The organism is Dietzia sp. CH92, assembly GCF_032248695.1.
In the GTDB taxonomy this organism is placed as follows: Bacteria; Actinomycetota; Actinomycetes; order Mycobacteriales; family Mycobacteriaceae; genus Dietzia.
The window spans coordinates 1-115,343 of record NZ_JAVHXC010000005.1 but is presented as its reverse complement, the minus strand read 5'-3'; the positions used below and the strand labels follow the sequence as shown (position 1 = coordinate 115,343).

The 115,343-nt window shown below is 72.4% G+C and carries 100 protein-coding genes, 3 tRNA genes and 1 other RNA gene (1 of these 104 running past the window's edge); 32 read left to right on the top strand and 72 right to left on the bottom strand.

Going from position 1 to position 115,343, the window contains the following annotated elements; genetic code table 11:
- On the bottom strand, positions 1-1,390 hold the 5' portion of the coding sequence (locus RWK90_RS11780) for a siderophore-interacting protein (RefSeq protein ID WP_314037821.1). 323 nt of this gene lie to the left of the window's left edge; 1,390 of the gene's 1,713 nt are visible here — the first part of the coding sequence; its start codon is at positions 1,388-1,390; its stop codon lies off the left edge, out of view.
- 214 nt (positions 1,391-1,604) lie between these two features.
- On the opposite strand from RWK90_RS11780, the gene RWK90_RS11775 reads away from it, so the two are divergent.
- Positions 1,605-2,369: a helix-turn-helix domain-containing protein gene (locus RWK90_RS11775; protein WP_314037820.1), complete on the top strand. Its 765-nt coding sequence runs from the start codon at positions 1,605-1,607 to the stop codon at positions 2,367-2,369.
- Here the strand turns inward: RWK90_RS11775 and RWK90_RS11770 are convergent.
- The 3 genes from RWK90_RS11770 to ctaD all read right to left on the bottom strand — a co-directional run bounded on the left by RWK90_RS11770 (position 2,366) and on the right by ctaD (position 6,280).
- Entirely contained in the window at positions 2,366-3,022 is a 657-nt protein-coding gene (locus RWK90_RS11770) for an aminoacyl-tRNA hydrolase (RefSeq protein WP_314037819.1), read from the bottom strand. The genes RWK90_RS11775 and RWK90_RS11770 overlap by 4 nt on opposite strands.
- A 134-nt stretch (positions 3,023-3,156) precedes the next feature.
- The gene (serB, locus tag RWK90_RS11765; protein WP_131884944.1) at positions 3,157-4,386 is read right to left on the bottom strand and encodes a phosphoserine phosphatase SerB; all 1,230 of its coding nucleotides are present in this window, start codon (positions 4,384-4,386) and stop codon (positions 3,157-3,159) included.
- A 133-nt stretch (positions 4,387-4,519) separates the two neighbouring features.
- Positions 4,520-6,280, bottom strand: a complete 1,761-nt coding sequence (ctaD, locus tag RWK90_RS11760; RefSeq protein WP_314037818.1) for a cytochrome c oxidase subunit I — start codon at positions 6,278-6,280, stop codon at positions 4,520-4,522.
- Positions 6,281-6,532: 252 nt separating this feature from the next.
- Here ctaD and RWK90_RS11755 point away from each other — a divergent pair, with 252 nt between their 5' ends.
- On the top strand, positions 6,533-7,669 hold the full coding sequence (locus RWK90_RS11755; RefSeq protein ID WP_314037817.1) for an ABC transporter substrate-binding protein: 1,137 nt from the start codon (positions 6,533-6,535) through the stop codon (positions 7,667-7,669).
- 123 nt (positions 7,670-7,792) lie between these two features.
- On the opposite strand, the gene nrdF is transcribed toward RWK90_RS11755, so the two are convergent.
- The 5 genes from nrdF to ykgO all read right to left on the bottom strand — a co-directional run bounded on the left by nrdF (position 7,793) and on the right by ykgO (position 12,544).
- Positions 7,793-8,809, bottom strand: coding sequence for a class 1b ribonucleoside-diphosphate reductase subunit beta (nrdF, locus tag RWK90_RS11750; RefSeq protein WP_314037816.1), 1,017 nt, complete (start codon positions 8,807-8,809; stop codon positions 7,793-7,795).
- A 49-nt stretch (positions 8,810-8,858) separates the two neighbouring features.
- Positions 8,859-10,940, bottom strand: coding sequence for a class 1b ribonucleoside-diphosphate reductase subunit alpha (gene nrdE / locus RWK90_RS11745; protein ID WP_314037993.1), 2,082 nt, complete (start codon positions 10,938-10,940; stop codon positions 8,859-8,861).
- Positions 10,941-11,008: 68 nt separating this feature from the next.
- Complete coding sequence (gene nrdI / locus RWK90_RS11740; protein ID WP_314037815.1) at positions 11,009-11,455, bottom strand: class Ib ribonucleoside-diphosphate reductase assembly flavoprotein NrdI; 447 nt, start codon at positions 11,453-11,455, stop codon at positions 11,009-11,011.
- 49 nt (positions 11,456-11,504) lie between these two features.
- On the bottom strand, positions 11,505-11,735 hold the full coding sequence (gene nrdH / locus RWK90_RS11735) for a glutaredoxin-like protein NrdH (protein ID WP_314037814.1): 231 nt from the start codon (positions 11,733-11,735) through the stop codon (positions 11,505-11,507).
- 686 nt (positions 11,736-12,421) lie between these two features.
- Entirely contained in the window at positions 12,422-12,544 is a 123-nt protein-coding gene (ykgO, locus tag RWK90_RS11730) for a type B 50S ribosomal protein L36 (RefSeq protein WP_010541956.1), read from the bottom strand.
- A 268-nt stretch (positions 12,545-12,812) separates the two neighbouring features.
- Between ykgO and nadE the strand changes: the two genes are divergently transcribed.
- A complete protein-coding gene (gene nadE, locus RWK90_RS11725) occupies positions 12,813-13,679 on the top strand; it encodes an ammonia-dependent NAD(+) synthetase (RefSeq protein WP_314037813.1) in 867 nt (288 codons plus the stop codon).
- 4 nt (positions 13,680-13,683) lie between these two features.
- Here nadE and RWK90_RS11720 read toward each other — a convergent pair whose 3' ends face one another.
- The 11 genes from RWK90_RS11720 to prfB all read right to left on the bottom strand — a co-directional run bounded on the left by RWK90_RS11720 (position 13,684) and on the right by prfB (position 22,219).
- A complete protein-coding gene (locus RWK90_RS11720) occupies positions 13,684-14,778 on the bottom strand; it encodes a serine hydrolase domain-containing protein (protein WP_314037812.1) in 1,095 nt (364 codons plus the stop codon).
- Between the two features lie 94 nt (positions 14,779-14,872).
- Positions 14,873-14,945, bottom strand: a tRNA-Ala gene (locus RWK90_RS11715).
- A gap of 155 nt (positions 14,946-15,100) precedes the next feature.
- Complete coding sequence (locus RWK90_RS11710) at positions 15,101-15,838, bottom strand: thioredoxin domain-containing protein (protein WP_314037811.1); 738 nt, start codon at positions 15,836-15,838, stop codon at positions 15,101-15,103.
- A 200-nt stretch (positions 15,839-16,038) separates the two neighbouring features.
- Positions 16,039-16,412: a transfer-messenger RNA gene (gene ssrA / locus RWK90_RS11705) on the bottom strand.
- Positions 16,413-16,492: 80 nt separating this feature from the next.
- On the bottom strand, positions 16,493-17,341 hold the full coding sequence (locus RWK90_RS11700) for a DMT family transporter (protein ID WP_314037810.1): 849 nt from the start codon (positions 17,339-17,341) through the stop codon (positions 16,493-16,495).
- Complete coding sequence (gene smpB, locus RWK90_RS11695; protein ID WP_314037809.1) at positions 17,338-17,847, bottom strand: SsrA-binding protein SmpB; 510 nt, start codon at positions 17,845-17,847, stop codon at positions 17,338-17,340. The genes RWK90_RS11700 and smpB overlap by 4 nt, the downstream gene beginning before the upstream one ends.
- A 68-nt stretch (positions 17,848-17,915) precedes the next feature.
- Positions 17,916-18,818: a permease-like cell division protein FtsX gene (gene ftsX, locus RWK90_RS11690; RefSeq protein ID WP_314037808.1), complete on the bottom strand. Its 903-nt coding sequence runs from the start codon at positions 18,816-18,818 to the stop codon at positions 17,916-17,918.
- Entirely contained in the window at positions 18,818-19,507 is a 690-nt protein-coding gene (gene ftsE, locus RWK90_RS11685) for a cell division ATP-binding protein FtsE (protein ID WP_314037807.1), read from the bottom strand. Before ftsE ends, ftsX begins: the two co-directional genes overlap by 1 nt.
- A gap of 41 nt (positions 19,508-19,548) precedes the next feature.
- A complete protein-coding gene (locus RWK90_RS11680; RefSeq protein WP_314037806.1) occupies positions 19,549-20,217 on the bottom strand; it encodes a hypothetical protein in 669 nt (222 codons plus the stop codon).
- Complete coding sequence (locus RWK90_RS11675; protein WP_314037805.1) at positions 20,217-21,113, bottom strand: mechanosensitive ion channel family protein; 897 nt, start codon at positions 21,111-21,113, stop codon at positions 20,217-20,219. Before RWK90_RS11675 ends, RWK90_RS11680 begins: the two co-directional genes overlap by 1 nt.
- On the bottom strand, positions 21,113-22,219 hold the full coding sequence (gene prfB / locus RWK90_RS11670) for a peptide chain release factor 2 (RefSeq protein WP_314037804.1): 1,107 nt from the start codon (positions 22,217-22,219) through the stop codon (positions 21,113-21,115). Before prfB ends, RWK90_RS11675 begins: the two co-directional genes overlap by 1 nt.
- Positions 22,220-22,384: 165 nt before the next feature.
- On the opposite strand from prfB, the gene RWK90_RS11665 reads away from it, so the two are divergent.
- From RWK90_RS11665 to RWK90_RS11655, 3 genes are all read left to right on the top strand, one after another.
- A complete protein-coding gene (locus RWK90_RS11665) occupies positions 22,385-23,194 on the top strand; it encodes an inositol monophosphatase (protein WP_314037803.1) in 810 nt (269 codons plus the stop codon).
- Between the two features lie 121 nt (positions 23,195-23,315).
- Positions 23,316-24,722: an acyl-CoA dehydrogenase family protein gene (locus tag RWK90_RS11660; protein WP_314037802.1), complete on the top strand. Its 1,407-nt coding sequence runs from the start codon at positions 23,316-23,318 to the stop codon at positions 24,720-24,722.
- A 49-nt stretch (positions 24,723-24,771) separates the two neighbouring features.
- A complete protein-coding gene (locus RWK90_RS11655) occupies positions 24,772-25,977 on the top strand; it encodes an acyl-CoA dehydrogenase family protein (protein ID WP_314037801.1) in 1,206 nt (401 codons plus the stop codon).
- Between the two features lie 87 nt (positions 25,978-26,064).
- Here RWK90_RS11655 and RWK90_RS11650 read toward each other — a convergent pair whose 3' ends face one another.
- Positions 26,065-26,775, bottom strand: coding sequence for a peptidase S1 (locus tag RWK90_RS11650; protein ID WP_314037800.1), 711 nt, complete (start codon positions 26,773-26,775; stop codon positions 26,065-26,067).
- A 152-nt stretch (positions 26,776-26,927) separates the two neighbouring features.
- Positions 26,928-27,569, bottom strand: coding sequence for a TetR/AcrR family transcriptional regulator (locus RWK90_RS11645; RefSeq protein WP_314037799.1), 642 nt, complete (start codon positions 27,567-27,569; stop codon positions 26,928-26,930).
- A 165-nt stretch (positions 27,570-27,734) separates the two neighbouring features.
- Between RWK90_RS11645 and RWK90_RS11640 the strand changes: the two genes are divergently transcribed.
- Positions 27,735-28,862 carry an acyl-CoA dehydrogenase family protein gene (locus RWK90_RS11640; protein WP_314037798.1) on the top strand — a complete coding sequence of 376 codons (1,128 nt, stop codon included), beginning with the start codon at positions 27,735-27,737 and terminating at the stop codon, positions 28,860-28,862.
- 51 nt (positions 28,863-28,913) lie between these two features.
- Here the strand turns inward: RWK90_RS11640 and RWK90_RS11635 are convergent, their stop codons facing one another.
- Both RWK90_RS11635 and RWK90_RS11630 read right to left on the bottom strand, forming a co-directional pair.
- Positions 28,914-30,044, bottom strand: a complete 1,131-nt coding sequence (locus RWK90_RS11635; protein ID WP_314037797.1) for an NAD(P)-binding domain-containing protein — start codon at positions 30,042-30,044, stop codon at positions 28,914-28,916.
- Positions 30,016-30,756 (bottom strand): helix-turn-helix domain-containing protein, encoded by a 741-nt coding sequence (locus tag RWK90_RS11630; protein ID WP_314037796.1) that lies wholly within the window; start codon positions 30,754-30,756, stop codon positions 30,016-30,018. Before RWK90_RS11630 ends, RWK90_RS11635 begins: the two co-directional genes overlap by 29 nt.
- Positions 30,757-30,916: 160 nt before the next feature.
- On the opposite strand from RWK90_RS11630, the gene RWK90_RS11625 reads away from it, so the two are divergent.
- Positions 30,917-31,744, top strand: coding sequence for a class I SAM-dependent methyltransferase (locus tag RWK90_RS11625; protein WP_314037795.1), 828 nt, complete (start codon positions 30,917-30,919; stop codon positions 31,742-31,744).
- An 89-nt stretch (positions 31,745-31,833) separates the two neighbouring features.
- Here the strand turns inward: RWK90_RS11625 and RWK90_RS11620 are convergent, their stop codons facing one another.
- The 7 genes from RWK90_RS11620 to RWK90_RS11590 form a co-directional block, all read right to left on the bottom strand.
- Complete coding sequence (locus RWK90_RS11620) at positions 31,834-32,634, bottom strand: enoyl-CoA hydratase-related protein (RefSeq protein WP_314037794.1); 801 nt, start codon at positions 32,632-32,634, stop codon at positions 31,834-31,836.
- Between the two features lie 6 nt (positions 32,635-32,640).
- A complete protein-coding gene (locus RWK90_RS11615) occupies positions 32,641-34,110 on the bottom strand; it encodes an aldehyde dehydrogenase (protein ID WP_314037793.1) in 1,470 nt (489 codons plus the stop codon).
- A 94-nt stretch (positions 34,111-34,204) separates the two neighbouring features.
- Positions 34,205-35,302, bottom strand: a complete 1,098-nt coding sequence (locus RWK90_RS11610; protein WP_314037792.1) for an NAD(P)-dependent alcohol dehydrogenase — start codon at positions 35,300-35,302, stop codon at positions 34,205-34,207.
- A gap of 165 nt (positions 35,303-35,467) precedes the next feature.
- Positions 35,468-35,544, bottom strand: a tRNA-Met gene (locus RWK90_RS11605).
- 271 nt (positions 35,545-35,815) lie between these two features.
- A tRNA-Met gene (locus tag RWK90_RS11600) sits at positions 35,816-35,892 on the bottom strand.
- Positions 35,893-36,006: 114 nt separating this feature from the next.
- The gene (locus tag RWK90_RS11595; RefSeq protein WP_314037791.1) at positions 36,007-39,093 is read right to left on the bottom strand and encodes a UPF0182 family protein; all 3,087 of its coding nucleotides are present in this window, start codon (positions 39,091-39,093) and stop codon (positions 36,007-36,009) included.
- A 66-nt stretch (positions 39,094-39,159) separates the two neighbouring features.
- Entirely contained in the window at positions 39,160-40,221 is a 1,062-nt protein-coding gene (locus RWK90_RS11590) for a S16 family serine protease (RefSeq protein WP_314037790.1), read from the bottom strand.
- 79 nt (positions 40,222-40,300) lie between these two features.
- Here RWK90_RS11590 and RWK90_RS11585 point away from each other — a divergent pair, with 79 nt between their 5' ends.
- On the top strand, positions 40,301-41,713 hold the full coding sequence (locus RWK90_RS11585; protein WP_314037789.1) for a zinc-dependent metalloprotease: 1,413 nt from the start codon (positions 40,301-40,303) through the stop codon (positions 41,711-41,713).
- Positions 41,714-41,741: 28 nt separating this feature from the next.
- On the opposite strand, the gene RWK90_RS11580 is transcribed toward RWK90_RS11585, so the two are convergent.
- Entirely contained in the window at positions 41,742-42,449 is a 708-nt protein-coding gene (locus RWK90_RS11580; protein WP_314037788.1) for a M48 family metallopeptidase, read from the bottom strand.
- 133 nt (positions 42,450-42,582) lie between these two features.
- Between RWK90_RS11580 and RWK90_RS11575 the strand changes: the two genes are divergently transcribed.
- Both RWK90_RS11575 and RWK90_RS11570 read left to right on the top strand, forming a co-directional pair.
- Positions 42,583-43,632: a hypothetical protein gene (locus tag RWK90_RS11575; RefSeq protein WP_314037787.1), complete on the top strand. Its 1,050-nt coding sequence runs from the start codon at positions 42,583-42,585 to the stop codon at positions 43,630-43,632.
- 7 nt (positions 43,633-43,639) lie between these two features.
- Positions 43,640-44,956, top strand: coding sequence for an AarF/UbiB family protein (locus RWK90_RS11570; RefSeq protein WP_314037786.1), 1,317 nt, complete (start codon positions 43,640-43,642; stop codon positions 44,954-44,956).
- A 96-nt stretch (positions 44,957-45,052) separates the two neighbouring features.
- On the opposite strand, the gene RWK90_RS11565 is transcribed toward RWK90_RS11570, so the two are convergent.
- Positions 45,053-47,179: an ATP-dependent DNA helicase UvrD2 gene (locus RWK90_RS11565; RefSeq protein WP_314037785.1), complete on the bottom strand. Its 2,127-nt coding sequence runs from the start codon at positions 47,177-47,179 to the stop codon at positions 45,053-45,055.
- 120 nt (positions 47,180-47,299) lie between these two features.
- Here RWK90_RS11565 and RWK90_RS11560 point away from each other — a divergent pair, with 120 nt between their 5' ends.
- The gene (locus RWK90_RS11560; RefSeq protein WP_314037784.1) at positions 47,300-47,578 is read left to right on the top strand and encodes a mycoredoxin; all 279 of its coding nucleotides are present in this window, start codon (positions 47,300-47,302) and stop codon (positions 47,576-47,578) included.
- A 56-nt stretch (positions 47,579-47,634) separates the two neighbouring features.
- Here the strand turns inward: RWK90_RS11560 and nudC are convergent, their stop codons facing one another.
- From nudC to RWK90_RS11520, 8 genes are all read right to left on the bottom strand, one after another.
- Positions 47,635-48,561 (bottom strand): NAD(+) diphosphatase, encoded by a 927-nt coding sequence (nudC, locus tag RWK90_RS11555; protein WP_314037783.1) that lies wholly within the window; start codon positions 48,559-48,561, stop codon positions 47,635-47,637.
- Between the two features lie 81 nt (positions 48,562-48,642).
- Positions 48,643-49,722: a potassium channel family protein gene (locus RWK90_RS11550; RefSeq protein ID WP_314037782.1), complete on the bottom strand. Its 1,080-nt coding sequence runs from the start codon at positions 49,720-49,722 to the stop codon at positions 48,643-48,645.
- Between the two features lie 61 nt (positions 49,723-49,783).
- Positions 49,784-53,110 carry a UvrD-helicase domain-containing protein gene (locus RWK90_RS11545; RefSeq protein WP_314037781.1) on the bottom strand — a complete coding sequence of 1,109 codons (3,327 nt, stop codon included), beginning with the start codon at positions 53,108-53,110 and terminating at the stop codon, positions 49,784-49,786.
- Complete coding sequence (locus RWK90_RS11540) at positions 53,107-56,436, bottom strand: PD-(D/E)XK nuclease family protein (RefSeq protein WP_314037780.1); 3,330 nt, start codon at positions 56,434-56,436, stop codon at positions 53,107-53,109. The genes RWK90_RS11545 and RWK90_RS11540 overlap by 4 nt, the downstream gene beginning before the upstream one ends.
- A 76-nt stretch (positions 56,437-56,512) precedes the next feature.
- Positions 56,513-57,748, bottom strand: coding sequence for an MFS transporter (locus RWK90_RS11535; protein ID WP_314037779.1), 1,236 nt, complete (start codon positions 57,746-57,748; stop codon positions 56,513-56,515).
- Entirely contained in the window at positions 57,745-58,635 is an 891-nt protein-coding gene (locus RWK90_RS11530; protein WP_314037778.1) for a TIGR02569 family protein, read from the bottom strand. The genes RWK90_RS11535 and RWK90_RS11530 overlap by 4 nt, the downstream gene beginning before the upstream one ends.
- 26 nt (positions 58,636-58,661) lie before the next feature.
- Positions 58,662-59,879: a ThiF family adenylyltransferase gene (locus RWK90_RS11525; RefSeq protein WP_314037992.1), complete on the bottom strand. Its 1,218-nt coding sequence runs from the start codon at positions 59,877-59,879 to the stop codon at positions 58,662-58,664.
- A gap of 5 nt (positions 59,880-59,884) precedes the next feature.
- A complete protein-coding gene (locus RWK90_RS11520) occupies positions 59,885-60,895 on the bottom strand; it encodes a DUF3152 domain-containing protein (protein ID WP_314037777.1) in 1,011 nt (336 codons plus the stop codon).
- A gap of 165 nt (positions 60,896-61,060) precedes the next feature.
- On the opposite strand from RWK90_RS11520, the gene RWK90_RS11515 reads away from it, so the two are divergent.
- On the top strand, positions 61,061-61,720 hold the full coding sequence (locus RWK90_RS11515; protein ID WP_314037776.1) for a TetR/AcrR family transcriptional regulator: 660 nt from the start codon (positions 61,061-61,063) through the stop codon (positions 61,718-61,720).
- A gap of 21 nt (positions 61,721-61,741) precedes the next feature.
- Here the strand turns inward: RWK90_RS11515 and RWK90_RS11510 are convergent, their stop codons facing one another.
- Entirely contained in the window at positions 61,742-61,969 is a 228-nt protein-coding gene (locus tag RWK90_RS11510) for a DUF3107 domain-containing protein (protein WP_314037775.1), read from the bottom strand.
- A gap of 285 nt (positions 61,970-62,254) precedes the next feature.
- Between RWK90_RS11510 and RWK90_RS11505 the strand changes: the two genes are divergently transcribed.
- Together RWK90_RS11505 and RWK90_RS11500 are read left to right on the top strand one after the other, a co-directional pair.
- Entirely contained in the window at positions 62,255-63,796 is a 1,542-nt protein-coding gene (locus RWK90_RS11505; protein ID WP_314037774.1) for a DEAD/DEAH box helicase, read from the top strand.
- Between the two features lie 29 nt (positions 63,797-63,825).
- On the top strand, positions 63,826-65,139 hold the full coding sequence (locus RWK90_RS11500; RefSeq protein ID WP_314037773.1) for a hypothetical protein: 1,314 nt from the start codon (positions 63,826-63,828) through the stop codon (positions 65,137-65,139).
- Positions 65,140-65,143: 4 nt separating this feature from the next.
- On the opposite strand, the gene RWK90_RS11495 is transcribed toward RWK90_RS11500, so the two are convergent.
- Positions 65,144-65,572 carry a hypothetical protein gene (locus RWK90_RS11495; protein WP_396230328.1) on the bottom strand — a complete coding sequence of 143 codons (429 nt, stop codon included), beginning with the start codon at positions 65,570-65,572 and terminating at the stop codon, positions 65,144-65,146.
- 390 nt (positions 65,573-65,962) lie between these two features.
- Here RWK90_RS11495 and RWK90_RS11490 point away from each other — a divergent pair, with 390 nt between their 5' ends.
- Positions 65,963-66,211 carry a WhiB family transcriptional regulator gene (locus RWK90_RS11490; RefSeq protein WP_163376657.1) on the top strand — a complete coding sequence of 83 codons (249 nt, stop codon included), beginning with the start codon at positions 65,963-65,965 and terminating at the stop codon, positions 66,209-66,211.
- Positions 66,212-66,289: 78 nt separating this feature from the next.
- On the opposite strand, the gene RWK90_RS11485 is transcribed toward RWK90_RS11490, so the two are convergent.
- A complete protein-coding gene (locus RWK90_RS11485; protein WP_314037771.1) occupies positions 66,290-66,505 on the bottom strand; it encodes a biotin/lipoyl-binding carrier protein in 216 nt (71 codons plus the stop codon).
- A gap of 104 nt (positions 66,506-66,609) precedes the next feature.
- Between RWK90_RS11485 and RWK90_RS17380 the strand changes: the two genes are divergently transcribed.
- Positions 66,610-66,684: a 50S ribosomal protein bL37 gene (locus tag RWK90_RS17380; protein ID WP_370452405.1), complete on the top strand. Its 75-nt coding sequence runs from the start codon at positions 66,610-66,612 to the stop codon at positions 66,682-66,684.
- 69 nt (positions 66,685-66,753) lie between these two features.
- Here RWK90_RS17380 and rsrA read toward each other — a convergent pair whose 3' ends face one another.
- Both rsrA and RWK90_RS11475 read right to left on the bottom strand, forming a co-directional pair.
- Positions 66,754-67,080 (bottom strand): mycothiol system anti-sigma-R factor, encoded by a 327-nt coding sequence (gene rsrA, locus RWK90_RS11480; RefSeq protein WP_314037770.1) that lies wholly within the window; start codon positions 67,078-67,080, stop codon positions 66,754-66,756.
- On the bottom strand, positions 67,080-67,757 hold the full coding sequence (locus RWK90_RS11475) for a sigma-70 family RNA polymerase sigma factor (RefSeq protein WP_314037769.1): 678 nt from the start codon (positions 67,755-67,757) through the stop codon (positions 67,080-67,082). The genes rsrA and RWK90_RS11475 overlap by 1 nt, the downstream gene beginning before the upstream one ends.
- A gap of 105 nt (positions 67,758-67,862) precedes the next feature.
- Here RWK90_RS11475 and RWK90_RS11470 point away from each other — a divergent pair, with 105 nt between their 5' ends.
- A complete protein-coding gene (locus RWK90_RS11470) occupies positions 67,863-68,417 on the top strand; it encodes an aminoacyl-tRNA deacylase (RefSeq protein WP_314037768.1) in 555 nt (184 codons plus the stop codon).
- On the opposite strand, the gene RWK90_RS11465 is transcribed toward RWK90_RS11470, so the two are convergent.
- On the bottom strand, positions 68,414-69,217 hold the full coding sequence (locus tag RWK90_RS11465; protein ID WP_314037767.1) for an SOS response-associated peptidase: 804 nt from the start codon (positions 69,215-69,217) through the stop codon (positions 68,414-68,416). The genes RWK90_RS11470 and RWK90_RS11465 overlap by 4 nt on opposite strands.
- A 40-nt stretch (positions 69,218-69,257) precedes the next feature.
- Between RWK90_RS11465 and aroA the strand changes: the two genes are divergently transcribed.
- Positions 69,258-70,577: a 3-phosphoshikimate 1-carboxyvinyltransferase gene (gene aroA / locus RWK90_RS11460; RefSeq protein ID WP_314037991.1), complete on the top strand. Its 1,320-nt coding sequence runs from the start codon at positions 69,258-69,260 to the stop codon at positions 70,575-70,577.
- Positions 70,578-70,586: 9 nt separating this feature from the next.
- The gene (gene rsgA / locus RWK90_RS11455; protein WP_314037766.1) at positions 70,587-71,636 is read left to right on the top strand and encodes a ribosome small subunit-dependent GTPase A; all 1,050 of its coding nucleotides are present in this window, start codon (positions 70,587-70,589) and stop codon (positions 71,634-71,636) included.
- Positions 71,637-71,676: 40 nt separating this feature from the next.
- On the opposite strand, the gene RWK90_RS11450 is transcribed toward rsgA, so the two are convergent.
- The 4 genes from RWK90_RS11450 to RWK90_RS11435 all read right to left on the bottom strand — a co-directional run bounded on the left by RWK90_RS11450 (position 71,677) and on the right by RWK90_RS11435 (position 75,342).
- Positions 71,677-72,795 (bottom strand): ferredoxin reductase, encoded by a 1,119-nt coding sequence (locus tag RWK90_RS11450; protein ID WP_314037765.1) that lies wholly within the window; start codon positions 72,793-72,795, stop codon positions 71,677-71,679.
- Between the two features lie 106 nt (positions 72,796-72,901).
- Positions 72,902-73,423: a DUF6912 family protein gene (locus RWK90_RS11445; RefSeq protein ID WP_314037764.1), complete on the bottom strand. Its 522-nt coding sequence runs from the start codon at positions 73,421-73,423 to the stop codon at positions 72,902-72,904.
- 97 nt (positions 73,424-73,520) lie between these two features.
- A complete protein-coding gene (locus RWK90_RS11440; protein ID WP_314037763.1) occupies positions 73,521-74,927 on the bottom strand; it encodes a wax ester/triacylglycerol synthase family O-acyltransferase in 1,407 nt (468 codons plus the stop codon).
- 4 nt (positions 74,928-74,931) lie between these two features.
- Entirely contained in the window at positions 74,932-75,342 is a 411-nt protein-coding gene (locus RWK90_RS11435; RefSeq protein ID WP_314037762.1) for an HAD-IA family hydrolase, read from the bottom strand.
- 216 nt (positions 75,343-75,558) lie between these two features.
- Between RWK90_RS11435 and RWK90_RS11430 the strand changes: the two genes are divergently transcribed.
- Complete coding sequence (locus RWK90_RS11430; RefSeq protein ID WP_314037761.1) at positions 75,559-76,101, top strand: hypothetical protein; 543 nt, start codon at positions 75,559-75,561, stop codon at positions 76,099-76,101.
- 29 nt (positions 76,102-76,130) lie between these two features.
- Here the strand turns inward: RWK90_RS11430 and secA are convergent, their stop codons facing one another.
- The 12 genes from secA to RWK90_RS11370 form a co-directional block, all read right to left on the bottom strand.
- Positions 76,131-78,908, bottom strand: coding sequence for a preprotein translocase subunit SecA (secA, locus tag RWK90_RS11425; RefSeq protein WP_314037760.1), 2,778 nt, complete (start codon positions 78,906-78,908; stop codon positions 76,131-76,133).
- Between the two features lie 165 nt (positions 78,909-79,073).
- Positions 79,074-79,772 (bottom strand): ribosome hibernation-promoting factor, HPF/YfiA family, encoded by a 699-nt coding sequence (gene hpf / locus RWK90_RS11420; protein ID WP_314037759.1) that lies wholly within the window; start codon positions 79,770-79,772, stop codon positions 79,074-79,076.
- Positions 79,773-80,010: 238 nt separating this feature from the next.
- The gene (locus tag RWK90_RS11415) at positions 80,011-80,799 is read right to left on the bottom strand and encodes a ComF family protein (protein ID WP_314037758.1); all 789 of its coding nucleotides are present in this window, start codon (positions 80,797-80,799) and stop codon (positions 80,011-80,013) included.
- 4 nt (positions 80,800-80,803) lie between these two features.
- Complete coding sequence (locus RWK90_RS11410; protein ID WP_314037757.1) at positions 80,804-82,534, bottom strand: LpqB family beta-propeller domain-containing protein; 1,731 nt, start codon at positions 82,532-82,534, stop codon at positions 80,804-80,806.
- Positions 82,531-84,258 carry an MtrAB system histidine kinase MtrB gene (mtrB, locus tag RWK90_RS11405; RefSeq protein ID WP_314037756.1) on the bottom strand — a complete coding sequence of 576 codons (1,728 nt, stop codon included), beginning with the start codon at positions 84,256-84,258 and terminating at the stop codon, positions 82,531-82,533. The genes RWK90_RS11410 and mtrB overlap by 4 nt, the downstream gene beginning before the upstream one ends.
- Complete coding sequence (gene mtrA, locus RWK90_RS11400; RefSeq protein WP_396230327.1) at positions 84,255-84,935, bottom strand: MtrAB system response regulator MtrA; 681 nt, start codon at positions 84,933-84,935, stop codon at positions 84,255-84,257. Before mtrA ends, mtrB begins: the two co-directional genes overlap by 4 nt.
- A 150-nt stretch (positions 84,936-85,085) precedes the next feature.
- Entirely contained in the window at positions 85,086-85,724 is a 639-nt protein-coding gene (locus RWK90_RS11395; RefSeq protein WP_314037754.1) for a dTMP kinase, read from the bottom strand.
- 26 nt (positions 85,725-85,750) lie between these two features.
- Positions 85,751-87,217, bottom strand: a complete 1,467-nt coding sequence (ahcY, locus tag RWK90_RS11390; RefSeq protein ID WP_314037753.1) for an adenosylhomocysteinase — start codon at positions 87,215-87,217, stop codon at positions 85,751-85,753.
- Between the two features lie 80 nt (positions 87,218-87,297).
- The gene (gene manA / locus RWK90_RS11385; RefSeq protein ID WP_314037752.1) at positions 87,298-88,515 is read right to left on the bottom strand and encodes a mannose-6-phosphate isomerase, class I; all 1,218 of its coding nucleotides are present in this window, start codon (positions 88,513-88,515) and stop codon (positions 87,298-87,300) included.
- 4 nt (positions 88,516-88,519) lie between these two features.
- Positions 88,520-89,614 (bottom strand): hypothetical protein, encoded by a 1,095-nt coding sequence (locus tag RWK90_RS11380; RefSeq protein WP_314037751.1) that lies wholly within the window; start codon positions 89,612-89,614, stop codon positions 88,520-88,522.
- Positions 89,607-90,983: a phosphomannomutase/phosphoglucomutase gene (locus RWK90_RS11375; protein ID WP_314037750.1), complete on the bottom strand. Its 1,377-nt coding sequence runs from the start codon at positions 90,981-90,983 to the stop codon at positions 89,607-89,609. The genes RWK90_RS11380 and RWK90_RS11375 overlap by 8 nt, the downstream gene beginning before the upstream one ends.
- 94 nt (positions 90,984-91,077) lie before the next feature.
- Positions 91,078-91,584, bottom strand: coding sequence for a DUF3499 domain-containing protein (locus RWK90_RS11370; protein WP_314037749.1), 507 nt, complete (start codon positions 91,582-91,584; stop codon positions 91,078-91,080).
- Between the two features lie 191 nt (positions 91,585-91,775).
- On the opposite strand from RWK90_RS11370, the gene RWK90_RS11365 reads away from it, so the two are divergent.
- Positions 91,776-92,297 (top strand): metallopeptidase family protein, encoded by a 522-nt coding sequence (locus RWK90_RS11365; protein ID WP_396230334.1) that lies wholly within the window; start codon positions 91,776-91,778, stop codon positions 92,295-92,297.
- Between the two features lie 493 nt (positions 92,298-92,790).
- Here the strand turns inward: RWK90_RS11365 and RWK90_RS11360 are convergent, their stop codons facing one another.
- The gene (locus RWK90_RS11360) at positions 92,791-93,102 is read right to left on the bottom strand and encodes a WhiB family transcriptional regulator (RefSeq protein ID WP_314037748.1); all 312 of its coding nucleotides are present in this window, start codon (positions 93,100-93,102) and stop codon (positions 92,791-92,793) included.
- Positions 93,103-93,552: 450 nt separating this feature from the next.
- On the opposite strand from RWK90_RS11360, the gene RWK90_RS11355 reads away from it, so the two are divergent.
- Both RWK90_RS11355 and RWK90_RS11350 read left to right on the top strand, forming a co-directional pair.
- Positions 93,553-94,653, top strand: coding sequence for a 2-phospho-L-lactate transferase CofD family protein (locus RWK90_RS11355; protein WP_314037747.1), 1,101 nt, complete (start codon positions 93,553-93,555; stop codon positions 94,651-94,653).
- A complete protein-coding gene (locus RWK90_RS11350) occupies positions 94,650-96,074 on the top strand; it encodes a coenzyme F420-0:L-glutamate ligase (RefSeq protein ID WP_396230326.1) in 1,425 nt (474 codons plus the stop codon). Before RWK90_RS11355 ends, RWK90_RS11350 begins: the two co-directional genes overlap by 4 nt.
- Positions 96,075-96,120: 46 nt before the next feature.
- On the opposite strand, the gene RWK90_RS11345 is transcribed toward RWK90_RS11350, so the two are convergent.
- Together RWK90_RS11345 and RWK90_RS11340 are read right to left on the bottom strand one after the other, a co-directional pair.
- Positions 96,121-97,236 (bottom strand): sugar phosphate nucleotidyltransferase, encoded by a 1,116-nt coding sequence (locus RWK90_RS11345; RefSeq protein ID WP_396230325.1) that lies wholly within the window; start codon positions 97,234-97,236, stop codon positions 96,121-96,123.
- Between the two features lie 107 nt (positions 97,237-97,343).
- Positions 97,344-98,222: a glycosyltransferase family 2 protein gene (locus RWK90_RS11340; protein WP_314037746.1), complete on the bottom strand. Its 879-nt coding sequence runs from the start codon at positions 98,220-98,222 to the stop codon at positions 97,344-97,346.
- A 115-nt stretch (positions 98,223-98,337) separates the two neighbouring features.
- Between RWK90_RS11340 and RWK90_RS11335 the strand changes: the two genes are divergently transcribed.
- Together RWK90_RS11335 and RWK90_RS11330 are read left to right on the top strand one after the other, a co-directional pair.
- A complete protein-coding gene (locus RWK90_RS11335; RefSeq protein WP_396230324.1) occupies positions 98,338-99,909 on the top strand; it encodes an LCP family protein in 1,572 nt (523 codons plus the stop codon).
- A gap of 67 nt (positions 99,910-99,976) precedes the next feature.
- Entirely contained in the window at positions 99,977-100,663 is a 687-nt protein-coding gene (locus RWK90_RS11330; protein WP_314037744.1) for a TIGR03089 family protein, read from the top strand.
- A gap of 135 nt (positions 100,664-100,798) precedes the next feature.
- On the opposite strand, the gene RWK90_RS11325 is transcribed toward RWK90_RS11330, so the two are convergent.
- The 5 genes from RWK90_RS11325 to RWK90_RS11305 all read right to left on the bottom strand — a co-directional run bounded on the left by RWK90_RS11325 (position 100,799) and on the right by RWK90_RS11305 (position 105,567).
- On the bottom strand, positions 100,799-101,968 hold the full coding sequence (locus tag RWK90_RS11325; protein WP_314037743.1) for an acyl-CoA dehydrogenase family protein: 1,170 nt from the start codon (positions 101,966-101,968) through the stop codon (positions 100,799-100,801).
- Positions 101,969-102,252: 284 nt separating this feature from the next.
- A complete protein-coding gene (purE, locus tag RWK90_RS11320; RefSeq protein ID WP_314037742.1) occupies positions 102,253-102,765 on the bottom strand; it encodes a 5-(carboxyamino)imidazole ribonucleotide mutase in 513 nt (170 codons plus the stop codon).
- Between the two features lie 49 nt (positions 102,766-102,814).
- Positions 102,815-104,101: a 5-(carboxyamino)imidazole ribonucleotide synthase gene (locus RWK90_RS11315; RefSeq protein ID WP_314037741.1), complete on the bottom strand. Its 1,287-nt coding sequence runs from the start codon at positions 104,099-104,101 to the stop codon at positions 102,815-102,817.
- 20 nt (positions 104,102-104,121) lie between these two features.
- Positions 104,122-104,685 (bottom strand): PH domain-containing protein, encoded by a 564-nt coding sequence (locus tag RWK90_RS11310; protein ID WP_314037740.1) that lies wholly within the window; start codon positions 104,683-104,685, stop codon positions 104,122-104,124.
- A 3-nt stretch (positions 104,686-104,688) separates the two neighbouring features.
- Complete coding sequence (locus tag RWK90_RS11305) at positions 104,689-105,567, bottom strand: biotin--[acetyl-CoA-carboxylase] ligase (protein WP_314037739.1); 879 nt, start codon at positions 105,565-105,567, stop codon at positions 104,689-104,691.
- 108 nt (positions 105,568-105,675) lie between these two features.
- On the opposite strand from RWK90_RS11305, the gene RWK90_RS11300 reads away from it, so the two are divergent.
- The 5 genes from RWK90_RS11300 to RWK90_RS11280 all read left to right on the top strand — a co-directional run bounded on the left by RWK90_RS11300 (position 105,676) and on the right by RWK90_RS11280 (position 110,813).
- Positions 105,676-107,325: an acyl-CoA carboxylase subunit beta gene (locus RWK90_RS11300; RefSeq protein WP_314037738.1), complete on the top strand. Its 1,650-nt coding sequence runs from the start codon at positions 105,676-105,678 to the stop codon at positions 107,323-107,325.
- A complete protein-coding gene (locus RWK90_RS11295; protein ID WP_314037737.1) occupies positions 107,322-107,567 on the top strand; it encodes an acyl-CoA carboxylase subunit epsilon in 246 nt (81 codons plus the stop codon). The genes RWK90_RS11300 and RWK90_RS11295 overlap by 4 nt, the downstream gene beginning before the upstream one ends.
- A gap of 204 nt (positions 107,568-107,771) precedes the next feature.
- Complete coding sequence (locus RWK90_RS11290; RefSeq protein WP_314037736.1) at positions 107,772-108,137, top strand: cupin domain-containing protein; 366 nt, start codon at positions 107,772-107,774, stop codon at positions 108,135-108,137.
- A 22-nt stretch (positions 108,138-108,159) separates the two neighbouring features.
- The gene (locus tag RWK90_RS11285; protein ID WP_314037735.1) at positions 108,160-108,840 is read left to right on the top strand and encodes a nucleoside triphosphate pyrophosphatase; all 681 of its coding nucleotides are present in this window, start codon (positions 108,160-108,162) and stop codon (positions 108,838-108,840) included.
- A gap of 185 nt (positions 108,841-109,025) precedes the next feature.
- Complete coding sequence (locus RWK90_RS11280) at positions 109,026-110,813, top strand: acetyl/propionyl/methylcrotonyl-CoA carboxylase subunit alpha (RefSeq protein ID WP_314037734.1); 1,788 nt, start codon at positions 109,026-109,028, stop codon at positions 110,811-110,813.
- Positions 110,814-110,978: 165 nt separating this feature from the next.
- On the opposite strand, the gene RWK90_RS11275 is transcribed toward RWK90_RS11280, so the two are convergent.
- Positions 110,979-112,763, bottom strand: a complete 1,785-nt coding sequence (locus tag RWK90_RS11275) for a glycerol-3-phosphate dehydrogenase/oxidase (RefSeq protein ID WP_314037733.1) — start codon at positions 112,761-112,763, stop codon at positions 110,979-110,981.
- An 80-nt stretch (positions 112,764-112,843) separates the two neighbouring features.
- On the opposite strand from RWK90_RS11275, the gene glpK reads away from it, so the two are divergent.
- Positions 112,844-114,403, top strand: a complete 1,560-nt coding sequence (gene glpK, locus RWK90_RS11270; protein WP_314037732.1) for a glycerol kinase GlpK — start codon at positions 112,844-112,846, stop codon at positions 114,401-114,403.
- Positions 114,404-115,343 lie beyond the last annotated feature (940 nt).

The following is a 115,343-nucleotide window of genomic DNA, read 5'->3' as shown; positions in this document are numbered from 1 at the left end:
CGCCGCCCCCGGCACCGTCCCCCACCGACCCGGCACGCACCGTCGTGAGCCCGTGTCGGCGGGCGAGGTCCTCGACCAGACGCGCCCCCGGCCCCACGACCACGACGTCCCCGGTCCCGAGGGACCGCAGGACACGCACGAGACCGTGCTGCAGGTACACCAGCGACCCGGACTCATGGGCGAGATGGTCCGCGAGCTCGGGATCCCTGCGCAGTGAGTCCGAGAACGCCTCCCCGTGCGCGATCTCCCACGCCGGCGTGCCCGAACGCAGAGACCGACCGAGGTGCTGCAGGGCGAGCGCGCGGTCGGCCTCGGGTCCGGCGAACTCCTCCCTCGCGTGCGGGTCGTCGAGCAGGTCCTCCGCGGCACCCGAGAGCGCCCACCGCCCGTCGGACCCGGGCTCGAGCAGGGCGAGGGAGGCCAGTCCGCCCAGAAGCGGCCCGAGCTCCCCCACGGCGCCGATCCGCTCCCCCAGCTCCGCGGCCGACAGTGCACCCCCGCGTACCGCCTCGAACAGGCCCAGCTCCAGCGCCGCCCGGACCATGAACCACCCGACCGGGAGGCCGGGCAGCGCGGGACCCGGGGACCCCGCGGCGTCCTCGTCCGTGTGCCAGTACCCCGTGATGCTCCGGTGCCCACGCCCCACCGTGGGGCCGATCCGTCGACGCAGGGCGAGGAGCGCCCGGGATTCCCCGGCGGCCCACACGAACGGGCGGTCACCCAGGTCCTCCGCCGCGCTGATCCGGTCGAACAGTGCCGCGTAGGTGTCCGCCCCGGCCACCCCCGGCCGCTCGAGCGTGACACTCGTCGCGGACCCGGCGGGCAGGTCACGGGGCGCGTCATCGCCGACCACCACGGCGACGTGCACCGGCACCGGCACGGTGACCTCGGTGAGGAACCTCCGGATCGCGGGGATCGCCGTGTCGTCCCCCAGGAGCACGATCGCGGTCACGTCGTCCGGGAGGACCATCGAGGACTTCGGCCCGGCGAAGCTCAACGTGTCCCCCGGCTCCGCCGCGGTCGCCCAGCGGGCGGCCGGCCCGTCCCCGTGGAGCACGAAGTCGATCGAGAACGCACCGGTCACCGGGTCCACGTCATGCGGGGTGTAGTCCCGGGTCAGACGATGCTCCGACGGCGTCCACTCGATCCCGTCGGGATGCTGGCGCGGCAACGCCGCCGCGACGTCACCGTCCGCGGCGAGGATGATCTTGACGTGGTCGTCGAAACCCGGCGCCGCGAAACCCGGGTGCTCCAGGCCGTCGCGCGTGAACGGCCGCAACTGCTCGCCCCCCAGACGGACCCGACGGACGCGCCCCGGCAGGGTCTGCACGTCCGTCACCACGGCGGTGCGGACCACCAACGGGTGGATGAGGAGGTCGGGCCGGCTCATCGGCGGCCCGCCCCACGAGGTCGCCCAGCAGGGGTCGTACGGATCATCGGTCCTCCGGCTTCGAGTCAGTGAGGTGAGCCTAACCACCAGGCACTCGATGAAGGGTAGAGGCAGGGCGCGGGCGAGGGCTCGCCGGACGCGACACGGCTATGATCCGGATGCGACATGTTCTCCTGCCCGGGCTCTCGTCCCGCGGCCGCCTCCGAGGAGCCCGATGGGATTTCGCCGCGAGCTCGCCGATGCCGTCCCCGAGAACCGTGTCCGCTTCGTCGGTCACCCCGAGCACGTCCACGAGGTCCCCCATCTCGTCCACATGGTGATGGGCCGCGGTCACCTCCGCGTCGACGGCGAGTCGATCACCCTCGAGCCGCGCACGTCGGTCCTCCTGGCCCCGCTGGTGCCGCACTCACTCGAGCTGGACGAGCACTCGATCGCGCTCGGCCCCTTCCTCTCCCACCGCGCCAGCCCGGTGGAGCGGGTCCGCAGGCTCGGGGTGGTCCCGGAGATCACGCATCTCATGCTGGCCCGACTCGCGGCCCAGCCGTACACCGATGAGCAGGTCGCGCCGTTCACCGACGGCCTCGAGGAGATCCTCGCCCACCTGCACACCGACGAGTTCGCCGCGCCGCTTCCCGTCCACCCCACGGCCCGGCAGATCGCTGCCGCGGCCACCGGAACGGCCGACACCCTGGCCTCCCTGTGCGCCGGTGCCGGGATCAGCACGCGGCAGGTTCAGCGTCTCTTCCTGGCGGAGACCGGTCTGTCGTTCCACCGCTGGCGCACCCGCCGACGGCTCAACCGTGCCATCCGTTCCCTACGGGGCGGCTCGAGCGCCGAGGGCGCAGCCCGCGCCGCCGGGTACTCGGGTCGCGGGAGCCTGCTGCGGGCGCTGAGCCGGGAGACCGGGGTGCCCGTCGAACTCCTGAGGGACGATCCCCTCGGGCACCTCGTCCACGCGAGACGACCGGCGCCCGTCTAGGCGGGTGCGGGCCGGCCGTCGGCGGCGATGACGGTCAGTGACCCCGGAGCCACCTCCGTGTACCCCGCGTCGACCACTGCGGCGACACCCGGCGTACCCGCGGCGACCGCCTCGGACAACGCCCGCCAACGGAGGTGATCGGCCTCGCGGACCGCGATCGGGCACCCGTCGGCGATCCAGCGCTCGAGTCGGCCGCGCGACATCTCGGCGATGAGCAGCATGACCCCGTGGCCCACCTGCGCCGCGGCCTTGCCGACCGACATCTCGAGGGCGCGGTCGATCCACACCACCGGCGCCCCCGGCTCCGGTTCCGGCGGCTCGTCGCGCGCCAGGTCCGTGCCGCCGATCTGCAGCTTCCCCAGCCGCGGGTCCACCTCGTCGACCGGGCCGGGCACGAACGCCCGCGCCGCGCACCCGTCGACCTCACGGGTGATCCCCGGCACCTCGAGCGCGGCCCGCCACTGGGCGCCGCGCGCCCGGCGGGCGATCTTGCGCATCCGGGCGTCGAGCCAGTCGGCGTAGGCCTCGTGCCACGGCCCACCCGGGGCGACACGCTCGTCCAGACAGACCGCCGCGACGGCCCCGGCCACCGCCTCCAGCAGGGATGTGCGGCGCGGGGGCTCGTTCTTGGGCAGGTGGAGCACGATCGGCATCGCCCGCACCGTCGACCGGTCCTCCGGGTCCTCGGCACCACGCGACCCGGCCCGCAGCCGGGAGTGGCACCAGTCGAGCGCGGACCCGGACGCCGCGCGGCCCCCTTCGCCGGCTGCGGCTCCGGGGCCGTCCGTCACGTGAGTGGGACGCGGCGATAGGTCCCCGCCGCCGTGTCCGCGGCCTCGATCTCGTCGCGGGTGATGCCGAGCACGAACAGAACGGTGTCGAGGAACGGCTTCGACAGCGAGGCGTCCGCGACCTCCCGCAGCGCCGGCTTGGCGCAGAACGCAATACCCAGGCCCGCCGTGGTGAGCATGTCGATGTCGTTCGCACCGTCCCCGACGGCGACGGTCTGGCTCAGCGCGATCCCGAGCTCGTCGGCGAACTCCCGGAGGTACTCCGCCTTCGCTTCACGGTCGACGACCTCCCCGACCACCCGCCCGGTGAGCTTCCCGTCGACGATCTCCAGCGTGTTGGCCTTGGCGAAGTCGAGGCCGAGTTCCTCGACGAGACCCGCGATGACCTGGATGAAGCCCCCGGAGACCACTCCGCACCGGATGCCCAGTCGCTTGAGGGTGCGGATGGTGGTGCGGGCGCCGGGCGTGAGGACGATGTTCGCGGCGACCTCGTCGAGGACCGAGGCCGGCAGGCCGGCGAGGGTGGCCACCCGCTCGTGGAGGGACTGCGCGAAGTCGAGTTCACCGCGCATGGCGCGCTCGGTGACCGCGCGGACCTCCTCCTCCTTGCCGGCGTGGGCGGCGAGCATCTCGATGACCTCGCCCTGCACGAGCGTGGAGTCGACGTCGAAGACGACGAGACGCTTGGACCGCCGCCCCAGTCCCGCGCCGTCGACCGAGATGTCGACCCCGTGGGCGTCGGACAGCGGGGCGAGGGCCTCGCGGAGCCGCGCGTCGTCGGCCGCGTCGCGCCGCGCCGTGGACACGTGGAGCTCGATCCCGGTCACGGGATAGTCGGCGATCCCGCGGATCCAGTCGATGTTCGCGCCGATCGAGGCGAGCGCCCCCGCGACGGCCGAGAAGGCCGACGCCGTCACCGGGCTCCCGAGGATCACGACGGCGTGGGTGGACGGTGGGGCCGCGGGCGCGATGTCGTCGAACTGGACCTCGAGGTGCATCCCGAGTTCGTGGATCTGCTCGGTGAGTTCGCGGACCACCGCGACGACGTCGGCGTCACGGTCGACCCGGACCATGAGGCCGAGCGAGAGGTGGCCGTTGACGACGACCTGCTCGACGTCGACGAGGTCGGCGTCGTGGGAGGCGAGGACGGACATGACCCGCGCGGTGACCCCGGGCCGGTCGGGCCCGGTGACGGTGAGGAGGGCCGGGGTGCCGGAGGTGCTCACAAGTGCTCCTGACGGGTGATCGTGGTGGGCGGTGCTGGGGTGGGGCGGGCTGACAAACGGGAACCCCGCCGGTGGACGAGCCAGCCGACGGGGTTCCCGGGACCTGTGCCCGTGGGTGAGTACGGGCGGGTGGTCAGCCCTGCTGCGGAGAGGTCCCGCGCTCCGCGACGTCCTTGACGGCATCCGGATCCTGGGACTTCTTCCGACCGCCGACGTGCGCCTCGGCACGCATGCGCTCGCTCATATGCGGGTAGTGCAGCTCGAACGCGGGGCGCTCGGAGCGGATGCGGGGCAGCGTCACGAAGTTGTGGCGCGGCGGCGGGCACGAGGTGGCCCACTCCAGGGAGTTGCCCGCGCCCCACGGGTCGTCGACCGTGACGATCTCGCCGTAGCGCCAGCTCTTGATGACGTTCCAGATGAACGGGAGCATCGCGATGCCGAGGATGAACGAGCCGACCGTCGAGATCTGGTTGAGGACGGTGAAGTTGTCCGAATCCAGGTAGTCGGCGTAACGACGGGGCATGCCCTGGTTACCCAGCCAGTGCTGGACGAGGAACGTGGTGTGGAAGCCGATGAAGATCAGCCAGAAGTGCAGCTTGCCCAGCCGCTCGTCGTACATCCGGCCCGTCATCTTGGGGAACCAGAAGTACACGCCGGCGAAGGTCGCGAACACGATCGTGCCGAACAGCGTGTAGTGGAAGTGCGCGACGATGAAGTAGGTGTCCGAGATGTGGAAGTCGATCGGGGCCGACGCCATCATGACACCGGTCAGACCACCGAAGAGGAAGGTGATGATGAAGCCGAGGGCGAACATCATCGGGGTCTCGAAGGTGATCTTGCCCCGCCACATCGTGCCGATCCAGTTGAAGAACTTCACGCCGGTCGGAACGGCGATGAGGAACGTCATGAAGGAGAAGAACGGCAGCAGCACCGCGCCGGTGACGTACATGTGGTGCGCCCACACGGCCATCGACAGCGCGGCGATCGCCAGGGTCGCGAAGACCAGGCCGGCGTAGCCGAACAGCGGCTTACGGGAGAACACCGGGAAGACCTCGGACACGATGCCGAAGAACGGCAGTGCGAGGACGTACACCTCGGGGTGACCGAAGAACCAGAACAGGTGCTGCCACAGGATCGCGCCGCCGTTGGCCGGGTCGTAGATCCGGCCGCCGAACGTGCGGTCGTAGAACACGCCCAGGGCCGCTGCGGTGAGCAGCGGGAAGATGAGCAGGATGAGCACGGACGCCACGAGGATGTTCCACGTGAAGATCGGCATACGGAACATCGTCATGCCCGGGGCACGGAGACAGATGATCGTGGTGACGAAGTTGACGGCACCGAGGATGGTGCCGATACCGCCGATGCCCACGCCCAGGATCCACAGATCGGCGCCGACGTTGGGCGAGTGGATCTTATCCGCGAGCGGCATGTACATCGTCCAGCCGAACGACGCCGCACCACCGGGTGTCAGGAAGCCCGACAGCATGATCGTGCCGCCGGCGGCGAACAGCCAGAAGCCGAGCGCGTTGAGACGCGGGAACGCCACGTCCGGGGCGCCGATCTGCAGCGGCATGATGTAGTTCGCGAACCCGACGACGATCGGGGTGCCGTAGAGCAGGAGCATCACCGTGCCGTGCATGGTGAACAGCTGGTTGAACTGCTCGTTCGACAGGAACTGCATGCCCGGGAAGAAGAGCTCCGCCCGGATGAGCAGGGCCATGAGGCCGCCGATGAAGAAGAAGATGAAGCAGAGGACGATGTACATGATGCCGAGCATCTTGTGATCGGTCGTCGTCAGCATCTTCCACACGAACGAGCCCGGCCGGGAGTTGCCGGTGGGTTCACCCGGTGGGTGGTCGAGTTCGTGGACCGGCTTGGGGGCCACTGCGGTCATAAGGGTCCTCCTGAACGCCTCACCCGACGTCGCGGGTCGAACCACCGACCCCACGTCGAACGCATAGGAATAGTGCGTGACCGCAATCCTAACCCTCGGCTGAGAGCGACGCCCATCCGACCCGTCGATCTCGTCACCGGTGCTCACCCCCGTTAACGGCGTCACCCGCCGCAGCGCGGAGCGCCCGTCGCCGGAGGGCGTCGACCTCGGCGGGAGCGTCCGCGGCGGACCCATCTCCTAGGCTGTTGTCCCATGAACGAAACCGTTCCCGTCCTCCGCCGACGCCCCGGGCGGGGGTATGCGCGGCGTGCCGCCCGGGTCGCCCTGCCGCTCGCGGCCGGTCTGGCGCTCGCCGCGTGCGGCCCCTCCCCCGTCGACATGGTCGAGTACCCCGTGACGACGACGCCGTCGCGGATGGCGGGCGAGGAACTGCAACGCTCCGCGGAGCCCGAGGAATCGTGCGCGCCCGCGCCGGCGCCCGCCGAGTTCCCCGGCGCGGGCACCCGCAGGGTCGACTCCACCGGGCCGGGCCCGGACAGTGTGGCGGTCCCGAGATCGCCGGAACGCATCCTCGCCCTCGGTGTGGGGGCCGTCGACACCGCCTGCGCCCTGGGCCTGCAGGACCTCGTCGTCGGCACCGCCGGGCTGCCCCACGACGCCGCCGTCTACCTGCCCGACCCGCTGTTGGCGCTGCCCGCCCTCGACCTCGGGGGCGGGGCCGACGCAGCCGGGATCGCCGATTCCTCGCGCGGCCTCGCACCGGACCTCATCGTGCTGGCGGGGACGGCGGACCTCGATCCCGCGCTCGTCGACGTCCTCTCCGGCGTGGCCCCGACCGTCGTCTACCCGGGCGACGTCCTCGACTGGTCGGAGGCGACCGAGTCCGTGGCGGACGCCTACGGTCGGCCGCGGGCCGGGGGCGACCTCCTGCTGGATGTCATCGACCGGGCACGCGTCACCGAGGGCGCGACGACACCCTCGGACACCTGGGTGTCCCTGGTCTCGGTCGCCGATGGCTCCGGCGAGGGCGCGCGTGTGCAGGATCCGGACACGCTCGGCTCTCTCATGTTGGAGGCCGTGGACGCCGGGCGCCCGCCGGCGCAGCGCACCCGGGCCGGCGTGCGGGTGCCGCCGCTGCCGGAATCCCCCGCCGTGGGTGACGAGCTCGACGGCGACGTGATCTTTGCGGTGGTGGGCGGTCGGCCGGAGTCCGAGGAGGCGGCGCGCGAGGTCTTCACCTCGGATCGGTGGAGGGAGCTGGACGCCGCGGGCGCGAACCGTGTGTTCGTGATGGACAGGGCCGTGTGGGAGGGCGCCGGGCCCGTCGCCGCGAGAGCGGTTCTCGAGGACATCCGGAAGTCGATCAACGGGATCGCCCCGGACGGCTAGAGGCGAGGCCGGCCCCCGGCGTGGATACGGCGACACCGCTCCGCCGGTCGGTGCTCCCCCGACAGCCCGACGCCCCTGCGACCACGGTCGGTCGCAGGGGCGTCGTCGTTCACGGAACCCGGGTCAGAAATCCCAGTCCTCGTCCTCGGTGGCCTCGGCCCTGCCCATGACGTAGGAGCTGCCGGAGCCGGAGAAGAAGTCGTGGTTCTCGTCGGCGTTGGGGCTCAGCGCGGACAGGATGGCCGGGTCGACGTCCGTCTCGTCCTTGGGGAACATCCCCTCGTAGCCCATGTTCATGAGCGCCTTGTTGGCGTTGTACCGCAGGAACTTCTTGACGTCCTCGGTCCAGCCGACCGGGTCGTAGAGGTCCTCGGTGTAGTCGGCCTCGTTGTCGTACAGCTCGAACAGCAGCTCGAAGGTGTAGTCCTTGAGCTCGTCCCGCTCGGCCTGGGTGACGTGCTCGAGACCGCGCTGGTACTTGTACCCGATGTAGTACCCGTGTACGGCCTCGTCGCGGATGATGAGCCGGATGACGTCGGCGGTGTTGGTGAGCTTGGCCCGCGAGGACCACCGCATGGGCAGGTAGAAGCCCGAGTAGAACATGAACGACTCGAGCATGACCGAGGCGATCTTCCGCTTGAGCGGGTTGTCCCCGGCGTAGTAGCCGAGGATGATCTTGGCCTTGCGCTGCAGGTTCGGGTTCTCCTCGGCCCACCGGAACGCCTCGTCGATCTGCGGCGTGGAGCACAGGGTGGAGAAGATCGTCGAGTAGCTCTTGGCGTGCACCGACTCCATGAAGGCGATGTTCGTGAGAACGGCCTCCTCGTGCGGGGTCGAGGCGTCGGGGATCATGCTCACCGCGCCGACGGTCCCCTGGATCGTGTCCAGCAGCGTGAGCCCCGTGAAGACGCGGGCGGTCATCGTCTGCTCGTACTCGGTCAGCGTCTGCCACGACGGGATGTCGTTCGAGACGGGCACCTTCTCGGGCAGCCAGAAGTTGGTGGTCAGCCGGCCCCAGACCTGGTCGTCGACCTCGTCCGGGATGCGGTTCCAGTTGATGGCCGACACCCGGTCGACGAGCTTGGGCTGGATGCCGGCGGCAGGGCTGTGGGAACCCGGGGCGTGCAGCTCGGCGGTCATCGGTTCTCCTCTGTGAAGCGGGTGGGGGTCGTGGCGCGGCACCGGCGGGTCAGAGCATGCACGAGACGCAGCCCTCGACCTCGGTGCCCTCGAGCGCGAGCTGACGGACCCGGATGTAGTACAGGGTCTTGATGCCCTTGCGCCACGCGTAGATCTGCGCCCGGTTGACCTCGCGGGTGGTGGCGGTGTCCTTGAAGAACAACGTCAACGACAGGCCCTGGTCGACGTGCTGGGTGGCCGCCGCGTAGGTGTCGATGATCTTCTCGTACCCGATCTCGTACGCGTCCTGGTAGTAGTCCAGGTTGTCGTTGGTCAGGTAGGGCGCCGGGTAGTAGACGCGCCCGATCTTGCCCTCCTTGCGGATCTCGATCTTCGACGCCACGGGGTGGATCGACGACGTCGAGTTGTTGATGTAGCTGATCGACCCGGTCGGCGGCACGGCCTGGAGGTTCTGGTTGTAGATGCCGTACTTCTGCACGTCGGCCTTGAGGGCGCGCCAGTCGTCCTGGGTGGGGATGGCGACGCCGGAGTCCGCGAAGAGCTGACGCACCCGCTCGGTGGCCGGCTCCCACGACTGGTCGGTGTACTTGTCGAAGAACTCACCGGAGGCGTACTTGGACTCCGGGAACCCGGCGAACCAGGTCCCCCGCTCACGCGCGATGAGGTTCGAGGACCTCAGCGCGTGGTAGAGCACCGTGTAGAAGTAGATGTTCGTGAAGTCGATGCCCTCCTCGGACCCGTAGTAGATCCGCTCCCGCGCGAGGTAACCGTGCAGGTTCATCTGACCCAGGCCGATCGCGTGCGACTCCGAGTTGCCCCGCTCGATCGAGGGCACCGAGTCGATGTGCGTCTGGTCCGACACCGCCGTCAGACCCCGGATGGCGGTCTCGATGGTCTGGGCGAAGTCCGGCGAGTCCATGGCCTTGGCGATGTTCAGCGAACCGAGGTTGCAGGAGATGTCCTTGCCCACGTGGGAGTAGGACAGATCGTCGTTGAACTCCGAGGGGGTCGAGACCTGGAGGATCTCCGAGCACAGGTTGGAGTGCGTGATCTTGCCGGCGATCGGGTTGGCCCGGTTCACCGTGTCCTCGTACATGATGTACGGGTAACCGGACTCGAACTGCAGCTCGGCGACGGTCTGGAAGAAGTGCCGGGCGTTGATCTTGGTCTTCTTGATGCGGCTGTCCTCGACCATCTCGTGGTAGTGCTCCGAGATGTTGACGTCCGCGAAGGGCTTGTCGTAGATGCGCTCGACGTCGTACGGCGAGAACAGGTACATGTCGTCGTTGCGCTTGGCGAGCTCGAACGTGATGTCGGGGATCACGACGCCCAGCGAGAGGGTCTTGATCCGGATCTTCTCGTCCGCGTTCTCGCGCTTGGTGTCCAGGAACTTGAAGATGTCCGGGTGGTGCGCGTGCAGGTACACCGCGCCGGCCCCCTGGCGGGCGCCCAGCTGGTTGGCGTAGGAGAAAGAGTCCTCCAGCAGCTTCATCACGGGGATGACACCCGAGGACTGGTTCTCGATGTGCTTGATCGGGGCGCCGTGCTCACGGAGGTTGGACAGCAGCAGCGCCACCCCGCCGCCGCGCTTGGACAGCTGCAGGGCGGAGTTGATGCCGCGACCGATGGACTCCATGTTGTCCTCGATACGCAGGAGGAAGCACGAGACGGGTTCGCCGCGCTGCTTCTTCCCGGAGTTGAGGAAGGTCGGGGTGGCCGGCTGGAAGCGGCCGTCGATGATCTCGTCGACCAGTCGACGCGCCAGCGTCTCGTCACCGGCGGCGAGGGTGAGCGCCACCATGCAGACGCGGTCCTCGTAGCGCTCGAGGTAGCGCTTCCCGTCGAAGGTCTTGAGCGTGTAGGACGTGTAGTACTTGAACGCGCCGAGGAAGGTCGGGAAGCGGAACTTCTTGGCGTAGGCGTGGTCGAACAGTTCGCGCACGAAGTTGCGCGTGTACTGGTCCAGGACCTCACGCTCGTAGTAGTCCTTCTCGACGAGGTAGTCGAGCTTCTCGTCGAGGTTGTGGAAGAAGACCGTGTTCTGGTTGACGTGCTGGAGGAAGTACTCCCGCGCGGCCTCACGATCCTTGTCGAACTGGATCTTCCCGTCCGCGTCGTAGAGGTTGAGCATGGCGTTGAGCGCGTGGTAGTCCAGACGCTGGCCCTCTCCCGCCTCTCCCGCGGTGGTGCTCTCTGGGTTCACGGTCGGTGCTGCCAAAACTCTTCCAATCCCTCTCGGACGCGGATGACGTCCTCGTGTGTGCCCATCAACTCGAAGCGATAGAGGTACGGGACCCCCAGCTTCTTGGCGATCACGTCGCCGGAGCGGCCGAAGTCCGCTCCGAAGTTGGTGTTGCCGCCGGCGATGACTCCCCGGCAAAGACTTCTGTTGTGCGCGTTGTTGAGGAACGCGACCACCTGCCGCGGGACCGCGGCCCCGCTCTTCCCCGTGATCTCGAGGCTTCCCCCGTAGGTCGGGACGATCAGAACATACGGGTCCGACACGACCGGCATCGGCTCGGTCCTCCGCACGGGTATCCGCACCGCCGGGAAACCGAGCTTGTCGACGAACCGCTTGGTGTACTCGGAGATGTTGGAGAAGTAGACGATCCTCACCGGCTGGTCGGCCGGCAGCGGAGCCGCCATCGACGCCCCCTTGTCACAGGAACTCTGGGATTACTCGGTGTGGGTGCCCTCAGGCCGCGACGGTGGCGAGCGCCTTGATGCGGTCCGGGCGGAAGCCGGACCAGTGGTCGGAGCCGGCCACCACGACGGGCGCCTGCAGATGCCCGAGGGCCATCACGTACTCCCGGGCCTCGTCGTCCACCGAGATGTCCACGATCTGGTACTCGATCCCGGCCTTGTCGAGCGCCTTGTAGGTCGCGTTGCACTGGACACAGGCGGGCTTGGTGTAGACGGTGACCATGAGTCTCAGGACCTCTTTCGACGCGGGCGCCGCGACGGCGCTCAGGGGGACGTATCTGTGGGGCTTCCGTCCGGTCCGGCCTGGGTGCCGGGACTGGGGACGTCCGCCGTCTGTCGCTGTGGTCACGGCCGGAATGCCACGGATGGCATTCATCGGTGTCGCAACGCCTTAGACACTACCCCTAGTGTCCGCCGAGTCAATCGACCACAACATTTTGGTCTTACAACGCTGGTATTCCCAGGTCGCGATCCCGCCTTGTGGGACGGAGGGGACCCCCGTCCGGAACCGGTCCGGAGGGGCCGCCCCGGCGGCCTCGCTCCCCCACAATGGCACGTCCGGAGACCCGGGGAAATACCGGTCCCGGAACCCACAAGGGCTCCCCAGAGCCTCCCCAGAGCCCCCACACGCTGTCCCCATCCGTTCCACAACCGGGGACCGGAAAAGCACCCACCCGGGCGCCGCGCGGAGTGTTCTCGGACACTGTCCCGACGGCCCCCGAGGGCCCCGATCCGGCGCCCCGGCGGACACTGCCCGACGGCCCGGCAGGCACTGCTCCGACGGCCCGGCGGACCCCCACGGGCCCCGTACGAGCGCGCCGGGAGAACGGGGCGCACGACGACGAGGGCCCGCCGCCGGCGAACCGGAGGCGGGCCCTCGAGGGTGCGTGAGAACTCACGCGGGCGTTGTCAGCCCTGACGGGCCTTGAACCGGGGGTCCTTGCGGTTGATCACGTAGACCTTGCCGCGACGACGGACAACCTGGGCGCCCGGCTTGTTCTTCAGCGACCGAAGGGACTTGCGGACCTTCATGTGGCGCTCCTTAGGCTCTCGGGGCGACCGCGATGGCCGCCGACACGACTGGGAATCACTGTGCGACACGACCGACCACGGAAGGTCGGATGCACGGCACACAACTGGTCCATCGTAACGGACCACCCGTCAAGAACTCCAACCGGCGACGAGCCGCCGCCCGGGGCCGGCGTCGACCCGTCCGCGAGAGCAGGCGCGCCCCCGGCCGGTGCCGGTGCCGGTGTGACGATGTCACGCGGACGTCACACTCGGTTCCTAAGCTGACGGCATGGACCAGACGTCACCCGCCACCACCGCGCTGCGCGCCGCCATCATCGCCGAGCTCGGCGTGCGCCCCGACATCGACCCCGCCGCCGAGGTCGACGCCCGCGTCGCCTTCCTCGTCGACTACCTGCGTTCCACGCCCGCCACCGGCTTCGTCCTGGGCATCAGCGGAGGGCAGGACTCCACGCTCGCGGGACGCCTCTGTCAGCTCGCGGCCGAGCGCCTGCGCCGGGAGGAGATGGACCACGCCCGGTTCGTGGCGATGCGCCTGCCGTACGGCACCCAGGCCGACGAGGCCGATGCACAGACCGCCCTGGCGTTCATCCGCCCGGACGCCTCTCTCACGGTGGACGTCCGAGCGGCGTCCGACGCGTCCTCCGAGGCCGCCTCCACCGCCCTGTCGGCACTTCCCGGTCAGGCGGGCCCGCTCCGCGACTTCGTCCGCGGCAACGTCAAGGCGCGCGAGCGGATGGTCGCGCAGTACGCCGTGGCCGGGCAACTGAACCTCCTCGTCGTCGGCACCGACCACGCCGCCGAGGCGGTCACCGGCTTCTTCACCAAGTACGGCGACGGCGGGGTCGACCTCACGCCCCTCACCGGTCTCACCAAGCGCCAGGGCGCCGCCCTGCTCCGACATCTCGGCGCGCCCGAGTCCACCTGGCGCAAGGTCCCCACCGCCGACCTCGAGGACGATCGGCCCGGCCTACCCGACGAGGCCGCCCTCGGCGTCACCTACGCCCAGATCGACGACTACCTCGAAGGGCGCGACGGCGTACCCTCCGACGCGGTCGCCCGGATCGAGGCGCTGTTCCTCGGCTCCCGCCACAAACGCGCCGTTCCCGCCACCCCGCTCGACGACTGGTGGCGCTGACCGGTCAGTCCAGCAACGACCACACCGTCTCCAACGCCTCCGCCGTCCCGGGCACGTCGAAGGCCTGCGAGGTGAACACCGCGGCCGACCGTCCGGCGCGACGATCGACGTACCCGATCGTGCCCAGTCCCCCGGCCCAGCCGACCGTGCCGTCCGGGCGCACCTCGACCTGGAACCCGTACCCGGACCCCGGCTCCAGGAAGCCCTCCGCGGATCGACGCTGCCGTGACGTGAGGTGATCGGTGGTCATCTGTTCCGCGCTCTCCGCGGTGAGTATCGGGCCACCGTCCACCAGCACGTCCAGAAGTCCGAGATAGTCCCCCACCGTCCCCGCGAGGCCACACGCCAGGGACTCGAACGCGGGGGTCCGCGCGAACCTGTCCGGGGTGTCCGCCGGCTCCACCCGGTTCCCGGGCCCGACCCGGTAGGTGGTGACCAGCCGGGCCGGGTCGGCGGTGAAGCCGGTGTCGGCCAGGCCGAGCGGACCGACCACGTGGTCGGCCACCAACCGTGCCACCGGCACCCCGGTCAGGCGGGCGAGATACACGCCCAGGACGTCACTGCTCGTGTGGTACCACCACCCCTCGCCCGGCTGCCCGGCGAACGGGAGCTCGGCAAGCCTGCGCAGGTACTCGTCCGGCGGGATCGACGGGGCATACGGGCCGGGCGCCACTCCCCGCTCGGCCATCGCCGCGCCCAGCGCGGGATTGTCCACCGGCCACCCGACGCCGGCGGTCATGGTGAGCAGGTCCCGGACCGTGACGGGCCTCCGGGCCGGCACGGTGCGGTCCAACCGCCCGTCCGACTCGGCGAGCACCCGCGGCCCGGCGAGCTCGGGCAGCTGCGCCCCCACAGGGTCGTCGAGACCCACGACGCCCCGCTCCACGAGCCGCATCGTCACCACCCCGGCGACCGGCTTGGTGTTGGAGGACAGGGGGAACACCGCGTCCTCGCGCATCGCCGGACCGTCGACCGACCGGGTGCCGCCCGCCACGAGCCGCGAGAGCCCGTCCTGCCGGACTCCGCAGACGTAACCGATGAGCCGACCGGCACCGACCATCTCGTCGAGTACGGCGGCGATCTCGCGCGGTTCCGCCATGGTCAGACCCTACGCCCGTGCGGCTCGGCCCGGAAGACGCCAAATGGCGAGATCCCGGGCGGTCGTGTCCGACCGCCCGGGATCTCATCCTCGGTGGAGCTAAGGGGACTCGAACCCCTGACCCCCACACTGCCAGTGTGGTGCGCTACCAGCTGCGCCATAGCCCCGTATCCAGTTCTCTCGCGCCGTTCCCCTCTCGGTGACCGGCCCGACTTAAGTTACACCACCACCGTCCGGCCTTCCAAATCGGCCCCGGCCCCGCCGGAAAAGGCGAGGCCGGGGTACGAATCGACGGGCGCGTGGGCCGGACGACCGAAGGGGGTCAGGCGATGATGTCCTGGAGCCACGCGGCGTTCGTGAGGTCGACGACCTCGCCCTGGTACGCGACCGTCGGCGTCGACACCCGATCGGTGATCTCGCGGATCGACTGCTGGGCGTTGTCCGCACTGTCGGACGCCTTGTCGATCCCGCCGTTCGTCTCGACGTTGCCGATGCACTCGACCGTGTCCGCGTTCGCACCGGCGTCCTCGGCGATGCCGGCGAGCTCCTGCGCCGAGCGGTCTCCGCCGCCCTCCGTGGGCTGCTGGGCGAAGAACGCGTTCTTCACATCGAAGAACACCGGCAGCGAGTCCTTGGCCGCGACACACTGGACGGCCGCCAACGCCCTCGTGGAGTACTCACCCGAACCGGACTGACCGTCGAGGAAGTTGAGGGTGTGGAACTCCACCCTCAGATCTCCGGCCTCGACCGCCTCGGAGATCGATTCGCCGTACTGCGCCTCGAACGAGCCGCAGGCGGGGCACATGTAGTCCTCCCAGACCTGGATCGTCGGCGCGGCCTGCGCTCCGACGATCACCACACCGGCGTCCGTGATCTCGATCTGCTCGTCCGCGGTCTCGCCGAACGTGATGGGGTTGGCCTCCCCGCCCCGCTGGGCGAAGAAGACGACGCCGCCGAGCACCACGACGGCCACCGCGATGAGGGCGACGACCGTGATAATCATCCCGTTGTTGGACTTGGTCTGGAGCACCTTCGTGCTCTTGTTGGGCTTGGCGTTCACGTGTACGCGGGCCTTTCTCTACTGGGAGACCGTCGACCTCTTCCGGGTGACCGGCACTAGGGAGAGAGTACCGAAGCGCCCGGGGCGCCCCCGCCCACGCACACCCGACGACGAGGGCCTCGACGGCCCCGCACGGCCCGCCCGCACCCCGGAAATACACCCGGCCCCCGGTCGTCTGGACGACCGGGGGCCGGGCCCGAGTGTGGAGCTGCCGGGAATTGAACCCGGGTCCTCCGCAGCATCGGCAGGGCTTCTCCGTGCGCAGTCCGCGATGGCCTCTACTCGGATCTCACCCTCATGCGGACGTGTTGGTGATGACGATCCCAGTCACTGTGTGATGTCCCGACCCACCCCGTGACCGGGTGAGCCGGTGATCCCTCTAGATGATGCCGGGATCCGGGGCGAGAGCGACCCCGGGCCGACAGACTACGGGCTCGCTATCAGGCAGCGAGGGCGTAGTCGCGCTGATTGGTATCGGCGCGTAATTGGTTGCCACGACGCTTACGGTGGTCTCTGGCCTGCACCGGCACGCTTCCCCTGCGTCAGCTCACGTAGTCGAAACCACATCAGCCCCTCAGGAGCCGCCGACTCTCGCCGACGGACCTCTGACCATACCCCGGCCGGGCGGTCGACGCCAGGGTGACGGACGTCTCCTCAGCCGAGGGTGAGGAGCGCGATCGCCCCGCCCGCCAGCACGAGCCCGACCAGCTGGACGGCGCGCAGCCGCTCGCCCCCGTGGGTGACCGCCAGGGCGACGGTGAACGCCGGGTACAGCGCCGCGATCACGCTGACGAGCGAGAGCATGCCGGCCTGCGAGGCGAAGTAGAAGGAACCGTTGGCCACGGCGTCGAACACCGCGATGACGACGCCGATCGCGATGAGGCGCCGCGGGAACCGGAACGACTCCCGCGCGGCGACGGCGGCGGTGAGCAGCATCACAGTGGCCCCGATCCGTGACGCGGCGACCGGCCACAACCCCTCGCCCGCCGGGACCCGGGACAGCAGGACGAAGAACGCGGCGAACGCCGCGCCCGACACCACCGCCATCGCCAGGAGTGAACCGGTCAGCCGGCCGTGGGCGACGGAGGACCCGCCCTCCCCCTCCAGCGACACGAGAACGGTGGCCACGAGCGCCGTCGCCATCCCCACCGTCGCCGCGACGCCCGGTCGCTCCCCCGCGGCCAGCCCGAACGCCAGGGGGCCGGCCGCCGCCAGAACCGCCGTGATCGGCGAGATGACGCTCATCGGCCCCCGGGACAGCGCCACGTAGAACGTCCACACCGCGGCACCTGACGCGAGCCCGGACGCCAGCCCCCAGCCCAGGCCCGCCGGCGTCGGCGATCCGCCCGCGACGAGGGCCGCGAGGCCCACCAGCACGATCGAGACCGGGTAGGCCACGCTGACGACGCGCAGGGCGCGCGTCCGGCGGGACGCCACTCCCCCGAGATAGTCGCTGATGCCGTACGCCACCGCCGAGGTCGACGCCAGCGCGACCGGCATCATGCCCGCATGCCCTTGATCTTCCTGCCCAGTTCGCGGACCGCCTCGCGTTCGGCCGTCCGGCGGGCGATGTCCTGACGCTTGTCGTGCGCCTGCTTACCGCGGGCGACCGCCAGCTCGACCTTGACCCGGCCGCCGACGAAGTAGAGGGACAACGGGACGAGGGTCGCGTTACCGTCCCGCACCTTGCCCACGAGCGAGTCGATCTCCCGGCGGTGCAGCAACAGCTTGCGTGCCCGCTTGGGCGCGTGATTGGTCCAGCTCCCGTGCGAGTACTCGGGGATGTGGAGTCCGCGGAGCCACACCTCGCCGTCGTCGACCGTCGCGAACGCGTCGACCAGGGAGGCCTTGCCCTCACGCATGCTCTTGATCTCGGTGCCCACGAGGGCGATGCCGGCCTCGTAGGTGTCCAGGATGTGGAAGTCGTGCCTGGCCTTGCGGTTACTCGCGACGATGCTCCCGTCGGAGCCGAGGGAGGACGCGCCCTTCTTCTTGTTCTTCTTGGCCACGTCGGTTCACCTCCTCGTTGCTGTGCGCAGCCCCCAGAGTCTAGATGAGCTGCCGGGCGCGGCGGCCGTCAGTGTCGGACGGTGAGCCTCAGGGTCACCCACGCCGTCACCGCGGACGCCACCGCCCCGGCGACGACGAGCCCCGGCGCGAGCAGCAGGATGTCGGAGGTCGTGATCCGCTCGACGAGGTTGGCCCGGTAGGCCTCGTCCAGCACCCGGTCCAGGAACACGCTCTTGGCCACCAGCAGGCCCCCCACAGCCAGGGCGGCCCCGGTGACCGCCGCGATCACGGCCTCCAGGACGAACGGCAGCTCCGTGTACCACCGGCTCGCACCGACCAGCCGCATGATCCCGACCGCGGTCCGCCGCGTGAACGCCGCTATCTGGGTCATGTTTGCGATGAGCAGGATCGTCGCGACGAGCTGGACCAGCGCGACGGCGAACGCCGCGTTGCGGATGCCGTCCAGCACCGAGAAGACCCGCTCGACCAGCTCGCCCTGCCCCTGCACGACCTCGATCCCGGCCACGTCGGTGAGCTCCAGCGCCACCGCCTCGGCCCTGGTCGGATCGGCGAGGGTCAGGGTGAACCGCGACCCCAGGGCGTCCGGCGACGTGGACTCCACCAGCACCGGGTCGGTCGAGGCGAACAACTCGACGAACTCGGAGTAGGTCTCCTGCGGGTTCTTGTACTCGACCGACGCCACGCCCGGGGTCTCCTCGAGCCGTGCGCGGATGTCCGCGCACCCGGCCTCGCAGTCCGGGTCCTCGACGGAGACCGAGCGGTCCACGTAGACACGGAACTCGTTGAGGTAGTCGTACTTGGCCTGGCTCGCGGACGCGGTCATCGCCACGAGCAGGCCCGCCCCGAGCATCCCGAGGGCGACGGCGGTGGTGATGATCATGGCCAGCGTCATGGACAGGTTCCGGCGCAGTCCCTGCGCCACCTCGGAGACGAGGAATCGGACGGCCATCAGCGATCCACCCCGTACGTCCCCCGCGCGTCGTCGCGCACGACCGCGCCGTCGACGAGCTCCACGACACGGCGGCGCGACCGGTCCACGATGTGCCGGTCGTGAGTGGCCATGAGCACCGTCGTCCCCGTCCGGTTGATCCGGTCCAGCAGCAGCATGATGTCCTCACTGGTCTCCGGGTCGAGGTTTCCCGTGGGCTCGTCCGCGAGAAGCAGGACCGGACGGTTGACGAACGCCCGCGCGATGGCGACGCGTTGCTGCTCTCCGCCCGACAACTCGTGCGGTCGCCGGTCCGCCTTGTTGCCCAGCCCCACCATGTCGAGGGTCTCCGGGACCACGGCGCTGATGGTCCGGCGGGACTTGCCGATGACCTGCAACGCGAAGGCCACGTTCTCCGCTACCGACTTGCCCGGCAGGAGGCGGAAGTCCTGGAACACGCACCCGAGGGAACGCCGCAGTCCCGGCACGTCCGAGCTCTTCATGCGTGTGAGGTCGTGCCCCGCCACGACGAGCCGACCCGAGTCCGGGCGGTCCTCCCTGAGCAGCAGGCGCAGGAAGGTCGACTTGCCCGAGCCGGAGGCGCCGATGAGGAAGGCGAACTCGCCCTCGGCGATCTCCACGCTCACGTCGGACAGAGCCGGACGCGCGGCCGCCGCGTACGACTTGGTCACATGGGAGGCACTGATCACACCAGTAGCCTAGCGTCACACGCTTCCCATTACGTGGCGGCTCAGCCCTCCAGGGCGCCGCCGTCGGGCACGGAGGTCGCGCCGGCCTCCGGCGACTGCTGCCCCGACTGCTGCTGGGACTGTTGCTGCGGTTGCTCCCGGGGCGCCTGCTGTTGCGGTTGCTGCGTCTGCTCCTGCTGGGGCGCCGGCGTCCCCGTCGTCCCACGCGGGCCCGCCGCGCCGGGACTCGTCGTGGCCGCGCCGTCCGGGTCGGTCGTCGCGGTCGCCGGCGCCTCGGTACCGGTGACCTCCGGCGTCGTGGTGGGCGTGACCCCCGTGGTCCCCGTGGCCTCCGTCGGCGTCCCGCTCGGGGGCGGCGACGATTCGACGGGGGCCGGCGGCTCGCTGCTCGCCGGCGGAGCGGGTGGCCCGAACGCCACGACGGGCTGCTCGCGGACGAGCAGATACAGCGCGCCGGCCAGGACGAACGCCCCGAGGAGGATCGCCGTGGTCCGCGACATCCTGAAGAACTCACCGAGCAGGCTCACCAGTTTCGGGCGCGGGCGACGGGAGGGCGCGTCGGGAGGCGGGGTGCCGACCAGCCCCAGCGGGTCGGTCCTGCCCGCGGTGGCCTCGTCCGTTCCAATGGTCGCCTCGACAGGGGTGCCGGCGACCGGGGCGTTGCCGCCGGGCTCGCCGCGGGTCGTGTCGTCCTCACGCTTGTCCGACATCAGGCACTCCCCTCTCCGGTCTGCGGGCGCAGCATGCCCGCGCGGATCGCGGCGAGCGCCTCGGGTTCCAGCACGATCCCGGCCTGGCGGAAGCGGCGCAGGATGACCGCGCGCATTCGGCGCCCGACCTCCCACTGCATACCCGGCTGGGTGCGGGCGAGCAGGCGGATGACGGTCTGCTCGAGCCGGATCGACTGCACCCCCATCACCGTGGGCTCGTCGAGGATGTACTCCCCCACCCGCTCGTCGTCCACGATGTCGCGGCACACCTCGGCGAGGACCTCGTGCGCCTTGTCCATGTCCGCGTTGTTGGGCACCGGCACGTCGATGATGGCGCGAGCCCAATCCTGCGACTGGTTGACGGCCGTGATGATCTGCCCGTTGGGCACGATCACCGCCTCACCGTCGAGGGTGCGCAGTCGCGTGATCCGCAGCGTGACGTCCTCGACCGTGCCCGCCGCCACGCCGGTACCGGTGGTCAGCTCGACGATGTCGCCGTACCCGTACTGGCGCTCGGCCAGCACGAAGAACCCGGCGAGGAAATCCTGGACGATCTTCTGCGCGCCGAAACCCAGCGCCGCACCGAGGACGGTGGCGGGCGCGACGAGGGTGACGAGGTTGACACCGAACCGCAGCAGGATCTGGATGCCGAAGAGGATGTACAGCACCCCCACGGCCACGTACGAGATGACCTGGATGAGCGAGTGCAGGTGCTTGGCGTCCTCGGACCACAGCTCCTCACCGGCGTGCCGGGCGTCGAGGCGACCGGTCCACATGCGGGCGATCTTGCCGATCACCCTCGTCAGGAGCGCCGCGCCGAGGACGAGGAGGACGACCTCCAACCCCTCGTTGCTCAGCCACCTCCCGATCCCGCTGAAGTCGGTCTCGAACCTCACTAGGCGTCGGCCCCCTCCCGCATCCGCCACCGGATGCCGGCCTCGATGAACCCGTCGATGTCACCGTCGAGCACCGCCGACGGGTTGTTCACCTCGTACTCGGTCCGCAGGTCCTTGACCATCTGGTACGGGTGCAGCACGTAGGAACGCATCTGGTTGCCCCACGAGGCGTTCCCGCCGGCGCCGAGCGCGTCCATCGCGGCGCGCTCCTCCTGCCGCTTGCGCTCGAGCAGCTTGGCCTGCAGCACCTTCATGGCGGCGACCTTGTTCTGCAGCTGCGACTTCTCGTTCTGACACGTCACGACGATGCCGGTGGGGATGTGCGTGAGGCGCACGGCGGAGTCCGTGGTGTTGACCGACTGACCGCCGGGGCCGGACGAGCGGTACACGTCCACCCGCACCTCGTTCTCGGGCACCTCGATCGAGTCGACCGTCTCCACCACCGGGAGGACCTCGACCTCGGCGAACGAGGTCTGGCGGCGTCCCTGGTTGTCGAACGGGGAGATGCGCACCAGACGGTGCGTCCCCTGCTCGACCGAGAGGGTGCCGTACATGTACGGGTCCTTGACGACGAAGGTGGCCGACTTGATGCCCGCCTCCTCCGCGTACGAGGTGTCGTAGACCTCGACCTTGTGGCCGTTCTTCTCCGCCCAGCGCACGTACATGCGCATGAGCATCTCCGCGAAGTCCGCCGCGTCGACGCCACCGGCGCCCGCGCGGATGTTCACGACGGCCTCACGCTGGTCGTACTCCCCGCTGAGCATCGTCTTGACCTCCATGGCCTCGACGTCCTCACGCAGGCTCGCCCGCTCGGCGTCCGCGTCCTCGACGGCGTCGCCACCCTCCTCCTCCGCGAGTTCGTACATCAGCGGCAGGTCCTCGATCCGCTGCCGCAGATCGCGGCAGCGGCGCAGGTCCGCCTGGATGTAGGACAGCTCGCTGGTGACCTTCTGCGCCCGGTCCTGGTCGTTCCACAGGTCGGGGTCGGCGGCCATCTGTTCGAGCTCGTCGGCGCGGCGGGCGAGCTCGTCGATGTCGAGGACCTTCTCGACGGTGGTCATGGTCGCGTCGAGGGCGGCGATGTCGGCGGAGACTTCAGGGTGCACGGGATCCGAGTCTACGCGGCCCGCGCGCCTCCCACCGTTCGCCGGCCCGTCACCGGGGCGTGACCCGCCACCCCACCCGGCGTCGCCCACCGGGGGTAGCGTCGGGAGCCGCGGACCCGCTGCCGCCCGTGGTCAGCGCGCCGCGCCCCCCAGCGGAGGAACTGCATGTCCATCGACACCGGCCACCCGCGTCCCCTGCCCGACGCGTCCACCGGGCGACTGTCCGACGTCGACCTGGCCGCCCGCCTCGTCGTCGACGCCGGGACCCTGGCGCGCCGACTGCGCGAGGACGGGCTCGACGTCCGGCACAAGACCTCCGTCTCCGACGTCGTCACCGAGGCCGATCACGCGGCCGAACGCCGCATCACCGCCCTGCTGGCCACCCACCGCCCCGACGACGGCGTCGTCGGCGAGGAGGGCACCCTCGTCGCCGGCGGCCACGACCGCCGGTGGGTCGTGGACCCCGTCGACGGCACCTACAACTTCGTCTCCGGCTCGGACTACTGGTGTTCGGCCGTCGCCCTCAGCGGACCCGACGACCACCTCCTCGGCGCCGTCCACCGCCCCGTCACCGGCGAGACCTTCGTCGGCGGCAGCGACGTCCCCACCCGCCGCAACGGTGTCCCCGTGACCCCGCTGACCCCAGGCGCCCTCGAGGTCGGCAGCCTCGCCACCTACCTCCACCCCCCGTTCCTCACCGACCCGGACCTCGCCGACCCGTTCCACCGCGTGAGCCGCGGCGCCGCGACCATCCGCATGCTCGGATCCGGATCGGTCGACCTGGCCTCGGTCGCCTGCGGGATCCACACCGTGTGGTGCCAGCACTCCTGCCCGGAGTGGGACTGGCTGCCCGGCCGCGCGCTCGTCGAGGGCGCCGGCGGCGTCTGTGCGACCGTCGAGGTCAACGGCTACGACTGGTTCGTCGCCGGCCGGCCCGGCGCCGTCGAGCAGGCGGTCGCACTCCTCCGCGGCTGATCAGGACCCCCACGACCAGCGGCGACGAGATCGCCGGGGGAAAGTGTGGCGCTCGGAACTTACTCCGAAGTAAGGTGGTGGCGACCACACCGTCCACCGTCCGTCACGAGAACAGCTGGTGATGATGAGTAAGAACCCCACGACCCCGTCCACGACAGGACGCGCGGAGACCTCGACACCGGGCAAGAACCCCACCCGCATCGACGCGATCGGCGCCGCCATGCGCGCGCTCACCACGATCACCGGGTCGGAGTTCGCCGAGCGTTTCGGACTGCGCCAGAAGGTCGACCGGGTGACCTACGAGGCCACCAAGACCGGATTCAAGACCCTCGGTGCCGCGACCAAGTCGTTCAAGAAGGTCTCCGGCGGCGGCGCCCCCAAGCGCCTGCCCGACGCCGACGCCGAGGCACGGCCCGACCTGTTCGACCTCACGCTGGACGACGACCAGCAGATGATCTCCCAGACGGTGCGCGAGTTCGCCGCCGAGGTCATCCGCCCGGCCGCCCACGACGCCGACGCCGCCGCCGAGGCCCCCGCCTCGCTGCTCGAGCGCTCGGCCGAGATCGGCGCCACCATGCTCAACGTGCCCGAGGAGTTCGAGGGCATCGCCTCCGAACGCGGCGTGGTGACCAACTCACTCGTCGCCGAGGCCCTCGCGTACGGCGACATGGGCCTGGCCCTGCCGATCCTCGCCCCGTCCGGTGTGGCCACCACGCTCACGCAGTTCGGATCCGACACCCAGCAGAAGTCCTACCTGCCGGCGTTCGCCTCCGAGAAGGTCCCCGCCGCCGCCGTCGTCGTGGCCGAGCCCCGGCCCCTCTTCGACCCGTTCGAGCTGAAGACGACCGCGACCCGGACCCCCGGGGGCTTCACGCTCAACGGCGTCAAGTCGATGGTGCCGACGGCCGGGAGCGCGGAACTCTTCGTCGTCGCCGCCGCGCTCGACGGCGCGCCCACCTTCTTCGTCGTGGAATCCGACACCGACGGCCTGGTGGTCGAGGCCGATCCCTCCATGGGACTGCGCGCCGCCGGTCTGGGACGGATCGTCCTCACCGACGTCTCCGTGCCCGCCGACGCGATCCTCGGCGGGTCGGACGTGCCACCGGAGGACCGCGCCGCCGCCTACGCCGACGTCATCCGCCTGTCGCGGCTGGGGTGGGCCTCCCTCGCCGTGGGCACCTCGCACGCCGTCCTCGACTACGTCACCCCGTACGTCAAGGAGCGCCACGCGTTCGGCGAGCCCATCGCGCACCGGCAGGCGGTCGCGTTCGCCGTCGCCGACATGGCCACCGAACTCGACGGCATGCGCCTGGTCACCTGGCGCGGCGCGTCCCGCGCCGAGCAGGGCCTGTCCTTCGCCCGCGAAGCCGCCCTGGCCCGCAAGATCGCCGCTGACAAGGGCATGAAGATCGGCCTCGACGGCGTCCAGCTGCTCGGCGGCCACGGCTTCACCAAGGAGCACCCCGTCGAGCGCTGGTACCGCGACCTGCGCGCCGTGGGCGTGGCCGAGGGCGTGGTGGTCCTGTGACCACCAGCCGCCCCGCCACCCACCCGAACCGGACCAAGGACACCCAGCGATGATCAACCTCGAACTCCCCAAGAAGCTCCAGGCGGGTGCGAACCAGGCCCGCCAGGTGGCCACCCAGATCTTCCGGCCCGTCTCCCGCAAGTACGACCTCGCCGAGCACGAGTACCCCGTGGAGCTGGACACGCTCAAGGCCATGATGGAGGCCATGGAGGACGCCGGCCAGGCCGCCTCCGGCGCCACCATGGGTTCCGGCGGCGCCCCCAAGCGCGAGGGCGTGTCCAACGGCGGCAACATGAAGTCGCTGCTCAACATCATCGAGACCTGCTGGGGCGACGTCGGCCTCACCCTGTCCATCCCCCGCCAGGGCCTGGGCAACTCCGCGATCGCCGCCGTGGCCAACGACGAGCAGATGGAGAAGTTCGGCCGCGTGTGGGCCTCCATGGCCATCACCGAGCCCGACTTCGGCTCCGACTCCGCCGCCGTGTCGGCCACCGCCCGCCTCGACGGTGACGAGTACGTGATCAACGGCACGAAGATCTTCGTCACCTCCGGGGCCCGCGCCGACCACATCGTCGTGTGGGCGACGCTCGACAAGAGCAAGGGCCGCGCCGCCATCAAGTCGTTCGTCGTGCCGCGCGACCACCCCGGCGTCTCCGTCGACCGACTCGAGCACAAGCTCGGCATCCGCGCCTCCGACACCGCCCAGATCACGTTCACCGATTGCCGCGTCCCCAAGGAGAACCTCCTCGGCGACCCGGAGATCCGCGTGGACAAGGGCTTCGCCGGCGCCATGCAGACCTTCGACAACACCCGCCCGCTCGTCGCCGGCATGGCCGTGGGCGTCGCGCGCGCCGCGCTCGAGGAGATCCGCACGCTCCTCGAGGAGGCCGGCATGGAGATCGACTACGACCGGCCCGCCACCAGCCAGCCCGCCGCCGTCGCCAAGTACCTCGAGCTCGAGGCCGACTGGGAGGCGTCCTACCTGCTCACCCTGCGCGCGGCGTGGATGGCCGACAACAAGATGCCCAACACCAAGGAGGCGTCGATGTGCAAGGCCAAGGCCGGGCGCACCGGCTCCGCCGTGACCCTGGGCGCCGTCGAGCTGGCCGGGACCTACGGCTACTCCGAGCGCAGCTTCCTGGAGAAGTGGTCGCGCGACTCCAAGATCCTCGACATCTTCGAGGGCACCCAGCAGATCCAGCAGCTGGTGATCGCGCGCCGCATCCTGGACCTGTCGAGCGCCGAGCTCAAGTGAGCCCGGCAGCGCGCGCATAGTCGACACGGCGCAGCGCCCCCGCAGAGTCTGCGGGGGCGCTGCGCTGTGTCCGGCGTCGGGGGACCGTCAGGCCATCTGGAAGCCGCGGCCGGGCCAGTTACGCGCGGTGGCGTCGGCGACGATCGCGTCGAACGAGTAGCCGAGCGCGGGCAGGAAGAACGGCGACTGGGCCGGGTGCAGGCAGGACGGGAGGATCGGTCCGAGGCTCCCGGCCGGCCCGGCGGCCGGAGGCATGTGGCCACCCGAGACCAGGCCCACGAGACGACCGTCGCGCGTGATGGGCCCACCGGAGTCCCCGTAGCCCGCGCACGCGTGGCTCCAGAACCGGTCACCCTCGCGCTGCCACGTGATGCCGCAGGTGTGGCCGGTGGACAGCCCGTCCTTGCAGACGACGTCGCCGAACTGCGGTGCGGGGGCACGGCCCACGACGCCGGCCTGCCGGACGGGCACGGCGACGGCCGGGTCCAGGCGGATGACCGAGTAGTCGAGGATCTCGTTGCGGGTGGCCACGGTGCCGATGACGCCGGCCCCCTGGTTGTCGCGGAGGATGACCGGGGCGTTGATGCGGTCACTGCAGTGGGCGGCCGTGAACGCGACGGGCGCGCCCCCGGCGTCGTACCCGGCGGCGGTGATGGTGCACCCCGCCACTCCCCCGACGAGCACGGGGGTCGCGCCACCGACGGGCACCGCCGCCTGGGCTGCTGCGGGCGCCATCAACGTGGCGGCACCGGCCATCACGGCCGTCGCGGCGATCTTCGCCAGACGGGTGAACCTCATGAGCGTGTCCTTCCCACCCCCGGCGGAGTGCCCGGGTCTACGCCCTCGACAGAGTAGCCGCCGTCATGCCCCCGCGCACGACGCATGCGCGCGGCGCCGTCCGGCCACCGCCACCCGGGGGCGACCTCACCGCGGCAGTGACACACCGTCGGTCAGCGTTGCTCCACCGTGATCCGGATGGTCGGACGATCCTCGGTATCGCCCCCGATCCGCTCCCAGATCGCGGCCACGACCGGTTCGAGGAACAGCTCGCCGACCTGACCCATGAGGGTGCGCACCACCTGCACCTTGTCCGATGCGCGGGTGGACGCGTGCCCTCCCCGACGGAGGCTGTCGACCTCCCTGGCGGTGAGGTCGACGATCGAGGCGAGCAGCGGGGCGCCCCTGCCGTCCGGTTCGATGAGCGCGCGGTTGAGGTACTTCACGATCACCGGGTTGCGGTCGAGCACGTCCCGGACGGCGGCGTCGCGGGCCGCGACGACCTCCGCGGGGGATCCGCCGAGGTCGACCGTGGCCAGCGCGTCGACGACGTGCTCCACGACGAGGTCGTCCACGGCGCGGCGCAGTCCCTCCTTGGTCCCGAAGTGGTGCTGGATCAGCCCGATGGTCACGCCGACCTCGCCGGCGACGCGTCGCATCGAAACCCGGTCCTCGCCGTGGTCCGCGTACAGCTCGAGGGCGGCGTACCGGATGCGTGTGCGGGCGGAGAGGTCGCCGTCGGCCGAGCGCGGCGGGGCGTCGCCCTCCCGCGCGGAGTCCGCCGTCCCGGCCGGCGTCGAACCCACCTCGTCCATCCCGTCCACCTCTCACCGTGCACCGCGGACGCGCGGGGCGGCCGCCGGAGTGATGACCATACACGTGTATGCCATGCAGTTGTATGGTGGTGCTCGTCACGACCCGCCCCCACCACACCCTGGAGAAACCCCGTGTTAGAGCCCGCCGCCTTCCGCTCCCCCTGGATGACCGACGACCTCGATGCCCTGCGAGCGCACACCCGGGCGTTCCTGGAGAAGGAGACCGCCCCGCACCTCGAGCGGTGGGCGGAGCAGGGCGCGGTCGACCGCGAGTTCTGGAACAAGGCCGGCGACGCGGGCCTGCTGTGCATCTCCATCCCCGAGGAGTACGGCGGGGGCGGCGGGTCGTTCGCCCACGAGGCCGTCATCGCGGAGGAGCAGACCCGCGCACTGGACGACGGCTGGGGGAACTCGGTCCACTCGACGATCGTGGCGCACTACATCCTCCAGTACGGCACCGAGGAGCAGAAGCAGCGCTGGCTGCCCCGGCTGGCCACGGGCGAGATGGTCGGCGCCATCGCCATGACCGAGCCCGGCGCCGGCTCGGACCTCCAGGCGCTGCGCACCACGGCCACGCGCGACGGCGACGACTTCGTGGTCAACGGCTCCAAGACCTTCATCTCCAACGGCATGCACTGCGACCTGCTCGTCATCGTGGCCCGCACGGGCGGCGAGGGCGCGCAGGGCCTGTCCCTGCTCGTCGCCGAGACCCAGGGTCTGGAGGGCTTCAACCGGGGCCGCAAGCTCGACAAGATCGGCCTCAAGTACCAGGACACGATGGAGCTGTTCTTCGACGACATGCGCGTGCCCGCGGACAACATCCTGGGGGGCGCGGACCAGGAGGGCCAGGGCTTCATCCAGCTCATGCAGCAGTTGCCGCAGGAGCGACTCATCATCGCCGTGACCGCGGTCGCGGCGGCGGAGACGGCCGTGCGTCTGGCGACGGAGTACGCCAAGGAGCGCGAGGCGTTCGGCAAGCCGATCCTCAAGTTCCAGAACCTGCGCTTCGAGCTGGCCGAGTGCAAGACCGAGGCGCTCGCCGCCCGCACGCTGCTCGACCACTGCATCGGCCTGCACCTGAAGGGCGAGCTCGACCCGGCCACCGCGTCCATGGCCAAGTACTACTGCACGGACAAGCAGTGCGAGATCATCGACCGCTGCCTGCAGGTGTTCGGTGGCTACGGCTTCATGACCGAGTACCCCATCGCGCGGATGTACGCCTCGGCCCGCGTGCAGAAGATCTACGGCGGCACCAACGAGATCATGAAGGAACTGATCTCGCGCACCCTCTGAGACCGGGCCGACGCGGTTCTCCGAACTCGTCGTCGTCGTCGACCTTCCCGCCTACCGGAGGTCGGCGACGATCTGACGTACGGCGTCGCGGCCCGCCCGGTTGGCCCCCACGGTCGACTGGGACGGGCCGTAGCCGATGAGGAACAGGCGGGGTTCGTCGAGCGCGCGCCCGTCGGCCACCCGGATGCCGCCCGCGGGGGTGCGGAGCCCCAGCGGCGCCAGGTGCCCGACAGCGGGCCGGAACCCGGTGGCCCAGACGATGACGTCCGCCGGTTCGAGCCGCCCGTCGGGCATCCGGACGCCGTCGGGTTCGATGCGGGTGAAGACGGGGTGCCGCACCAGGACGCCGCGCTCCTCGGCGCGGTCGACCCACGGTCCGCGGATCATCCCGGTCACGCGGATGATGCTCTGCGGGGGCAGACCTCGCCGGGTCCGTTCCTCGACCCTCTCGATCGCCTCGGTGAAGTGCCCCGAGGACGGCGCCTCGGCCCACTCGATCTCGCTCCTGGTCACCCAGAGCGTGTCGGCGACGCGGGAGATCTCCTCGAGCAGCTGGGTGGCGGAGATCCCCGCGCCCACGATCACCACGCGCTGCCCGGCGAACTCCTCCGCCGAGACGTAGTCGTGGACGTGGAGTTGTCGGCCCCGGAAGCTCTCCCGGCCGGGGTAGTGCGGCCAGAACGGCCGGGTCCAGGTGCCGGTGGCGTTGACGACGTAGTGGGCGGTCCAGGTCTGCTCGTCGGTGACGACGACGAGGTGTTCGCCGGCCGGGTCGCCCTGCTCGGGCACGGGTCTGCGGACCGAGCGGACACGGACGGGCCGCCGGACGTCGAGGGCGTGGCGGTTCTCGTAGTCGGCGAAGTAGCGGGGCAGGACCTCGCGGCTGGGCGTGTCCTGGTCGACCTCGGGGACGGGGTGATCCGGGAGGGCGAAGATCCCGTTCACGGTCCGCATCGTGAGCGACTCCCACCGGTGCTGCCACGCACCGCCGGGGGCCTCGTCGGCGTCGAGCATGACGAAGGTGCGCTCGCCCCGCCCGGGCTCCGCCGCCCGCCCGATGGGCACGAATCCGCGGCGCCTCAGGTGGTATCCGGCGGAGAGGCCCGCCTGGCCGGCGCCGATGACGAGCACGTCCACCGCGCGCGCGGTCGGGTCAGTCCGGTCCTCCGGGGGTCGGCTCATGGGCCCATTGTGGTCCGGCGGCCCGACCCTGTGTGGGGGCGCCCGGGCGGGGTACGTCCGCGAGGGTCATCGCGCCGACCCATTCGGGGATCCGTGCCGTGATGTCACGCGGCCCGTCCAGCGTGACGGAGGATGTCCGCAGGGCGTGCCGCCACGTCAGGTCGCCGCGCCAGATCGCCACGAGCGTGCGCAGACCGGCGCGGACGGTGGCGTCCGCCTCGTAGCCGGGGTCGGTGTCGCACACGTCCACCTCGTCGCCGCTGACGACGAGCCACCAACGGGACGTGGCGGGGCGGACGCCGTCCAGGACGAAGAGCAGGACCGTGCGACCGCGGGGCCACCGGTCCACCGGCACCGTACGGCGCATGTCCCAGAAGAGCAGGTGCGGGTCGAGGTCCCTCTCCCCTAGCTCTCCCACCCAGCGCATCCCCCACGCCCCCAGCGCCTCCACGACCGGCCGCAGCTCCTGGCCGCTCGCGGTGAGCCGGTAGCAGCTGCGAGGCCCGTTCTCCTCGCGGCGGACGACCCCGGCGCGCTCGAGGGTCTGTAGCCGTTTGGACAGCAGGGCGGGTGACATGCGGGGGTTCCCGCGCCGGATCTCGTTGAAGTGGGTGCTGCCCGCCAGCAGCTCCCGCACCACGAGCAGGGTCCAACGCTCGTCCAGGAGCTCCATGGCCTTGGCCACGGGACAGAACTGTCCGTATCCCGTCATGGCTCGTTCCTCCCCGACTACCAGTAGACCGCGCATCGGCGGCCCACACCAGTACGGATTCCTGAATCGCGACCGGTTCAGATCCGGAACTGGAGGCCTCCGCCGCGCCGGCGGAGGATCGAGACGTCCCACCACCAGACACCTCATCGAGGAGGCCGTCATGACACACTCAGTGACCGACACCGCCGACGCCCGGGTGAAGGCCAGACACCGTTCGATGTGGGCGTCGGGTGACTACCCACAGGTCGCCGACCGCGTCATCCCGGGCCTCGGACCGCGCGTGGTCGACGCGGCCGGGATCGGGCCCGGGGACCGGGTGATCGACATCGCGGCCGGTTCCGGCAACGCCTCGATCCCCGCCGCGCGCACGGGCGCGGAGGTCATCGCGACGGATCTGACCCCCGAACTGCTCGACGCGGGGCGCGCCCGCGCCGAGGCCGAGGGCGTGGATCTGACGTGGAGGGTCGCGGACGCGGAGTCACTGCCGTTCGACGACGGCGAGTTCGACGTCGCCATCTCGACGGTGGGGATCATGTTCGCGCCCCATCATGACGCCGCTGCCCGCGAGGTCCTCCGGGTGGTCCGACCGGGCGGGCGGATCGTGCTGGCGAACTGGACGCCGTCCGGGTTCATCGGTCGGATGTTCGCCATCATGAAGCCGTACGCTCCGCCGCCGCCTCCCGGTGCCCAGCCGCCACCCCGGTGGGGCGATGCGGGGCACGTGGCCGGCCTCTTCGGCTCGGACGTGCAGGACGTCGTCACCGCCACGGAGGCGCTGACCGTGGACTGTTTCCCCGGCGGCGAGGACTTCCTGGGATTCTTCAAGTCCGCCTACGGTCCGACCATCGCGGTCTACGCGGCGATCGCGGACGATCCCGACGCGGTCCGCACGCTCGACGCGGAACTGACCGAGCTCGCACGGTCCGCAGATCTCGGCGGCGGCCGCATGGAATGGGAGTATCTCCTCTGGTCCGGCACCCGCGTCTGATCTCGCGCTCCCCGGCCGACTGTGCCCGACTGCGCCCGGCCTGGGCGGGCGGGGCGGCCGGGGCGGGCGGCGGTTGCCGCGTGGCGTCCTCAGGCGCCGCCGGGCAGCGACGTGAAGTCGGGCGTGCGGCCCTCGGCGAACGCCGCGAGGGCCTCGGCGTTGGCGGGGCCGCCCATGAGCTCGGCGAAGCAGCGGTTCTCCCGCTCGCGAGCCTCGGCGATCTGCCGTGCGAACGGTTCGGTGATCGTCCTCTTGACCGCCCGCAGGCTCGAGATGGGCAGGCGGGCCAGCCGGGCCGCGTGCGTGCGGGCGACCTCCTGCAGGACCGCGGGGGCGCACAGTCGCCACACCAGCCCCATCTCGTGGGCTTCGCGGGCGCTGATCCACTCCGACGACAGCAGCGCCCACGCGGCGTTCTGGCGACCCACGAGCCTGGGCAGCAGGTAACTCGACGCCGCCTCCGGAGCGACGCCCAGGCTCGTGAACGGGCACTTGAGCCGGGCGTCGTCCGCCATGAACACCAGGTCGGCGAAGCCGATGATCGTCATACCGATGCCCAGTCCCAGACCGTTGATCGCCAGGACCAGGGGCTTGTCGAAGTCGGCGAGGGCGTCGATCAGCCCGAGGAACCCGTGTTCGCCCGGGACGAAGTCGGGGTTGCCGACCCGCTCCCCCATCTCCAGCAGGTCGGTGCCCGCGCTGAACGCCCTGCCCTCACCCGTGATCACCACGACGGCCACCGCCGGGTCGGCGGCCGCCTCGCGTAGGGCGATGGTCGTCGCGTCGTACAGCGCCTCGTTGAAGGCGTTGAGCGCATCGGGCCGCGACAGCGTCAGGGTGCGGACGCGGTCGACGTCGTGGATCGCGAGGATCTCTCCGGTGTCTCCCATCGCCCGTCAGGCCCCGGCCACGGCGGGGCCGTCGAGGTACACGCTCTTGAGCTCGGTGTACTGGGCGAGCCCCTCCGGTCCGAACTCCCGCCCGACGCCCGACGCCTTGAACCCGCCGAACGGGGCCGCGAAGTCCATGGTGTAGGTGTTCACGCCGTAGGTGCCGGTCCGGACCCGGCGGGCGACGCCGAGCCCCACCTCACGGTCGGCGGTCCACACCGTGCCGGCCAGGCCGTAGTCCGAGTCGTTGGCGATGCGGACCGCATCGTCCACGTCGTCATACGCGATCACGGAGAGCACGGGACCGAAGATCTCCTCCCGGGCGATCCGCATGGAATTGTCCACATCCGCGAACACCGTCGGCCGCACGTACCAGCCCGTGTCCAGCCCCTCGGGCCGGTCGGTTCCGCCGGCCAGGAGCGTCGCACCCTCCTGCTGCCCGATCTCGATGTAGGAGTTCACCCGCTCCTGCTGCCGGCGGGCCACCATCGGCCCGATCTCGGTGGCCGGGTCGAGCGGGTCGCCCACCACCATCGAGCCGATGCCCTCGGCCAGCGCCCGTGCCACCTCGTCGTGCCGGTCTCGACTCACCAGGACGCGGGTCTGCGCCACGCAGGCCTGCCCCGAGTTCATCACCCCGAGGAACTTCAGGCCCTCGACCACGGCCGTCAGGTCCGCGTCGTCGAGGACGATCGCCGCGGACTTGCCACCCAGCTCCAGCGAGCACCGCTTGAGCTGCTCGCCGCAGATGGCCCCGATCTTTCTGCCGGCGGCGGTGGAGCCGGTGAAGGCCACCTTGTCGATCCCCGGGTGGCGGACGAGGTGCTCACCCACCTCGCGGCCGCCGGCGACGATACTGACGACGCCCTCGGGCACCCCGGCCTCGATGAGCAGTTCACCCAGGAGGTAGGTGTCCAGCGGGGTCTCGGGCGCCGGTTTGACGACGATCGTGCACCCCGTCAGCAGCGCCGGGATGAGCTTGGACAGCACCGTGAACTGCGGCACGTTCCACGGCGGGATCGCCGCGACCACGCCCACCGGCTCGTGGCGCACCACGACCTCACCGCCCAGGGCCCCCGGGCGCGTCTCCTCCCACGGGAACTCGCGGGCGATCGTGAGGAACGATTCGATCTGCATCCACGGGACGGGTGCCTGGGCGAGCTTGCTGAAGGAGATCGGGGACCCCATCTCGGTGGAGATGACGGTCGCCATATCGTCGAGCCGCGCGGCGTACAGCTCCGACAGACGGGCCACGACCGCGATCCGCTCGTCCGGGCTCATCCGGGGCCACGGACCGTGGTCGAACGCCTCGCGGGCGGCCGCGACCGCGGCGTCCATATCCGCCACCGATCCCTCGGGAACCCGGGCGACGACCTCTTCGGTGTGCGGGCTGACGACCTCGATCACGGCGTCAGAGGCCGGGGAACGCCACTGGGTACCGATGAGGAAGGCGTCGCGGTCGAGCGAGGTGGTCATGGGGGACTCTCCTACCGTCGGGCCTGCTGTGTGTCCGCGGCGGACACCTGATCAGACATGTGTCTACTGTACGAGTCGCGGGGTCGTCGCGGGGTCAGAACACGAGCACGGGTTTGACCACCTCGCCGGCCGCGACGTCCGCCACGGCGGTGTTGATCTCGTCGAACCGGTAGGTGGTGATGAGATCGTCCAGCCGGAGGGCGCCGGAGGACTGCATCGCCAAGAGTTCGGGGATCATCGTCAGCGGGTCCGAGTCACCCTCGATGCAGCCCCGGACGATCTTGCCGTTCTGCATGAGGTCCACGGCGTCGAGTTCGAGCCGCGACTCTCCCAGCCCCACCACCACGAGCGTGCCGCGGGGCGCGAGTGCGCGGACCGCCTGGGAGATGACCGCGGGTACAGCTGTGGTATCGATCGCCGCCGTGGCGCCGCCCCCGGTGAGCTTCCTGACCTCGTCGACGACGGCCCCGTCCGGAAGCCCGCCGGGGTTGATCCCCACCGCGCCGAAGCGGGCAGCGTGATCGAGCCTGGAGTCCTTGGTGTCGACGGCGATGATCGTCCCGCCCCCGCGGGCCGCGGCCGCGGCCACCGCCGCCAGCCCGACCGCACCCACGCCGTAGACCACCAGACTGGATCCGGGGTCGGGGTCAATCGTGTTGAGGACCGCCCCGGCGCCGGTCTGGAACCCGCAGCCGAACGGCGCGGCGACCGAGAGGTCGACGTCCGGGTCGATGACGACGACGTTGTCCGGGCTGCCGATGGCCAGCTCGGAGAAACTCGACTGGCCGAAGAACGATCCCGAGACGGCCGTACCGTCACGATGGAGGGTCGTGCTGCCGTCGAGACGGTAACCCATGTAGTTCAGGGCCATCGTCTGCTCGCAGTAGCCGACGCCGCCGGTGCGACACCTCTCGCACTCGCGGCAGGAGCGGAAGCTCATCACCACCTGGTCGCCGACCGCGACCCCCTCGATCTCGGAGCCCACCGCCTCGACCACGCCCGCGCCCTCGTGACCGAAGACCCGGGGGAACATCTCCGCCGGGAGCATCTCCTTGATCGTCAGGTCCGTGTGGCACAGGCCGACGGCCTTGATCCTGACCAGGATCTCGTCCGGGCGGGGTTCATCGATGTCCAGCTCGACGAGGCGGAACGGCTGCCCCGGTCCCTCGACGATGGCGGCGCGGGTCTTCACACCAGGTCTCCTCCGGGGTCCACTCCACATCCGGCGGGCGGCGCCCGGGACGGCGCGCGGTGATGACGCGCGCGGCTCGGACACTAGCCCGGACATGCGGACGGTGGGGTGGTCACCGAAATGGTCTCAGGCCCGGCTCCCTGACGGGAACCGGGCCTGAGTACGTGGTAGCGGGGACAGGATTTGAACCTGCGACCTCTGGGTTATGAGCCCAGCGAGCTACCGAGCTGCTCCACCCCGCGACGCTCACCCGGGTGACACCCGGATGAAGTTCGACCGTCCGGCGCCTGAACGGTGTCCCGCTCGTTCGCGCCTCGGTCGGTTATGAGGTTAGCAAAGACCGCGCGCGAACCACGAATCGGCGGACGGAACCTCCCCGCGGACCAGGGTTCGCCCTCTCCCGCCGGGCCCCGCGCGAGCCGATGCGCAGGCGAAGTGCCGGGCGCGGGCGTAGGGCCGGGCGCGGGAACGACGAAGGGCCCCTCCGTGAGGAGGGGCCCTTCGTCGTTCACGTGGTAGCGGGGACAGGATTTGAACCTGCGACCTCTGGGTTATGAGCCCAGCGAGCTACCGAGCTGCTCCACCCCGCGTCGATTGCGTCTATGACACTACGTGCCATTGAACGGACAAAGCAAATCGGCCGGACGACCACGCCCGGACCGGCCCCGGTGAGGGGACCGGCCCGGGCGTGAGGGGGCGATGCGTCAGTTGCCGGCGCCGTTGCCGAGCGCCTGGTAGGCGTCGACCGCGGCCTGCAGCTCCTCGAGGGCCTGCCCCAGGTCCGAGAGGTCTCCCCCGCTCTGCGCCGAGCGCACGGCGTTCAGCGCCGCGTTGAGCTCGGAGACGGCGGCCGCGCGGGAGGCGTCGTCGCCACCTCCCCCGCCGCCACCCGCGGGCGCGGACGGCCGCGGGGCCGTGCCCGCGGCGGGCCGCGGCGTGCTGCCCTCCGCCTGCGCCTCGGCCTGGCCCGTCTCGTCGATGCGCACCGCGTCGGGGTCCGTCTCGATCCCGACCTGCTGCAGCGCCTCGTACAGCGTGGGCGCGTAACCGACGGCCCGGTCATAGCTCACCATCACGCGGAGCAGGCGCGGGAACGCCGAGTCCTGGTCCTTGCGCTGCGTGTAGATCGGCTCGACGTACAACACCGAGTCCCCGGCCAACGGCAGCGCGAGCAGGTTGCCCTCGGTGATCTCGGCCGTCTCGCCCCACAGGCGGCGGTCCTGGGCGATCGCGGGCGAGGCGATCATGATGTCCTGCGCCTGGTTCGGGCCCTGCGCCAACGGCTCGGTCCGACGCTGGACGCGCACTGTGATCTGCCCATAGGTGTCCGGGTCGGAACTCGCCGACATGTGCGCGGCGAGGAACTCGCGCTCATACCCACGGAAGGCGGAGATGAGCTGGAACGACGGTTCGTCCGACTCCGGGTCCGTCGGGTCCGAGGCCACCACGTAATACGGCGGCTGGCTCGGCCCGTCGCGATCCACGGTCTGCGCACCCGCCGGGCCGCCCGCGGTCCCGGCCCCGGGGGCGGGAGCGGACCCGGGACCCGCCGCCGGCGGGGTCTGCGGGTTCTGGATCGAGGAGGTCACGGTCGGGTCGGACGGCACCGACCAGAACGCGTCGTTGGTGAAGAACTGCCCCGGATCGTCGACCTGGTACTTCGCGAGCAGCTCCCGCTGCACCTTGAACAGATCCTCGGGGTAGCGCAGGTGCTCGGACAACTCCTCCGAGATCGCGTCACGCGGCTGCACGATGCCCGGCAGCGCCTTCATCCACGTCTGCAGCACCGGGTCCGACTCGTCGAACGCGTACAGATCCACCGTGCCGTCGTAGGCGTCGACCGTGGCCTTGACCGAGTTCCGGATGTACGAGACCTCCTCGTCCGGCAGGACGCGGCCGCTGCCGTTGCTCAGCGAGTCCGAGGTCATGGCCTCCAGCGAGCTGAGCTCGGCGTACGGGTAGGTCTTCAGCGTCGTGTACCCGTCGACGATCCACTTGATGCGCCCGTCGATCACCGCCGGGTAGGTGTTGGTGTCCGTCGTGAGCCACGGGGCGACCTTCTGCACCCGGTCGCGCGGGTCCCGGTCGTACAGGATCTTCGAGTCGTCACCGATCAGGCTCGACAAGAGGATGTTGCGCTCGGCGAACTTCAGCGCGTACGCGATCCGGTTGACCCAGCCGCCGATCGGCACGCCGCCCTCGCCGGTGTAGGTGTACTGCTCGGTGTCGGTGTCGTACTCCCGCGGCCCGTCGCCGTTGTCGCCGACGATCGCGTAGTCGGGATCCGACTGGGCGATGAGCTCGCCGAAGTAGATCCGCGGCTGCGTGACCGGGATCATCATGTCCTCGCCGTTGTTGATCGCGTCGAGGTCCGAGACCTGGTAGTTCGGGAGGCCGCCGCGGTCCGAGCCCGCGTCGTCGGCGATCTCGTTGACCCGGTTCGCCGGCGCGGCGACGAACCCGTTGCCGTGCGTGTACACCGTGTGACGGTTGATCCAGTCCCGCTGGTTGGCCTGCAACGACGCCGGGTTGAGCTCGCGCGCCGCCACCAGGAAGTCCTGCATCTCGCCGTCGATCGTGTACCGGTCGATGCTCAGCGTCTCGGGGAACCCGTAGAAGTTGCGCAGCTGCTGCTGCTGGGTGAACGTCGGCGCCAGCACGTTGGGGTCCAGCACACGGACGTTGGACAGCGTGGTGATGTCCGACGCGGCCTCGCGGGGGTTCGGGTTGGCCGCCCCCCAGTTGTCGAGGTACGTCACCCGGTCGTCGCCGATGTCGTACGCCGCGCGGGTCGCCTCGATGTTGCGCGCGATGTACTCCCGCTCCTTCTCGGCACGGTTGGGGTTGACCGAGAACTGCTCGACCGCGAGCGGCCACGCGGAACCCACCACCAGGGCCGAGAACAGCAGCAGCACGGTGGCCAGCGCGGGGATCCGCAGATCGCGGATGACGATGGCGGAGAAGAACGCGACCGCGCAGACGAGCGCCACCGAGAACATGAAGATCTTCGCCGGCATGAGGGCGTTGACGTCGGTGTAGCTGGCACCGGTGAACGTGGCGTTCTCGCTGAACAGCAACTCGTACCGGTCGAGCCAGTAGGCGGCGGCCTTGGCCAGGACGAACAGCCCCGCCAGGGTGACCAGCTGGATACGGGCCGCGCGGGTCAGCGCGCCCTCACGGGCACCGGGACGCAGGCCGCCGAAGATGTAGTGCGTGAACAGGTTGGCGAAGAACGTCAGGACGATCGTCACCATCACCCACGTGACGATCGCCCGCCACATGGGCAGCTCGAACGCGTAGAAGGAGATGTCCAGTCCGAACTGGGGGTCGGTCTGACCGAACGGGGTCGAGTTGACGAACGCGAGCACCGTCTGCCAGCCCGTCTGCGCGACCGAGCCGGCCAGGACGGCGAGCACCGCCGGGATCCAGAACACGGTCCGCGCGGGCGAGGCGCCCATGGCCGCGCGGTAGCGGGCCAGCGCGTCAGGCATCCCCGGCTGGGAGAGGAAGACCGGTCGGGAGCGGTACGCCAACAGGATGCCCGCCGTCACCGCCAGCCCCACGAGCAGCGCGACCACGACGAACACCCCGAGCCGCGTGAGCAACTCGGTGCGGAAGACACTCGAGGCGTCGACGCTGCCGAACCACAACCAGTCCGTGTAGGCGGTGTTCAGCCGCGGCAGGACCTGGATGAGGAGGATGAGGACGACGACGGCGACGGCGACGGCCCGACCGCGACGCGAGATCGCGATAGGCCGTCCCGGGGGGTTACCGGGTGGGCGGACGGACACCTGGGATGCTCCTGCACTGCTGGGGCGGACATGCTCGTGGGTCCCACCTTACGGAAAAGCGCCGCCTCAGCCGCAGGTCGGTGGCTGACCCCCGGAAGCGGCCGTCTCCAGCGCGTCCACCGCGCCGCCCAGGGTCGAGACCTCGAGGAGCCGGATGCCGTCGGGAGGGTTCTGCACAGCCTCCGCACAGTTGGCGGCGGGCACCAGGAACTCGCCCGCCCCCGCCTCGTGCGCGGCCCGGATCTTGTGCCGGATCCCGCCGATCGGCCCGACCGTGCCGTCGGGCTCGATCGTCCCCGAGCCCGCGACCCGCGCTCCCCCGGTCGCCTCGCCCGGCGACAGCTTGTCCACGATCGTCAGGGCGAGCACCAGGCCCGCCGAGGGACCGCCGACGCCCGGATCCACCGTGATCTCCACGTCGGTGCCGTCCGCCGGCGAGTCCCCGACCAGGATGCCCAGTCGGCCCTGCCCGGGATCGCCGTCCGCCCCCGCCGGGAGCAACCTCGTCGTCGTCGACCCCTCACGGCCGTCCCGGGTGAACCCGATCGTGATCTCGTCCCCCGCGCGGCGCTCGCCCACCCGCTCGACCACCGCCGCCGCGTCCTCCACCGGCTCCCCGTCGACCGAGGTCAGCACGTCACCCTCCTCGAGACGACCTGCGGCGGCTCCCTCGGGCTCCACCCCCTCCACGCGGGGCTGCATCGGGATCCCCAGGAAGCGGTAGGCGGCCGCCTCGGCCGAGTTCTCCGACCCGACCATCTGCGCGGCGTTGGACTCGCGGACCTCGTCGCGCGAGCGGTCCGGCGGGAACACCTGATCCCGCGGCACGACGACCTGGGCCGGGTCCAGCCAGAACCGCGCCGCGTCGAGCAACGTCAGCCGGTCGCGCACCGCCACCGTCGTCATGAGCAGCGCCCCCGACGTCTCGTCCGCCGGCCGGCCCACCACGTCCACCACCGGCACCCGCTCGGGCTCGCCCTCCGACGACTCCACCTCCGCCACGCCGAGCGTGTCGTACGTGGGTCCCGGACCCATCGAGACCAGCGGCACTGTCGCCGACGTCGCCAGGACGAGCAGCAGTACCGCCGGGACCAGCGCGGCGAGGACGGTGAACAGGCGGCGACTCACGGGGGCAAGGGTAGACCGACCACCCGCGCGGGCGCGGCGCGGCCGGACCCCGCACCCCTGCACGCTGTACCGTTGTGGCATGAACCAGCCCTTCGGTTTCTCCGCCTCCGACGACGACGGGCGCGACGACGACCGGGACCGCAACCCGGGTGGATCCGGCGGTTCCGGCGGTCCGGGCGGCCCCGGTGGCTTCGGTGGCCCCGGCGGCTTCGACCCCTCGCAGTTCGGCAACCTCGGTCAGATGCTCTCCCAGTTCGGGCAGATGCTCGGCTCCATGGGATCCGCCATGTCCGGGCCCGGCAGTTCCGGCCCCGTCAACTACCAACTGGCCCGGACCGTCGCCCTGCAGGCGCTCGGCCGCACGCCCGTGATCACCGACTCCTCGCGCACCGCCGCCCAGGAGTCCGTCCGGCTCGCCGAGCTCTGGCTCGACGAGACCACCCTGTTCCCCTCCGGCGTCCACCGCACCGAGGTCTGGACCCCGCAGCAGTGGGTCGAGCAGTCCCTGCCCACCTGGGAGAAGATCTGCACCCCCGTGGCCGAGCAGATGAACTCGGCCACCAAGGGCGCCATGCCCGAGGAGGCGCGCCAGCTCGCCGGCCCGCTGCTCGGCATGCTCGACCAGATGGGCGGGATGGGTTTCGGCATGCAGCTGGGCCAGGGCCTCGGCAAGCTCGCCCCCGCCGTGCTCTTCTCCTCCGAGGTGGGCATCCCGTTCGGCGCCGACGGCGTCGCCGCCCTCTGCCCCGCCGCGATCGACGCGTTCGCCGACGAGCTGGAGCTGCCGCGCCAGGAGGTCGTGGTCTTCCTCGCCGCCCGCGAGGCCGCCCACCTCCGCCTGTTCAACGGCGCCCCCTGGCTGCGCGCCCGCTTCCTCGCCACAGTGGAGGAGTACGCCCGCGGCATCCGCGTCGACACCTCCGGCCTCGACGACCTCGCCTCCGGCCTGGACCCGTCGATGCTGCAGGACCCCGCCAAACTGCAGGAGCTGCTCTCCGGCGGCGCCGGCGCGATCGGCCCCAAGGTCACCAACGTCAACGAGGCCGCCCTCGGCCGCCTCGAGACCCTGCTCGCGCTCGTCGAGGGCTGGGTGGACGCCGTCGTCACCGCCGCCGTCGGCGACCGCCTGCCCAGCGCCGACAAGCTCCGCGAGATGTGGCTGCGGCGCCGCGCGACCGGGGGCGCGGCCGAGCAGGCCTTCTCGTCCCTCGTCGGGCTCGAGCTGCGGCCGCGTCTGGCCCGTGAGGCCTCCGAGCTGTGGCGGCGCGTCGGCGAGGCCGTCGGCACCGAACGTCGCGACGGCCTCTGGAGCCACCCCGACCTCCTCCCCGTCGGAGAGGACCTCGAGAACCCCGCCGCGGTGATCGACCGGCTGCTCGACGAGTCCACCGGCGATCCCAGCGGGGTCGACGAGATCGAGAAGTTCCTCCGCGAGTCGGGCGGCGGGACCGGCGACGGCACCGACACCCGGGGCCCGCGCGACGCGGACTGATCCGCCCACCCCGTCGCGGGCGGGCCCGTCAGGGGCAGCCGTCCTCGTCGTCGTCGCCCTCGACCAGGTCGCCCAGGCCCTCCCCGGCATCGCCGCCGGGGAGGGCCTCGTCCGCGGCACCCGGCCCGCCGCTCCCGCCGGCGCCGCCGCGGAGCACCCGTGAGTACGCCTCGAGGTACCCCATCGCCCGCTCCGCCCGCGGGTACCGGCGCACGACCTCCCAGAACTCCGGCGGGTGACCCCCCGGCACCACCAGGTGGACCAGCTCGTGGACGAGCACGTAGTCCAGTACATACGCGGGCACGTCCCGCAGCGCCTCGCTGATGCGGATCTGCCGCGACCCCGGTGAACACGACGCCCACCGCGTGGTCATCGTCGGCACCCACCGCACCGACTCGGGCCGCGCCCGCCCGTCCAGCCACCGTTCCGACAACCCGGTGGCCCGGCGCATCAGGTCCGAGTCCGACGACCTCGCGCCCCGCCGACGACCCGACCGCGCCAGTCGGGCGAGCATGTCCGACACCAGGCGTCGTTCCTCGGCCCGGGGCAGGCCGGCGGGCATGAGCACCACCACCGTCTCGCCCTCCACCCGCGCCGACACCGTCCGCGTGCGCCTGCGGGACCGACGGATCTCGATCCGCGGGTCGTCCGGGTCCGTGGGCAGCGCCGGCGTCTCTACCGGGCCCTCCCCCGACGGGTCCGAGGAACGGCTGGCGGGACGGGGAGCGGGCGGCACGCCGACCACCGTAGACCACCCCGACGCGCGACCGGCGCCTCGCTGTCCCCACTCCCGACCCGCCCCGGGCGCCCTGTGGAATACCCCGATTCCGGACGGCTCCGCGCCACGACCGCGTGCCACGATGACGGCCGTGACCCAGTCCAGCCCGCTCACCGCGCCCGCCTCCGGCCACGGGCCCGCCCCGCGACCGGCCGTCGTCATACCGACCCCCGTCGAGGTCGAGCCCACCTCCGCCGCGCCCGCCCGGCCCGGCGCCCCTCCGGCGGTCCGCGCGACGCTGCGCCCCGGCACGGTGGTGGTCGCCCGCGACGGCCGCACCGTCCAGGTCGGACTCGCGCCGGACAGGGCGGTGATCGTCGAGGCCCCCGCCGAGCTCGACGCGCGCCGCCTCGCCGCCCTGCTCAGCCGCCTCGACGGGGACACCGACCTCGACGCCGCGGCCCGACGCGCGGGGATCGACACGGCGGGACGGGCCGCGGTCGCACGGATCCTCGTCGGGCTCGCGGAGCTCGGCCACGTCCACCTCGACACCGACCGCACGGACGCGCTGCCGCCCACGCCGTCGGCGCACCCCGCCCGGCCCCGGCCCGCCCCGGTACGGCGCGTCCACATCCTGGGCGTCGGACAGGTCTCGGAGGTGCTGCGCGGACCGCTGTCCGTCAACGGGTGCCGGGTGAGCACCGGCCCCGCCCCCGGCCTGGGCCTCGACGCCGAGCGACCGCCCTGGCTCCGCCGCGGGCAGGCCCCCGACCTCGTCATCCTCACCGGGGCCGTCGCCGTGGACCCCGTGCTCACCACCGCACTCGGCCGCGCCGGCCAGACGCACATGCACGTGTACTGCCGCGACGGCCGGGTCGTGGTGGGACCGACCGTCCTGCCCGGCCGAACCACGTGCCTGCGGTGCGCCGACCTCTTCCGGGCCCACCGCGACCCACGCTGGCCGGTCGTCGCCGCCCAGCTCATCGGCCGCTCCCCCGACGCCGGCGTCCCCGCCCTCACCGCCGCCGCCGCGCTCGTCCTGGCGGAGGTCTCCGCGACCCGCGAACCACACGGGCGGATGCAGACCATCGGCGCCACCGTCGAGATCAACCCCGCCGAAGGACTGTGGCGGCGGCTCGAGTGGCCGGCGGCCCCGGGCTGCGAATGTGGCGCCGCCCCCGGCCCGCGTCCTCTGTCATGATTGGGACGTGTCCGATCTACCCCGTACCTCGTCCCGCCGCGCCGCACGCCTCGCGGGACTCCCACTGGGCATCGCCGGGCGCGCCGCCGGGTCGCTCGGCCGCCGCGCCTTCGGGCGGGGCGACGGGGATCTGACCGAGGAACTCGCCGACCAGGCCGCGGAGCAGGTCTTCGCCGTCCTCGGGGAACTCAAGGGCGGGGCCATGAAGGTCGGCCAGGCGCTGAGCGTGTTCGAGGCAGGGATGCCGGACAAGTACGCCGAACCGTTCCGCGAGGCGCTGACCAAACTCCAGTCCGAGGCGCCGCCGCTGCCCGCCGCCGAGGTGGAGCGCGTCCTGGACGCCCAGCTGGGGTTGCGCTGGCGGGAACGGTTCTCGGATTTCGACGGCGAGGCCGCCGCGGCCGCGTCCATCGGACAGGTCCACCGGGCCGTGTGGTCCGACGGTCGCGAGGTCGCCGTCAAGGTCCAGTACCCCGGGGCCGACGAGGCCCTGCGCTCGGACCTGCGGCAACTCCGCCGGCTCGCGCCGCTGCTGCGCCCCCTGAACCCCGGCACCGACATCAGGGGGATCATCGACGAGCTGTACGACAGCACGGTGAGCGAGCTCGACTACCGCACCGAGGCGGACACCCAACGGGTCTTCTCGGCCGCCTATCGGGACGACCGCCAGTTCCGCGTCCCCTCTGTCCTCGCCTCCGCGCCGAAGGTGCTGGTCACCGAATGGGCGGACGGCCGCGCACTGAGCCGGATCTCCGCCGACGGCAGCCCCGGGGAACGCAACCTGGCCGGCGAGCTGCTCACCGAGTTCCAGTTCAGTTCGCCCGTGCGCGCACGGATGATGCACGGCGACCCCCACCCGGGCAACTTCCTGCTGGCCGACGACGGTCGACTGGTGGTCCTGGACTTCGGCGCCTCCGTCCCGCTTCCGGAGGGTGTGCCGCCCGTCCTGGTCGCCATGATGCGGCATGCGCTGGCCGAGGACGCGGATCAGCTCGTGGAGGTCATGACCCGGGCCGGGTACGTGGGACGCGGCGGGCTCGATCCCGCCGACGCGATGGCGTTCCTGGGCCCGTTCATCGAGCCGATGCGCGAGCCGGTCTTCCACTTCGACCGCGCGTGGATGCAGGGCATCATGGCCGTCTACGGGGACGTGTCGGGCCGCGAGTTCCGCACGTCGCGCTCGTTCGCCCTGCCGCGCGACTACGTACTGATCCACCGCGTGCTGTCGGCGTCGGTCGGGATGCTGTGCCAGCTCCAGGCGTCGGCGCCGTATCGGGAGATCGTGCAGCGCTGGATCCCGGAGATCTTCCCCGGCGAGGACTGACCGCCCCGCCGCGGACCGGCGCCATCGGCGCGCTGGTGCGGCCGTCGGCGCACGGGCCCGGCCGTCGGCGCACGGGTCCGGCCGTCGGCGCAGGGGTCAGCTCCCCCGGACCAACCTGAGCACGTCGTCGCCGTACTCGCCGAGTTTGTGTGCGCCGATCCCGCCGATCCGGCCCAGGGCGCGGGTGTCCGCGGGGCGAACGCGGGCGATCTGAGCCAGGGTCTCGTTGGTGAACACGGTGTACGCGGGCTTGCCGATCCGCTCCGAGGTCTCGCGGCGCCACTCCCGCAGTCGCTCGAACAACCCGGTGTCGATCTCGACCGAACACTCCGGGCACAGGCCCAGCGCCCGGTGCATGGGCCCGTTGAGCTTCTCCCCGCACCCGCGGCAGCGCCCCTTGTCGGATGAGTCGGTGCTCCGCCGGGGGGCCGCGGCGGACTGCGCGGGCCGGACGGGGTCGAGGAAGCGGCTCGGCCGTCGGGTCGCGCGGCCACCGGCGCGACGGCTGCGACTCCACGAGAGCGACAGGTGCTCGCGGGCGCGGGTGATCCCGACGTACAGGAGCCGCCGCTCCTCCTCGATCGCGTCCGGGCCCGCGTTGATCGCGTGACTGATCGGCAGGCTGCCCTCGTGGACGCCGATGAGGAACACGGCGTCCCACTCCAACCCCTTCGCGGCGTGAATCGAGGCCAACGTCACGCCGCGCTCGTCCGGCGCGTGCCGCGCGGCCGCGCGCTCGCGTAGCCCGGCGACGACGGGGAGCAGTCCCGGACGACTCTCGGCGGTCGCGATCTCCTCCGCCAGGCCCACCAGGGCCGTCAGCGAGTTCCATGTCTCGCGGGCCTGGGTGCCGGACGGTTCGGCAGCGGTGAGGCCGAGTGGCTCGAGGGCCCGCCGGATTATCGCCACGACGTCCACGGGGTCGGTCAGCTCCGCGTGTGCGGCGGCCCCCGCCTCGTCCGAACCGTCGACGAGGCGGTCGATCGCCGACATCGCCCGGCGCACCACGGGGCGTTCGAAAAACCCCTCCCCACCCTTGAGCCGGTAGCCGATGCCGGCCTCGTCGAGCGCCGCCTCGATCCGCTCCGACTGGGCGTTGACCCGGTACAGGACGGCGATCTCGGCGGGGTCGGTCCCGCCGTGCACGAGGTCGGCGACCGCCGCCGCGACCGCCTCGGCCTCCGAGTCCTCGTCGGCGTACTCGGTGAGCACCGGTTCGGGCCCCGGGGGCCGCATGCCGCGCAGGGTGAGGCCGGCGCTGCGAAAGCGGCCCGACCCGGCGTTGATCACCGCGTTGGCCAGGTCCACGACCTGCGGGGTCGACCGGTAGTCGGATTCCAACCGCACCACGGTCGCGCCGGGGTGCCGGTCGGCGAAGCCGAGGAGGAAGTCCGGCTCGGCACCGGCGAAGGAGTAGATCGTCTGGTTGACGTCACCCACCACCGTGAGGTCGTCGCGGTTGCCCAGCCACGCCGTGAGCAGCCGTTGCTGCGCCGGTGTGACGTCCTGGAACTCGTCCACGACGAAGCAGCGGTAGCGGTCCCGGAACTCCTCCGCGATGGCCGGCACCTCCTCGACCAGCTCCGCCATGTGTGACAGGAGATCGTCGAAGTCCAGCATCCGGACCGGGCCGGAGACCTTGAGGTCCTCGTACGCGCGGAACGCGCGGGCCACCTCGGGAGCGGGGACCGGCAGGTCGCGTCCGAGGGCGACGGCCTGATCGGCGTACGTGTCCGGGGTGAGCAGGCTCGACTTGGCCCAGCCGATCTCTGTCAGCACGTCGCGGATCGTCTCGGTGGCGGGGTCGAGTCCGGCGCGCCGCACGGCCTGGGCGACCGCGCGGAACTGCCCCTCCAGCAGCTGCCACGGCTCCTCCCCGTACACGCGGGGCCAGAAGTACGACAGGTTGCGCAGGGCCGCCGAGTGGAAGGTCCGTGCCTGCACCGGCCCGGTGCCGGCGTCCGCGACCCCCAGCCCCGCGAGCCGCATGCGCAGTTCGCCGGCGGCGCGTGCGGTGAACGTCACCGCGAGCACCTGGTCCCCGCGCACGTGCCCGGTGGTGACGAGGTGGGCGATGCGCCGGGTGATGGTGCGGGTCTTGCCCGTCCCCGCCCCGGCGAGGATGCAGACGGGCCCGCGGGGTGCCAGCACCGCGCGCCGCTGCTGTGGGTCCAGCCCCTCCAGCACGGTCTCCGCACCGCCTGCGCGTCCGGCCGTCCGCACGCCTCCTCCGCCGCCTCGCCCCGTGTCACTCACGCCCCCCATCGTGGCATCCGGGTCGGACACCGTGCCGGGGGCCTCCCCCCGGGATGATTCCCGCAGACGTGGGCGTTACACCCCGTCATGAGCGATGTGACGACCAACGACGACGCCGGTGCCCTGACCCTCTACACCACCACGTGGTGCCCGTACTGCACCCGGCTCAAGAAGCTGCTGGACGAGAAGGAGATCGGGTACACGGAGATCGACGTGGAGGCGGACGCGGAGGCCGCCGCGTTCGTCGAGAGCGTCAACGGCGGTAACCGGGTCGTGCCGACCGCGCTGTACTCGGACGGGACCACCGCCACCAATCCCCCGGCCTCGCAGGTGCGCGCGAAGCTCGCGGAGCTCGCCGGCGCCTGAGGTCCGCCGCGAGGACGCCCGGTGCCCGGCGGATCAGGGGCGCCGGGCGTCGGTCGTCAGAGGGCGCTGTCGCGGTCCACGGCCGCGACCCAGGACCGCAGCATGACGTGCGCGATGGAGACCGGCGGGGCCACCATGAGCTCACCGCGGCCGGCCAGGGCGTCCCGCACCCGGTCGACGTCGAACCACGCGGCCTCGCTGATCTCCTCGTCCTCGAGGATGATCGGCGCCGCGGGGTCGGCGACGGCCTGGAAGCCGACCATGAGGGACCGCGGGAACGGCCACGGCTGGCTGCCCAGGTAGCGGACGCGGTCCACGACCACGCCGACCTCCTCGGCGACCTCCCGCCGGACGCACCCCTCGAGCGACTCCCCGGCCTCCACGAATCCGGCCACGTGCGAGTACATGCCCTCCGGCCACACGGGCTGACGGGCGAGGAGGACGCGGCGGCCACCGTCGTGGACGAGGCAGATCACCGCGGGATCGGTGCGCGGGTACTCGAGGCCGCCGTGGAAGGGGTCCGCGACCGCCCACCCGGCCTCCAGCCGGCGCGGGTGGTGGTCGGGGTGTCGACCGCGGACGTTGTCGCGGTGCCACCCGAGCAGGGCCATGGCCTGCGCGGCGAGCGAACCGTCCCCCTGGACCAGGTCGGCGCCGCACGCGCGCAGGCTGCTCACCGCGGGGTCGTCGGGCAGGTCGTCGACGGGCACCGCCCAGATGTGGCGGGCGTCGTCCGTGCGTCCGAGGAAGACCGCGTCCTCGGGGAGCCGGTCCGCGTGGTCGAGGGCGGGTTCGAGGCGGATCCGCATCCGGTCCCCCGTGGTGGGCTCGACCGCGAACCGGTGACGCCGGTCGACCCTCATGATCCGGGCGGAGGCCCATCCCGCCGCCAGCCCGTCCGCGTCCTGCCGCAGCGGGGCGGCCCGGTCGGGCGCGGCCACCGACAGCACGGGGTCGGAGTCGAGGGTGAAATCCAGCGGCATCGTGGGGGTCCTTCGTGCTGGTGGTGAGGGGCGCCGACCAGCGTAGTCCGGCGCGACGGCCGGGCTCCGCCGACCCGTGGGTCAGCCTGCGGTCATGCGGATGTAGAGCAGCCGGTCGCCGGATTCCAGCGCGTCGGCCTCCGGTTCGTTGACCTTGATGAGCTGGCCCTTGCGCACCACGCCCAGGACGAGTTCGGCGAGGTGGCGTGGTGAGCCGCCGACCTCGGATTCCTCGACGCGGCGCTCCGCGATCGAGAACCCCTCGTCGGGCGTGAGAAGGTCTTCCATCATCCCCACGACGGTCGGGGTGATCGTCGCCAGCCCGAGCAGGCGTCCGGTCGTCTCGGCGGAGACCACGACGGAGTCGGCGCCGGACTGCTTGAGCAGGTGCTTGTTGTCGCTCTCGCGGACGGTGGCGACGATCTTGGCGTGGGGGGCGAGTTCGCGGGCGGTCAGGGTGACCAGCACGGCGGTGTCGTCGGAGTTGGTGGCCACCACGACGGCGGAGGCGCGGGTGAGCCCGGCCAGTTTGAGCACGTCGGAGCGGGTCGCGGAACCCTGGACGGTGACGAGGCCGTGGGCCGCGGCGGCTTTGAGTGCCTGGGGGTCGATGTCCACGACGACGATGTCGTCGGGGGCGATCTCGTCGGCCAGCATGGCGGCGACGGCCGACCTGCCCTTGGTGCCGTATCCGACGACGACGGTGTGGTTGCGCACGACGCTTCTCCAACGCTGGATCTTGAGGGCCTGACGGGATTGTTCGGTGAGGACGGCGAGGGTGGTGCCGACCAGCAGGATGAGGAACACCAGGCGCAGGGGCGTGACGACGAGGGTGTTGATCAGTCGGGCCTGCTGGGTGACCGGGGTGATGTCGCCGTACCCGGTGGTGGACAGGGACACGGTCGAGTAGTAGAAGCAGTCGATCAGCGTCATCTCGCCGCTCGGGCCGCCGCCGCCGGAGTAGCCGCCGCGGTCGGCCCAGACGACCAGCACGTTGAGGCACAGCGCGACGAGCGCCATGAGCACGCGTTTGGCGATGAGCCGCCACGGGCTCCCGACGTTCTCGGGGATGCTGACGACCCCCACGAGGGCGTGGTCGGGGCTCTCGTCGAGCGGGTCGTTGCCACGGAACCGCGACGTCAGTGCGCGTTTCTCGACCATGGGGCTCCATTTCCGCGTCGCGGCCCCCTGCCGGGCGGCCGTCATCGACAAGAATCGTCGCCTATCTGTTGCCCTTCGACAACAACCGGCCCCGGCCCGGGCCGTCGGAGAGGAGCCGTCGGAGTTCCTCGGCGTCGGGCAGGTCGGCCGGCTCGATCGTGCGTCCGGGCCGGACGTAGTGGAACGCCGCGCGGATCGATCCCGGTTCCACGGTCCGTCCGAGCCTGGCTCCGACGATCTTCGCCCACGCGTACCGGTAGACCGCGAGCTGGAGGGCGACGGCGGGCATGTCCCGTTCGGCGGGGACACGTCCGGTCTTCCAGTCCACGACGATCCACCCGTCCCCGTCGGCGAACACGGCGTCCATCCGGCCCCTCAGGAGATGCCCGCCCAGCGCGACCTCGAACGGGACCTCGACGGCCTCGGGCGTCATGCGGGCCCAGCGGGAGGCCTCGAACGCCTCCTGCAGGGCGGTGAGGTCGGCCTCCGACAGTCCGTCGACGACGCCGTGGTCACCGGCGCCGGGGAGGTCGTCGATGTCGAGCAGGTGGGTGGCGCCGTAGCGGTGTTCGAGCCAGGCGTGGAAGCGGGTCCCTCGCCGCGCGAAGCGGTCGGGGCGGTACGGCACGGGTCGGCGGAGGCGGTCGGCGAACTCGGCGGGGTCGCTGGCCATGGCGACGATCTCCCCGGCCGTGAGGCGGCGCGGCAGGTGGACCTCGTCGCGACGGAGGGCGGCGCGGCGCGCGTCGGCGAGCAGGGACGCGGCGGCGAGGTGCCAGCGGCGGGCAGGCCCGGATTCCGGGGCCTCGTCGGCCTCGGGGTCGACGGGGGCGGCCGCCTCCACCGCCCGGGCGGCGGCGAGGCGGTCGGGGGCGGCGGGGCGGGGCCACGTCGCCTCGACGGTGCGGGTGGCGGCGGGGTTGGTGGAGGTGGGGACGACGACGAGGTGGTCGATCGCGCCGAGAGGGGCCTCTCCCGCGCAGGCGGTCAGGACCTCGTCGAGGAATTCCGAGGGCCCCTTGGGCTTGGTCGCGGTCCCGAGCCAGTGCGATCCGGACAGCAGGAGGGTCTGCTCCGCGCGGGTGACCGCGACGTAGAACAGTCGCCGGTCCTCGTCGAGGGAGCGCCGCTTCACGCGTGTGATGTGCTTCTCGAGAGCCTCCTCGAGCATCTTCCGATCGGTGACGTCCTCGAGCCGCGGGACGGGGACGCCCCCGGGGTTGCCCTCGGACTCGCGGTCCCCGCGGAGGTGTTCGGGCAGCTGGGTGGCGGTGCGGATCGAGGTCTGCGGGGGCTGGCCGGACGGGAAGACACCGTCGGCGAGGTGCGGGACGGCGACGATCTCCCATTCGAGGCCCTTGGCCGCGTGGACCGTGAGGATCTGCACCCGACCGGGTGTGGAGGCGACCTCGCCGCGCGCGAGCCCCCCGTCGACGGAACGGGCGAGGTCGAGGTAGGCGAGGAAGGCGTCGAGGCCGGTCCCCCGCTCGGGGCGGAAGCCGGCGGCCACCTCCTGGAGGGCGTCGAGCTGTTCGCGCGCCTCGCCCCCGCCCGCGCGCTGGCGCAGGCGTACCTCGGCGTCGAGCCCGAGAGAGTGTTCGGCCGCGGCGACGAGCCGTGCGGGCGGGGCCGACGCCCGGGCGCGCAGTCCGGCGATGATGGCGGCGAGCTCCGCGATGCGGCGCGCGCCGGCGGGGCTGTAGGCCTCGTCGGGACCCGGGTCGGCCAGCGCGTCGGCCAGACCGGCCGAGTCCGTCTCCTCTCCCCGGGCGAGGGTGTCGAGGACGTCGTCGAGCTCCCGGGGGTCGGTGATGGCCCCGGTCGCGGCCGCGGGCCGGCGCAGGGACAGCCGGGACGCACGGTCGGCCAGGGCGGCGAGGTCGGCGGCGCCGAGCGCGAACCGGGAGCCGCTGAGCAGCCTCAGCAGCGCCGGGCCGGCCCCCGGGCGGGCGACCACGGTGAGCAGGGCGACGACGTCGGCCACCTCGGGGACGTCGAGCAACCCGCCGACGCCGACGATCTCGACCGGTAGGCCGCGGGCCTCCAGGGCCTCGGCGATCGCCGCGGAGTCGCCGTTGCGGCGCACGAGCACCGCCGCGGTCGGCACTCGGCCGGAGCGCTCGGCCGCGCGGTACCGGTCGGCGAGGGTGTCGGCGAGCCAGGCGCGTTCGTCCTCGGCGGTGTCGAGCAGCGCGACCCGCAGGTCTGCCCGCTCGGCGCCCGGCCGGGCGCGCAGCTCGGGGACGGGGACGGAACCGGGGCGGTCGCGCAGCGGTGCGGTGATGCGGTTGGCCAGCGCGAGAACCTCCGGCGGGTTCCGCCAGGAGGTCGTGAGTTCCCGCAGGTGCGAGGGATGCCCGCCGGGCAGGGGGAAATCCTCGCGGAAGCGGTCGAGGTTGGAGGCCGACGCCCCCCGCCACCCGTAGATGGACTGCATGGGATCGCCGACGGCGGTCACGGCCGGGGCCGGGTCCGAACCGGCGCCGAACAGTGAGGACAGGAGCACCCGCTGGGAGTGGCCCGTGTCCTGGTACTCGTCGAGCAGCACCACCCGGAAGGCGCGCCGCTCGGCGAGTCCGACCTGGGGGTGGTCGCGGGCGACCGTGGCGGCGAGTGCCATCTGCGTGGCGTGGTCGAGTGCCGACTCCGCCCGCATACGGGCGGCGACGGCGTCCACGAGGTCCGCCAGTTCGTCGCGGTGGCCCTGGATCTCCGCGGTCTTCTCGAGCCAGGCGGTGGGCGCGGCCCGCTGCCTGGGCCCGGGTGGGAGCGTCGCGATGAGGGTCGTGACGAGGTCCGGGTGGGAGCGCAGGTCGTCGGTGGTGACGAGGTGGTCGGACAGCTGCCCGGACAGGGTCAACACGTCGCGGGTGACCGTGGCGGGGTTCGACCCGGTGCTCAACGGGCTCTCCCACCGGGACACCACGTCGTGGGCGAGCTGGAAGGCGGCGGTCGGGGTGAGCAGCCGTGAGTCCGGCTCGACGGGCACGAGCAGGCCGTAGGTCCCGAGCAGGGTGCCGGCGTAGGCGTGGTACGTGGAGATCTGTGGGTCCTCGGTGCGGATCGCCTCGGCGATCGCCGGGTCGGCCCCGGGGCCGGTGCACAGGCCGCTGCGGGCCAGCGCGTCCAGCCGGCGGCGTATCCGCCGCGACAGCTGCTGGGCGGCCTTGCGGGTGAAGGTCAGTCCGAGGATCTCCCCGGGCCGGGCGTAGCCGTTGGCCACGAGCCACACGACCCTGGCCGCCATGGTCTCGGTCTTCCCGGCGCCGGCGCCCGCCAGCACGAGAGTGGGTTCGGTCGGCCCGGCGATGACCTCGGCCTGTTCGGGGGTGGGCCGGTGGATGCCGAGGGCGTCGGCGATCGCGGCAGGATCGATCGGCGTGGTCACGCGATCACCTGCTTCCCCTCGGGCTGCGCGGGGCAGCTGGATCTGACACGGCAGTGCTCGCACCACCGGCCCACCCGCGCGGTGTAGACGGGGCCGACGGTGGCGCGACCGGCCGCCTGCACGCGGTCGACCAGAGCGTCGGCGCTGTCGGGCCCGAGAGGGTCCTGGACCCGCTCGGTCGGCATCCGCCCCTCGCGGCCCGCCAGGTAGAGCAGGAGGCCGCCGCCGGGTTCGCGGTCGTCGGCGGCGGCGACCGCCCCGCGGGCGACCGCGAGCTGGTACAGGGCCAGCTGCGGGTTGACGGCGGCGTCCGCCTTGCTGGCCGCCACCGAGGAGGTCTTCACGTCCACCGGGACGACCTGCCCGGCGGAGGTCGCCTCGAGCCGGTCGATCCGGCCACGGACCCGTACGCCGCCGCCGGCGTCGAATTCGAAGGGCTCCTCCACCGCGGCGGTCGTGTACTCGTCGCGGGTGGCCGCGCGCCACCGGCGGAACGTCTCCGCCATCTCCACCATCGTGCCCGCGGCCCGCTCGGCGAACCACCCCCGGGACAGGGTCAGCGCCTCGGCCCGGCGCGTCACCGCCGCGCGCACGGTCTCCTCGCCGATGCCGCCCTCGACCGCCTGGGTGAGGGCGTGCACGGCCGAGCCGCGGACGAGCGGGGCCGCCGACCCGGCGTCGGAGGAGTCTCCCCCGGCCGACTGCAGGAACCACCGGAGCGGACACTCCTCGAGGGCGCCGAAACCCGACGGGGAGAGCACCGCGATCGGGCGGTCGGGTGAGTCGGGGGCGAGGGGCGCGTCCGTGGAGGGTTCGGAGGCGCCGAACCAGGTCCGCGGGTCGGCCTCGCCCACCCCGGCGTCGCGCAGGGCGGCGAGCAGCCCGGCCGCGTGCCGGGCGTCGGTGGGGTCCGTCGACGGGTCGTGCAGAGCCGCCCTGAGGTCCACCGCCAGGTGCGCGAGGGAGAACACCGTCGGCGCGTGCCGGGGCCGTGCCGGTCCGGCGTCGACGGACGCGTCCGGTGTCGCCGCGGTGGCCAGGTCGGAGATCTCGTCGAGGAAGCGGGAGGGGGCGACGTCGCCCTCCTCGGGGGAGTCGACGGCGGTGACGAGCAGATGATCGCGGGCCCGCGAACACGCGACGTAGAACAGTCGGCGTTCCTCGGCCGACCGGGCGGCCGCGGAGGACACGGCCCGCTCGGCCTCGGACGGCACCGGACCGTCGCCGGCGATCTCCGTCAGGTCGACCAGCTCGTCGACTCCCAGCAACCCGGACCGGCGGCGGGGGGCCGGCCAGACGCCGTCCTGGACACCGCACACCGCGACGGCGCGCCATTGTCTGCCGACGGCCGCGTGCGCGGACAGGATGCTCACCGCGCCACCGCGCGCGCGGGTGTCCGCGCGCCGGGGCGCGGGCAGGTCCTCGCCGGAGACGACGTCGCAGAACAGGTTCACCGAGCCGCCGGGGACGCGGTCCACGAAGTCGGCGGCGTGGTCGAACAGGGACACGACCGCGTCGAGGGAGCGGTCGGCGGTCCGCGACCACGGGTCGGCGGCCACCGCCTGCCGTACGAGGCGGCGTTCGAGACGGGAGGACGACCACGCGGCCCAGAGGACCTCCTCGGCGGTCCCGCCCGCTCGGAGTTCGGTCAGTACGGCCGCCCGCGCCCGGCGCACCCGGATGACGGGTGCCAGCTCCACCGAGGTGAGCCCGGGGGGCGGGTCGTCCTCCTCCGCCAGGACGAGGCGTCGCAGGGTCTCGGCGCTGGGCTCGGAGCCGCCGATCCCCGAGCGCCGCAGGCCCCGCCTCAGACGGCGCATGGCGACGGCGTCCGCCCGCCCGATGGGTCCGGAGAGCAGCGCGAGGACCCGCTCGGCGTCGGTGCCGGCGGCGCCGTCGAGCGCCGACCGCACCAGGAGCAACAGCGCCGCGGCGACGGGGTCGTGGGCCGGCGGGATCTCGGCGCCGGCGTCGACCACCGGCACACCCGCCGCGTCCAGGGCGGCCAGCAGGGCGTCGGCCACGCGCGGCAGGGAGCGGGTCACCACGGCCATCTCGCCGTAGTCGATGCCGTCCAGCACGTGCCGGCGGCGCAGGAAGTCGGCGACGACGGCGGCCTCCGAGGCGGCGGAGCCGGCGACCGCGACACCCACGCGCCCCTGGGGACGCGCCTGTTCCCCGGTCGTCTCCCGCGGGCGGTGCCGGGCGGCCCCGGGCAGGCGGGAGGCGATCCGCGCCGCGACGGCGGTGACGGCCGGGGACATCCGGTGCCCGGTCGGCAGATCGACCGCCCGGCCGCCCTGGTCGAGGACGGCACGTGCGAGACCGCCGTCGGCCCCGCGGAACCGGAACACGGACTGGTCCCCGTCCTCGGCGACCAGCAGGACGTCCGCGCCGCCGCCGACCGTCGCGACGAACTCCGCGGCGAGCGGGTCGAGGTGATGGGCGTCGTCCACGGCCACGAGGCGGCGGGAGCGGACGATCTCCCGCAGCTCGGGGTCGGCGGTGAGCGCGTCCAGCGCGGCGCCCACCAACTCGGCCGCGTTGAGGGCCTCCGGCACGTCGGACTGCCCGCTGCGGACCCCCGACCTCAGCGCCATCTGTTCCTCGTGGCGGCGGAAGAAACCGGCCGCGGCCACCCACGCGGGGCGGCCGGCGGTCCGGCCGAGCCGGGCGAGTTCGCGGGGTCCGATCCCCCGCTCGAGGGACCGCAGCAGCAGGTCGCGTAGTTCGCGGGCGAACCCGACCGTGGACAGGGCCGGGCGCATCTGTTCGGGCCAGTGCGGCGCCCCGTCTGCCAGCTCCCCGAGCAGGGTCTCGCGCACGAGCGCGTCGTGTTCCGCGCCGGTCCGCAACCGCGGCGGCGGGGCGTCCGCGCGGGCGGCCGAGAGCCGCACCACGGCGTGGGCGAGCGAGTGGACCGTGCGCACGGGCGCGTCGGTGCCCACCACGAGTTCCGGGGGCATCCCGCCGGTGGCCTCCTCGAGCAGCGCGGCCGCCGCGGTGGCCGAACCCGTCAGGACGAGGACCCCGTCGAGACCGACCCCACCGGTCACCGCCGCCCGGACGACGTCGACGATCAGCGAGGTCTTGCCGCTGCCCGGTCCGCCGCGGACGACCCACCGGTCCCGGTGGGCGGCGGGGGCGGAACCCCAGTCGCGGCCGACGAGGTCGGCGAGACCGGCGGGCCAGGACCGGCGACCGGCGGCGTGAGCGGCGAGGTCAGCACCGCCGGCAGGGCCGGGGGCGGAGCCGTCAGGGCCGGGGGCGGAGCCGACTGTGCCGACTGTGCCGACTGTGCCGGGGGCGGGGGCGGGCGGGATCACGGCTCGATGAGACCACACCACTCCGACATCGCCCCGATCCGACCGACCGCGCCCGTGCGGGGTGACCGCCCGGCCGTCAGCGGAGGGTGTCCTCGAGCATGATCGGGCGGCACGCTGTCCTCGACACGACGAGCATGATGACCTGCACGACCGTGAGGAACGCCAGCCCGGCGGCCAGCCCGGGCCCGTCGAACAGCATCCCGAAGACGATCGGACCCAGGCACGCGGCGGTGTACCCGACGCCCTGCGAGAAGCCGGACAGCGCGGCCGACCCGGCCTGGGTGCGGGTGCGGAGGTTGATCAGGGTCAGGCACAACGGGAACGTGCTGGGCCCGACGCCGAGCAGGCAGATCCACAGCCAGGGTGCGAGGTCGGGCGCCCAGAGCAGGCCGGCGAAGGCCGCCAGGTAGGACACGACGGAGACGACGACGACGGGGTACGGATCGTCGAACCGTCCCGCGATGTAGGGCACCGCCAACGCGGCGACGAGTCCGATCGCGGAGTACACCGCCAGTGCCAGGCCGCCCTCCGCGCGGGTCATGCCGATGGATTCGGCCACGGCCGGGAGCCAGGTGAAGAACGCGTACGTGCACAGGGAGTTCATGCCGAAGAACAGGGCCAGCGCCACGCCGACCGGCGAGCGCCACGGGCGGATCCGGTGGGCCGGCGCCTCCGCCGCGCCGGACGCGGAACCGTCCCGGGGGGCGTCGGTCGGCGTGCCGGGCCGAAGGATCTCGACGACCCACGGCACGGCGGCGATCACCGCGAGCACCGCCCACCAGCCGATCGAGAGCCGCCATCCCGCGGCCTCCTCGACGGGGACGGCCACCAGCGCCGGCACCACGGTGCCGAGTTGCAGTCCCGTGATGTAGGCCATGCTGACGGCGGCCACGTGCCGCGGGAAGTACTTCTTGACCAGCGGCGGCGCCACGACGTTGCCGATGCCCATCCCCGCGAGTGCGACGAGCGAGCCGGCGCCCATCACCCACGGGTCCTGGGCGAGGGCGCGGATCACCTGCCCCGCGGCCGCGGCGAGCATCGCCGACACCGTGAGCAGTTCCAGCCCCATCCGCCGCAGGACGACGGGCGTGAGCACGCCCCACACCGCGAACATGAGGGTGGGGATCATGCCGAGCAGGCCCATCCCGGCGGCGCCGAGACCGATCTCGGCGTCGATCACCCCGAGCAGCGGGCTCAGCGAGGTGACCGCGGTACGCAGGTTGAGCGAGACGAGGACGACACCGACGAAGGCGACGAGCGGGAACGTGACGGCGCCGCGGCGGGACGCGGGCCCCGGAGAGGGGCGGGTCACGCGGCGGTGTCCCCGACGTACTCGCCCACCTGCCGGGCCATCACCTGGAGACCGTCCATGGCCGCGGGCCTGGACCCCGGGTGCAGCGCGTGCACCGCGAGACGGAACACGGCCGCGCGGAGCACCATCTGGGGCCAGTGCTCGAGGTGCCGCCACCGGGTGAGCACCCCGGCGTCGACCGTGCCCCAGGACAGGTGGTCGACCGCGACGACCGCCGCCGACCACGAGGCCGGGCGCGCATAGGGAACCACGTCGGTCAGCGCGGGCTCGGCGGAGGCGTCGAAGAGCAGGCCGCGGGCGAGGTCACCGTGCACGACGCCCGCCCCGGACACCGTGACCGGGCGTCGGTGCCGGATCAGTCCGGTCGCGCCGAGCAGGGCGGCCGCGCGGTGGGTGGCGAACGGGGTGCCGCGGTCCTCCATGCCCGGGGCCAGATCGTGCTCCGGGTCGCCGTCCCACGCGGCGGCCTCGGCGAACGAGAACACATCGGTCTCGGACCACGGTCTCGTCGCGGGCCGGCGCACGAGTCGCGGCCGCTCGACCCCGGTCAGCGCCGCGTTGATCCTCGCCGACCACGCGATCGTCTCGTCGGCCCGGGCCTCGGGCCGCCCGGACACCGCCCGGTCCGCGCGCCACCCGCTGACGACGTGACGGCCGTCCCGGGACCGGACCGGCAGCGCCACGCGGAGCCCGGTGACGTCCAGTTCCTCCCGCACCCGGGCCGACCAGTTGGCCAGCGCCGTGTCCGCGACGGGCCGCAGCACCACCGCGCCACCCGCGGAGGGCACCAGCCAGCCGGTGCCGGAGCCGGCGACCACAGGAGAAGCCGGGCCGTCCGCCACGCCGAAGGCGCCGCGGACGTGCTCGGGAAGGCTCGCGTCGTTCACGCCGACCACGGTACCCACCCCGGTCGTCAGTACCGGGGAAGGGACGGGTCCACGTCCCGTGTCCACGCCTCGATGCCCCCGGCGAGCGACCGGACGCCCACGAAACCCGCCGCCGCCAACGTCGCGGCGGCGCGCGCCGACCGGACCCCGGACTTGCAGTACACGACCAGCGGGCCCCGGTCGGCCGCGCGCCCGAGCACCCCCGTGGGGTCGGCGGCGACCTCGGCGACCGAGTCGAGCGGCACCCACACCGACGGGTCGATCCGCGCGATGGACCGCTCCCCCGCGCCGCGCACGTCCACCAGCACCGGCGCCCCGGCGGGGCCGACCGGACGGGCCAGTTCCTCCGCGAGGCCGGTCGCCGACACCGTCGGCACCCCGGACGCCCCGGCGTCCGGGACCTCGCAGGAGACGTCCCCGGCGCCGTCCGGCAACTCGGTGACCGGTTCCCGCGACGGGTCCGGGCGGATCGTCACCGTGCGGTTGGTGGACTCGAGCAGGTCCATGAGGACCAATCGGCCGAGCAGGGGGCGCCCGGCCCCCGTGACGAGCTTGACGGCCTCCATCGCCATCATCGACCCGACCGTGCCGCACAGCGCACCCACGACCCCGGCCTCCGCGCAGCTGGGCACCGAGCCCGCCGGCGGCGGAGCCGGGTACAGGTCGCGCAGCGTCACCGCCTCGGCCGGCGCGGGCGGGCGGGACCAGAACACGGCCAGCTGTGCGCGGAAGCGGTCGATCGTCCCCCAGATGAGCGGGATGCCGGCGATCTCGCACGCATCCGAGACCAGGTACCGGGTCGCGAAGTTGTCGCTGCCGTCGATCACCAGGTCGTGCCCCTCGAGCAGGGCGGAGATGTTGAGCGCGTCGAGCCGGGAATGCACCGCGTCCACCCTGACGCCGGGCGCCAGCTCCGCGAGCCTGTCCCGGGCGGAGTCCACCTTCGGTCGGCCCACCGCGCCCACGGAGTGGATCACCTGCCGGTGCAGGTTGCCGATGTCCACCTCGTCGTCGTCGACGACCGTGATCCGACCGACACCCGCCGCGGCGAGGTACATCAGCACGGGCGCGCCCAGGCCGCCCGCACCCACGACGAACACCGACGCGGCGCGCAGGCGCCGCTGTCCCTCGTCCCCGATCGCCCCGAGCAGCAGGTGTCGCGAGTACCGCGCCCGCTCCTCCGCGCTCAGCTCGGGCACCGGCTCGACGAGAGGAGGGAGCGCCCCGTCCGCCGACCCGCCCACGGCGCTCACCGGGCCACCGGCGCACCGTCGGGGAACGGCCACGCGTTGTAGCGACAGGTGTCCCCGTTGTCCGGCACCACGCCCTCCGGGTCCAACCGGTGGATCTCGGCGTTGGACACCCCGAAGGTCTGCTGCATCATGATCGGCGCCAACGCCCCGTCGGCGGGGCACGGCTCGTGCGCCGCGTAGCCGATCGCGTGCCCGACCTCGTGGTTGACGAGATACTGCCGGTAGGACCCGATGTCGCCCTGGAAGGACCGCGCGCCCCGCACCCAGCGCGCCAGGTTCAGGTACACCCGCCCGGTGGCCGAGTTGTAGCAGCTCGCCTCGAGCTCGATGTCGTACCCGCAGTTCTCGCGGACGGTCATGGGGCTGGTCAACGAGACCCGGAACGCGGGTTCGCCCCGCGTGATCCGCTGGAAGGCGACCGCCCCGTCGGCCGTCCAGCTCTTGGGATTGGCCAGGGTGGCGTCGATCATCCGGGCGACCGAGTCGTCCCCGCCGAAGTCGACGGTGTCGATGCCCTCCTCGACCTCCACCGTGTAGGTGAACTGCTCCGCCTCGGGACGACCCACCGGGTCGGTCCCGCCCGCCACGAGCCGGAATCCGCCGCCGGCCGCCTCCACGAACGGGCCCCCCTCGGGGAGCTCACCGCTCGGGGGGACCTCCCCGGCCGCGGGCGCCCCGACGATCGCCGGTGTCTCCCGCGCCCGCACGGCCCCCTCGTCGCCCTGCTCGGCCGGGGAGATCACGGCGTCGGCGATCACGAGCGCGGTGAGCACCACGAGCACCGGGATGGCGTACGCGCGCCACCCCCACGTCGCGAAGAACCGCCCGACCGGCGTCTGCTTGCGCAGGTGGTCACGGGCGCCGGGGACCGACCGACGGCGACCCGGGGTGGACTCCTCCGGGTCCCACGGCGCGCGCAGCGGCTCCGCCTGCGGCGGGTAGTACGGCGCCCCCTGTCGGGTACCGGAATCGACACCGCCCGGCGTCCGGCGACGGCCGTCACTCATCCGCGCACCTCCACGTCCGATCCAGGACCGGCCCCTGCCGATCACGGTCTCCACGATCCCACATACCGGGTGAGCCGCCTCCTGCCGCACTCCGCGGGTGCAGGTATTGTCCGTCTGGCCCGGACGGCTGTCGACTCTCGCCCGGGCGGACAAGGAGAGGCGCAGATGACGAGCCCGGACGGAGCGGTCCCGGCCGCCCCGGGCCGCACCAGGGCGGCCCGACTCCCCCGCGGCGCACGGCGCAGCCAGCTCATCGACGCCGCCGGAACCGTGTTCGTCGAACAGGGGTTCCACGCCTCCGGGATGGACGACATCGCGGTCCTCGCCGGGGTGTCCAAGCCGGTGCTCTACCAGCACTTCGACTCCAAGCGGGACCTCTACATCGAGGTCCTGCGCCACCACGTGGACGCCCTGCTCGGCCGGATCCGTGCCGCGCTCGACTCGACCTCCGACAACCGGCGGCGCGTCGAGGCCGCCGTCGACACGTTCTTCGCCTACGCCGACAACGACACCCGCGGCTTCCGGCTCGTCTTCTACTCCGAGTCCGGTGACGAGGTCGTCCGCCGCGAACTCGACCGGGCGACCGAGGGGTGCATCGACGCGGTACACGACCTCGTCCGCGGGGACTCCGGTCTCGACGTCCACCGCTCGCGCCTGCTGGCCGTCGGTCTGGTCGGCGCGAGCCGCGTCAGCGCCGGCCACTGGCTCGACGCCGGCCGGCCGATCTCCCGCGAGGACGCCGTCTCCACCACCGTCACCCTGTGCTGGGGCGGCCTGTCGAAGATCCCGCGTCACGGCGCGGACCGGCCCGCGCCCGGGGCCTGAGCCCGGGCGCGGCCGCCTACGTCAGGACAGGAAGCCCACCGGGCGACGAGCGGACTCGCCGATCTCCACGTAGGCGACCCGGTCGGTCGACACGAGGTAGCGGCGCCCCTTCTCGTCCTCGAGCTCGAGGACTGCCTTGGCGTCCGCGGTCAGGGCCGCCTCGACGCGCTTGTGTACGTCGTCGGGCTCCATCCCGGTCTTGAACACGAGCTCACGGTTGCTGTCGGCGATGCCGATCTTGACCTCCACGGTGCCTGCCCTTCTCGTCGTCGGCGCATGCCACGCCGTCATCGGTGATGCGTGCGCCCCAGGCTAGCCCGAGCCCCGCCCGGGGCGGCGGCACGGGATAGGATGTGTGGACGTGGATCACTCTCCGCGCCCGGCCACACCGGCGTCGGGTACGGCAGGTCCCGTGGAAATGTGCGCGCGCCCCGCTCGCGAGGCCGGATTCCGACGGCCCGACCCCACCGCGCGCGAGACGAGAAAGGCACCGCCCTGTCCACCACAGATGTCACCACCGAAGACGTAGACGGCATGGCCACGACGACCGCGGTCGTCGACGCCCCGTCCTCCGACTCCTCCCCCAGCTTCGCCGAACTCGGCGTACGACCCGAGATCGTCACGGCCCTCGCCGAACGCGGGATCACGCACACGTTCGCCATCCAGGAACTCACCCTGCCGCTGGCCCTTGCCGGCTCCGACCTCATCGGCCAGGCGCGCACCGGCATGGGCAAGACCTACGGGTTCGGCGTACCGCTCCTGCACCGCATCTCCACCGGCGAGGCGACCCGCCGGCTCGACGGCACACCGCGCGCCCTGGTGATCGTGCCCACCCGTGAGCTGTGCATCCAGGTCACCCAGGACCTCAAGATCGCCGCCACCGGGCTCACCGCCCCCACCGACTCCGGGACGCGTCCCCTCAAGGTCCTCGCGATCTACGGCGGCACCCCGTACGAGCAGCAGACCGAGGCCCTCGAGAAGGGCGTCGACGTGGTGGTGGGCACCCCCGGTCGCCTGCTCGACCTGGCCAACCAGTCCAAGCTGGTCCTGGGCAAGGTCGAGGCTCTGGTCCTGGACGAGGCCGACGAGATGCTCGACCTGGGCTTCCTGCCCGACATCGAGAAGCTGCTGCGCATGGTGCCCGAGAAGCGCCAGACCATGCTGTTCTCGGCGACCATGCCCGGCCCGATCATCACCCTGGCCCGGACGTTCCTCACCAAGCCCACCCACATCCGCGCCGAGGCCGCCGATTCCGGAGCCACGCACGAGAACACCACCCAGTACGTCTACCGGGCCCACTCCCTGGACAAGCCGGAGGTCGTCGCGCGGATCCTGCAGGCCGAGGGCCGCGGCGCCACCATGATCTTCTGCCGCACCAAGCGCACCGCCCAGAAGCTCGCCGACGACCTCGCCGAGCGCGGATTCCGCGTCGGTGCGATCCACGGCGACCTCGGTCAGGGCGCCCGCGAGAAGTCCCTCAAGGCCTTCCGATCCGGTGACGTCGACGTGCTCGTGGCCACCGACGTCGCCGCCCGCGGCATCGACGTCGACGACGTCACCCACGTGATCAACTACCAGTGCCCCGAGGACGAGAAGACCTACGTCCACCGCATCGGACGCACCGGCCGCGCCGGGCGCACCGGCGTCGCCGTCACGCTCGTCGACTGGGACGACCTGCCGCGCTGGGGCCTGATCGACAAGGCCCTCGGCCTCGACTTCGGCGAACCCGCCGAGACCTACTCGACCTCCCCGCACCTGCGCACCGACCTCGGGATCCCCGAGGGCGCCGGCGGGCGGATCGGTGCCCCCACCGGCACCGGCTCGCCACGACGTGGCGAGGACCGGGGCTCCCGAGGCCCCGGTGAGGGCACGGGATCCGGGGCACGGCCCGCGCGCCGACGCACCCGCGGCAGCAGGTCCGGCACGGACGGGTCGTCTACGCCCGCCCCCGCGGGTGACTCCCCCACCGCGACCGACGGGTCGGACTCCTCCGCCGGGTCCGCGGAGGCCCCCACCCGGCGCCGCCGTCGCCGTCGTCGGCCCTCGTCGTCGTCCGACCAGGCCGGTCGGGACTGACCCGGCCGACCGCCGCGCGCAGATCACCCGTGCCCGCACCCGAGGACGCCCCCGCCCGTAGGCGACGGCGGGGCGTCGGCGTCCCCCCCGAACGACGGACGCGGCGTGACCTCGTCACCGCGGCCGTCGTCACCGTGGTCATGCTCGCGGTGGCCGCCGGCGTCCTCGCCACCGGCAGCGCCGCCCGCTCGGATCTCGTCGCCGGCGACGCCGAACAGCCCGTCTACGGGCCCGCCACCGCGCCGCCGACCTCGCTCCGGGCATTGTGGTCGCACCCGTCGGCCGACTCGGGGCCGCCCCTGACCACCAAGGGCAACCTCGTCACCATCGGTGACGACGGCGACCTCATCGGCCGCGACGCCGGCTCCGGCGAACCGGAGTGGTCCTACTCCCACGCCGGGACCTTCTGCGCGGCGACGTTCTACGCCGACGTCCTCGCCGCCGCATTCGACGGGGCGTCCGGGTGCAGCGACGTGACCGCCCTCGACCCGACGACGCAGCAGTACAGCAGCACCCGCCAGAGCGCCTTCGCGGACACCATGACACTCACCTCCACCTGGCGGCACGCGCTCGCGCTGGGCCCCGACCGGCTCGAGATCTGGCGCGACGACCTCGTGCGCACCGTCGAGTACGGCGCCGTCGAGGCGCCGCAGGAGGCGGGCATGCAGCCGCGCACCGGGTGCACGCTCGGCACCGCCGACCTCACCGACGAGCGGTTCGCGGTGGCGGAACGCTGCCCGGGCGACGACTCCGCCCGGCTCACCCTCTCCGAGACCGTCCCCGAGGACAGTCGCACGCCCGAGGACATCGCCTCCGACACCACCGGCGCCGACTCCCTCTGGATCATCGACGTCAGCGACGACGGCGTCCTCGCCCTGACCGACCGGGGCGGCGCGTGGGCGGTGGAGTGGTTCACCGGACCCCGCGACTGCACCCCCGTGCTCGCGCTGCCCGCCGCACCGGCACTCACCCCCGGCCGGGCGACCCTGGCCGGGGACGACACCCAGGCACGGTGGTTCGACGGCCAGGCGACGCACGCCTTCTCCACGTCCACGGGCGCCCACGCCTGGACCGCCCCCGGGACCACCGGCCCCGGCCTGACCGGGGGCTGGTCACCCGACCCCGACGTCACCACCGCCCGCGACTGGGTCCTGGTCCCCGCCGCGGACGGCTTCCGCGTGGTCGACCACGCGAGTGGAACGGAGAGCGGCCGGCTCGCGACCACCTCCGACGCGGACGCCGCCCCGGGCGACACCGCGGCCGTGACCGGGCTGTCGCAGATCGGGGACATCCTCTACGAGCGCAGGGGCGGCGCGATCCACGCCCACAAACTGCTCGCCTGAGCGGTCAGACCGCGTACCACTCGACCGCGTCCCGGCGGAAGAGCGACACCAGGGCCGTCGCGCACACGACCGCCAGGACGACCCCCGCGAGGTACTGACCGGACCCCACCCCGACGTACCAGGCGACGAACAGCAGCAACAGCTCGGCGATCACGACGAGCCCGCGACCCCACCGACGGCCGCGCAACAAGCCGATCCCGGCGGCGAGCAGTCCACCGCCGAGGATCGCGAACCACACCGCGGTGCCGTAGCCGCTGATGACGACCGTCTCCTCGCGGTGCCCGCCCAACGCCCGGACGAACAGGGCGACGGCGATCCCCACACCGATCAACCCCTGGGCCGACGCGATCCACCCGGCGAGGCGGACCGGGGTGGGGATCGCCGTGCGCGGATCCGCCGGTACACCGCGGTCTTCTGGTCGTCTCACGTTCACCTCTTCAGACTAAGCGGGCCCGGCCACGCCACCGAAACCGCCAGCTGGACCGGGGTCCATCTAGGCCATTACCGCCTCTGTGGTGCGGTTTTCCCCCGATTTGACAAGGCGCGTGACGTTTACCACATAGACGCCGGAACGTATTGACTTGTCATGAAATCGTGGGACGATCATTTGTAACAGCGCAGACACACCGTGTTTGCCTCGCCTTAACCGGGAGCTTCTCCGATCAGGAGCGAGCCCGCGGAGCGGGTAATCCCCCAACCCCCACCCCGCCGGGTGTCACCGAACACGCACGTCCTCACGCGGATACTACCTGTCCGCGAGTCGATGGCGGCTGTTCGTGCTGCCCGGTGCACCCGATCACGGTCTCACATCGAAGGAGTTCCCATGGACTGGCGTCACAAGGCCATCTGTCGCGACGAGGATCCCGAGCTGTTCTTCCCCGTCGGCAATTCCGGACCCGCCCTCGCCCAGATCGCCGAGGCGAAGATCGTCTGCAACCGGTGCCCCGTCACCGCCGAGTGCCTGTCCTGGGCCCTCGAGTCCGGCCAGGACGCGGGCGTCTGGGGCGGCATGAGCGAGGACGAGCGTCGCGCCCTCAAGCGTCGCCGCGCGCGCACCCGCACCACCGTCTGATCCAAGACCACATACGCCGAAGGCCGGCCCCTCCCCCAGCGGGAACGGGCCGGCCTTCGGCGTACGGGCCCCGACCCGTCAGTCGATGACCGCGATGAGGTCACCCGCCTGGATGACATCACCCGGCTTCACCGCCACCTCGGAGACGGTGCCGGAGGTCTCGCACAACACCGGGATCTCCATCTTCATCGACTCGAGGAGCACGATCGTGTCGCCCTCGGCGACCTCGGTGCCGACCGCCGCGACGACCTCCATGACGTTCGCGACCATCTCGGCACGGACCTGTTCAGCCATACGGATTGTTCCTCTACTTCCTCGAAGGCGGCCCCCGGACACCTCCAATGCAACCACACGGGCCCGCACATGGAAGACTTGTACACCGACGAAAGGAGGCGACCATGAGCAAGCGTGGCCGCAAGAGGCGGGATCGCCGTAAGAAGAACGCCAACCACGGCAAGCGTCCGAACAGCTGAGTCCGGACCACACGGATGCGATGAGGGGCGGGCACCGGTCCGGTGCCCGCCCCTCATCGTGTCCGCGGGTCAGGTCAGGTCGCGGCGCTCGACCGTCGTGCGCTGGTGCACCACCGTGGTGCCGTCCGCGTCCGTCGTGGTCACCGTGGTACGCCGGATCTCCACCATGAGACGCTCCCGCAGCCCGGACGGCGCTTTCTCACAGCACGAACTCGAGATCTTGGCCTTGAGACGGCGCTCCGACAGGAACATCTCGCGGCAGTCCGGACAGCCGGCGAGATGATGCTCGAGGCGCGACCGGCACGCGTCGTCACACTCGAGGTCCACGAGTAGCGACAGGTCCCGCATCGCCGCCCGGCAGTCGATCTCGTCGAGGCGCGGATCGTGCTCTCTCATCACTTCGCCCCCTCCTCGCGGTCACGGCCGAAACCCCGCTCGGTGGCGACATCCCGCAGGAGCTCCCGCAGCTGCTTACGGCCACGGTGGAGACGTGACATCACGGTCCCCAGCGGGGTGTCCATGATCTCGGCGATCTCCTTGTACGGCAGGTCCTGGACGTCGGCGTAGTAGACCGCCATCCGGAACTCCTCGGGCAGTTCGGCCAGCGCCGCACGGATCTCGTCGTCCGGCAGCAACTCCATGGCCTCGACCTCCGCCGAGCGCAGGCCCGTCGAGGTGTGCTCGGCCGCCGCGGCGAGCTGCCAGTCGGTGATCTCGTCGGTCGGGTACTGCGCGGGTTGCCGCTGCCGCTTGCGGTAGTGGTTGATGTAGGCGTTGGTGAGGATGCGGTGCATCCAGGCCCGGAAGTTGGTCCCCTGCTTGAACGAGTGGAACCCGGCGAACGCCTTGGCGTAGGCCTCCTGCACCAGGTCCTCGGCATCGGCGGGATTCCTGGTCATCCGCAAGGCGGCGCCGTACAGCTGGTCGAGAAGCGGCATGGCCAGCTCCTCGAACTGCTCGGCGCGCTGGTCGGCCTCGTCGGGCTGCAACTCGGTCGGCAACCGGAACTCCTCACCTGTCGATGTCCCGGAGTCTAACCGCACACCCGGGGCGTCGAGGACCGCGGTCCGCATCGCACCCTCCTTCCCGTCCCCGGACCATCCCGGGGCACTCGCACAGGATCAACGCCCACCGCCACCTCGGTATTCCGACCCGGGCGCGCACTACGCTGACCCACCGTGGCGAAGAAGAGCGGGCGGGGCGGCACGACGGGCGGGCGCGGTGGCGCCCCGGCGACCCCCGCGATCGCCGCGCTGCGGGCCGCCGGGGTCGCCCACGAGGTGCACACGTACGACGCGAGCGGTGACGCCGCCTACGGCGACGAGGCCGCCCGCGTGATGGGCGACCGGCTGGGCGTCGACCCCGCCCGGGTCTTCAAGACCCTCGTCCTGGCGACCGGGCGTCCCCCGGCGGGCTCCCGGACCGCCCTCGCGGTGGCGGTGCTGCCGGTGACGAGCTCGTTGGACCTCAAGGCGGCGGCCAGCGCGCTGGGCTGCGGCAAGGCCGCGCTCGCACCGGTCGAGGTGGCGGAGAAGACCACCGGCTACGTGGTCGGCGGCGTCTCCCCCGTCGGACAGAAGCGCGCCCTGGCCACGGTCGTGGACGTCTCCGCGCTCGACCACCCCACCATCCTGTGCAGTGCGGGCCGGCGCGGGTGGGAGATCGAGATCGCCCCGGCCGACCTGGTCCGGGTCACCGGGGCGGTGACGGCACCCGTCACGACGTCCCGCTAGAACAACATCCCCTCGGTGGGATCGACGGGCCGCACGAGCTCCGGCCCCTCGTTGCGGACGTTCGACACCGCCGGGGACACCGGCCGGATCTCCACCGACTCCGCCCACGCCGCCAGATCCCCGCCGGCGCCGTCGACCAGCGCGCGCGGGTCGCCGATCACGGCCGGGTCCAGCCAGTCCGACACCAGGCCCGGCGCCACGACCAGCGGCATCCGGTCGTGGACCCGCCGCAACGACCCCAGCGCCTCGGTGGTGAGGATCGTGCACGACAACTGGGTGAGGGACGGGTCCGCCGGATCACGGCGCGCCTCCCACAGCCCGGCCATCAGCAGTCCGCGGTCACCCGGCAGGCTCATGAAGTACGGCTGCTTGCGCCCCGCCCCGGCCCCCGGCGCCGCCGGCTCGCCGGGGACCCACTCGTACCATCCGTCCATCGGGACCACACAGTGCCGCCGCGCGACGGCGTTGCGGAACGCGGGCTTGGTGGCCGCGGTCTCCACCCGGGCGTTGAACAGGGTGGGCAGGCGCCGGGAGTCCGCGGTCCACGACGGGACCAGCCCCCACCGCATGGCCCGCAGCACCCGCCGCGGCGCCGCCGGGCCCGCGCCGTCATCGAGGCTCTCGCGGGGCACGTCCAGCGTGAGGACGGGGACGGTCGTGGTGGGCGCGATGTTGAAGCGGGGGGTCGTCGGCGCGCTGTCCGGGTACAGCCCGGCGGGCGGGGCCGAGGCCTCGTCGACCGCGTCGAGCTCCATCGCGAGCTGCGCGGGGTCGGAGGAGAGCGAGAACCGTCCACACATGCCGACATCCTCCCACCCGGGTCCGCCGGAAGCCGCCGCGATGGGCGACAATGGCCGGGTGAGTCATTGGAGCGCCCCCGTCGCCACCGCCCCCGTGGACGCCGACGTCGTTGTCCCCGGATCCAAGTCGCTGACGAACCGCGCCCTGCCGCTCGCCGCCCTGGCCGACGGTCCGTCCCGCCTGACCGGGACGCTGCGCAGCCGGGACACCGACCTCATGATCGCCGCCCTGCGGTCCCTGGGCGCCCGCGTGGAGGGCCCCTCGGGGTCCCTCGGGCCGGACGACACCGACCTGCTCATCACCCCCGGGCCGCTGCGCGGCGGGGAGATCGACTGCGGCCTGGCCGGGACGGTCATGCGATTCGTCCCGCCGATCGCGGCCCTCGCCACCGGCGCCTCCACCTTCGACGGCGACCCCGCGGCGCGCGTACGCCCGCAGTCCACCGTCCTGGACGCCCTCCGGGCCCTCGGCGCGCGGATCGACGGGGACCGCCTCCCGTTCACCGTCGAGGGCACGGGCTCGCTGCGCGGCGGCCGGGTGGAGATCGACGCCTCGGCCTCCTCGCAGTTCGTCTCCGGCCTCCTGCTGTCGGCCGCCCGGTTCGACGACGGGCTCGAGCTCGTCCACTCGGGCGCCTCACCCGTCCCGTCGGGCCCGCACATCGAGATGACCCTGGCGATGCTCCGGGAGGCCGGCCTCACCGTCGAGCAGCCGACCCCGTCGTCCTGGCGGGTCGCCCCCGGGCCGATCGCGGCCGTCGACCGGGTCGTGGAGCCCGACCTGTCCAACGCCACCCCGTTCCTCGCCGCCGCCGCCGTGACCGGCGGGACCGTCCGGATCCCGCACTGGCCCGCCACCACGACCCAGCCCGGCGACGCCATCCGCGACATCCTGCGGGCCATGGGCGCGTCCGTGACCCTCGAGATCGCCGACGGGGCCGAACACGGCACCCTCGTCGTCGTCGGCCCCTCCCGCCTCTCCCCCGTCGAGTGGGACATGTCCGCCGTCGGCGAGCTCACCCCCACCGTCGCCGCCCTGTGCGCCCTGGCCGACGGCCCCTCCCGCCTCACGGGGATCGCGCACCTGCGCGGGCACGAGACCGATCGCCTCGCCGCCCTGGCGGCGGAACTGGGGGCCGTCGGCTGCGGCGTCACCGAGCTCGACGACAGCCTCGAGATCACGCCCGCCCCCCTGCGCGGCGCCCCGTGGCGCGCCTACGCCGACCACCGCATGGCCACCGCGGGCGCCATCGTCGGACTGGCCGTGCCGGGCGTCGAGGTCGACGACGTCGAGTGCACCTCCAAGACCCTGCCCGGGTTCACCACGCTGTGGTCCGACATGCTCACCGGACGGGGCTGACGGGCCGCCATGCCGAGCGGACGCGGTACCGGCGGCGCGCGCGGATGGGACGAGTCCGACGTCCGGATCCGGCCCGGCAAGGGCTCACGGCCGCGGACCAAACGCCGCCCCAGCCACGCCGACGCCGCCGCCGCGATGGTCGTCTCCGTGGACCGCGGCCGCTGGGGATGTGTACTGCTCGACGACGGGCCCGGCCACCGCGCCGGGACGCGCGTCGTCGCCATGCGCGCGCGCGAACTGGGCCGCACCCCGGTCGTGGTGGGTGACCGCGTGGGCGTGGTCGGGGACCTGACGGGCGCGCGCGACACCCTCACCCGCATCGTGCGGGTGGAGGAGCGCAGCACCGTGCTGCGGCGCACCGCCGACGACTCCGACCCCTACGAGCGGGTCGTCGTGGCCAACGCCGAGCTGCTGCTCATCGTGGTCGCCGTGGCCGATCCCCCGCCCCGGGCGGGGTTCGTCGCCCGCGCCCTGGTCGCCGCCTACACCGGCGGCCTGGAACCGGTCCTGTGCCTCACCAAGGGCGACCTCGACGACCCGTCGGTGTTCGCCGCCGAGTTCGCCGCCCTCGACGTGCCGGTCCTCCGGGTGGGGGTCGACGACGAGCTGGACGATCTCCACGCCGTGATCGACGGCCGGATCTCCGCCATGATCGGTCACTCCGGGGTCGGTAAGTCGACCCTGGTCAACCGCCTGGTCCCCGACGCGGACAGGGCGACGGGCGTGGTCTCCGGCGTCGGCAAGGGCCGCCACACCTCGACCCAGTCGGTCGCGCTCGAACTGGCCGCCGGCGGCTGGGTGGTGGACACGCCCGGCATCCGCAGTTTCGGGCTGGCCCACGTCTCCCCCGACGACGTGGTGGCCGCGTTCTCCGACCTCGACGAGATCACCGCGGACTGTCCGCGCGGCTGCACACACCAGGGCCCGCCGGCCGATCCCGAGTGCGCGTTCGACACCATCGAGGACCCGGCCGTGCACCGACGGGCGATGGCCGTCCGGGAGCTGCTGGGGGCGCTGCAGTCCAACGACCCGTGGGAGCTGGGCTTCGACCAGGACTGAGGCCGCGCCGCGTGCGGGGCCCCACACGCGGCGCGCGCGGTCAGAGCTTGAGTTCGACGTCCCCCAACGCCACCGACACGCACGTCTGGATCCGCTCGCCGGGGCCGTGATCGGTTCCGTTGCGCAGGTCCCGCACGTGACCCTCGTCCAGGCCCACCACACAGGTCTGACAGATGCCCATCCGGCAGCCGAACGGCATCTGCACGCCGACGCTCTCGCCGCCCTCCAGGATCGTGGTGGCGCCGTCGAGCTCGACGGTCTTGCCGGTGGAACCGTACTTGACCGTCCCGCCCGACGCGCCGGCGTTGCGGTCCACGGTGAACCGCTCGACGTGCAGGTCGTCACGGCCGGTCTCCTCGAAGTGCTCGGTGAGCTCGTCGAGCATCGCCGACGGCCCACACGCCCACGTGGGCCGCTCGGCCCAGTCCGGCACCAGCTCCGCCATCTGCTGGGCGTTGATCCGCCCCTCCTCGCTGGTCACCCGCAGGTGCAGCGTATACCCGGGCTGCGTGCGCTCCAGCGCGAGCAGCTCGTCGTGGAACAGCGCGTCCTCGCGGTCCCGGACCGAGTGGACGTGGACCACGTCGGGGAACCGTTCGTCGGCCGAGCGCCGGTCCATCGAGCGCAGCATGCCCATCACCGGGGTGATGCCCGAGCCGGCGGTGACGAACATCAACTTGTCCGGCGTCGGGGACGGCAGGTGGAAGTCACCGGCCGGGGCCTGGAGGCGGACGATCGTGCCGGGCTCCACGGTGCCGACGATGTGGTTGCTGAGCAACCCCTCCGGCATGGCCTTGACGGTCACCGAGTACTCGCCGCGCCCGCCCGTGGGCGCCGAGGTCAGGGAGTACGACCGCCACGTCCACCGACCGTTGAGCAGGACGCCGATACCCAGGTACTGACCGGGCCGGTACTCCGGGGTGGCGCCCCAGCCCGGCTTGATGACGAGCGTCACCGCGTCGTCCGCCTCGCGGCGCACGGACACGACCTCGCCCCGCAGCTCCCGCGCGGACCACAGCGGGTAGATGAGCGACGAGTAGTCGTCCATCCGCAGCGGGTGCGTCAGACGGTTGAGGAACCGCCGTGCCCCCCGCGGTTCGGGGACCCGCGCGGCCGCCGCACGCATGATGCGGCTGAGTCCGTTCTTCGACTCGGACACTGGTGCCTCCTCGCGCCCGGCCACCCGTGGCCCGGGGATCGGACCGACGCTGCCGGATGATGAACCTACGGTAGCGTAGGTTAGCCGCCGGCGGCACACCCCGGGGTCAGAGCAGGGTCAACAGGAACGGTAGTTCCACGGCGTCGTACCACGCCAGATCCACGTCCAGCGCGTCGCCCACGGTGAGCTCCGCGTCCTCGTCACCGAGGTCGGCACGGTCGACCGCCTCCACCGCGTCGCGGACCAGATCCACCGCGCCCGCCAGGTCCACGTGTACGGCCGCGATGTCGGCCATCGCCACCGTCCCTCCCGTCAGCCGCACCACGGCGGTGTCCAGATCCGGGCGAGGGGTGACCCGCTCGTCCGGCAGGTCCACGCTCACCACGACCCGCCGGTACGGGTGCGCCTCGTGCGCGGTGCCCGAGTCGAGCTCCCCGCCCAGCAGGCGCAGCGAGGCGCGGGCCGCCTCGAGGAAGGCGACGTGCTCGATCTCCTCCGTGTCGCCCTCCGCGTACGACTCGATCAGAGCCGGGGTCGCCGCGAACGCGGTCCCGCTCCGTACGGGCATCTCCCCCTCCTCCAGGAGGGTCTCGAGCATCGTCAGCGTGGCGGGGATGAACAGTCTCATCGGTGGACCTTCCTGGGGCTGGGGAGGGGAGGCGGGGACGCCGGCGGGTCGGTGGTGGCGGTGGCGCCGGTGGGGTCGGTGGGGTCGGTGGGCTTGGTCAACTCGCGGAGCCGGCGAGCTCGGCCAGCGCCGACGAGATGAGCTCACCGATCTCCTCGACATCCGGGACCGCCTGACGGTCGGAGGTGAAACCGCAGTACACGGTGCCGGAGTAACTGCTCATCGACACGGCCAACGCCTGCCCCTCGAGGAGCGCCGGGACGGGGTACACCTCGACCAGCTCGCCGTCCCCCCAGAACACCTTCCGCTGGGGGCCGGGCGCGTTGGTCACCACCAGGTCGTAGCTCTCCGAGGGCAACATGATGGCCGCGCGGGACGCCAACGCGTGCAGGGTGGGCGGCGCGAACCCGGACAGCCTCGCCAGGGACTTCGCACCGACCGCCTCGCGGGGACTGCGCTGCGTGGCGGTCTCGCGCGCGATCTGCGCCAGCCGCATCCGTGGATTGGGCTCCCCCACCGGCATGCCGATGAGCGCCGAGGCGATCTCCGCGGAGGTCACCTCACCGCGCAGGTCCGCGCCGTCCGGCCCGTCGGCCTCGGCGGTCACGGCCATCGGCACGATCGCCCGCAGACTGTCCGAGGTCGCCAGCGGGTGCCCACACGAGAGGATCCACGAGCGCAGGGCACCGCACAGCACCGCGAGCACCACGTCGTTGACGGTGCACGAGTGGGCCCGGGCGATCTGTCTCGCCTCCGGCAGGGGGAACGATGCGAGCCCGACCCGGCTGCCGCGGGGCCGCGTGGTGCGGAACATCTCCGCCAGCCCACCGCCCGGACGCAACACGGACAGGGTGGCCGCCCCGGCGAGGCCGCGGGTGGCCCGCTCCAGCGCGCGCGCCACCCGGGCGGACCGCCGCACCAGCTCCAGCGGGTCGGTCGCGATGGTCATGAGCGCGTCGAGCACCAACACGCCGTCTCCGGGCCACGGCACGGGGGTCCACGTGGCGACCTCGTCGACGTCCGCCGAGGCCCGCTCGTCGGTCAGCAGCACCTGCGCCAGATCCACGGCGTTGGGACCGCCCAGCAGGACGTGGTGGGTCTTGGTGAGGATCGCCAGCCGACCGTCCGGCAGGCCCTCGATCAGGTAGAGCTCCCACAGCGGACGGTCCGCCTCGAGGGGGCGGTCCACCAGCCTCGCCACCAGATCCGCGAGCTGCCTCGTCCCGCCCGGCGCGGGCAGCGCCGACCGACGGACGTGGAAACTCAGGTCGAAGTCGGGGTCGTCGACCCACACCGCCCGGGCCAACCCGAACGGCACGTGCCGGATCCGCTGCCGGTAGCGCGGCGCGTCCGCCAACCGGGTGTCGACGTACTCCATGACACGGTCGATGTCCCACGGCTCGTCGCGGGCGACCAGGGCCAGAGAACACGAGTGCCTGCTCCGGGACCGTGCGGCGTCCCCGAGGAGCAGGTCCGCGTCCGCGGTGGCCAGCCTGGTCGCCACGGTGTCAGACCGCCTCGTCCAACCCGAGCAGCCCTCGGATCTCCACCGCCGCCCGATCGAACACCTGGTAGAACACGCCGATCATGCCGGTCTGCACCGCGCCGAGGATGTTCTCGATCGCGTCGTCGACCATCACGCACTCCCTCGGCTCGAGCTCGAGTCGGCGCGCGGCCTCCAGGAAGGCCTCCGGCTCCGGCTTCTCCACTCCGATCGCGCCGCTGAGGACCACGTGGTCGATCCCGTAGTCCCGGGCGTCCTCGCGGACGCGTTCGGCGCCCGGCCCCTCCGGTTCGTTGCTCAACACGGCGAGGCGCACGTCGTTCGCCCTCGCCCCGGCCAGGATCGACCGCCAGTTCTCACGGTCCTCGTCCGTGCCGTCCAGCACGCCGAAGTAGTCGACTATCAGTCCACGCATGAGGACAGCCTAGGCAACACCCCTCGGGTGTGCAGTAGGCGAGGGGGAACCAGCGGGTCGATCCGGCGCGTCAGAAGGGGTGGAGGACGCGAGACCACCCGGGTCGAGCGCGGGAGGGAGCCCAGCCAGATGACACCGACACCCGTATCACCGCCCATCCCGGGTCCGCGGCCGCCGGTGGCCCCGTGTGCCACCGCGGTCGGCACCACGAGCGCCGTGACGGCCACCCCGGGCGTCGCCGCGGTCGCCGTGGGGGCCGCCGTCCCGGAGCCCGCGGGGACGACGCTGGACGGGCGGATACGCCCGCTCCCGTCGACCGAGCCGGGGCCGGCGGACGTGCGCGGGCGCGAGCCGATCCTCGAGCCGCCGGCCAGACCCGTCCCCGCACCCGACGACGAGGTCCCCGTCCCGGCCCGGCGGGCCGCTCACGCGCTCATCGTCATGGCCCTGGAGGTCGTGGACCGCCGGCGCGCGCCGCAGAACACCCGCGGGGCGTTCCCACCGCACCTCGTGGAGATGCTCCGTACCCTCGCCCGCGTCGGGGTGCCCGGACAGCAGTTGGGCCCCGCCAGGATCCATCGCCTGCACATCCACGCCGCGGGGGCGCCGACACCGGAGACCGGGCCGGGCGGGGAGGACGAGGCCCGGGAGTACGAGGTCTGCGCGACCTACGCGCGCGGGCCGCGACTGTTCGCCGTCGCGGCCCGCATCCGGGTGACCCCCACCGGGGCCGGGTGCGCGGCCCTGCGGTTGGTCTGAGCGTCCCGGCGCGGCGGCCGGGCCGGGGATCAGTCGCGGCGGCCCCGCGAGGCGCTGCGCGCGGCGCGCTCACGACGCTCGGCACGCTGGGCGCGCTCCTGCGAGCGACGCTCGGCGCGGTTGGCTCCGGTGCCCTCGTCGACGAGCTGCGCGTCTCCGGTCTCCGAGGGGCCGGAGAACTGCATCTGGTCCTCGCTCACGTCCCGGCCCGTGCCGGCGGCCTGCAGGATGGGGTTGGCCCCCGCCAGGGCCGCGGCCTGCGCGGCGGACGGACCGGCCATCGCCGCCTGCTGCTGGTTCGCCTGGACCTTGACGTTGAACAGGAACGCGACGGTCTCCTCGCGCACGCCGTCCATCATCGCGGCGAACATGTCGTACCCCTCGCGCTGGTACTCGACCAGCGGGTCGCGCTGGGCCATGGCGCGCAGTCCGATGCCCTCCTTGAGGTAGTCCATCTCGTAGAGGTGCTCACGCCACTTGCGGTCGAGGACCTGCAGCATGACCGAGCGTTCGAGCTGGCGCATCGCGCCCTCGCCACCGATGCCCTCGATCTCCGCCTCGCGCTCGTCGTAGCGGGCGAACACGTCGTCGAGGACGGCGTCCTTGAGGTTCTTGGCGGACAGGTCGCCGGGCGAGCCGTACTCGTCACCGTCGATGATCTCCTGCGCGGTGATCGTCACGGGGTAGAGCTGACGCAGGGCGTCCCAGAGCTTGTCGAGGTCCCAGTCCTCGACGTAACCCTCGGCGGTGGCGCCGTCGACGTAGGCGCTCACCACCTGGTAGATCATCGACTCGACCTGGTCAGTGATGTCCTCGCCCTCGAGGATGCGCTTGCGCTCGCGGTAGATGACCGTGCGCTGCTGGTTCATCACCTCGTCGTACTTGAGGACGTCCTTGCGGATCTCGAAGTTCTGCGACTCGACCTGGGTCTGCGCGTTCTTGACCGCGCGCGAGACCATCCCGGCCTCGATCGGGACGTCGTCCGGCAGGCTCAACCGGTTCATGATCGCCTCGACGGCCGCGCCGTTGAAGCGCCTCATGAGCTCGTCACCCAGTGACAGGTAGAAGCGGGACTCGCCCGGGTCGCCCTGGCGCCCCGAGCGGCCGCGCAGCTGGTTGTCGATACGGCGGGAGTCGTGGCGCTCGGTGCCCAGCACGTAGAGGCCACCGGCCTCGCGCACCCGCTCGGCCTCCTCCTTGGTGAGCGTGCGCATCCGCTCGATCTCGGCGTCCCACGCGGCCTCGTACTCCTCCGGGGTGGTGACCGGGTCGAGGCCGCGCTCGCGGAGGTTGAGGTCGGCGATGATGTCGGCGTTCCCGCCCAGGACGATGTCGGTTCCGCGGCCGGCCATGTTGGTGGCGACGGTGACCGCACCGGGCCGGCCGGCCTGGGCGATGATCTGCGCCTCCTGCGCGTGGAACTTCGCGTTGAGGACGTGGTGCTTGATGCCCTTGCGCGTGAGCAACCGGGACAGGTGCTCACTGCGCTCGACGGAGGCGGTGCCCACGAGCACCGGCTGCTTCTTCTCGACCCGCTCGGCGATGTCCTCCACCACCGCGGCGAACTTGGCCTCCTCGGTCTTGTAGATGAGGTCGGGCTGGTCGGCGCGGGCCATGGGCCGGTTGGTCGGGATGGGCATGACCTCGAGCTTGTAGATCTGGTACAGCTCGGCCGCCTCGGTCTCGGCGGTACCGGTCATGCCGGCCAGCTTCTCGTAGAGCCGGAAGTAGTTCTGGAGGGTGATCGTGGCGAGGGTCTGGTTCTCCGCCTTGATCTCGACGCGCTCCTTGGCCTCGATGGCCTGGTGCATGCCCTCGTTGTAGCGGCGTCCGTCGAGGACGCGACCGGTGAACTCGTCGACGATGATGACGTCGCCGTCGCGGACGATGTAGTCCTTGTCCTTGGTGAACAGCTCCTTGGCCTTGATGGAGTTGTTCAGGTAGCTCACCAGCGGGGAGTTGGCGGCCTCGTAGAGGTTGTCGATACCGAGCTGGTCCTCGACGAACTCCACGCCCTGCTCGGTGACGCCGATGGTGCGCTTCTTGCGGTCCACCTCGTAGTGGGTGCCCTCCTCCAGCAGCGGGGCGATACGCGCGAACTCGGCGTACCACTTGCTGGAGGCGTCGGCGGGGCCGGAGATGATGAGCGGGGTCCGGGCCTCGTCGATGAGGATCGAGTCGACCTCGTCGACGATCGCGTAGTTGTGGCCGCGCTGGACGAGCTGCGCGGTGTCGTGCGCCATGTTGTCGCGCAGGTAGTCGAACCCGAACTCGTTGTTGGTGCCGTAGGTGATGTCGGCGTGGTAGGCCTCGCGACGCTGATCGGGCGTCATGCCGCCGAGGATCGCGCCCACGGACAGGCCCAGGAAGCGGTGGACGCGGCCCATCCACTCGGCGTCGCGCTTGGCGAGGTAGTCGTTGACCGTCACCACGTGCACGCCCTTGCCGGACAGAGCGTTGAGGTAGGCGGGCAGCACACAGGTCAGGGTCTTGCCCTCGCCGGTCTTCATCTCGGCGACGGACCCGGTGTGCAGCACGATGGCGCCGATGATCTGCACCTTGTACGGCTTCTGTCCGAGGACGCGGTAGGCGGCCTCGCGGGCCACGGCGAAGGCCTCGGGCAGCAGGTCGTCCAGGGTCTCCCCGTCGGCCACCCGACGTCTGAACTCCTCGGTCTTGGCGCGGAGTTCGTCGTCGGTCAGCTTCTCCGTGTCGTCGGAGAGCGAGTCCACGTAGTCGGCGAGAGCGGTGTACTTCTTGAGCTTTCGCCCCTCGCCGGCCCGGAGCAGCTTGGAAAGTATGGACACAGTCTCGAACGTCCTCGTGGTCGGGGAAGTGGTCGTGGGTTCTGCGACCTGCGTGGTGACACGCGGGCCCGGGTTCATCCTAGGGGCTTCACGGCCTCCTGACACGCCGAGGGCGGTCCGGTCGGGTGGGACCGGACCGCCCTGGCGGGGTGCTGCGGGAGGCCGTCAGGCCTCGTCGCTCAGGGTGATGAGCCCGTAGTCGAACGCGTGGCGGCGGTAGACGACGGTCGCCCGGCCGGTCTCCGCGTCGCGGAAGAGGTAGAAGTCGTGACCCACCAGTTCCATCTTCTCCAGCGCCTCGTCGACCGTCATCGGGGTGCCGTCGTGCTCCTTGCGTCGGACGATCTGTCCGGGGAGCGAGGCGTCGACGCCGTCGTCGTATTCCACGCCGTCGATCTGGTCGAGCGCCTCGACCGGGGCGGCGTCGGTGGCCAGCTCGGCGGTGGCCTCGGCGACGGACTGCGGGCGGCGGTGCCCCGAGTGGCTGATCTTGCGGCGGGTGCGGGCCTTGCGCATCTGCCGCTCGAGCTTGGCCACGGCCGACTCGAGCGCCGCGTAGAAGGTGTCCTCGGCGGCCTCGGCGCGGGCGACGCCCGGCTTGCCCTTGAGGGTGATCTCGATGCGCTGGCTCATCTTGGACAACCGCGGGTTGTTCTCGTGCAGGAGAATCACGTCGAACCGCTGGATGGCCGGCGACATCTTCTCGATCTTCGCGAGCTTGGAGTTGATGCGGTTCGCGAAGTGATCGGGGACCTCGACATTCCGGCCGCGGATGGTGACCTGGGCCTCGGGAGTGCCGGGATCGTCGGTCGTCGGACCGTCGAAGGTGGCGGGGTCGAGCAGGACTGCGGGGGTCTTCGCCATCGAAGCTCCTCCTCATCGGGCCTGCGGCGGACCGCTGCGACCGATCCGGTGACCGCCCGGATTCCCGGCCGAAGGGACCACCCACATGGCTGAGTGGACACTCTGCGGACACGGTCCACCGGAGCCGACAGGCGGCGAACGTGCTGGTGAACCCGTCCGTAGCCCACCCTACCCCGTGGAACGGACGCCGCACCCGAGTACACGAACCTCGCCGCTCACCGGATGCGTCGGTGCCTGTTCAGGCGGCGGTGACGGCCAGGACACCGGACACCCGCAGGCCCCCGGCCCCGAGGACGGCCACGCATTCCGCGGCCGTGGCGCCGGTGGTGACGACGTCGTCGACGAGCAGGACCGTGGCGGGGGTGGACAGGAGCTCGGCCACGGTGCCCGGGGCGCCGGTCGAGGCGCGCAGGGTGGTCCCCGCGGGTCGGCGGCGGATGCGGCCGGACAGGTTGTCCGTCCGGGCCTGCGCGCCGAGCCCGGAGGCGTCGCGGACCCGGCCGCGGACCTCGAGCAGCGGGGCCACGACCACCGGGCCGGCCGGCGGGGATGCGGTGAGCTCGGCGGCGAGGACGTCGACGATGTCGCGGACGTGGTCGAAGCCCCGTCGGCGTCGGGCGCGCGCCGAGGCGGGGGCGGGCACGAGGACCGTGGGCCGCTCCCCCGCCTCCGCGATCTCCCCGGCGGCACGCAGGTGGTCCACCGCCGTGGCGAGCGCGGCGCCGAGTGGGCGCGCCAGGTCGGATCTGCCCCGGTCCTTGTAGGAGGAGACGGCGCGGGCGGGCGGGCCGGCGTGCCGGGCCAGGGCCCAGGCGGGGACGCGGAGGTCCGCGCGGGTGCGCACGACGATCGGCGGGTCCGCGAGGGTCGCGGCGCATCCGGGGCACCAGCGGTGCCGGGGTCGCCCGCAGCCCGCGCACTCCAGGGGGACGACGAAGTCGGCCAGCGCGGCGGGCCAGGTGTCGCGTCGGACCCGGCGGTGCGTGGCGCGGTCGTGTGGCCCGACGCCCCGGTCGCGGGCGGTCACGTGGTCAGCCCGCGACCACCGGGTCGGCGCGGATCGCGGCCAGGCCGGCGATCTCCCGCCAGTACCTGTCGCCGGTCTGGGCACCGGTGTCGAGGCGCAGGAGGGAACGGCGGTCCACGACGTAGATGTCGCGTCCGGCCGCCGCGACGGCGGTGACCGGTCCGGAGATGTTGCGCTGCGACAGGGGTTCCGCGATGGCCCCGTCCACGGAGACGGTGGCGACGGGCGCCTCGGTGGTGTCGCGGCCGACGACGATGGTGGAGCGGTCCCGCCAGGCGACGGAGGTGGCGGTCTCCCCGAGCGCGCGGCCGACCTGGCGGAAGGTGCCCGCGAGCGGTTGCCCGGTCTCGGCGGAGAGGGAGCCGATGAACACCTTGCCGTCGGCGACCACGGCCATCTGGACGCCGGACTGGTCGATGCGCAGGCCGGTGACCCGGCCGCCGAGGGACCGGATCGGGCCGGCGTCCATCTCCTGGACATCGGGACGGCCGCGCCCCATCCCGATGCGGACGAGGCGCGTGTCGTCGACCATCACCCAGGCCCGGCCGTCGACAGGGTGGAAGGTCGGCCCGGCGAGGCTGCCGGCGGTGAGGATCTCGACGGGGTCGCCGTCGAGGGCGCCCATGAGGACCCGGTTGGCGCCCGCCTCCTCGTCGGTGACCACCATCGCGAGGGCTCTGCCGTTGTAGGACACCGCGGCGCTGCTGCCCCCGCGGACCTCCGACCACGGTCCGCCGGCCGGGCGGGCGCCGCCGGGTTCGAGTCGGACGAGTCCGTCGGCCGCGGTGAGCGCGTAGCGCATGGGTTCGACGGGCGGGTAGGGGTCGAAGTCGCGGACGTCCTCGGTGGTCCAGCCGTCCGCGTAGCGCTCGTCGAGCGGCGCGCCGTCTCGTTCGAGCCGGTAGGGGCCGGGCACGTCCGCGCGGGCGAGGGTCCACACGACCTGGGCGGCGAACTGGGTGGTGGCCTGGCTGCTGAGCACGGGCAGGCCGGTGAAGTCGATCGTGGTGCCGGGGGTGTCGGCGCCGTCGTCCTCGTCCGGCCGCACCGAGACGGAGGCGGGGACCCGGGACAGGACGGAGTCGGTGAGACCGGGGCGGGAGCCCGTGGCGAGGAGGTTGACGAGGGAGTACTCGAGGTCGGTGCGGTCGGCGGCCGTCCACCGGGGGTCGGGGACGAGCGCGTCACCGGAGCCGGAGAGGAAGAACAGGTCGCGCTGGGCGTAGGTGGAGAAGAACTCGGCCTTCTCGATCACCACGCCGGGGGGCAGTTCGTCGATCCGCCACTGCCCGTCGGTGCGGGTGAGGCCGATGGTGACCTCGAGTTGCCCGACCTCCTCGCGGAAGATGCCGCCGGGGTCGAGCGAGCCGACCTTCTCGGCGCGCAGCGTGTACTCGGCGCGGTCAGCGGAGCGGCCGCCCTCGGCGCTGAGGTCGGCGCGCAGGACGATGATGGTCTCCGCGAGGTCGTCCCAGGTCTCGGCGGCCGCGGGGGTGAGGAACTGTCGGGCGGCGGCGTGCCGCTGGTCGGCGATGGCCGCCGCCTTGAGGAAGTCCCGGACCAGGAGGTCCGGTTCCTGGTCGGGCACGGGGGTGGGGACCGTGAGCTCGTCGCCTTCCGGCGCGAAGGTGTCGATGACCTGGGGCGACGACGACGAGGGCAGCGTCGCGCAGCCGGTGGCGGCCAGCCCGGTGGCGCAGGCCAGTGCCACGGCGACCGCCATGAGCCGGCTCATGTCGCGTCCTCCCCCGCTCCGGGGACCCGCTCCAGCGGGGTCGGCGAGCCGGTGCTCACCAGGCGGGCCTCGTCCTCGGGCGTCAGCGGCAGCGGGCTCGAGGTGAGGGTGCCGCCGCGGCGGCGCGGGATGGTGAGGCGGAAGCAGGATCCCTCGCCGGGACTGCCCCAGCAGTCCAGGCGGCCGCCGTGGAGCTTGGCGTCCTCGAGGGCGATCGCCAGGCCGAGTCCGGTGCCCCCGGAGCGACGCACCCGTGAGGGGTCGGCGCGCCAGAAGCGGTTGAACACTCGGGTCTCCTCCCCCGGTTTGAGGCCGACGCCGTGGTCGCGCACCGATACGGCGAGGGCCGCGTCGGAGCCGCGGAGGGTGACGCGCACGGGCTTGGACTCGCAGTGGTCGAGCGCGTTGGCGACGAGGTTGCGCAGGATGCGCTCGACCCGGCGGGAGTCGACCTCGGCCATCACCGGCTCGTCGGGCATGTCGACCTCGACCTCGACGCCGGCGGCCTCGGCGATGTGGGCGACGGTGCCGACCGCGTCGCGGACGGCGTTGCGCACGTCCAGCTCGGCCGTCGACAGCTCGGCCATGCCGGCGTCGTGGCGGGAGACCTCGAGCAGGTCGGTGAGCAGGCTCTCGAACCGGTCGAGTTCGGACTCGAGCAGTTCGACGGCGCGTTTGGTGGGCGCGTCGAGGTCCTCGGCGGAGTCGGAGATGATGTCGGCGGCCATCCGCACGGTGGTCAGCGGGGTGCGCAGCTCGTGGGAGACGTCGGAGGTGAACCGCTTCTGCAGGTCGCCGAACTCCTCGAGCTGGGTGATCTGGTCGGACAGGCTCTGTGCCATGTCGTTGAACGCCATGGCGAGGCGGGCGACGTCGTCCTCACCGCGGATGACCATCCGTTCCTTGAGGTGGCCGTTGGCGAATCGCTGGGCGATCGAGGCCGCCTGCCGGACGGGGAGCACCACCTGCCGGGCGACGATCCACGCGATCGCCGCGGACAGCACGATGATCGCCAGGCCGGCGGTGGCGACGATCCCCCGCATGATCCCGAGGGTCTGTTCCTCGGCGGTGAGCGGGTACACGAGGTACAGCTCGAGGCCGGGGATGGACGAGTCGGTGGGCGTGCCGAGCATGAGGGCCTTGGCCTGCTCGCCACGGAAGTCGACGGTGACGTACTGGTAGGCGATGCGCCCCCGCTGGACGAGGGACTGCAGTTCGGGCGGCACCTCCGCCTGGGCGGGGCTGACCACCTGGCCGCGGCCGGTCTGGTCGGGCACGACGAGGATCGGGTCGAACGTGCCGGCGTGCACGGAGTCGCCGCCGGAGGCGATCCCGCGGTCGCTGATGGCGCTGCGTGCCTGGTCGAGCCGGGACTGCTCGCTGGTGCCCTCGTCGGTCGCGGCGATCTGCGCCTCGACGGTGAGGCGGAGCCGGCCGGCCTGCTCCATGGCGGCGTCGAGCTTGGTCGACAGGAGCTGGGCGGCCATCTGGCTCTGCAGCATGAACGCGATGGTCAGGATCACGCCCATCGACAGCGCGAGGGTGGAGGTGACGACCCGCAGCTGCAGGGAGCGTCGCCACAGGCGCGCGATCCGCAGGCCCAGGGCGGCGGGGTCCAGGGACGACAGCCGCTCGCGGAGGGTCGGGGTCGCGTCGCCGGCGTCCCGGGTGTCGCGCTCGTCCCCGGTGGACGCCACCGCGCCGTCGGGACGAGCGGTGGTCACGAGACCGGGCCCGCCTTGTAGCCGACGCCGCGGACGGTGAGGACGACCTCGGGGTTCTCCGGGTCCTTCTCGATCTTCGCTCGCAGGCGCTGGACGTGGACGTTGACGAGCCGGGTGTCGGCCGAGTGCCGGTAACCCCACACCTGTTCGAGCAGGACCTCGCGCGTGAACACCTGGCGGGGCTTGCGAGCCAGTTCGACCAGCAGGTCGAACTCGAGCGGCGTGAGCGGGATGGGCGTGCCGTCGCGGGTGACCGTGTGCGCGGGCACGTCGATGGTGACGTCGCCGATGTGCAGCACCTCGCTCGGCTCGTCCTCGCCCCGGCGCAGGCGCGCGCGGATGCGGGCGACGAGCTCCTTGGGCTTGAACGGCTTCATGATGTAGTCGTCCGCGCCGGACTCCAGACCCAGCACCACGTCGACGGTGTCGGTCTTGGCGGTGAGCATGACGATCGGCACCCGGGACTCGGCGCGGATCTCGCGGCAGACGTCGATCCCGCTCTTGCCCGGCAACATGAGGTCGAGCAGCACCAGGTCGGGCTGGACGGACCGGAAGGTCTCGATGGCCTGTACACCGTCGCCGACGATCTCGGTCTCGAACCCCTCGCCCCGCAGGACGATGGTGAGCATCTCTGCCAGTGCGGCGTCGTCGTCGACGACGAGGATCTTGGGGGTCATTGTCACCACTTGTGTCGGCGTGTCGGGTCGGCTTCGTCAGGCGCACCACCGTCGGCACGCACCGCGGGTCGTGTTCCTGCCGCTCCCGACCTTACCCGGCGGCTCCGACTCATCGGGGTACGGCGCGGCGGGGGGTGGGGGGTCGAACCGTCACCGGTCGGCGACGAGGTCGGCCAGTTCCGGGACCGCGGGGTCCCCGTCGAGAACGCGCCACGGCGAACGCCACGCGGAGGCGGCGAGGCGTCGGTAGACGTCCCCCGTGGCCGCCTGCAGGGCCGCGTCGCGCTCGTAACGGTCGCGGGCGCGTCCCGGGTCGGCGGCCTCCCGGGACCCGGCCCGCTCGGCGGCCACCCCGACCGGGGTGTCGAGCAGCAGCTGCAGGTGCGGCAGCGGCAGGCCGAGCCTGTCGAACTCGAGTGCGCCGATCCACTCGACGACCTCGGTCTCGCGCTCCGCTCCGAGCCGGGCGGCGGTGTACGCGGCGTTGGAGGCCACGAACCGGTCCAGCAGGACGACGTCGTGATCGCGCGCGAGCCGCTCGAGCTCCGCACGGGCCGCGTGACGGTCCAGCGCGAACAGCAGCGCCATCGCGTGGGGCGAGTCCGCCGCGCCGGCCTGGCCGCCGTGTAGGGCGTCGGCGGCCAGGTCGGCGTGCAGGGTGCCGTAGCGCGGGAAGGCCAGTCGGCCGACCGAGAGCCCGCGGGCGTCGAGTTCGGCCTCGAGGGCCGTCGTCAGCGTGTTCTTGCCCGCGCCGTCGAGGCCCTCGACGACCACCAGCCGCGCGTTCACCGGCCGTCCCCTCCCCGGGTGGGCGATCAGTAGCGGTAGTGGTCGGGCTTGAAGGGGCCCTCCACGTCGACGCCGATGTACTCGGCCTGGTCCTTGGCCAGTCGGGTCAGGGTGCCACCGAGGGCCTCGACGTGCAGTCGCGCGACCTTCTCGTCGAGGATCTTGGGCAGCAGGTGCACGCCGATCGGGTACTGCTCGGCCTTGGTGAACAGCTCGATCTGGGCGATCACCTGGTCGGAGAAGCTGTTGGACATCACGAACGACGGGTGCCCGGTGGCGTTGCCCAGGTTGAGCAGGCGCCCCTCGGAGAGCACGATGATCGAGCGCCCGTCGGAATCGAAGACGAACTCGTCGACCTGCGGCTTGATGTTGATGCGGGTGACGCCCTCGGCGGACTCCAGCCCGGCCATGTCGATCTCGTTGTCGAAGTGGCCGATGTTGCCCAGGATGGCCTTGTTCTTCATCCGCGTCATGTGCTCGAAGGTGATGATGTCCTTGTTGCCCGTGGCGGTGATGACGATGTCGGCATCGGCGATGGCCTGGTCGACGGTGACCACGTCGAACCCGTCCATCATCGCCTGCAGCGCGTTGATCGGGTCGATCTCGGTGACCTGCACGCGCGCGCCCTGGCCGGCCAGCGCCTCCGCGCAGCCCTTGCCCACGTCGCCGTAACCGCACACCAGTGCCTTCTTGCCGCCGATCAGGGCGTCGGTGCCGCGGTTGATGCCGTCGAGCAGCGAGTGGCGGGTGCCGTACTTGTTGTCGAACTTGCTCTTGGTGACCGCGTCGTTGACGTTCATCGCCGGGAACGGCAGCACGCCTTCCGCATGGAAGTGGTACAGCCGGTGCACGCCGGTGGTGGTCTCCTCGGTCACGCCCTTGACCGACTCCGCGATGGCGGTGTACTTGCCCGGGTTGGCCGGAACCGACTCACGCAGCAGCGCGTGGAAGACCTTCTCCTCGGCCGACCAGGACGAGTCGTCGGACGGCACCGCCCCGGCCTGCTCGAACTCCTTGCCCTTGATGACGAGCATGGTGGCGTCGCCACCGTCGTCGAGGATCATGTTGGGGGTCGTGCCCGGCCACGTCATGATCTGCTCGGTGCACCACCAGTACTCGGTCAGGGTCTCGCCCTTCCAGGCGAACACCGGCACGCCGCGGGGCGCCTCGGGGGTGCCCTCGGGCCCCACCACCACGGCGGCGGCGGCCTCGTCCTGCGTGGAGAAGATGTTGCACGACGCCCACCGCACCTCGGCACCCAGCGCCGTCAGCGTCTCGATCAGCACGGCGGTCTGCACCGTCATGTGGATCGACCCGGCGATCCGGGCGCCGGCCAGGGGCTGCTCGGCCGCGTACTCCTCGCGCAGCGCCATCAGGCCGGGCATCTCGTGCTCGGCCAGACGGATCTGCTTGCGCCCCGCCTCCGCCAGCGACAGATCCGCCACCTTGAACTCGACACCATTGACGGACTGAACCTGCAGATCAGCGGACATGTGCTTCAACCAGCTCCTCATCGACTCTCGAAAGACCTCGCCCCACACTAGCGGCAGGACCTACCGCTGCGTCGGTCCCGTCACGGGTCGCCGACGCGCGTGCGGAACACGGTGGCCCCGTCGACGCTGTGCAGGCAGACCCGGGACGCCGACGCCGGCACCCACACGGCCCGTCCGGGCCGGAGTGTCTCCGCGGCGCCGTCCTCGTCGACGAGCGCCTCGCCCTCGGTGCACAGCAGCACCTCGGGCCCGGCGGGATGCCAGGTGACGGCCCGGTCCGGGGCGAGGTCGATGCGGGACAGGGCGAAGTCGGGCTCGGGGGTGGGGTAGTCGACCTCGTCGGGGATATCGCGTCCGGCGGGGACCGCCCCGACCGTGGGGTCGGCCAGCGGGGCGAACTCCAGCACCCGCATCAACTCGGGCACGTCGACGTGCTTGGGCGTCAGGCCACCGCGCAGGACGTTGTCGGAGTTGGCCATGACCTCCACGCCGACCCCGCGCAGGTAGGCGTGCAGCTGACCGGGCCCCAGGTAGACGGCCTGGCCCGGCTGCAGGATCACGCGGTTGAGGAGCAGCGCGCCGAGGACCCCGGGGTCCGTCGGGTACCGCTCGGCGAGTTCGGCGACGGTCGTCGCGACGGGCGCCCAGTGCCCGTCGACCCCGTGCTCGGTCAGATACGCCACGGCCTGCGCGACGAGGTCGGCCACGACGTCGGTCAGCGCGATGTGCGGCATCGTGACGAAGGTGGTGAAGACCGCTCGGAGGCCCTCGGCGTCGGGCTGCCCGGCGAGCATGTCGCGGTACGGCCTCAGCGCGACGACGTCGAACGCGTCGAGCAGGGCGATGGTCTGGGCGACCGGCCGGAATCCGACCAGGGCGTGGAACTCGGTCAGCGCGACGAGGATCTCGGGCTTGTGGTTGACGTCGCGATAGTTGCGGTCGGCGGCGTCGACGGCGATGCCCCGCGCGTTCTCGGCGGCATATCCCTCCTGCGCCTTCTCCGGCGACGGGTGGGCCTGCAGGGACAGCGCCTGCTCGGCGGAGAGCAGCTTGACGAGGAACGGCAGCCCCCCGCCGTACTCGGCCACGACGCGCTCCCCCAGCTCCCGCGCGGGGTCCGCGGCGATGCGGGCGTCGAGGGCCCGGCCGTCGGCGCACAGCGAGGAGCCCGAGTCGTGGGCCCCGAACCAGTGCTCGGCCACGGGGTGGGGCGCCGGCGACCGCGTCCCGCAGAGCTCGGGGAGCGCCGTCCGTGAACCCCAGGCGTAGGCCTGGACCACCGGTTCCAATGCGACCACGGCCCTACAGACCTCCGACGAGGAGGTAGGCGGCGGACAGTTCCGTGCGGGCCATGTGCGCGGCCACCTTTCCGCTCAACGGGGCCGGGGCGTCGCCGGCCGTGTCCCGACCACGGTCGGTGATCCACTCGACATCCGCGAGCGGGCCCGCGGCCAGCCGGACGATGTCCTCGTCCGCGTTCATCACCATACCGAGGTATCGCGTCCGGTGGTCCTGACGCGGCCCATCCAGTTCCTCGTCGTGGAAGAGGTCCGCCAGCGGGTCGACCGGGGGCCGTCCCTGGGCGCGTTCGGCGTCGGCGCGGACCGCGTCGCCGACCGAGAAGGACGCGGTGATCCGGCCCGCGTCGCCGAACGCGGCGACCGCCCGGTCACAGCAGGCCGCGGACACCGCGTCGGCGTGGATCCACACCAGGGGGTCGCGACCCGCGACCGAGGTGGCGAGCAGCTTGGCGGGGTTGACCGGGGTCGCCAGCTCGGGGCCGATCCCCTCGAGTTCCACGTCCACCGCGTCGGCGGCCCCGCCCACGTCGAGCCCCCGCGCGCCGAGGGCGCTGAGGACGGCCATCCCGGCCGCGAGGTGACGCAGCACGCCACGGTGCGGCGGGAGGTACGGCAACGGTTCGATCCACGCGGCCCGCCCGCGACCGGCCTCGGCGACGGGCCCCTCACGGGGGACGTCCACGACCACCGCGGCGCCCCGACCGGCGGCGGCCTCGATCGCCAGTGCGAGCTGCGGGTCGCCGGCGTCGTCCCCGGAGACGAGGACCGCGTCGAGGGCCCCGACCCAGGCGGGCAGGGTGCGGGCGAGGACGAGTGGCGGGACCGCGGGACCGCCGACGGCCTCGGCGAGCGCGACCACGACACCGGCCGCCTGTCGCGCACGGTCGGACCGCCCCGACACCCAGACGATCGCCCGGGGGCGGAAGCCGACGAGTCCGTCGAGCGCGCCGCCCTCGACGGCGGTGGCCACGGCACGTAGCTGCGCACCGGCCATCGACGCGTGGAGCAGCGCGCCCGTCGCGTCGGCGGCGCGCAGTGCGTCCGGGTCGTCGAGGTCGACCCGGCCGGCGCCGGTGTCGCTGCTCAGGTCAGGCACGGACGATCGCGAGGACCTCGTCGACCACCGCGTCGACGCCGTCCTTGGTCGGCGCCTCGGCGTTGAGGCGGAGCAGCGGCTCGGTATTGGAGGCGCGCAGGTTGAACCACGAGCCGGCGCCGAGGTCCACGGTGACGCCGTCCAGACGGTCGACCGAGACCGCGCGGTCGGCGAACGCCTCGACGACCGCTTCCATCCGCTCGGTCTGCGCCTCGGCCGAGTCGAGGGTGGAGTTGATCTCGCCAGAGGCGGCGTACCGGGTGTACTCGGCCATGAGCTCGGAGAGCGTCCCTCCCTGCCCGCCGAGGGCGGCCAGCACGTGCATTGCGGCCAGCATCCCCGAGTCGGCGCCCCAGAAGTCCCGGAAGTAGTAGTGCGCCGAGTGCTCGCCGCCGAAGACGGCACCGGTGTCGGCCATCTGCGCCTTGATGAAGCTGTGGCCCACGCGGGTGCGGACGGCGACGCCACCCTTCTCCTCGACGAGTTCGGGCACGGCCCGCGACGTGATGAGGTTGTAGATGATCGACGAACCGGGCTCCTTGGCCAGCTCGCGCGCGGCCACGAGGGCGGTGATGGCGGACGGTGCGACCGGCTCGCCGCGCTCGTCCACGACGAAGCAGCGGTCCGCGTCACCGTCGAAGGCCAGCCCGATGTCGGCCCCGCTCTCGCGCACCAGGGCCTGGAGGTCGACGAGGTTGGCCGGCTCGAGGGGATTGGCCTCGTGGTTGGGGAAGTTCCCGTCGAGCTCGAAGTACAGCGGCACGATCTCCAGGGGCAGGCCGCCCAGGACCGCGGGGACGGTGTGGCCGCCCATGCCGTTGCCCGCGTCCACCGCGACCTTGAGGGGACGGATGCCGGACAGGTCGACCAGCCCGCGCAGGTAGTCGCCGTACCCCTCGAGCACGTCGCGCTCCGTGACCCGGCCGGCGTCACCGTCGTACGCGGGGACACCGTCGACGATCTCGTCGGCGATCGTCCGGAGCCCGGACTCCTGCCCCACCGGCTTGGCCCCCGCGCGGCACAGCTTGATGCCGTTGTACGCGGCGGGGTTGTGGCTGGCGGTGAACATGGCGCCGGGGCACTCGAGCAGGCCCGAGGCGAAGTAGAGCTGGTCGGTGGAGGCCAGACCGATCATCACCACGTCAAGCCCCTGGGCGGTCACCCCGTCCGCGAAGGCCGCGGACAGACCCGGTGACGAGTCCCGCATGTCGTGGCCGATCACGACCGTCTCCGCGCCCTCGGAACGCATCAGACGAGCGAACGACGCACCGACCTCGTTGACGAAGCCCTCGTCGATCTGCTCGCCGACGACGCCTCGGACGTCGTAGGCCTTGATGACTGCTCGGACGGACTCGGCGCTGCGTGCCACGTGCTGCTCCAGGGGTGTGAGACGGGGTCGGTCGGGGTCTTCACGAGACACTACCCGCGGCGGTCACACGGCGGACCGACCTGCGGGCGCCGGGTCAGCGGAGTCGCGGACCCGTGCCGTCGACGCCGTCCGCGTGCCGGTCCGCCTCGTCCTCGGGCGTGGCGGGCACGGCGGGGACCACCCGCAGGTGGGGGCGGCCGGAGCCGGCCACCGGGCCGGGCGTCGGGAGCGGGTCGGCATCGGCCAGCGCGCGGTCCAGGGCGGGTCCGGGATCGGCCACACCGAGTCGGCGCAGACGCTCCGCGTCGACAAGGACCGCGCCCGTCCGACGCCCGCCGACCGGGCCACCGGTGACGGCGTCGAGCAGCGCGGTGAGATCGGAGTCCTCCGCCGAGGTGTCGAGATCCGGGTGACGGACCAGATCCCATCCACGGGGGGCGGTGATGCGCAGAGCGTGCACGGCACAGAGGTCCCAGGCGTGCGGCTCTTGCACGGCGGGCAGCGGCCCGATGACCGCGGTGGAGTCCGCGTAGACGTAGGTGAGCGTGGCGACCGCACGGTTGGGACATCCCGGGCGGCAGCATCGACGGTTCTCACTCACGAGGCCCCAGCGTAGCCCCGTCGGCCGGCCGGGTGGGCCGCGACCCGCCCACCGCGCCGGGACACGCCCCGCCCGGTGCGGTCCGACGCGGCCGCCGCCGGCGGGGCTATCCTCGCGCCATGACCCCGACCGCCCCGGTACCAGGACGGCCGCCCACCGGGACCGCGATCCCGGGGGCCGGCCAGTCCGACGTGGCCGCGGGCAGCCGGATCTCCGTGCGGGATTTCCCCGGCGACCCGGGACGCCGCGGGCCCCGCGTGGTGACCTCCCGCCGTGCGGACCGCCGCGGCCACGGCCCGCGGGGGCCGATCCTGCCGCCCGAGGTCCCGCGCTGGCGCAGCCGGTCCGCCGAGTTCGACGCCGCCGCACTCGAGGCGTTCGCCGAGATCGACCAGCACTGGCACGCCCAGCTCGTACACCTGGACCTCGCCGTGGACATGGTGCCGCGCATGCGGCTGCGGCCCGGGGAGTCCTGGCCCGAGGAGGTCGTCGCGGACGGGGACGTCCCCCTCGCGCGCCTCGTCCCCGCGGGCGTGGACCGGTCGGGGCAGCCGACCCGTGCTCGGCTGGTGCTGTTCCGCAAGCCGCTGACCCGGCGCGCCCCGGAGGGCGACGATCTGCGGGATCTCATCTATTCGGTGCTGGTGGAGCTGGTCTCCCAGCATCTCGAGATCTCGCCCGACGAGGTCGAGGCGGGCCCGGACGACCACTGAACCGGCCCGCCCCGGCGTGATACCGCCGCCTCGGCGCACCGGCTGACCGTTTCGCACCCGCGGTGGCCGCCGGCGGGCAACGCGCCATCGCATCCGCTCTCAGGTGCGCTGCCTCTGTGGCTTACGCGCCCTCGATGGACCACACCGCCAGCGCAACCCCGCCGCGAGCGTGCATCCTGCCAGCGCGGATCAGACAGGCAGCACAGGTCGGGGCAGTCGCGCTGTGAATCGGTCCGCCGCGGGGGCAGGGCCGGCGGACGCCGGCGCATGCGGGCAGCCCGGTGACGGTCCCGCCGAGGCCGGTGAGGGCCGGACGGGGCGGCGCCGCGACCCCGCGGGCACCCCGAAATGGGCGGACCGCCCGGCGAGTGCGGTCGGAGACGACGCCGCGCGGGGCGGTCAGGGTTGCAGGTGGCGCGGAATGCAGGGTGGCGCGGGTTCGCGGGGCGGCGCGGACTCCCTGGGGCGGCGCGGGCGGATCACACCGCCCGGATCACATGACAGCGTCGCGCTTGATGCGTCGCCGCTCGCGCTCGGACAACCCGCCCCAGATGCCGAACCGCTCGTCGTTGGCCAGTGCGTACTCGAGGCACTCCGCCTTGACCTCGCATCCGGTGCAGATCTTCTTGGCCTCGCGCGTCGAGCCGCCCTTCTCGGGGAAGAACGCCTCGGGATCGGTCTGCGCGCACAGGGCCCGGTCCTGCCAGCTCTCCTGCTCGTCCTCGATGAACAGGCCGGAGACACCGAGGTCGACCAGGGCCAGCTCGGGTCCCGCGACGGTGCGTGACTGTCGATCCACGGTCATCCCTTCGTGTTGCGTTTTTGTGCGGAGGTCCGCGCTGGAGCGCCCGTCGCAGGCGCGATCATGAGGGGCGTCATGGTCCCGGCGCCGGTCCGGGGGCCGTCACGTCGTTTTACCGTCACCCACCAGGGAATGACACTCCTGTGATTACACACATGCAAGCCGCGCAGGTCAAGCGAAATCGGTGAGAGCTACCATTTTCGCCTCCGGCTATGACCGGCGACACGCCGCCGCGGATGTGGCATGGGGCACACGTCGCCCCGGCTCCCGAGCCACGGCGGGCAGGCACCCGAACCGCAGCGGGCAGGCACCCGAGCCACGGCGGGCAGGCTCCCGAACCACAGCGGGCCGGCACCCCGGCCGAGCCGGGCGACGAGCCGCGCGACGAGGCGGGCGGCCGCTGGCGTGGCCCACCGGGCCCGCTCCCCCGGCCGCGTCACTACTCTCGTCACCGTGAAGATCTGTGTTCTGGCCGGCGGCGTCGGTGGCGCCCGTTTCCTCCTCGGCGCCCGCCGACTGCTCGGACTGGACGAGGTCGCGGCCCGCGCCGACTCCCCCCACCGTATCGACGCGGTGGTCAACGTCGGCGACGACGCCTGGATGCACGGCGTCCGGATCTGCCCCGACCTCGACACGTGCATGTACACCCTCGGCGGGGGCATCGATCCCGAGCGCGGCTGGGGCCACGCCGGCGAGACGTGGAACTGCCGGGACGAGCTCGCGGCCTACGGCGTCCAGCCCGACTGGTTCGGCCTCGGCGACAAGGACCTCGCCACCCACCTCGTGCGCACCCAGATGCTCGACGCGGGCTACCGCCTCACCGATGTCACCGAGGCCCTGTGCGCCCGCTGGTCCCCCGGGGTGAGACTGCTGCCCGTCACCGACGACCGCTGCGAGACCCACGTCGTCGTGACCGACGCCGCCGGCGGCGCGCAGGGCGGAACCGGCGCGAACGGCGAAATCGGCGCGGACGGCGGGGCCGGCGCGGAGGGCGCGAGCGGATCCCCCGCCGGCTCGCGCGCGATCCACTTCCAGGAGTGGTGGGTCAAGCACCGGGCGCAACTGCCGCCCTCCGGCTTCGTGCAGATCGGCGCGGATTCCGCCACCCCCACTCCCGAGGTCCTCGAGGCCATCGAGACGGCGGACCTCGTCGTCGTCGCCCCTTCCAACCCCGTGGTCTCCGTCGGCGCGATCCTCGCGGTACCCGGGATGCGCGCCGCGCTGCGCTCCACCCCCGCGCCCGTCGTGGGCGTCAGCCCGATCATCGGCGGCGCGGTCCTGCGCGGCATGGCCGACGCGTGTCTCACCGCGATCGGCGTCGAGACCTCGGCCACCGAGGTCGCGCGCCACTACGGCGCGCGCTCGGGCACCGGGCTCCTCGACGGCTGGCTGGTTGCCCCCGGGGACGGCCCCACCGACGGCTCCGGCGCCGTCGACGGCGTCACCGTCCGCGAGGTGCCGCTGCTCATGACCGACCCCGACGCCACGGCGGACATGCTCGCCGCCGCGATCGACCTGGCCGGCCTCGAGGTCCCCCGGCGGGGCGCGCGGTGACCGACGGCGCCGTCCCCGAGATCCGCCGCCGCACCATCGAGCACGCGGCCCCCGCCGACGTGAGGATGTGGGCACCCGACGGCCTGCCCGAGTTCCGCCCCGGCGACGACCTCGCCCGCGTACTCGCCGACGCGCTCACCGCCGACCCGCACGGCCTCGTCGACGGCGACGTCGTGGTCCTCACCTCGAAGGTCCTGTCCAAGGTCGAGGGCCGGATCGTGGCCGCCCCCACCGACCCCGAGCAGCGCGACGCCCTGCGGCGGAGGCTCGTCGACGCCGAGTCCGTGCGCGTCGTGGCGCGCGTCAACCGCACCCTCATCACCGAGAACCGGCTGGGCATCGTGCAGGCCGCCGCGGGGGTGGACGGCTCGAACGTCGACGCGCGCGAACTCGCCCTCCTGCCCGAGGACCCCGACGCCTCCGCCGCGGACCTCGCCCGGGGGCTGCGCGACCTGACCGGCGCGCGAGTGGCCGTGGTCGTCACCGACACCATGGGCCGCGCGTGGCGGACGGGGCAGATCGACATGGCCATCGGCGCCGCCGGACTGCGCGTGTCGGTGGGTTACGACGGCGCGGTCGACCGCCAGGGCAACGAGCTGCTCGTCACCGACGTCGCCGTGGCCGACGAGATCGCCTCGGCCGCCGACCTCGTCAAGGGCAAGCTCGGGGCCCGTCCCGTCGCCGTGGTGCGGGGCGTGGGCCACCTCCTGGTGGACGACGAGGGCGACGACGACGAGGTGGACGTCCCCCGGCGGGCCCGGGACCTGGTCAGACACGGCTCGTCGGATCTGTTCCGGTTGGGCACCGCCGAGGCGCTGGCGCAGGGGCGACGCGAGGCCGTCCCGGCCCGTCGCTCGGTGCGCCGCTTCTCGGACGAACCCGTGCCCGCCGTCGCGCTGGCCGAGGCCGTGGCCGACGCCCTCACCGCGCCGGCGCCGCACCACAGCACGCCGATCCGGTTCGTCCGCGTCGCGGGCGACGCGCGCACGCGGCTGCTCGACGCGCTGCGTGCGGACTGGGAACGGGACCTGCGCGCCGACGGGCACACCGGCGAGGTCCTCGCGCGGCGGCTCGCCCGCGGCGACCTGCTGCGCACGAGCCCCGAGCTGATCGTGCCGTTCGTCGACGACGCCGCCGGTGCCCACGACTACCCCGACGCCCGGCGCGCGGCCTGCGAGGAGACCATGTTCACGGTCGCGGGCGGCGCGGCGGTGCAGTCCCTGCTCGTCGCGCTGGCCGCGCGGGGCCTCGGGTCGTGCTGGGTGGGCTCGACGATCTTCGCCGCCGACACCACGCGCCGCGAGCTGGGCCTGCCGGCATCCTGGCGGCCGCTGGGCGCGGTCGCGGTGGGGTTCCCGGCCGAGCCGGTCCCGTCGCGCGAGCCGCGCCCGGCCGGGGACGCCTTCCTCACGGTGGAGTAGCCGCCGCCCGGCCGGGGGGGCGGTCACATGCCGGTGCCGGGGGCGGTCACATGTCGGTGGAGTAGCGGATCCCGCCGTCCGGGATCTGGACGCCCGGCCACACGCGCGCCCCGCGCAGGAGCTCGCAGCGGGCACCGACCACGGCGCCGTCACCGATCACGCCGTCACGCACCAGGGCCCGGTGGCCGATTCGCGCCCCGAACCCGATGATCGACCGCTCGACGGTCGCGCCGGCCTCGATGCGCGCGCCGTCGAAGACCACCGCGCCGTCCAGGCGGGCCCCGGCGCCGATCTCGGCGCCCCGGCCCACGACCGTCCCGCCGACGAGCACCGCGCCCGCCCCGACCCCGGCGCCCTCGTGGACGAGAGCCTCCCCCGCGTGGCCGTCCAGCGCGGGCGACGGGGCGATGCCGCGCACCAGGTCCGAGGAGCCGCGGACGAAGTCCTCGGGGGTGCCCATGTCGCGCCAGTAGGCCGAGTCCACGAAGCCGTAGACGCGCCGACCCTCGCCCAGCAGCTGGGGGAACGTCTCGCGCTCCACCGAGACCGGCTGGCCCGCGGGGATCTGCTCGATGAGCTCGCGGCGGAAGACGTAGCAGCCGGCGTTGATCTGGTCGGTCGGCGGATCCTGCGTCTTCTCGAGGAACTCCTGCACGCGGCCGTCGGCGTCGGTGGTGACACAGCCGAAGGCGCGCGGGTCCGAGACCCGCACGAGGTGCATGGTCAGATCGGCGTCCTTGGCGCGGTGCAGGGCCAGGATGTCCCGCAGGTCCGTCCCGCCCAGCACGTCGCCGTTGAACACCATGACCGTCGAGGCGGTGAGCGCGGGCAGGACGTTGCGGATGCCACCGCCGGTGCCCAGCGGCTCGCTCTCCACCACGTAGGAGATGTCCAGGTCCAGGTCCGACCCGTCACCGAAGTGCTCCTCGAACACCTCCGCCTTGAACGACGTGCCCAGGACGACGCGGCGGATGCCCGCCGCGCGGATCCGCGAGAGCAGGTGGGTGAGGAACGGCAGGCCCGCCGTGGGCAGCATGGGCTTCGGCGCGGAGATCGTCAGCGGCCGCAGCCGGGTGCCCTTGCCGCCGACCAGCACCACCGCCTCGGTGTCGGCGATCAGGTCGTCGTCGGTCGTGGCGCTCCCGGTGGTCGTCGAGGTCACGATGCAGCTCCTGCGGTCGTCGGGCCCGGGGGCGGCGTTCGCGCCGCCCGCCGGGCGGCGGGTGGGTGTCGGTCGTTCGTCATCGGTCGGTTCCGCGCGCCGCGCGGTCAGCGGGCGGCGCGCCGGGCGGACCGGATCGCGAGGCGGCACCGGAGTTCCAGGCCCACCTTGAGGGCCCAGCGTATCGGTGCCTGCCAGGTCCGTGGGTGCCTGTCGGCCTGGAAGAGGTAGGCGCTGCGGTGGTGGGCGCGGAGGGTGAACTCGGGCACCGTCTTCGCCGCGTGACCCTGGTCGTGGTGGATGACGGCGTCCGGGACGTAGACGTTCTGCCACCCGGCCCTGCCGAGCCGGTCCCCCAGGTCCACGTCCTCGAGGTACATGAAGTAGCGCTCGTCGAACCCGCCGAGCGCGTCGAACGCCTCGCGGCGCAGCAGCAGGCAGGACCCGGACAGCCAGCCCGCGGTCCTCTCCGTCTCCATGTCCGCACCGTCGAGATAGTGGGCGGTCCACGGGTTCCCAGGCCACACCTGCCCCAGCAGTGCGTGACCGATCCCGGCGCCGAGTCGCGGCACCGACCGTGCCGACGGGTACACCGACCCGTCGGCCTCCGAGATCCGCGGACCGAACGCGGCCGCCCGGGGCCACCGCCGGGCGGCGGCGAGCAGGGCGTCCACCGACCCGGGCTCGAAGGTCACGTCGGGGTTGACCACCAGGACGAACTCCTGGTCGAAATCCTCCGGGCGGGCGGCGATCTCGGTCACCGCCCGGTTGATGGCGGTGCCGTAACCGAGGTTGCCCCCGGTGGGGAGGAACTCCGCGAAGCCGTGCTCGGCGGCGACCGCCTCGGGGACACCGTCGGTCGACCCGTTGTCCGCCATCACCAGCGCCACGGGCCGGGAGGTGGCCCCCGGAAGGGTCTCGACGAAGCTTCGGAGGTGGTCGCCCGGCGAGTACGTCACCGTCACGACGGGTAGTCGGGTCGTCACGCGCAACACCCTACGACGCGGCCCGTCGATTCCGGCGCCCGGCGCGCGGCGCGGTACCGTGGGATGATCGTCGGCGGCCTCGAGCGGCCCCGTTATCCGAGGACAAGGACGGTGGATGAGCGCCGAGCTGCCAGTGTCTCCCCGTCGCGCCCACAGCCGGGCGCGGGGCAGGCGCCACGCCACCCCCGCACGTCCGGTGGCCGCCCGTATCGGTCGCGTGTTCGCCGCACTCGTCTCGGCCGTGTGCCTGGTCGTCACCGGTGTCGGCTGGTCGCTCGTCAACGGCCTCAGCGCCGACCTGTCCTCGGCCGGGGGCCTGGACGTGGGCGACGGCGGGCTCGACGGCGCGGTGGACATCCTGCTGGTCGGCACCGACAACCGGACCGACGCCCAGGGCAACCCGCTCAGCCAGGAGGAACTGGCCACCATCCGCACCGGCGAGGAGGACGGGGAGAACACCGACACGATCCTGCTCGTCCGCATCCCCGAGGACGGCAGCTCGGCCACGGCGATCTCCATCCCCCGTGACGTCTACGTGGAGACCAGCACCGTCGGCGGCAGCAAGATCAACGGCGTGTACGCGGCCAACAAGAACGCCTACCTCGACCGGGCCGTCGCCTCGGACCCCGAGGGCGCGCTCACCGAGGACGACCAGCGCGCCGCCGTCGAGGCGGGCCGCAACGGTCTGATCAACGCCGTCGGCGACCTCACCGGCGTGCGGGCGGACCACTACGCGGAGATCGGACTGCTCGGCTTCGTCCTCCTCACCGACGCGGTCGGCGGTGTGCCCGTGTGCCTCAACGCACCCGTCAACGAGCCGTTGTCCGGCGCGAACTTCGACGCGGGCGTGCAGACCGTGTCCGGTTCGGACGCGCTGAGCTTCGTCCGCCAGCGCCACGATCTGCCGGCCGGCGACCTCGACCGCATCGTCCGCCAGCAGGCGTTCATGTCCCAGCTCGTCAAGAAGATCCTCTCGGCCGGGACACTTACCGACCCCACCAAGCTCTCCGCGCTGGTCGACGCCGCCAAGCGGTCCTTCGTCATCGACGAGAACTGGGACTTCGTCGACTTCGCCCTCAAGCTCCAGGACATCAGCGGCGGCAACGTCCGCTTCGAGACCATCCCCGTCACCAGCATCGACTCGTTCACCGAGTGGGGCGAGTCCATCGTCACCGCCGACCCCGCCCAGGTGTCGGAGTTCGTCGCGGGCTTCGCCAGCACCGAGGGCGACGAGGAGGCCCCCGAGGGCGACGCCGACGCCCCCGCCCCGGGCGGCCCCGGCGTCGACCCCGCGTCCGTCGCGGTGTCGGTGGTCAACACCACCGCGATCGACGGGCTGGCCGCCCGCGTCTCCGGCGCCCTCACCGAACTGGGCTACATGACCGGTGACCTGCTCACCGACCCCGCCGCCGCCTACACCTCGCACGTCGCGGCGGGCTCCGCCGACGACCCCGCCGCGTTCGCCGTCTCCGACGCGCTCGGCGGCCTGCCGGTCCAGGTGGACCCCGCGCTCCCCGCCGGCACCGTCCGCGTGGTGCTGGCCGACGACTACAGCGGCCCCACCGGGGAGGCCGCCGCCACCGAGTCCTACTCCCCCGCCACCACCACCTACGCGCCGCTGCCGCCCTCCATCGCCCAGCGGCCGACCTTCGACGCGGGCGGCACGGACGTACCCTGCGTGAACTGACCCCCGAGGCCCGGCGAGCCCGCCACGGCGCCGGGCCGACCACCCCACGACGCCAGGAGGCCCCCGAGTGAAGACCGCCGCAGACACCGTCCTCCAGCCCCAGCTCGCGCTCGACCCCGGGGCGCCGATGGTCACCCACTACGACCAGTCCGCCCCCTCCCGCATCGAACTCTCGGTCACCTCGACCGCGAACTGGGCGGCGAAGATCGCGGGACTGCTCCGCGACGAGCTCGGCGTGATGCCCGATGACGTGATCGTTCTGGACCTGCCCGCCCACTGGCTCACCGCCGGCGTCCTGCTGGGCGCCTGGTGGGCGGGCGCCGAGGTCCGCACAGGGCCGGCGGACGACGCCGTCGTCGTCGTCACCGTCCCCGATCGTCTCGACCGCCACCCCACCGGCGTCGAGACCCTCCTCATGACCACCGACCCGATGGGCCGCCCCCTGGCGGCCGCGGGCGTCGAGGTCCCGCCCGGCGTCACCGACCTCGCCGAGGCGTGCCGCATCCACCCCGACGCGTTCGTCCCCTCCGGCGGCGGGGCGCTCGCCCTGGACGGTGACCCGATCGACCGGTTGGCGTCCCCCGCGACGTCCGGACGGGCCCTGATCGCCGGACGCGGGCGCGAGGACGTCGTGGCCACTCTCGCGCGGGTGTTCGCCTCCGGCGGCACGGCCGTCCTGGTCACCGGGGCCAATGCCGACGACCCCGCCGTCGCCGGCATCGCGGAGACCGAACGCACCACGGTCACCCTGTAAAACGCGAAAATCCGCTACTCCCCCTCCGGATCCGCTACTCCCTCAGGGGTAGCGGATCCGGACTCGGAGTAGCGGATTCGGAGGGGCGGTGCGGCCGCCGCGGGCCGGGCCCGATCGGGCCCGACGCAGCTCGGCTCAGGCCAGGACCTGGCGGGCCATGACCATGCGGCAGACCTGGTTGGTGCCCTCGTAGATCTGGGTGATCTTGGCATCTCGCATCATGCGCTCGACCGGGAAGTCACGGGTGTAACCGGCGCCACCGAACAGCTGCACCGCGTTGGTGGTGACCTCCATGGCCACGTCCGAGGCGAAGGTCTTGGACGCCGCGGCCATGAAGCCCAGCTTCTCGCCACCGGGCGCGGAGCCGCGCTCGGCGTTGGCCGCGGCGGTGTAGACCATCAGACGCGCGGCCTGCACCTTCATCGCCATGTCGGCGAGCATGAACTGGGTGTTCTGGAAGTCCGAGATCGACTTGCCGAACTGCTTGCGCTCCTTGGTGTAGGCGATCGCCGCGTCCAGCGCACCCTGGGCGATGCCCACGGCCTGCGCGCCGATCGTCGGACGGGTGTGGTCCAGGGTCTGCAGCGCCGTCTTGAAGCCGGTGCCCGGCTCGCCGATGATCCGATCCCCCGGGATGCGGACGTTCTCGAAGTACAGCTCGGCGGTGGGCGAGCCCTTGATACCGAGCTTCTTCTCGGTCTTGGACACGCCGAAACCCTCGTCCTCGGCGTTGACCATGAACGCCGAGATGCCGCCGGCGCCCTTCTCCGGGTCGGTCACGGCCATGACGGTGTACCAGGTGGACTTGCCGCCGTTGGTGATCCACGCCTTGGAGCCGTTGAGGATCCAGTCGTCGCCGTCGGCCTTGGCGCGCGTGCGCATCGCGGCGGCATCCGAGCCGGCCTCGCGCTCGGACAGCGCGTAGGAGGCCATCTTGCCGCCCGCGATCTCGGGCAGGACCTTCTGCTTGAGCTCCTCGCCGCCGGCCAGGATCAGGCCCATGGTGCCGAGCTTGTTCACCGCGGGGATGAGCGAGGACGAACCGCAGACGCGGGCGACCTCCTCGATCACGATGCAGGCCGCGACCGAATCGGCGCCCTGGCCGCCGTACTCGTCCGGGACGTGGATCGCGTTGAAGCCCGAGGCGTTGAGCGCGTCGAGCGCCTCCTGCGGGAACCGCTCGCTCTCGTCGACGTCGGCGGCGTACGGCGCGATCTCCTTCTCCGAGAGCGCGCGGATCGCCGCGCGGAGCTCTTCGTGCTCCTCCGCCGGACGGTACAGGTCGAAGTCGGGGTTGCCGGACATGTGCGGGCCTCCAAGGGGAAATGGTCTGTGCTGGTCACGCGGCGGGCGCCGGTGTCCGGACATCGAGGTGGGCCGGACGCACGGTGGCGTCGGCTCGTGAGCGGTTCCGGGGCTGCACCCGAGCACTCAGGTTACCAGCGGCTAACTGGATTCCTCCCCCGTCGGCGACCCCACATTCCGCATCGCGGAACGCATGTGCGCTGACGGCGGCCCCTCCCGGGGTCTCGCGCACGGCCCGCGGGGGGCGGCCGCCTCGCGCACGGCCCGCGGGGCGGCCGCGGGCCTCAGCCGAGCAGGCGCTGACGAAGGGCCTCGTCCTTGCGCCCGACCATCGCCTCGAGCTCGGCCTGGAAGGCCTCCATCCGCTCGCGCAGCGCGGGGTCGGAGGCGGCCAGGATCCGCACCGCCAGCAGACCCGCGTTGCGGGCACCGCCGATGGAGACGGTCGCCACCGGCACGCCGGCCGGCATCTGCACGATCGACAGCAGCGAGTCCATGCCGTCGAGGTGCGCGAGCGGCACGGGCACGCCGATGACCGGCAACGCGGTGGCGGAGGCGACCATGCCCGGCAGATGGGCGGCACCGCCGGCGCCGGCGATCACCACACGGATACCCCGGCCGGCAGCCGAGCGGGCGTAGTCGAGCATCTTCTGCGGCGTGCGGTGAGCGGAGACGACCCCCACCTCGAAGGGGATCCCGAACTCGGCGAGGGCCTCGGCGGCCGCCTCCATGGTGGGCCAGTCGGAGTCGCTGCCCATGATGAGGCCGACCTGCGGCCCGTCCTGTCGCGCGGTCATCTCGTCGCCTTTCGTGGGTGTTCCGGTGGTCTGTCTCAGCGGCGCCGGGTCAGCGTTCGAACTCGCCGACGGGCGCGCCCGTGTGCGGGTCCCAGCCGTCGGCCCACTGCGCGTGGGAGAGCCAGTGGGCGGACAGCTCCGCCACCGCGCGCACCGTCGCCACCTGGTCGGCGTCGTCGGGGTCGAGCCCCTGGTCGGCGAGGACGTTGACGTGCCCGATCTTGCGGCCGGGTCGCTCCGACTTGCCGTAGAGGTGCACCTTGGCGTGGGGGAAGCGGGCGGCGAGGTGGTGCACCCGCTCGTCCATGCTCATCCGGGGCGCCTCGGGGGCGCCGAGGACGTTGGCCATGACGGTGAGCGGCGCCGTGGGCACGGTGGAGCCGAGGGGGTAGTCGAGCACGGCCCGGAGGTGCTGTTCGAACTGGCTGGTGGTGGCCCCGTCCATGGTCCAGTGACCGGAGTTGTGCGGGCGCATCGCCAGCTCGTTCACCAGCACCCCGGGGCGGCCGTCCGACCCGATGACCTCGAACAGTTCCACGGCCATGACGCCGGTGACGTCGAGGTGCTCGGCGAGCTTGAGGGCGGTCGCCTGGACGGCCGAGCGGAGGTCGTCGGGCAGGCCCGGGGCGGGGGCGATCGCCACGGCGCAGATCCCGTCGCGCTGCACGGTCTCGACGACCGGCCACACGGCGCCCTGGCCGAACGGGGACCGCGCGACCATCGCGGACAGTTCGCGCGTCCACGGCACGCGCGCCTCGGCCATCATCGGCACCCCGGCGGCGAGCTGTTCGGACGCGATCCGCTCGGCGTCCTCGAGCGAGTCCGGCATCCACACGCCGCGGCCGTCGTAACCGCCCCGCGCGGACTTGAGAACGATCCGCCCGTCCTGCTCGGCGTGGAAGCGCCGGACGTCCTCGACCGAGTCGACACCGGTGAAGGGCGGGACCGGGGCGCCGATCTCGGCGAGGGCGCGGCGCATGACGAGCTTGTCCTGGGCGTGGATGAGCGCGGAGGCCCGGGGACGGACGGCGACGCCCGCGGCCTCGAGGTCGAGCAGGATCTGCGGGGGCACGTGCTCGTGGTCGAAGGTCATCACGTCGGCGCCCTCGGCCGCGGCCCGGACGGCGTCGGGGTCGTCGTGGGCGCCGATCACCACGTCGGGCGTGACCTGTGCCGCGGGGTCCAGCGGGTCGGCGGCGAGGACCCGGAGGGTCTGTCCGAGGGCGACGGCGGACTGGTGGGTCATGCGGGCGAGCTGCCCGCCGCCGATCATCGCCACGACGGGCGCTGCGAGTGGGTTGCGGCGGATGCGCGAGTCGTCGTTCACGTCACCCATCGTCTCACGAGGCCACGGGGTCAGCGCCGCCCCGGCAGGCCCCAGCGGGAGCGGGGCGCCGCGGGCAGCGGCACGGGCGGCGGTGGCGGCGGCAGCCGCAGCAGCTCGTCGTAGACGATGGCGTGCACCCGTGCGACCTCGGGGACGTGGTCGATCTCGACCGGCGGGAGGTGGCCGAGCTCGAGGATGAGGCAACCGGTGCCCAGGGCGCGGTCGGTGAGGGTGTGGCGGAACCGGACGGCGCTGATGCGGCGCAGCGGCACGTCCACGCACCGCCTGCCGGAGCCGGCCGGACGGTAGAGGACCCGCTCGTCGGTGACGACGAGGTCGGTGCGGGCCCAGCGGACCAGCGGCCAGAGGCCGAACCGGAGGACGACGAGCGTGTACAGCGCCGCGACCAGGGCCCAGGTCGCGGTCCGGTCCCCGGCGTGGACGACCTGGACCTCGATGAAGCCACCGGCGATGCCCGCGAGCCCCGCCCCGACGAGCGTGACGAGCGCGGGCCTGACGAGGGCGCGCCAGTGCGGGTGGGTGTGGACGATGAGCGTCTCCCCCGGCGCGAGGACCGATCGGACGAAGCCCACGGCTCAGCCGCCCCACCGACCGCCGGCGCCGCGGACGTGGGTGACGTCGCCGGCGGCCACGGGGAACTCGCCGTGGGGGTCGACGACGACGAGGCGGCCGTCACGGTCGACCCTGTCCGCCCGCCCGGTCCGCACGACGTCCCCGGGCAGCTCGACCCTCACGTCGGCGCCGACGGTGGAGCAGGCCTCGGAGTAGGTCGTCATGAGCTCGTCGGAGATGGTCGATCCGCTCCCCCGCTCGCACGCGCGCCACTGCCCGTGGCGTAGGGCGAGGGCCTCGAGCACGGCCCGGGCCAGACGGTCCCGGTCGACCGACCCTCCGGCCAGCGCCAGCGAGGTGGCGTGCGGCACGGGCAGCTGTTCCCGGGTGAGGGTGACGTTGATCCCCACGCCCACCACGATCGCCGGCAGTCTCACCGAATAGTCGCCCCCTGCCGGGACCGTCGTCATCTCGGCCAGGATCCCCGCGATCTTGCGGCCCTCGACGAGGACGTCGTTGGGCCACTTGAGGGTCGCGTCGACGCCGCCCGCCTCGCGGAGCCCGTCGCGGATCGCCAGGCCGGTGACCAGGGGCAGCCACCCGAACAGGGTCGGCGAGACCGCACCGGGGCGAAGCAGGACGCTGACGGCGACCTGCGTGCGGGGCGGGGCGGTCCACACGCGACCGAGTCGACCGCGTCCCGACGACTGGTGTTCGGCGAGCAGGACGCTGCGGTCGGGCGCGCCCGCGGCCGCCCGCGCCAGGAGCTCGGCGTTGGTCGAGCCGATGTCCTCGACCACCTCGAGCGAGGAGTAGGGGGCGTCCGGCCCGTCCACCAGGGCGCGGCGGAGCGCGTCGACGTCCAGCGCGGGCGGGATCTCGGTAGCGGGTTCAGCGTGCACGTCCCCCAGCGTATGTGCCCGCTCCGACACGGGGCGCGGGCCGCCGCCGGGGGACGATGGCCGGGTCACGTCGCCACGGGCAGCGGTGACTCGTTAGAGTCTTGCAACATGACGACTGCCTCAGAACCGGACGTGAGCGCCGACGTCCAGACGGACGCTGCGACCCCCGACATCCACACGACCGCCGGGAAGCTGTCCGAGCTGCGTCGGCGCCTCGACGAGGCCCGGGCCCCCATGGGGCAGGCCGCGGTGGACAAGACCCACGAGAAGGGCCTCATGACGGCCCGTGAGCGGATCGAGAACCTCCTCGACCCGGGCTCGTTCGTGGAGATCGACGCCCTGGCCCGCCACCGCGCCACCACCTTCGGTCTCGCCGAGCGTCGCCCGCTGGGTGACGGCGTGATCACCGGCTACGGCACCATCGACGGCCGCAGCGTGTGCGTCTTCTCGCAGGACGCCACCGTCTTCGGCGGCTCGCTCGGCGAGGTCTACGGCGAGAAGATCGTCAAGGTCATGGACCTGGCCCTCAAGACCGGCCGCCCGATGATCGGCATCAACCACGGCGCCGGCGCCCGCATCCAGGAGGGCGTCGTCTCGCTCGGCCTGTACGGCGAGATCTTCCACCGCAACGTCCTGTCCTCGGGTGTCATCCCGCAGGTCTCCCTCATCATGGGTCCGTCCGCCGGCGGCCACGTGTACTCCCCCGCGCTGACCGACTTCACCGTGATGGTCGACAAGACCTCGCAGATGTTCGTCACCGGCCCCGACGTCATCAAGACCGTCACCGGCGAGGAGGTGTCGCAGGAGGAGCTCGGCGGCGCCACCACCCACATGACCAAGTCCGGTGTCTCGCACTACACCGCCAGTGACGAGCAGGACGCGCTCGACTACGTCAAGGACCTGCTGTCCTACCTGCCGAGCAACAACCGCGCCGAGGCCCCGCGTTTCCCGGCGCCGATCGCCGAGGGCGCGATCGAGGACAACCTCACCCCCGAGGACCTCGAGCTCGACACGATCATCCCGGACTCCTCGAACAGCCCGTACGACATGCACGAGGTCATCTCGCACATCGTCGACGACGGCGAGTTCCTCGAGGTCCAGGCCCAGTACGCGATGAACGTCATCGTGGGCTTCGGTCGGGTCGAGGGCCGCAGCGTCGGCGTGGTCGCCAACCAGCCGACCCAGTTCGCCGGCTGCCTCGACATCAAGGCCTCGGAGAAGGCCGCGCGCTTCGTCCGCACCTGCGACGCGTTCAACATCCCGATCCTCACCCTGGTCGACGTCCCGGGCTTCCTGCCCGGCACCGGCCAGGAGTTCGACGGCATCATCCGTCGCGGCGCCAAGCTGCTCTACGCCTACGGTGAGGCCACCGTCGGCAAGGTCACCGTCATCACCCGTAAGGCCTACGGCGGCGCGTACGACGTCATGGGCTCCAAGCACATGGGCGCCGACATCAACCTCGCGTGGCCCACCGCCGAGATCGCCGTGATGGGCGCCTCGGGGGCGGTCGGCTTCGTCTACCGCAACGAGCTGAAGCAGGCCGCCGCGAACGGCGAGGACGTCGACGCGCTGCGGCTCAAGCTGCAGGCCGAGTACGAGGACACCCTCGTCAACCCGTACGTCGCCGCCGAGCGCGGGTACGTCGACGCGGTGATCCCGCCGTCGCACACCCGCCTGCAGGTGGCCCAGGCCCTGCGCCTGCTCGACCGGAAGGTCGTCGAGGTGCCGGCCAAGAAGCACGGGAACATCCCGCTGTGACCGCCGAGAAGCAGCAGGACGGGACCGACAAGCCCGAGAAGCCGTTCTTCGAGATCGTCGGGGGCAACCCGTCGGCCACCGAGGTGGGCGTCCTGGCCGCGGTCTTCGCGACCGCCCAGGGCAACGCCGCCAACGGTGGACACGACACCGAGATCAAGAACGACTGGGGCGCCTACGAGGACCGGCTCCGGCCGCCGTTCGGCTACAACCCGAACTCCTTCCTCAACCGCCGCCAGTACTGACCGGCCGCCACCGGTCACACGACACGGGCCGGGCCGACCCCGCACGCCGGGGCCGGCCCGGCCGGTACCACCGCCCCCGCACGGCACCCACCCGCTCCCACGAGCGCGTCGGGTCCGGGCGGGGGCGTTCGTCGTCCCCGGTCACGGCGGTAGGTTGGCGGTGAGCCGTCGGACCGGCCGGCGCGCCGTCTGCGAGGAGGATCCATGACCGAGGACCGTGAGCACGGCCGGCGGGCCGGGACGGACGAGGGCACGGCCACACATCACACGGGGATCATCGGGCGGGCCGAGCCGTCCGCGGACCGCCCCGGCGCGACCGTCATCCACCGGGACGACACGACGAAGGTCGTGGCGTTCGAGTTCGCCGAGGGGCAGGAACTGGCCGACCACGCCGCCTTCCACCCGGTGCTCGTGCAGGTGCTCCGCGGACGTGTCGAGTTCGGCCTCCCGGACCGCACCCTCGACCTACGGCCCGGCGAGCTCGTGCACCTCACCCCCAGACTGCGGCACCGGGTCCGCGCACTCGAGCCCACGACGCTGACCGTGACGATGCTGCTGCCGCGGCCGTGAGCGCGTGGCTACGCTCGAGCCCATGATCGCGTTCGTCCTCGCCTCCGCCTCCCCGTCCCGACTCCACATCCTCGAGCAGGCCGGTGTGGACCCGCTCGTCCGGCACCCGGAGGTCGACGAGGACGCCCTCCAGGCGGGCATGCCCGCGGGCACGCCACACGTGCGGGTCGTCGAGGAGTTGGCCCGCGCCAAGGCGGAGGACGTTCTCCAGCGCCATGGTGAGCAGCTCGCGGCCGAGGCACGGTCCGCCGGGTCGGACACCCTCGTCGTGGTGGGGTGCGATTCCATGCTCCTGGTCGACGGCCGCCTCGAGGGCAAGCCGCACACCTACGAGCGCGCGCTCGAGCGGTGGCACACGATGCGCGGTCGTCACGGCGTCCTGCTCACCGGGCACGCGCTCATCGTCGCCGACCTCGCCGGCGACACCCCCTACACCGTGACCTTCTCCGACTCGGACACCTCCGACACCACGGTGCACTTCGGCGCCCCGTCCGACGCCGACCTCGACGTGTACCTGCGCACCGGCGAGCCCCTGGAATGCGCGGGCGCGTTCACGATCGAATCGCTCGGCGGCTGGTTCATCGACCGGATCGAGGGCGACCCCTCGAGCGTGATCGGGCTCAGCCTGCCGCTGCTGCGCCGCCTGCTGGAGGCGGCCGGGATCAACGCGCACCGCGTCTGGCGCCCCGAACTGCGCGGCTGACCCCCGCCACCCCCGTCCGGAACTCGCAGGTCACCCTGCCCACGCGCCGTCGGGGGCCGCCGACGGGGGTCGACCCGCCGACCCCAACACCACACATGAGGTGGGCCTCTCATTAGACTGCGGAAGAACTCGGTGGGCCTCCCGGCCGACCGCCAGTAAAGACGTCCATCTCCAGGAGGCCCTGAGTGCCCAGTCATGCCAGCTCTCACATCACCAAGGTCCTCGTCGCCAACCGCGGCGAGATCGCCGTCCGTGTGATCCGTGCGGCGAAGGACGCCGGCCTGGCCAGCGTGGCCGTGTACGCCGAGCCCGACGCCGACGCCCTGTTCGTCAAGCTGGCCGACGAGGCCTTCGCCCTCGGTGGCACCACCTCCGCCGAGTCCTACCTGGTCTTCGACAAGATCCTCGACGCCGCCGCCAAGTCGGGCGCCGACGCGATCCACCCCGGCTACGGCTTCCTGTCCGAGAACGCCGACTTCGCCCAGGCCGTCATCGACGCCGGCCTCATCTGGATCGGTCCCCCGCCGCAGGCCATCCGCGACCTGGGCGACAAGGTCACCGCCCGCCACATCGCCGAGCGGGCCAACGCCCCCATGGCCGCCGGCACCAAGGACCCCGTCGCCAACGCGGACGAGGTCGTCAAGTTCGCCGAGCAGTACGGCCTGCCCATCGCCATCAAGGCCGCCTTCGGCGGTGGCGGGCGCGGCATGAAGGTCGCCCACAAGATGGAGGAGGTCGCCGAGCTCTTCGAGTCGGCCACCCGTGAGGCCGTCGCCGCGTTCGGCCGCGGCGAGTGCTTCGTCGAGCAGTACCTCGACAAGGCCCGCCACGTCGAGGCGCAGGTCCTCGCCGACCAGCACGGCAACGTCATCGTCGCCGGTACGCGCGACTGCACCCTGCAGCGTCGTTTCCAGAAGCTCGTCGAGGAGGCCCCCGCGCCGTTCCTGACCGACGACCAGCGCAAGCGCATCCACGACTCCGCCAAGGCCATCTGCAAGGAGGCCGGCTACTACGGCGCCGGCACCGTCGAGTACATGGTCCAGGGCGACACCATCTCCTTCCTCGAGGTCAACACCCGCCTCCAGGTGGAGCACCCCGTCACCGAGGAGACCGCCGGCATCGACCTGGTGCTGCAGCAGTTCAAGATCGCCGAGGGTGAGGTGCTCGAGTTCACCGAGGACCCCGAGCCCCGCGGCGTCGCGTTCGAGTTCCGCATCAACGGCGAGGACGCCGGCCGCAACTTCCTCCCCGCCCCCGGCACCATCACGGGCTACCACGAGCCCAACGGCCCGGGCGTCCGCGTCGACTCCGGCGTCGAGCAGGGCGACACCATCGGCGGCCAGTTCGACTCCATGCTCGCCAAGCTCATCGTGTGGGGCGAGGACCGCGACCAGGCGCTGGCCCGCTCGGCCCGCGCCCTGGCCGAGTACAAGATCGAGGGCATGGCCACGGTCCTGCCGTTCCACCAGCACATCGTCGCCAACCCGGCGTTCGTCGGTGACGGCAAGAGCTTCGACGTCTACACCAAGTGGATCGAGGAGGAGTGGGAGAACCCGATCGAGCCGTGGACGCCCACCGGCGCCCCGGCCGATGACGACGAGCCCGTCGAGCGCAAGAAGGTCGTCGTCGAGGTCGACGGCCGTCGCGTCGAGGTCTCCCTGCCCGGCGACCTGGCGTTCGGTGGCTCGCACGCCGGCGGCACCGTCCGCCGCAAGGCCAAGGCCCGTACCCGCGGCGGTGCCGCCGGCGCGGCCGCGTCCGGTGACGCCGTGTCGGCCCCCATGCAGGGCACCGTCGTCAAGGTCGCGGTCGAGGAGGGCCAGGAGGTCAAGGCCGGCGAGCTCGTCGCCGTGCTCGAGGCCATGAAGATGGAGAACCCGGTCACCGCGCACAAGGACGGCGTCATCACCGACCTGTCCGTAGACGCCGGCGCCGCCGTCACCCAGGGGACCGTGCTCTGCGAGATCAAGTGATCTGCTGACGGCGCGGGGGCGACCCGTCCGCGCCGTCGACGAACCACCCCACCCGGAATCCGCTACTCCCCCTCCGGATCCGCTACCCCAGCAGGCGTAGCGGATCCCGGGCCGGAGTAGCGGATTTCGCGCGTGTGGGGGCCTTCTTCCCGGCGACGGCGGGTCTCAGCTCCCCCGGCCGGCCGAGGTCTCGACCACGGGCTCCGCGCTGGCGGGATCGAACGCCGCGTCCACCAGGAACTCCCGGACCTCGGGCACACCCCTGAGGAACCGGTCCGCCTCGTCGTCGGACCCCGACACCTGGCTCGCCCGCTCCGCGGCGACCCGCCGCTCGAACAGGTCCACCTCGCGCGCGACGCGGTCCTCGTCCCACCCCAGCACCCCGGCCATGAGGTCGGCGACCTCCCGCGCGCAGTCCGCGCCCCCGTGCTGGTACTCCATCGAGATCCGCGTGCGGCGGACCAGGACGTCCTCGAGGTGCAGGGCCGCCTCCGCCAGGGCGGCGTGCACGATCTCCACGCGCAGGTACCGCTCGGCCCCGCCGACGGGATCGAGCAGGTCGGGACGGTCGGCCGCCAGGTCGAGCACGTCCTCGGCCAGGCTCCCGTAGCGGCCGAGCAGGTGCGTCATCTGCTCCTCGCGGATCTCGTAGTGGTCGGCGATCCGGTCCGCGCGGTTGACCATCGCCGGGTAGCCGTCGGCCCCCAGGAGAGGGATCCGCTCGGTGGTCGACGGGGGCACCGACGCGGCCCGCTCCCCCAGTTCGGCGACCGCGGCGTCGACCGCGTCCGCGGCCATCACGCGGTAGGTGGTGTACTTGCCGCCGGCCACCACCACGGCGCCGTGCGCGACGGTCATCACCGCGTGCTCGCGGGAGAGCTTGGCGGTGGAGTCCGCGCCGCCCGACAACAGGGGACGCAGCCCCGCGTAGACTCCGCGCACGTCCTCGCGACGGATCGGGTCGGTGAGCACGGCGTTGACGTGGCCGAGGATGTACTCGATGTCCGCGCCGGTGGCCGCCGGGTGGGCCAGGTCCAGCTGCCAGTCCGTGTCGGTGGTGCCGATGATCCAGTACTCGCCCCACGGGATGACGAACAGCACGGACTTCTCGGTGCGCAGGATCAGCGCCGCCTCCGAGTCCACCTTGTCGCGGTCCACGACGATGTGCACACCCTTGGACGCCCGGACGGTGAAACCACCCTCCTCGCCGAGCATCCGCTGGAGCTGATCGGTCCACACGCCGGCCGCGTTGAGCACCACCCCGGCGCGGACGTCGGTCTCCCTGCCGGTCTCGGCGTCCCGGACGCGGACGCCGGCGACCCGGCCGCCCTCGCGGAGGTACCCGATCACCTGCGTCGAGTTGGCCACGACCGCGCCGTGGAGGGCGGCCGTGCGCGCGAGGGTGAGCGTGTGTCGGGCGTCGTCGACGAGGGTGTCCCAGTAGCGGATCCCGCCGACGACGGCGTCCTCCCTCAGCCCCGGGGCGATGCGGCGGGCGCCGGCACGGCTGTAGTGCTTCTGCGGGGGAACGCTCTTGGCGCCGCCCATCACGTCGTAGAGGACGAACCCGGCGGCCATGTACGGACGCTCCCAGAACCGGCGGGTGAGGGGGAAGAGGAATTTCAGCGGGGTGACGAGGTGCGGCGCGAGCCGCGTCATGCTCAGTTCGCGCTCGTGGAGCGCCTCGGCGACCAACCCGAAGTCGAGCTGTTCGAGGTAGCGCAGCCCGCCGTGGAACATCTTGGAGCTGCGCGAGGAGGTGCCCGCGGCGAAGTCGCGCGCCTCGACGAGCGCCACGTTCAGTCCGCGGGTGGCGGCGTCCAGGGCGCTGCCCGTACCGACCACCCCGCCACCCACCACCACGACGTCGAAGGTGTCCTCTTCCAACCTGCGCCACGCCTCGGCGCGGCGGTCGGGTCCGAGGACGGATCGGGACCTTGTCGTGGGCATGGACGCTCCCTCCGCGGCCGGGCGTCGGTTCCGGCCGGTCGGCCCCGACTCTACGCGCGGGCGGACGTAGTCTTGGGCGTGTGACTGGCAACACCTACATTCTGGCGATCGACCAGGGCACCACGTCGACGCGGGCGATCCTCTTCGACAACCAGGGCATACCGGTCCCCGCGGCGACCGTCCAGGTGGAGCATCGGCAGATCCTGCCCCGCGCGGGCTGGGTGGAGCACGACCCGGCCGAGATCTGGGAGAACGTGCGCACCGCGATGGGCCAGGTGGCGGGCCGGGTGGACCTCGAGCCGGCGGCGGTGACCGCGATCGGCATCACCAACCAGCGGGAGACGACCGTGGTGTGGGACCGGGCGACCGGGGAGCCCGTCTACAACGCGATCGTGTGGCAGGACACCCGCACGTCGGGGATCTGTGCGCGCCTGGCCGAGGGCCACCCGGACGGCGACGACCGCTTCCGCGACGTCACCGGCCTGCCCCTGTCGACCTACTTCGCCGGTCCCAAGATCAGGTGGATCCTCGACCACCTCGACGCGCGGGGCGAGCGCGGGACGGAACGCGCCGAGGCCGGGGAGTTGCTGGCCGGGACCATCGATTCGTGGCTGGTGTGGAACCTCACCGGTGGGAGCCGTGGGGGTGACGACGACGAGGAGGCCCTCCACGTCACCGACGTCACCAACGCGTCGCGCACGTTGTTGATGGATCTGCGGACGCTGGAGTGGAGTGAGGACCTCTGTCGCGAGATCGGCGTCCCCCGCGCGATGCTGCCGGAGATCGTCCCCTCCTCCGGGGTGCTGGGCCATGTGACCGAACGGCGGATGTTCGGCGGGACGCCCATCGCGGGGATCCTCGGAGATCAGCAGGCGGCGATGTTCGGGCAGACCTGCTTCGACCCGGGCGAGGCCAAGAACACCTACGGGACGGGCGCGTTCCTGCTGCTGAACACCGGCCCCACGCCGCAGTTCAGCGAGAACGGTCTGCTCACGACGGTGGCGTACAAGCTCGGGGACAGCGAGCCGGTGTACGCGCTCGAGGGGTCCGTGGCCGTGGCGGGGTCGCTGGTGCAGTGGCTCCGCGACAACCTCGGGGTGATCTCCACCGCTGACGAGACGGAGGGGCTGGCCAAATCGCTCGAGGACAACGGGGACTGCTATCTCGTCCCCGCGTTCTCAGGGCTGTTGGCGCCGCGGTGGCGGCCGGATGCTCGAGGCGCGATGGTGGGGCTGACCCGCTTCCACACGCGCGCGCACCTGGCCCGCGCGGCGCTGGAGGCGACCGCGTTCCAGACGCGTGAGATGACCGACGCGATGGCCGCGGACGCCGGTGAGTCCGCCGACTCGCTGCGGGTGGACGGCGGGATGGTGGTCAACGACTACCTCATGCAGTTCCAGGCCGACATCCTCGGGGTGGACGTCATCCGACCCGAGGTCACCGAGACGACCGCGCTCGGGGCCGCGTTCGCCGCCGGCCTCGCGGTGGGTCAGTGGGACTCCCCCGACCGGCTGCGCGAGCTGTGGCGGGAGGACTGCCGGTGGTCTCCGCAGATGTCCGAGCAGGAGCGCGAGCGGCTGCTGGCGCGGTGGAACGACGCGGTGGAGCGGACGCTCGACTGGGCGGCCGCGGAGGACTGAGGGGGGCGCTCGCGGGGTCGGGTCGAGGGCCTTTGCGGCCCGGCCGGCGTACGACGAGCCAGCACACCCAGCCGGACTTACGATGCCTGCTTGACCCGCGCTGGCTCGATGGACCACACCGCCAGCGCACCCCCGCCGAAAGCGGGCACCGCCCCAGCGCGAGCCGGAAGGGCAGCATAAGTCAGGCGACTCGCGCTGGCCCTCTGCCCGCCAGGGCCGCCGGGGCCATCGACGGCGACGAACCGAGGGCCCTGCGGCGCGGCCGGTGTACGACGAGCCAGCACACCCGGGCGGACTTACGATGCCTGCTTGACCCGCGCTGGCTCGATGGTCCACACCGCCAGCGCACCCCCGCCGAAAGCGGGCACCGCCCCAGCGCGAGCCGGAAGGGCAGCGCAAGTCAGGCGACTCGCGCTGGCCCTATGCCCGCCGTGGCCGCCGGAGCCATCGACTGCGACGAGCCGAGGGCCCTGCGGCGCGGCCGGTGTACGACGAGCCAGCACACCCGGGCGGACTTACGATGCCTGCTTGACCCGCGCTGGCTCGATGGTCCACACCGCCAGCGCACCCCCGCCGAAAGCGGGCACCGCCCCAGCGCGAGCCGGAAGGGCAGCGCAAGTCAGGCGACTCGCGCTGGCCCTATGCCCGCCGTGGCCGCCGGAGCCATCGACTGCGACGAGCCGAGGGCCCTGCGGCGCGGCCGGTGTACGACGAGCCAGCACACCCGGGCGGACTTACGATGCCTGCTTGACCCGCGCTGGCTCGATGGACCACACCGCCAGCGCACCCCCGCCGAAAGCGGGCACCGCCCCAGCGCGAGCCGGAAGGGCAGCATAAGTCAGGCGACTCGCGCTGGCCCTCTGCCCGCCAGGGCCGCCGGGGCCATCGACGGCGACGAACCGAGGGCCCTGCGGCGCGGCCGGTGTACGACGAGCCAGCA

Bases quoted from the DNA above. Each gene is read 5' to 3' on its own strand.
- RWK90_RS11775 (WP_314037820.1), top strand. From the start codon at position 1,605: ATGGGATTTCGCCGCGAGCTCGCCGATGCCGTCCCCGAGAACCGTGTC.
- RWK90_RS11770 (WP_314037819.1), bottom strand. From the start codon at position 3,022: ATGCCGATCGTGCTCCACCTGCCCAAGAACGAGCCCCCGCGCCGCACA.
- ctaD (WP_314037818.1), bottom strand. From the start codon at position 6,280: ATGACCGCAGTGGCCCCCAAGCCGGTCCACGAACTCGACCACCCACCG.
- RWK90_RS11755 (WP_314037817.1), top strand. From the start codon at position 6,533: ATGAACGAAACCGTTCCCGTCCTCCGCCGACGCCCCGGGCGGGGGTAT.
- nrdF (WP_314037816.1), bottom strand. From the start codon at position 8,809: ATGACCGCCGAGCTGCACGCCCCGGGTTCCCACAGCCCTGCCGCCGGC.
- nrdE (WP_314037993.1), bottom strand. From the start codon at position 10,940: ATGCTCAACCTCTACGACGCGGACGGGAAGATCCAGTTCGACAAGGAT.
- nrdI (WP_314037815.1), bottom strand. From the start codon at position 11,455: ATGGCGGCTCCGCTGCCGGCCGACCAGCCGGTGAGGATCGTCTACTTC.
- nrdH (WP_314037814.1), bottom strand. From the start codon at position 11,735: ATGGTCACCGTCTACACCAAGCCCGCCTGTGTCCAGTGCAACGCGACC.
- ykgO (WP_010541956.1), bottom strand. From the start codon at position 12,544: ATGAAGGTCCGCAAGTCCCTTCGGTCGCTGAAGAACAAGCCGGGCGCC.
- nadE (WP_314037813.1), top strand. From the start codon at position 12,813: ATGGACCAGACGTCACCCGCCACCACCGCGCTGCGCGCCGCCATCATC.
- RWK90_RS11720 (WP_314037812.1), bottom strand. From the start codon at position 14,778: ATGGCGGAACCGCGCGAGATCGCCGCCGTACTCGACGAGATGGTCGGT.
- RWK90_RS11700 (WP_314037810.1), bottom strand. From the start codon at position 17,341: ATGATGCCGGTCGCGCTGGCGTCGACCTCGGCGGTGGCGTACGGCATC.
- ftsX (WP_314037808.1), bottom strand. From the start codon at position 18,818: ATGGCCGTCCGATTCCTCGTCTCCGAGGTGGCGCAGGGACTGCGCCGG.
- RWK90_RS11680 (WP_314037806.1), bottom strand. From the start codon at position 20,217: ATGTCGGACAAGCGTGAGGACGACACGACCCGCGGCGAGCCCGGCGGC.
- RWK90_RS11665 (WP_314037803.1), top strand. From the start codon at position 22,385: ATGTCCATCGACACCGGCCACCCGCGTCCCCTGCCCGACGCGTCCACC.
- RWK90_RS11660 (WP_314037802.1), top strand. From the start codon at position 23,316: ATGATGAGTAAGAACCCCACGACCCCGTCCACGACAGGACGCGCGGAG.
- RWK90_RS11655 (WP_314037801.1), top strand. From the start codon at position 24,772: ATGATCAACCTCGAACTCCCCAAGAAGCTCCAGGCGGGTGCGAACCAG.
- RWK90_RS11650 (WP_314037800.1), bottom strand. From the start codon at position 26,775: ATGAGGTTCACCCGTCTGGCGAAGATCGCCGCGACGGCCGTGATGGCC.
- RWK90_RS11645 (WP_314037799.1), bottom strand. From the start codon at position 27,569: ATGGACGAGGTGGGTTCGACGCCGGCCGGGACGGCGGACTCCGCGCGG.
- RWK90_RS11640 (WP_314037798.1), top strand. From the start codon at position 27,735: ATGACCGACGACCTCGATGCCCTGCGAGCGCACACCCGGGCGTTCCTG.
- RWK90_RS11635 (WP_314037797.1), bottom strand. From the start codon at position 30,044: ATGAGCCGACCCCCGGAGGACCGGACTGACCCGACCGCGCGCGCGGTG.
- RWK90_RS11630 (WP_314037796.1), bottom strand. From the start codon at position 30,756: ATGACGGGATACGGACAGTTCTGTCCCGTGGCCAAGGCCATGGAGCTC.
- RWK90_RS11625 (WP_314037795.1), top strand. From the start codon at position 30,917: ATGACACACTCAGTGACCGACACCGCCGACGCCCGGGTGAAGGCCAGA.
- RWK90_RS11620 (WP_314037794.1), bottom strand. From the start codon at position 32,634: ATGGGAGACACCGGAGAGATCCTCGCGATCCACGACGTCGACCGCGTC.
- RWK90_RS11615 (WP_314037793.1), bottom strand. From the start codon at position 34,110: ATGACCACCTCGCTCGACCGCGACGCCTTCCTCATCGGTACCCAGTGG.
- RWK90_RS11585 (WP_314037789.1), top strand. From the start codon at position 40,301: ATGAACCAGCCCTTCGGTTTCTCCGCCTCCGACGACGACGGGCGCGAC.
- RWK90_RS11560 (WP_314037784.1), top strand. From the start codon at position 47,300: ATGAGCGATGTGACGACCAACGACGACGCCGGTGCCCTGACCCTCTAC.
- nudC (WP_314037783.1), bottom strand. From the start codon at position 48,561: ATGCCGCTGGATTTCACCCTCGACTCCGACCCCGTGCTGTCGGTGGCC.
- RWK90_RS11550 (WP_314037782.1), bottom strand. From the start codon at position 49,722: ATGGTCGAGAAACGCGCACTGACGTCGCGGTTCCGTGGCAACGACCCG.
- RWK90_RS11520 (WP_314037777.1), bottom strand. From the start codon at position 60,895: ATGAGTGACGGCCGTCGCCGGACGCCGGGCGGTGTCGATTCCGGTACC.
- RWK90_RS11515 (WP_314037776.1), top strand. From the start codon at position 61,061: ATGACGAGCCCGGACGGAGCGGTCCCGGCCGCCCCGGGCCGCACCAGG.
- RWK90_RS11505 (WP_314037774.1), top strand. From the start codon at position 62,255: ATGGCCACGACGACCGCGGTCGTCGACGCCCCGTCCTCCGACTCCTCC.
- RWK90_RS11490 (WP_163376657.1), top strand. From the start codon at position 65,963: ATGGACTGGCGTCACAAGGCCATCTGTCGCGACGAGGATCCCGAGCTG.
- RWK90_RS11485 (WP_314037771.1), bottom strand. From the start codon at position 66,505: ATGGCTGAACAGGTCCGTGCCGAGATGGTCGCGAACGTCATGGAGGTC.
- rsrA (WP_314037770.1), bottom strand. From the start codon at position 67,080: ATGAGAGAGCACGATCCGCGCCTCGACGAGATCGACTGCCGGGCGGCG.
- RWK90_RS11475 (WP_314037769.1), bottom strand. From the start codon at position 67,757: ATGCGGACCGCGGTCCTCGACGCCCCGGGTGTGCGGTTAGACTCCGGG.
- RWK90_RS11465 (WP_314037767.1), bottom strand. From the start codon at position 69,217: ATGTGTGGACGGTTCTCGCTCTCCTCCGACCCCGCGCAGCTCGCGATG.
- aroA (WP_314037991.1), top strand. From the start codon at position 69,258: ATGGGCGACAATGGCCGGGTGAGTCATTGGAGCGCCCCCGTCGCCACC.
- rsgA (WP_314037766.1), top strand. From the start codon at position 70,587: ATGCCGAGCGGACGCGGTACCGGCGGCGCGCGCGGATGGGACGAGTCC.
- RWK90_RS11445 (WP_314037764.1), bottom strand. From the start codon at position 73,423: ATGAGACTGTTCATCCCCGCCACGCTGACGATGCTCGAGACCCTCCTG.
- RWK90_RS11435 (WP_314037762.1), bottom strand. From the start codon at position 75,342: ATGCGTGGACTGATAGTCGACTACTTCGGCGTGCTGGACGGCACGGAC.
- hpf (WP_314037759.1), bottom strand. From the start codon at position 79,772: ATGGCGAAGACCCCCGCAGTCCTGCTCGACCCCGCCACCTTCGACGGT.
- RWK90_RS11410 (WP_314037757.1), bottom strand. From the start codon at position 82,534: ATGAGCCGGCTCATGGCGGTCGCCGTGGCACTGGCCTGCGCCACCGGG.
- mtrA (WP_396230327.1), bottom strand. From the start codon at position 84,935: ATGACCCCCAAGATCCTCGTCGTCGACGACGACGCCGCACTGGCAGAG.
- ahcY (WP_314037753.1), bottom strand. From the start codon at position 87,217: ATGTCCGCTGATCTGCAGGTTCAGTCCGTCAATGGTGTCGAGTTCAAG.
- RWK90_RS11360 (WP_314037748.1), bottom strand. From the start codon at position 93,102: ATGACCGTGGATCGACAGTCACGCACCGTCGCGGGACCCGAGCTGGCC.
- RWK90_RS11335 (WP_396230324.1), top strand. From the start codon at position 98,338: ATGAGCGCCGAGCTGCCAGTGTCTCCCCGTCGCGCCCACAGCCGGGCG.
- RWK90_RS11325 (WP_314037743.1), bottom strand. From the start codon at position 101,968: ATGTCCGGCAACCCCGACTTCGACCTGTACCGTCCGGCGGAGGAGCAC.
- purE (WP_314037742.1), bottom strand. From the start codon at position 102,765: ATGACCGCGCGACAGGACGGGCCGCAGGTCGGCCTCATCATGGGCAGC.
- RWK90_RS11315 (WP_314037741.1), bottom strand. From the start codon at position 104,101: ATGGGTGACGTGAACGACGACTCGCGCATCCGCCGCAACCCACTCGCA.
- RWK90_RS11300 (WP_314037738.1), top strand. From the start codon at position 105,676: ATGACGACTGCCTCAGAACCGGACGTGAGCGCCGACGTCCAGACGGAC.
- RWK90_RS11290 (WP_314037736.1), top strand. From the start codon at position 107,772: ATGACCGAGGACCGTGAGCACGGCCGGCGGGCCGGGACGGACGAGGGC.
- RWK90_RS11285 (WP_314037735.1), top strand. From the start codon at position 108,160: ATGATCGCGTTCGTCCTCGCCTCCGCCTCCCCGTCCCGACTCCACATC.
- RWK90_RS11275 (WP_314037733.1), bottom strand. From the start codon at position 112,763: ATGCCCACGACAAGGTCCCGATCCGTCCTCGGACCCGACCGCCGCGCC.